We start from the raw sequence: 97,840 nt of genomic DNA on the forward strand, positions 1-97,840 counted from the left end.
CCGTAATTCGTCTCTCGGCGCCTGCCGGGCCGTGGGTCCGGCAGGCGCCGCGTGTAGTCAGAGGGCGCCGCTCGGCAACTCTCGAAACCAAGAAAATGGAGTGAGATTTATGGCTCAGCGAATTGCTTACGTAACGGGCGGGATGGGCGGCATCGGCACCAGCATCTGCCAGCGCCTGTTGAAAGACGGCTTCAAGGTGGTCGCGGGCTGCGGCCCGAATTCGCCGCGTCGCGTGAAGTGGATCGAAGACCAGAAGGCGCTCGGGTTCGACTTCATCGCATCGGAAGGCAACGTCGGCGACTGGGATTCGACCAAGGAAGCGTTCGACAAGGTCAAGGCCGAGGTCGGCGAGATCGACGTGCTGGTCAACAACGCGGGCATCACGCGCGACGTCGTGTTCCGCAAGATGACGCACGAGGACTGGACCGCCGTCATCGACACGAACCTGACGAGCCTGTTCAACGTGACGAAACAGGTGATCGACGGGATGGTCGAGCGCGGCTGGGGCCGGATCATCAACATTTCGTCGGTGAACGGCCAGAAGGGCCAGTTCGGCCAGACCAACTACTCGACCGCGAAGGCCGGCATCCACGGCTTCACGATGGCGCTCGCACAGGAAGTCGCGACGAAGGGCGTGACGGTCAACACCGTGTCGCCGGGCTACATCGGCACGGACATGGTCAAGGCGATCCGTCCGGACGTGCTCGAGAAGATCGTCGCGACGATTCCGGTACGTCGTCTCGGCGGGCCGGAGGAGATCGGCTCGATCGTCGCGTGGCTCGCGTCGAACGATTCGGGCTTCGCGACGGGCGCCGACTTCTCGCTGAACGGCGGCCTGCACATGGGCTGAGCCCCCGAGCGCGCGGGCCGGGCGGCCGCGCGGTTCGGCGTTTCCAAAGGGCCCCGCCACCCGTTTTTCGGGCGGCGGGGGTTCGTCACTTCGCTACGCTGGCACTGAAAGGCGTTACATGACTACTACAAAGAAAACGGCTGAGCGGCTCATCAAGAAGTATCCGAACCGCCGGCTCTACGATACCGAGACAAGCACGTACATCACGCTCACCGACGTGAAGCAGCTCGTGCTGGACCAGGAGGACTTCAAGGTCGTCGATGCGAAATCCAGCGAAGACCTGACCCGCAGCATCCTGCTGCAGATCATTCTCGAAGAGGAAAGCGGCGGCGTGCCGATGTTCTCGTCGTCGATGCTGTCGCAGATCATCCGCTTCTACGGGCATGCGATGCAGGGGATGATGGGCACCTACCTGGAAAAGAACATCCAGGCGTTCATCGACATCCAGAACAAGCTCGCGGACCAGTCGAAGAACCTGTACGAAACGAACGCGATGAATCCGGAAGTCTGGTCGCAGTTCATGAACATGCAGGCGCCGATGATGCAAGGGATGATGACGAGCTACATCGAGCAGTCGAAGAACATGTTCGTGCAGATGCAGGAACAGATGCAGAACCAGGCGAAGTCGATGTTCAGCACGTTCCCGTTCAAGCAACCGGGGTCGACGGAGCCGGAGAAGAAGTAACGGCGGGGCTCGGGCGGGAGGAAGCCCGGGTTCGCGCGGTCGGCGGTGCATCTGCGCGCCGACCGGCCGACGTGCTGCGCGGCGCACCCGCCTGAGGCCGCGCGCGGGTCATCCGATGGTCGTCACTCGCCGGATCATTGTTGTGCCCACACTTCCACCGCCGTCGCGCCGAAACCATACGTCAGGGCTGGCGACGAGTCCGCCCGCGTCGCCGCTCACCGCACGCGCGGCTGCAATGCCCGCAACCAGTACGCAACCGCAATAGCGCCCCCGTCGGGCGTGCCGATCGCGCGTTCGCCCAGATAGGCCGCACGTCCCGCGCGCGGCGTCATGCGGGCTGTTTCCTGCGCGCCGCGTTCGGCGGCTTCGACGGCCGCCGCCCAGACGGCCGAAGCGTCAAGACCATCATCGAGCGCGCGGTCGAACGCATCGACGGCCGGCACGAGCGCATCCAGCATCGTCCGGTCGCCGGCGCGCGCACCGCCCAGCTCGCCGATCGACTCCACCGCGCTGCGGAACGCAGCGGCCCAGTCACGCGCCGACGGCTCGGCGACGTCGGCAAGCCGGCGCGACGCACGCAGCAGCGCGGTCGCATAGAACGGTCCCGAACTGCCCGCGATCGCGCGACGCAACGCGGTGCCCAGCGCCGCAAGCGCGCCGGCCGGCGTGCCGTACGCGGCGTCGGGCAACGCGAGAATCGCCCGCGCGGCCCGATCCATGCTCGCGCCGAGATCACCGTCGCCGGCTGCCGCGTCGAGTTCCGTCAGCGTCGCTTCGTTGTCGATCAGTGTGTGCGCGACCGCGTGCAGCGCCGGTTGCAGGCGCGCGGCCCATGTGCGGCCGCTTGCGTCGAGCGGCGCGGGCGGCACATCGCGGGTTTCCGCGGCAGCGACCCGGATCTGCGGGTTGACGGCGCCGCCGCCCGGCCATGCGCGCGCCTGCGTCGGCGCGTCGAGCAGCGCCGTACGTTCGTCGTTCAGCCGGAGCACGGAAATCGAGCAGCCGGGCATGTCGAGCGCCGACAGGAACGTGCCGGCCCACGCGCGTTCGACCGCGATGCCGCGCCGGCTCAGGTTGTCGTACGCGGCGCGCAGCACGATCGCCAGCTCCATGTCGGGCGTGGCGCCGAGACCGTTGACGAACAGGGCGACCCGTTCGCCGCCGTCGAGGACGAGATCGGCGACGATGCTCGACAGCAGCGTGTCGACCAGCGCGTCGGCCGGCAGCGGAGCGGTGCGCTCGACGCCCTTTTCACCATGAATGCCGAGGCCGAGTTCGATCTCGTGGTCGGCGAGGCTGAAGCCCGACTTGTCGGCGCCCGGTATCGTGCAGCCGTCGAGCGCGACGCCCATCGTGCCGAGATCGGCCGCGGCCTCGCGCGCGATCGCGGCGACGCGTGAAAGCGGCAGCCCGCGCGCGGCGGCCGCACCGGCGAGCTTGTGGATCAGGACGGTGCCCGCGATTCCGCGTCGCTGCCCGCGCTCGACGCGGCCGCGCAGCGATACGTCGTCGGCGACGATGACTGTCTCGACCGGGATGCCTTCCGCGCGCGCGAGTTCGGCGGCGAGCCCGAAATTGAGCCGGTCGCCCGTGTAGTTCTTGACGACGAGCAGCGCGCCGTTCGGGCCGGCGGTCGCGCGGATCGCGGCCAGCACGGCGTCGGTGGACGGCGATGTGAACACCTCGCCGCAGACGGCCGCGCTCAGCATCCCGTCGCCGACGTAGCCGCCGTGCGCGGGCTCGTGGCCGCTGCCGCCGCCGGAGAGGACCGCGACGGCGCGTTGCGGCGGTTCGGGCAGCGCCTTGCGGACGAGCACGTGCTCGTCGCCGAGGATCGCGAGATGCGGCGACTGCCGCGCGATGCCTTCCAGCATTTCGCGCACGACGTCGGACGGGCGGTTGACAAGCTTTTTCATGGCGACGGTTCCGGATAGGTGGAGGGAGCGCAACCGAGCGCGCTCGCGCGTTGGGCGGCTATCGTGTTCGGGAGGCGGGCGCGCCGTATCGCCGGTCGCATGCGGCGACTCAACGGCCGTCGTCCGGCGCGCGCTTCGCGCCACGATACATCACGTTCGCAAGAATGGGGTCAGGCTGATTTCCGGCGTGGTGGCCGATCACGACGTAAACCAAACTCGTGATCAGCCCGCCCGCTGAGCGGCGTACCCGAGCTGGCGGTCGATACCGCCGCCGCCCACTTGTTTTGCCTCGCCGAACCCTAAATGGCTGTAAACTCACGTTTTTGCCGCCACGCCCCCACATTCCAGATGTCCCAATCCCCCAAAGTAGGGTTCGTATCCCTCGGCTGCCCGAAAGCGCTCGTCGACTCCGAACAGATCATCACCCAGCTGCGCGCCGAAGGCTATGAAATCTCCGGCACCTACGACGGCGCCGACCTCGTCGTCGTCAATACCTGCGGCTTCATCGACGAAGCCGTGCAGGAAAGCCTCGACGCAATCGGCGAGGCGCTGACCGAAAACGGCAAGGTGATCGTCACCGGCTGTCTCGGCGCGAAGAAGAGCGCAAGCGGCTCAGGCCTGATCGAGGAAGTGCACCCGAAGGTGCTCGCCGTCACCGGCCCGCACGCGGTCGGCGAGGTGATGCAGGCCGTCCATTCGCACCTGCCGAAGCCGCACGATCCGTTCGTCGATCTCGTGCCCGCAGCCGGCATCAAGCTCACGCCGCGCCACTACGCGTACCTGAAGATCTCCGAAGGCTGCAATCACCGCTGCACGTTCTGCATCATCCCGTCGATGCGCGGCGACCTCGTGTCGCGTCCGGTCGCCGAAGTGATGCTCGAGGCGGAGAACCTGTTCAAGTCCGGCGTCAAGGAACTGCTCGTGATCTCGCAGGACACGAGCGCGTACGGTGTCGACGTCAAGTACCGCACGGGCTTCTGGAACGGCAAGCCGATCAAGACGCGCATGACCGACCTGGTCGCCGCGCTCGGCGAGCTCGCCGCGCAGTACGGCGCGTGGGTGCGCCTGCACTACGTGTATCCGTACCCGAGCGTCGACGAAGTCATTCCGCTGATGGCCGAAGGTCCGTTCAAGGGCCACGTGCTGCCGTACCTCGACGTGCCGTTCCAGCACGCGCATCCGGAAGTGCTGAAGCGCATGAAGCGCCCCGCGAACGCGGAGAAGGTGCTCGAGCGCGTGCAGAAGTGGCGCGAGATCTGCCCGGACCTGACGATCCGCAGCACGTTCATCGCGGGCTTCCCCGGCGAGACCGAGGAACAGTTCGAGACGCTGCTCGACTTCATCCGCGAGGCGGAACTCGATCGCGTCGGCTGCTTCGCGTATTCGCCGGTCGAAGGCGCGAGCGCGAACGAACTCGACGGCGCGCTGCCCGACGAAGTGCGCGAGGAACGCCGCGCGCGCTTCATGGAAGTCGCCGAGGAAGTGTCGGCGAACCGCATCCAGCGCAAGGTCGGCAAGACGCTCAAGGTGCTGATCGACGAGGTCAGCGAAGAGGGCGGCATCGGCCGCACGGCCGCGGATGCGCCGGAAATCGACGGCGTCGTCTATGTCGAGCCCGCACAGAAGGCGTCGAAGCGCTACAAGGTCGGCGACTTCGTGTCCGTGAAGATAACAGGCGCCGACGGCCACGACCTGTGGGGCGAGGTGTAAGCGATGGCCGGGCCGTTTCCCGAGATCCTCGCGCTTGGCGAGGCGATGATCGAATTCAACCAGTCGAAGCCTGGGCATCCCGAATTCCTGCAGGGCTTCGGCGGCGACACGTCGAACTTCTGCATTGCTGCCGCGCGCCAGGGCGCGTCGGCCGGCTTCGTGTCGGCTGTCGGCGACGACCCGTTCGGCCGGCTGCTGAACGACCTGTGGCGCAGCGAAGGCGTCGATACCACGTACGTGCGCGTCGACCGCTCGGCGCCGACCGGCGTGTATTTCGTCACGCACGGCCCGGACGGCCACCAGTTCGACTACCTGCGCGCCGGGTCGGCCGCGAGCCGCTATGCGCCGGGCGACCTGCCGCTCGACGCGCTGGCTGCCGCGAAGGCCGTGCACCTGTCGGGCATCAGCCTCGCGATCGGCACGGCCGCGTGCGACGCCGCGTTCGCGGCGATCGACCACGCGCGCAAGCATGGCGCGAAGGTCAGCTTCGACACGAACCTGCGCCTGAAGCTGTGGCCGCTGCCGCGCGCCCGCGCAGTGATGCGCGAAGCGCTGCGCCAGACGGACATCTGCCTACCCAGTTGGGACGATGTCACGGCGCTCACGGGCGCGGATGATCGTGATGCGATCGTCGACGCGATGCTCGAACTCGGGCCGCAGGTCGTCGCGCTGAAGCTCGGCAAGGAAGGCGCTTACGTCGCGACGCCGCACGAGCGGCGCGTCGTGCCGGGCTTCGCGGTCGAAGCGGTCGACGCGACGGGCGCGGGCGACTGCTTCGGCGGCGCATTCGTCGCGCGGATCGTCGCCGGCGACGACCCGTTCGCCGCGGCGCGCTACGCGAACGCGGCGGCGGCGCTGTCGACGACGGGCTACGGCGCGGTCGCGCCGATCCCGCGCCGCGACGCGGTGGAGCGATTGATGCAGGGCTGACGCAGGTATCGCACGTCGGCTCGGCCACACGGTGTTTTCATTCGAACAGGGAATGAGGAGGCAACATGCAGCGTGACGTGGTGGTAGTGAGCGGCGTGCGGACCGCAATCGGCGATTTCGGCGGCGGCCTGAAGGACATCCCGCCGACCGAACTCGGCGCGAAGGTGGTGCGCGAAGTATTGCAGCGTGCGCAGGTGTCGGGCGACGAGGTCGGCCACGTGGTATTCGGCAACGTCGTGCATACCGAGCCGAAGGACATGTACCTTGCGCGCGTCGCTGCGATCAACGGCGGCGTCGCGCAGCATGCGCCCGCGCTCACCGTCAACCGGCTGTGCGGATCGGGCCTGCAGGCGATCGTGTCGGCCGCGCAGGGCGTGCTGCTCGGCGATGCGGACATCGCGATCGCGGGCGGCGCGGAAAACATGAGCCGCGCGCCGTATTCGATGCCGGCCGCGCGGTTCGGCCAGCGGATGGGCGACACGCGGCTCGTCGACATGATGGTCGGCGCGCTGAACGATCCGTTCCAGACGATCCACATGGGCGTGACGGCGGAGAACGTCGCGGCGAAGTACGGGATCTCGCGGGACGCGCAGGATGCGCTGGCGCTCGAATCGCATCGCCGTGCGTCTCATGCGGTGAAGGCCGGCTACTTCAACGAGCAGATCCTGCCGATCGAGATCATCGGCTCGAAGAAGGGCACGTCGGTGCTGTTCGACCACGACGAGCACGTGCGTCACGATGCGAGCGCCGACGATTTCTCGAAGCTGCGCCCGGTGTTCGTGAAGGAAAACGGCACGGTGACGGCGGGCAACGCATCGGGCATCAACGACGCGGCCGCCGCGGTGCTGCTGATGGAGCGCAGCGTGGCGGAGAGGCGCGGCGCGAAGCCGCTCGCGCGTCTCGTCGCGTATGCGCACGCGGGTGTCGATCCGGCCTACATGGGGATCGGCCCGGTGCCGGCCACGCGGAAGGTGCTCGAGCGCGCCGGGCTGACCGTCGCCGATCTGGACGTGATCGAGGCCAACGAGGCATTCGCCGCGCAGGCGTGCGCGGTGACGAAGGAGCTGGGTCTCGACCCGGCGAAGGTCAACCCGAACGGGTCGGGCATCTCGCTCGGTCACCCGATCGGCGCGACGGGCGCGTTGATCACGGTCAAGGCGCTCTACGAGTTGCAGCGCATCGGCGGACGCTATGCGCTCGTGACGATGTGCATCGGCGGCGGGCAGGGCATCGCCGCGATTTTCGAGCGAATCTGAAACAGGGAGTGCAAGTTGGTGGGTCGATATTCGGGATGGCAACGGGCGCTCGTCGTCGCATGTGCGCTGGCCGCAGGCTTCGCGTCACATGGCGCGAGCGCGGCGCAGGCAGTCGCGCCGGACGCGCAGCATGACGTTCAGCAAGACGACGCCGCGCCCGCGCGGCCGCTTCGGCCGAATCCCGAATTCGCCCGCCTGCCGCGCTACGAGGGTACGCTCGGCGACCGGCCGATCGTCGTGCACCTGGGTCCGAAGGAGAACGAAGAGGGCGTGCACGGCGAATATCAGTTCACCGACACCGGCGAGGTGGTCCTGCTCGCGGGCGATCGCGACGGCGATACGCTCGAGATCGAGGAATCCAACGACGGCACCAACATCACCGGCGTGTGGATCGGTCGCTTCGACGGCTCGGGCGGCCTCAAGGCCGACCGGATGAACTCGGACGAGTCGGATCCGCAGCCGGTCGTGCTGAGGCCGGCCCACGGCACGCGCGCGGCGCTCCAGGTGCGCGACGGCCGCGTGCAGGAGATCGAGACGGTCGGCGGCGTCGTCAATCTGCGCAGCGGCGACTGAGCCAACCGCTGGCTCGGTAAGCGCGGCGCGCATTGTACCGGGCCAAACGCGGCGGTTTTGGCTATGCTGACGGTCTATTTCGCAACCGATCGGCCGCCTGCGCGGCCTCATCGCCATGACTGCATCCCATTCCAAACGCGCGCTGCAAACCCGTATCGTTCAACCTGACGACGTCATTCCGGAAGGTTTCCGCTCGTTCGTCACGCCGGTCGAACGCGCATCGACGGTCGTGTTCCCCGATCTCGCGACGATGCGCAATCTCGACTGGCGCCAGGACGGCCAGTGGCGCTACGGCCTGCACGCGACGCCGACGTCGCTCGCGCTCGCGCAGCGGCTCGCCGACATCGAGGGCGGCACGCATGCGCTGCTGCAGCCGTCGGGCCTCGCAGCGATCATGAACGTCTATTTCGGCTTCGTGAAGGCGGGTGACGACGTGCTGATCCCGAACAACGTGTACGGCCCGAACGCCGATTTCGGCCTGTGGCTCGCGAAGGATTTCGGCATCACCGCGCGCTTCTACGACCCGCTCGCCGGCGCCGCCATCGCGGACCTGATCCAGCCGAACACGCGGCTGATCTGGCTCGAGGCACCCGGCTCGGTGACGATGGAAGTGCCCGACGTCCAGGCGATCACGGCCGTCGCGAAAGCGCGCGGCGTCGTCACCGCGATCGACAACACGTATTCGGCCGGTCTCGCGTTCAAGCCGTTCGAGCATGGCGTCGACATCTCGGTGCAGGCGCTCACCAAGTACCAGTCGGGCGGCAGCGACCTGCTGATGGGCGCGACGATCACCGCGGACGCGGCGCTGCACGCGCACCTGAAGCTCGCGCGGATGCGTTGCGGGATCGGCGTGTCGGTCGACGACTGCTCGCTCGTGCTGCGCAGCCTGCCGAGCATGCAGGCGCGTTTCGATGCGCACAGCAAGAGCGCGCTCGCGCTCGCGCACTGGCTGAAGTCGCGGCCGGAAATCACCACGGTGCTGCATCCGCAACTGCCGGACTGCCCGGGCCATGCGTCGTTCGTCCGCGATTTCACGGCGGCGGGCGGGCTGTTCTCGGTGATCTTCGACGAACGCTACAGCGCGGAGCAGGTCGATCGCTTCGTCGAGGCGCTGGACCTGTTCGCGATCGGCTGGAGCTGGGGCGGCGCGTGCAGTCTCGCGGTGCCGTACGACGTCGCGTCGATGCGCCAGGATTGGCCGCATCGCGGCACGCTGGTGCGGTTCTACGTCGGTCTGGAGGATGAAGCGGACCTGCGCGCGGACATCGAGCGCGCGATGCGCACGACGCTCGCCTGAACGTCGCGCAATGACGCAAAACGCCGGCACGACGTCACGTCGCGCCGGCGTCGTTGTTTCAGAACAGGCGCAGCAGGCCGTCGAGGCCGACGTGATCGAACGCGACGGTCGCGGCTTCGCGCACGACCGGCTTTGCGTGGAACGCGACCGACAGGCCGGCGTCGGCCATCATCTTCAGGTCGTTCGAGCCGTCGCCCATCGCGATCGCCCGGCCCGGCGCGATGCCGAGCGCCGCGCACGTGTCGCGCAGCGTGCGCGCCTTCACGTCGGCATTGACGATTTCACCGATCACCTTGCCGGTCAGCTTGCCGTCGACGATCTCGAGCGTGTTCGCGTGCGTGTAATCGAGGCCGAGCCGGGCCTTCAGGCGCTCGGTGAAGAACGTGAAGCCGCCCGACACGAGCAGCGTCTTGAGCCCTGCGGCCTTCACGCCCGCGAGCATCGATTCCGCGCCCGGCGACAGCCGCAGCCGCTCCTCGTACACGCGCTCGAGCGCCTGCGCGTCGAGCCCGGCGAGCAGCGCGACGCGACGCGTCAGGCTTTCGTTGAAATCGCGGATCTCGCCGCGCATCGACGCCTCGGTGATTGCCGCGACCTCCGCCTTGAGTCCGCAGAAATCCGCGATCTCGTCGACGCATTCGATCGTGATCAGCGTCGAATCCATGTCCATCACGACGAGCCCGAAATCGCCCAGCGTGCGGCCTGCGTCGACGAATGCGAAGTCGAGCGCGTGCGTGCCGCAGTACACGTCGATGTCGGGCCGCTGCGCCGGATTGACGTCCTCGATGCGCAGCGCGTATTCGTCGACCTGCACGATGCGGGCGCCGCGTGCGAGCGCGAGCAGCGGTTTGTGATGCGCGTCCGACAGCGGCGCGAGGCTCTGGATGACGAGATTCTGGGTCATGGCGGGTTGGTTGGGATGCGTGTGAAATGCGTGGGCAGCCGCGCCGCGGCCGCCGTAAACGCGTCATTGTAGCCGGTCGGTACAGCACAGGTGCCAGACGGCTGATCGCTAGCCGTCGGCCCTCGGATGGTTGCCGGAGGTGCGCTGATCGCAGATCGCAGCGCAGCCGCCGGCAACCGCGGCCCGACGCCGCATGCTATGCCCCGCTGGCCCGATCCCAATACGGCGGATCGCCGAAATGCTCCGCGAGAAACGCAATGAACGCGAGCGTCTTCAGCGGCACGTGCGCGCGGCTCGGATAGACGGCCCAGATCGCAACCTCGTCCGCGAGCGGATAGTCGTCGAGCACGCTGACGAGCGCACCGCTCGCCAGATGGGGGCCGACGTCCCAGGTCGACTTGATCGCGATCCCGAAACCGTCGACGAGCGCCTCGCGGATCGCCTCGCCGTTGCTCGCGACGAGCCGGCCGCCGACGCGCACCGTGAGCGGCCCTTGCGGCGTGACGAACGACCAGTCGCGCTGGTCGCCGAGGATCACGCATTCGTGCTGCGCGAGATCGGCCGGATGGCGCGGGGCGCCGTGCTCGGCGAGATAGGCGGGCGAGCAGCAGACGACGCGGCGGTTCGCGGCGAGCTTGCGCGCGACGAGCGTCGAATCCTTCAGCGCGCCGAGGCGGATCGCGACGTCGAAGCCTTCGTCGACGAGGTCGACGATTTCGTCGGACAGCCGCAGGTCGAGCGATACGGACGGATGGCGGCGCAGGAATGCCGGGATCACGGGCGCGACGTGCTGGCGGCCGAACGACGACGACATCGACACCTTCAGCCGCCCGTACGGCTCGGTGCGTCCGTGGCCGACCGATGCACGCGCGGCGTCGGCGGCCGTCAGCAGCGCTTCGGCGCGCGCCATGAAGATCTCGCCGTCCTGCGTGAGGCTGATGCGGCGCGTGGTGCGGTGCAGCAGGCGGGCGCCGAGCTGGCGCTCGAGCTGCGCGATGCGCGCGCTCGCGACCGCCGCGGACACGCCGAATTCGCGGCCCGCGGCCGTCACGTTCGCGAGCAGCGCCGCGCGCACGAACAGGCCGACGTCGAGCAGGTCGAGCGGCTTGTCGGGGGCGGGGATCGGGGCGGTCGACGGCGCTTCGGGCGACATTATTCGGAATATCAAGAGAATGTTTCAGGAAATATAGCTGTTTTATCGAAAGATCGCGCGACCTACGATGCGGGTAACGGGGTCGCGATCGCGGCCTCCTCGAACCCTCTGCAAGGAGCCGCATGATGAAAGCCGTTGGACTGACCCGTTACCTGCCGATCGACGACCCTGAGGCGCTCGTCGACGTCGAACTGCCGCAGCCCGTACCGGGCCCGCGCGATCTGCTCGTCAAGATCGAGGCCATTTCCGTGAATCCCGTCGATACCAAGGTGCGCGCGCCGAAGCCGCAGGTCGAGGCCGCGCCGCGCATCCTCGGCTGGGACGCCGCCGGCACCGTCGTCGCGGTCGGCCCGGACGTGACGCTGTTCCGCCCCGGCGACGAGGTGTTCTACGCGGGCAGCATCACGCGGCCGGGCGCGAACAGCGAGTACCACGCGGTCGACGAGCGCATCGTCGCGCTGAAGCCGCGCACGCTCGATTTCTCGGCGGCCGCTGCGCTGCCGCTCACCGCGCTGACCGCGTGGGAGGCGCTGTTCGACCGTCTGCGCGTGTCGCCGCAGGGTGCGAATGCGGGCAAGTCGGTGCTGATCGTCGGCGGCGCGGGCGGCGTCGGCTCGATCGCGATCCAGCTTGCGAAGACGCTCGGCCAGCTGCACGTGATCGCGACCGCGTCGCGGCCCGAGTCCGCCCGGTGGGTGCGCACGCTCGGCGCCGACCAGGTTGTCGACCACTTCGGCGACCTGCCCGCGCAGCTTCGCGACGCGGGGCATGCGCAGGTCGACTACGTGCTGCTCTTCAACGACACGGATCGTCATTTCCCCGCGGCGGCCGACGTCATCCGGCCGCAGGGCGGCATCTGCACGATCGTCGAGAACGCGCGGCCGGTGCCGGTCGAGCTGCTGAAGGCGAAAAGCGCGGCGTTTCACTGGGAGTTCATGTTTACGCGCGCCATGTTCGACACGCCGGACATGATCGAGCAGCACAAGATCCTGACCGAAGTCGCGCGGCTCGTCGACGGCGGCGCGCTGCGCACGACGCTCGGCGAGCACCTGGGCACGATCAACGCGCAGAACGTGCGCCACGCGCATCGGCTGCTCGAGGCGGGGCGGGCGATCGGCAAGCTGGTGCTGTCCGGGTTCTGAGCGCGTTCCGGGCGCGCGGCGCGCCGAGAACGCGCCGCGAACGCAAGCGGGGTAACACCCGATGCGTTCCGGACACATCGCGCGCCGCTTGGCGGTAGACTGGCAACGCGTCATGCATCGAAAACCGCGCGGCGCGCGCCAGCGCCGCCGCATTACAAGGAGGTCAGCATGAGCCAACGCAGCTTGTCAGTTGCCGTGTCGTGGTCGGTCGCGCTCGCGGCGGCGTGCGTCAGCGCAGGCGTGTTCGCGGCGCCGCCGGTCAAGGGCAGCCTGAAGGGCGGCGGCACCGGGCAGCTCGAGTACACCGTCAAGGTCGACTCGAAAACGTTCGGCAATACGCAGGAGACGCGCAAGATCCGCTCAGGCGAGACGGACGACTTCAACTGGAAGTCGGAGCCGCCCGAAGGCGCGGTCGCGATGCCTGACGGGTGCCCGAACGCCGACAACCTGCCGCGCGATGTGAACGGCGCGATGGTCCGGCAAACGCAGGTGCGGCTCGCGCCGTCGATCGATGCGAAGGGCATGGCGAACGTGCAGATGAGCTTCCAGGCGGCCGCGCCGAAAGGCACGCGCAACGTGACGGCCGGCGGGAAGTCGCTGCAGTGTCCGAATGTCGTGTCGGTGAGCCAGGTGAAGTGGCTGACGATCTCGTCCAACGGCGGATCGAAGACCGTCACGATGAGCGACGGCACGAAGGTGTCGGTGTCGATCAAGCGCTGAACGGGACGCGCGGCGCACGATCGATCCGGTGCACGTGCAACGGATCGGCGCGTGGCCGGATGACGCGGGGCGGTGGCGCCGTTGACGCGGAGGTCGTGGCGTGCGCGTCGAGATCGCGCACGCCGCGTGATCGTTCTCTGTATCGCTACGCGTTGCACGATGAGTGCGATGCCGGATCGTGATCGGCTTCTGTCACCCGAACGTCCGTAGCGGTGATGGCGCACGCGGCCGATGTCGTCTCAACGTGATCCGAGGCTGCACGTGGCGCGGCGTCTGCGTGACGCCAATCGGCCGTCACGCTATCCTGCCGGGCGTCAGCCACTCTCCCGAACGGAATTCCCCATGAACGACCGGATAAGCGTGCTGCTTGCCGCCGTAGCGCTTGTCGCCTCGTCCGCGCAGGCCGCCGACGATTGCAGCTTCGTGAAGAAAATCGAACTGTCGTCGCGCCAGCAGACGATCGTCGTGTCGAGCGGCGCGCTCGAGCCGTGCTCGACCGGCAGCTACGCGGTGCGCATCTATTCGACCGCGCACACCGCGCCCGGCTTCGACACCGACGACTACGTGACGGGGACGCTGCATGCACGTGACGGCACCGTCGCCGACGCATTCACGGCCGACCTCGGCGCGCGTGCATCCCAGGCGGTCGTCGTGACGACGCGCTCGGCGGGCAGTGGCGGATATCTCGGCGCGCAGGCCTATGTGACGACGCCGCGCACGGTACGCCTCATCGCGTCGGTCGACGGGCTCGCGCCCGACGCGGACGTGACGGCCGCGTTGCGGCTGGCGATCGGCAAGCACCGCGCGCACTAGCCCCGCGACGCGGAGCGCGGCGCCCGCCGCACGTCAATGCGCGCGCTCTTCGAGCCGCGCGGCCAGGAAGCGGTGATCGGCGGAGAACAGCCGGCGATAGGTCAGCAGTACCGCGCCGACCGTGCCGAGCGCGGACGCCGCGGCGATCAGGAACATGATCACGATCTGATAGCGCACGGCCTGCAGCGGCGACTGGCCGGCCAGCACCTGGCCCGTCATCATGCCCGGCAGGCTGACGACGCCGACCACGGCCATCTGGTTCAGCGTCGGCAACATGCCCGCGCGCACGGCCTGGCGCGCGGCATCCTGCGCGGCTTCCCAGCGCGTCGCGCCGAGCGCGAGCGCGGTCTCGACGCGGTCGCGCCGCGCGGTGAGCTCCTCGGTCATCCGCTCGACGCCGAGCGCGACGCCGGTCAGCGTGTTGCCGAGAATCATCCCGAGGATCGGGATCGCGTACTGCGGCGCATACCACGGATGGATGCGGATCACGACGAACAGGCCGATCGCGGCGACGAACCAGCTGCTGAACCAGATCGACACGATGCTGTCGATGCGCTGCCCGCGATACGTGCGCTTGCCGCGCCCGGCGCCCGCGAAACCGGCGATCAGCGTCATCAGCGCGGTGAGCGGCAGCACGACGTACCAGTGCGCATGGCCGAACACCCAGCCGAGCACGTAGCCGATCGCGAGCAGCTGCACGACGGTGCGTACGGCGGCGAGCGCGAGCTTGCGGCCGAGGCCGAGCGACAGCGCGGTCGAGATCGCGCCGTTGACCGCGACGAGCGCTGCCGCAATGCCGACATCGACGAGGCTCAGGTCCTGCAGTACCGAATTCATCGTGCGACCTCCGTGGCCTGCGCGGCGCTCAGCACGCCGGCCTGCATCGTCATCCGCGACGTGCTGATGCGCACGGCCTGCGCGGGGTCGTGCGAGATCCACATGTATGCGCGCGCATCGGGCGATGCGTCGAACCACGCGCCGACGAGCGCTTCGATCGCGCGCGTCGATTCGGGGTCGAGCGCGGACGTCGGCTCGTCGAGCAGCAGCACGTCGGGATCGAGCTGCAGCACGCGCAGTAGCGCGGCGATCTGCGCCTCGCCGCCCGACAGTTCGCTCGCGCGCTTGTCGAGGAAGTCGGCGCCGCGGCCCGCGCGCGCGGCCAATTGCTCGGCGCGTGCGCGATCGAACGTCAGGTTGCGATAGACCGCGAGCGTGTACGGATAGCGCAATTGCGACTCGACCGTGCCGTCCGTCTGCGCGGGACGCTGGCGCACATACGCGACGCTGCGCCGGTAGCGCGGGATCGCGCTGCGCCGGATCGGCTTGCCGCGCCACAGCACGCGGCCGCCGTCGAGTGGATCGAGCAGCGCGAGCGCGCGCAGCAGCACGCTCTTTCCCGACCCGGACGGTCCCGTGATGGCAATGCGCGCGCCCGCGGGCAGGCTGAAATCCGTCGGCGCGAGCAGGATCTTGCCGCTGCCGGCGTCGCGCCGGGTCATGCCCTGCGCGTCGATGAGGCCGGTTGCTGTCATGTCACAAATGAAAAAAAGCGTTAACGCGCCAAATCAGTACTAACGCGTGCGTCATAATACCGATTGAAATGCTCGCGCGGGTGTTGTGCGCCGTTCGTCCACGCAAGCGGTCCGGCATCGTGCGGCTTTCGCATTCAGAACAACAACGGAACCGCCATGACGCTTACCCGAGCCATCGGCAAATCGGCTGCATGGATCGTCGGCATCGTCGCGGTCGTGATCGCGGCGGCCGGCGTCTTTCTCTTCACCTTCGACTGGAACCGCGTGAAACCGTGGGTCAACGAACAGGTGAGTGCGGCACTCGGCCGCCCGTTCGCGATCAACGGTGACCTCACGGTCGACTGGCGCCGCCCGGACGGCGAAACCGGCTGGCGCGCGTGGGTCCCCTGGCCGAGCCTCTCGGCGACGCAGATCGAAATCGGCAACCCCGACTGGGCGAAAAATCCCAAGTTCGTCACGCTCGACGCCGCGCACTTCGATCTCGCGGTGCTGCCGCTGCTCGCGCATGAAATCGTCATCCCGTCGATCGACGTCGTCAACCCCGCGGTGGACCTCGAGCGCCTTGCCGACGGCCGCAATACGTGGACGTTCCAGTTCAAGCAGTCGAACCAGCCGTCGCCGTGGAAGGTGCGGCTCAACAGCTTCGGATTCGGGAACGGCACCGTCACGTATCGCGACGCGATCACGAAGGCCGACCTCACGATCGCGATCGATACGCTCGGCCAGCCGATTCCGCTCGGCGACGTGATGAAAGAGCAGGAAGAAACCTCGCGCGCGGCGTCCGCGCAGCGCGTCGGCAAGCACGGCGCCGCGCAGTTGAGCGCGAAGGCGAATGCCGAGGCGGCGTCGAGCGCGTCAGCCGCGCAGGCCGCGAGCGAGGCGGCCATGCCTGCCTCGTCGGCGTCTTCGGCCTCGTCTGCTTCCGCGGCGTCTTCGGCAACGGCAACGACAACCGCATCTGGCGCGAGCGCCGCAGCGGCAACCGCACATGCGGCGGGCCCGACCTACGCGTTCGGCCTCAAGGTCGCCGGACGCTACAAGAACGTGCCGATCAACGGCACCGGCAAGCTCGGCGGCGTGCTCGCGCTCGAGGATGCGTCCCGGCCGTTCCCGCTGCAGGCCGACGTGAAGGCGGGCGACACGCGGCTCGCGATCGTCGGCACGCTGACCGATCCGCGCGAGCTCGCCGCGATCGACCTGCGGTTGTGGCTGCAGGGCACGTCGATGTCGCACCTGTACGCGCTGACCGGCATCACGCTGCCCGATACGCCGCCGTATGCGACCGAAGGGCGTCTGATCGGCAATTTCAAGCCGCACGCGAGCACGTTCCGCTATGAAAACTTCAACGGCCGGGTCGGCGGTAGCGACCTGAGCGGCACGCTCGCCTACGCGCAGCGCGAGCCGCGTCCGCTGCTGTCGGGCGAACTCGTGTCGAACCTGCTGCGCTTTTCCGACCTCGCGCCGGTGATCGGCGCGGACACGGCCGCGAGCAAGGCGCAGCGCGGCGACACGACGCGCCAGCCGCCGGGCCGCGTGCTGCCGGTCGAGACGTTCCGCACCGACCGCTGGCGCGCGCTCGACGCCGACGTGAAGTTCACCGGCCGCAAGCTGATCAAGAGCGCGGACTTGCCGATCACCGATCTCTATACGCACATCGTGATGCAGGACGGCGTGCTGTCGCTCGAGCCGCTGAAGTTCGGCGTCGCGGGCGGCTCGCTCGCGACCACCGCGCATCTCGACGGCAGTGCCGTGCCGCTCAAGGGGCGCTTTACGGTTGCCGCGCGGCACCTGAAGCTCAGGCAATTGTTCGCGACGCAGAAGGTGATGCAGTCCGCGCTCGGCGAGATCAACGGCGACGCGGCGCTGTCGGCGACCGGCAACTCGCCGGCCGCGCTCGCGGCGACCGCGAACGGCGAAGTGAAGGCGATCATGTCCGAAGGCGCGATCAGCCGGCTGCTGATGGAGGCGGCCGGCCTCAACGTCGCGAACGTCCTCTACGAGAAGATGTTCGGCGGCAGCGACGTGAAGATCAATTGCGCGGCCGTCGATTTCGTGGCGACTCACGGCGTGCTCGACACGAAGGTGTTCGCATTCGATACCGACGACGCGCTGATCAACATCGACGGCCCGATCGACTTGCGCGACGAGTCGATGAACCTGAAGGTCCATCCGCATACGAAGGGGTTCCGCGTGTTCTCGCTGCGCTCGCCGCTGTACGTGAAGGGCACGTTCAAGAACCCGGACGTCGGCGTCGATGCGGGCGCGCTCGCGTTGCGTGCGGGCGCGATGGTCGGCCTCGGGCTGATCAATCCGCTCGCGGCGCTGATTCCGCTGATCGCGCCGAGCAACAACAAGGCCGTGCCTTGTGCGGAGCTGTTCGCGCAGATCAAGGCGCCGGCGAAGATCCCGGTGAAGGCCGGCAAGTAATTCGATTGTATGGGCCGGTCGCGCCGGCCGGTCGCACGGGCCGTCCGGCGGCGTGCGGCCGGCCCGCGCCGCGTCGGTGAAATTGCGATTCGCCCCCGTTTCCGGGGCTCGCCGATGCGGTGCAGCCCAGCATTTCACCGACTCCTGCTAAAATAACCGGTTTTCCGTCGATCTATCTCCTAACGGGATCTGCCGTGCTTTCTACTGCCAACATCACGATGCAATTCGGGCCGAAGCCCCTGTTCGAGAACATCTCGGTCAAATTCGGCGAGGGCAACCGCTATGGTCTGATCGGGGCGAACGGCTGCGGCAAATCGACCTTCATGAAGATTCTCGGCGGCGATCTGGAGCCGAGCGGCGGCAATGTCGCGCTCGAGCCGAACGTCCGCCTCGGCAAGCTGCGCCAGGATCAGTTCGCGTACGAAGACGTGCGCGTGCTCGACGTGGTCATGATGGGCCACACCGAGATGTGGGCCGCGATGACCGAGCGCGATGCGATCTACGCGAACCCGGACGCCACCGACGACGACTACATGCACGCGGCCGAACTCGAGGCGAAGTTCGCCGAGTACGGCGGCTATGACGCCGAGGCGCGCGCGGGCGCGCTGCTGCTCGGCATCGGCATCGAGGAGAAGTTCCACAACGGCACGATGAGCGACGTCGCGCCGGGCTGGAAGCTGCGCGTGCTGCTCGCTCAGGCGCTGTTCTCGAAGCCGGACGTGCTGCTGCTCGACGAACCGACCAACAACCTCGACATCAACTCGATCCGTTGGCTGGAGAGCATGCTCAACGAGTACAACTCGACGATGATCATCATCTCGCACGATCGTCACTTCCTGAACTCGGTGTGCACGCACATGGCCGACATGGACTACGGCACGCTGAAGGTCTGGCCGGGCAACTACGACGACTACATGCTCGCGTCGGCGCAAGCGCGCGAGCGGCAGGCCGCGGCGAACACCCGCGCCAAGGAGCGCGTCGCGGAACTGCAGGACTTCGTGCGCCGCTTCTCGGCGAACAAGTCGAAGGCCCGCCAGGCGACGAGCCGCGCGAAGCAGATCGACAAGATCAAGATCGAGGAATTCAAGCCGTCGTCGCGCCAGAACCCGTTCATCCGTTTCGAGTTCGAGAAGAAGCTGCACAACATCGCGGTGGTCGCGGACGAGATCACGAAGAAGTACGAGCGCACGATTTTCCAGAACTTCAACCTGTCGGTACAGCCGGGCGAGCGCATCGCGATCATCGGCGAGAACGGTGCGGGCAAGACGACGCTGCTGCGCTCGCTGCTCGGCGCCCTCACGCTCGACCACGGCACGGTGAAGTGGTCCGAGAACGCGAACGTCGGCTACATGCCGCAGGATACGTACGAGGAGTTTCCGGACGACGTCGTGCTGATGGACTGGATCGACCAGTACCGCAAGGACGGCGACGACGAGACGATGGTGCGCGGCACGCTCGGCCGCCTGCTGTTCTCGGCGGACGACATCAAGAAGTCGGTGAAGGTGCTGTCGGGCGGCGAGAAGGGCCGCATGATCTGGGGCAAGCTGATGCTCGGCCGCCACAACGTGCTGCTGATGGACGAGCCGACCAACCATATGGACATGGAATCGATCGAGTCGCTGCAGATCGCGCTCGAGAAGTTCGAAGGCACGCTGATCTTCGTGTCGCACGACCGTGAATTCGTCAGCGGCCTCGCGAACCGGATCATCGAAGTGACGACCCACGGCACGCTGACCGACTTCGGCGGCAACTACGAGGACTTCCTCGCGAGCCAGGGTCAGGCGTAAGCGTCAACGCGCCGTTCCGCGACCGAGTGTCGAAAAAGCCCGTCCGGGGGTATCCCCGGACGGGCTTTTTACTTGTCGTATCGGGATTCCCTGATGATGGCCGATCCGGTATCCATCGGCGAGGGCGCGCGGTCGCGCACCGTCGGCGGGCGCGCGCATCGCGCGACCACCCGCCGACCTTCGCATCACGCGATCGCGGCGAGTTCCGCCGGCGTCCGGTATGCGTCGAGCAAACGCGCCCGCTTGCTCGCGACCGCCGCGACGTTCCGCTCCTTCACATGGCCGAACCCGCGGATTTCATCCGGCAATCCCGCCAACTGCACGGCCACGGGCAGGCGTCGTGCATCGAGCGTCGCGCAGAACTCGTCGACCACGGCGACATAGTCGGCGATCAGCTGCCGCTCGCCGCGTCGTTCCGCCGTTTTGCCGAACGGATCCAGCGGCGTGCCGCGCAGTCCCTTCATGCGGGCGAGCAGCCGGAACGCCGGCAGCACCCACGGACCGAAGCGCATTTTCCGCAGATGGCCGTGTTCGTCGCGTTTCGCGAACATCGGCGGCGCGAGGTGAAAACTCAGTTTGTAGTCCTGTCCCGGTTCGCCTTCGAACTGCTGCCGGAGCTTGTCGAGATAGGCGGGATCCGCATAGAGACGGGCGACTTCGTATTCGTCCTTGTACGCCATCAGCTTCGCGAGGTTCGCAGCGACCGCTCGTGTCAGCGGCAGCGCCGGATCGCCGCCGAGCAGCGTTTCCTTCGCCCGGATCCTGTCGACCACGCGACGATAGGCCTGCGCATAGCCTTCGTTCTGGTATGCCGTCAGGAGCGCTTGCCGCGCGGCGACCAGCGTGTCGATCGATTCGGGCGCCGGTGCGGCCATCGGCTGCGGCTGCGGTAGGGAAGTGGACCGGACGAGCGCTTGAACCGACGTGGCGCCGTGATGGGCGACATGGCGGCCCCAGTGGAACGCCAGCCGGTTCTTGTCGATCGCGACCCCATTGAGCTCGATGGCACGCAGCAGGGCGGGCAGCCCGAGCGGCAGCCAGCCCTTCTGCCACGCGAAGCCGAGCAGGAGCGGGTTGCTGTAGATCGTGTCGCCGAGCAGTGCAAGCGCGAGCGCATTGGCGTCGATGAACGAACAGCCGCCGCCGATGCTGTCCAGCAATGCGGATTCCGTTTGCGCACCCGGGAACACCCATTTCGGATTCTTGACGAAATCCGCCGTGGGTGTCTCGCCGCTGTTGATCGCGGCGACGGTCACGCCGTGCTGCGTGCGGGACAGCACGTCGGCGGACGCCGACACGATCGCGTCGCAGCCGATCACGAGCCGGGCTTCGCCTGTCGCGATGCGCGTCGCATGCAACGCATCCGGCGCGGCAGCGATCTGGACGTGGCTCAGCACCGCGCCGCCTTTCTGCGCGAGGCCTGCCATGTCGAGCACGGTGACACCCTTGCCCTCGAGGTGCGCGGCCATCCCGATCAGGCCGCCGATCGTCACGACGCCCGTCCCGCCGACGCCCGTGACGAGCACGCCGTAGGGCCTGGCGATATCGGGCAACGCCGGCATCGGCAGCGCGTCGACATCCGGCCGGCCGGAGCCGGCGGCGCGCGCCGCTTGCGGCTTGCGGAGCTGCGCGCCTTCGGCGATCACGAAGCTCGGACAGAAGCCGTTCACGCACGAGAAGTCCTTGTTGCAGGACGACTGGTTGATCTTCCGCTTGGTGCCGAGCGGGGTCTGCAGCGGCTCCACGGACAGACAATTCGACTGAACCGAGCAATCGCCGCAACCCTCGCACACGGCGTCGTTGATGAACGCCCGCCGCGCCGGGTCAGGATATGTGCCGCGCTTGCGGCGCCGGCGCTTCTCGGTCGCACAGGTCTGGTCGTAAATGAGGATGGTCGTGCCCGGCGTATCGCGCAACATGCGCTGGATCGCATCGAGTTCGTCCCGATGGTGAACGTCGACACCCGCCGGCAACACCACGCCGGCTGCGTATTTCTGCGGTTCGTCGGTCACGATGACGATCCGCTTCGCGCCTTCCGCATGAACCTGATGGGCGATCTGCGGGACGGTCAGCACGCCGTCGACGGGCTGGCCGCCCGTCATCGCGACGGCGTCGTTATAGAGAATCTTGTAGGTGATGTTCGCCTGTGCGGCGATCGCCGCGCGGATCGCGAGCAGCCCGGAATGGAAATACGTGCCGTCGCCCAGGTTGACGAAGACGTGACGGTCGCCGGAGAACCGCATCTGGCCCGTCCATGCAACGCCTTCGCCGCCCATCTGGCTGAACGTCTCGGTGCTGCGGTCCATCCACATCGACATGTAGTGGCAGCCGATACCCGCCAGCGCGCGCGAGCCTTCCGGGACGCGGGTGGACGTGTTGTGCGGGCAGCCGGAGCAGAACCACGGCTTGCGTTCGACCGACACGCGCGGCTTGGCCGCTTCCCGTTCCTTCGCTTCGATGACGGCGACCCGGGCCAGCATGCGCGCGCGGATGTCCGCGGGCAGATCCGCGCGCATCAGGCGCCGGGCGATGGCTTTCGCGATCAGCGCCGGCGACAGCTCATAATGCGCGGGCAGCAGCCAGTTGCCGCGCGGCACCGACCATTCGCCGCCTTCATTGTCGCGCTCGTCGAACTTGCCGTAGATCTTCGGGCGAACGTCCTCGCGCCAGTTGTACAGCTCTTCCTTCAACGCATATTCGAGAATCTGCCGCTTCTCCTCGACGACCAGGATCTCTTCGAGCCCGGTGGCGAACGCGCGCGCATCCTGTGCGTCCAGCGGCCACACGCAGCCCACCTTCAGCACGCGCACGCCGATCTGCGCGCAGATGTCGTCGTCGAGTCCGAGGTCGCTGAGCGCCTGGCGCACGTCGAGATAGGCCTTGCCCGCCGTGATGATGCCGAAGCGCGGCGTCGGCGAGTCGATGACCACGCGATTTAGCTTGTTGGCGCGCACGTAAGCCAGCGCCGCATACCATTTCTCGTCCAGCAGGCGTGCTTCCTGCGCGAGCGGCGAATCGGGCCAGCGGATGTTGAGGCCGCCCGCCGGCAGCGCATGGTCGGCCGGCGTGACGATCTGCACCCGGTCCGGATCGAGATCGACCGATGCAGTCGATTCGATCACGTCCGTCACGCACTTCATCGCGACCCACAGGCCCGAGTAGCGGCTCATCGCCCAGCCGTGCAGCCCGTAGTCGAGGTATTCCTGCACGTTGGCCGGATACAGGACGGGCATGCCCGCCGCGATAAACGCGTGCTCGGACTGGTGCGCGACGGACGACGACTTGGCCGCGTGATCGTCGCCGGCGAGCACGAGCACGCCGCCGCGCGCGTCGCTGCCCGCGGAGTTCGCGTGCTTGAACACGTCGCCGGTCCGGTCGACGCCCGGCCCCTTGCCGTACCACATGCCGAACACGCCGTCGCGCGTGGCGCCCGGCCACAGGTTGATCTGCTGCGTGCCCCACACGGCCGTCGCGGCGAGGTCCTCGTTGACGCCGGGCTGGAACACGATGTCATTCGCGTCGAGATGCTTCTTCGCCTTCCACAGCGACTGGTCGAGTGCGCCGAGCGGCGAGCCGCGGTAGCCGGAGACGAACCCGGCGGTATTGAGCCCGGCCTTGCGGTCGCGGGCCTTCTGCAACATCGGTAGTCGTACGAGGGCCTGCGTGCCGCTGATGTAGACGCGGCCTTTTTCCAGCGTGTACTTGTCGTCGAGGGATACGGCGGCGTCCAGCGGCTCGGCAGCGGCAGCGACGCTCGGGGCGGGGGCGGTCATGGCGATCTGTCTCCGGTCATACTGTTTTTCCGCCGAGTATAGGAAGCCGATTTGCTATCGTAAAATCACAAATAGCAAACTCTGGTATGTGAAAAACAGATGGCATTCGATCTCACGCTCCGGCAGTTGCGGTACTTCGTGGCCGCTGCCCAAACCGGCCAGTTCTCGATGGCGGCCGCCAACGAACACGTGTCGCAGTCCGCGATCACCAACGCCGTGCTGGCGCTGGAAAACGGGCTCGGCATGCGGCTCTTCGAGCGCCTGCCCCAAGGGGTCGCGCTGACGCCGGACGGGCAGGATTTCTACAACCACGCGCGGCGCGTGCTGGATGCCGCGCGCGATGCCGTCCACAAGCCGCCGTTCCGTTCGCACGACCTGCGCGGCACGGTGCGGATCGCGGCGTCGTACACGCTGCTCGGTTACTTCCTGCCGGAACTGCTGGCGCGCTTTCGTACGACCTATCCTTACATCGAGTTCGATCTGCGCGACATGGAGCGGGCGGATATCGAGGCGGGGGTCCTCGACGACGAGGTCGACATCGGGGTCGTGCTGTTGTCGAACGTGGAGCGGCCGAACGGGTTCGACAGCCAGGTGCTGATCCGGTCGCGGCGGCAGTTGTGGGTCGCGCCGTCGCATCCGCTCGCGCAGTTGCGGGCGCCGTCGCTCAAGGACATTGCCGGCTATCCGTACATCCTGATTACCGTCGATGAAGGCGAACGATCGATGCTACGGTACTGGCAGGAGGCGGGCATCGCGCCGAACGTCGCCTTTCGCACGTCGTCGATGGAAGCGCTGCGCGGACTCGTGGCGCACGGTTTCGGCGTGACCATCCTGTCGGACATGGTGTTTCGCCCGTGGTCGCTGGAAGGCAAGCGTATCGAAGCACGTCCGATACACGACGCGGTTCCGCAAATGGACGCGGGCATGATCTGGCGGAAGAAGGCCAGGCTGGCCGAGCCGGCGATGGCCTTGCAGCAGTTTCTGATCCATGCGTGCGGGACCTGAGGCGCGCGGCGGCGCGCGTCGTCAATCGGCCAGCCGCTGATCCGCGAGCGCCTTGCAGCAGTCCTCGTACACCCACTGCACGAGCTTGGCCTGATAGTTCAGGTCGTCGGTGTCGACGATCTCCTCGACCGCGTCGCGCGCCCACGACGCGTCGACGAACCCCGCATGGCGCTTCGCGATGTCCTGGGCGATCGCCGACAGCTTCGCGATCGTGAGCCAGTCGGCCTGCCGCAGGTGGCGGTCGAGCCAGCGATGCGCGGCCTGGACCTGGAAGGCGGAGTCCGGCCACGATTCGTTGAGGTAAAACGCGCCGAGGTTGCCGCAGGTGAGCCAGCAAAGCAGCTCCAGGCGGTCGTGTGAGCCGAGGGTATGGGGGGCGTCGGTCATGGCAGCGCTCACGAAATGCATCGATTCCGGGCGGCGCCGGCTGCAAGGGGCCGGTGCCGATAATAAAAACATAGCACGATGCGGGCCACGTCGCGCACCCGGGCAGTTGCGGATCCCGCCGCGCGCTGGGCCGATCCGGCGATCCGGCCGGGAGGGCGCGGGCATCGCACCGCGCACGTTCCGGGCGCGAGCCGCCACGCCGGCCGTGCAGTCGCTAGAATGTCCGCATCCATGGAGACGGAACATCACGATGAAAATCTACGACCAGTTCTATATCGACGGTGCATGGCGCCAACCGGCGGGCACCGGCACGATCGACGTGATCGACTCGGGCACCGAGGCCGTGATCGGCCGGATTCCGGAAGGCCAGCCGGCCGATGCGCAGGCTGCGATCCGTGCCGCGCGCGCCGCGTTCGACGGCTGGGCGGCAACGCCGCCCGCAACCCGCGCCGCGTACCTGCGCAAGATCGCCGAGCACCTGCAGGCGCGCAGCGAGGAGCTGGCCCAGTCGATCACCGGCGAAGTCGGGATGCCGATCAAGCTGTCGCGCGCGATCCAGGTCGGCGGGCCGATCTACAACTGGAACGCGTACGCGAAGCTCGCGGAGTCGTTCGAATTCGAGGCGAAGGTCGGCAACTCGCTCGTCGTGCGCGAGCCGGTGGGCGTCGTCGCGGCGATCACGCCGTGGAACTATCCGCTCAACCAGATCACGCTGAAAGTCGCGCCGGCGCTCGCCGCCGGCTGCACGGTCGTCCTCAAGCCGACGGAAGTCGCGCCGCTCAACGCATTCATGCTCGCCGAAGCGATCCATGAAGCGGGGCTGCCGGCCGGCGTGTTCAACCTCGTGTGCGGCTACGGGCCGGTCGTCGGCGAAGTGCTCGCGACCGACCCCGACGTCGACATGGTGTCGTTCACGGGCTCGACGCGCGCGGGCAAGCGCGTGGCCGAGCTGGCGGCCGCAAGCGTCAAGCGTGTCGCGCTCGAACTGGGCGGCAAGTCGGCGTCGGTGATCCTCGACGACGCCGATTTCGCGGCGGCGGTGAAGGGCACGGTCAACGCGTGCTACCTGAACGCCGGCCAGACCTGCTCCGCGCACACGCGGATGCTCGTGCCGGAAGCGCGCTACGAAGAAGCGCGCGCGCTTGCGAAGGCCGCGGCCGAAGCGTATGTGGCGGGCGACCCGCGCCAGGACGCGACGCGGCTCGGCGCGCTCGCGTCGGCGGTGCAGCAGCAGCGCGTGCAGACGTACATCCAGCGCGGCATCGACGAAGGCGCGGAGCTCGTGACGGGCGGCGTCGGCTTGCCGGACGGTATCGCGAAGGGCTTCTTCGTGAAGCCGACCGTGTTCGGCCGCGTCGATCCGAAATCGACGATCGCGCAGGAGGAAATCTTCGGGCCCGTGCTGTCGATCATCACGTACCGCGACGAGGACGAAGCGGTCCGCATCGCGAACGATTCGCCGTACGGCCTCGGCGGTGCGGTCTGGGCCGGCAGCGACGAACGCGCGATGACCGTCGCGCGGCGCATCCGCACCGGGCAGGTCGACATCAATGGCGGCACGTGGAACATGGCTGCGCCGTTCGGCGGCTACAAGCAGTCGGGTCACGGCCGCGAGAACGGCGTATACGGGCTCGAGGAATACCTCGAATACAAGTCGATGCAGCTCAGGACGCAAAAGCCGGCCTGAGCGGTTCGCCGCAGCGCATCCGGAACGGCACGCCTTTCGCGTGCCGTTTTTTTGTTGACGCCGCTCAAGGTGCGCGCCAGCGGATCGTCGATCATCGCGGTTCCCGATGGTTCGACGAGGTTTCAGATGCCCGCACGCTCTTCCTTTCCGCCGCTCGTGATTCGCGGCCGTTCATTGCTGCCGATCGTGCAAGGCGGCATGGGCGTGGGCATTTCCGCGCACCGTCTGGCGGGCAGCGTCGCGCGCGAAGGCGCGCTCGGCACAATTGCGAGCATTGACCTTCGCCATCATCATGCGGACCTGCTCGCGCGCTGCCGCGCGCAACCGGACCGCGCGACGCTCGAAGCCGCGAACCTGGAGGCGCTCGCGCGCGAGATCCGTCTCGCGAAGACCTACAGCGAAGGGCGCGGGATGGTTGCCGTCAACGTGATGAAGGCGGTCAACGCGCACGCGGACTACGTGCGCGTCGCATGCGACGAGGGCGCCGACGCGATCGTGATGGGTGCGGGCCTGCCGCTCGACTTGCCGGACCTGACGCACGGCCGCGATGTCGCGCTGATCCCGATCCTGTCGGACAGCCGCGGCATCGCGCTCGTGCTGAAGAAGTGGATGAAGAAGGGCCGGCTGCCGGACGCGATCGTGATCGAGCATCCCGCGCACGCGGGCGGCCATCTCGGCGTCACGCAGATCGACGACATGCACGACGCGCGCTTCGACTTCAAGCGTGTGCTCGACGAGACGGCGCAGGTGATCGCGTCGCTCGGGCTCGAGCGCGAGCGGATTCCGCTGATCGTCGCGGGCGGCATCAACAGTCATGCCGCGGTGTGCGACGCGCTCGCCGCCGGCGCGAACGGCGTGCAGGTCGGCACGCCGTTCGCAGTGACGCAAGAGGGCGACGCGCATCCGAACTTCAAGCGCGTGCTCGCCGACGCGGTGCCGGACGACATCGTCGAGTTCGTCAGCGTGACGGGCCTGCCTGCGCGTGCGGTGAACACACCGTGGCTCGCGCGCTACCTGCGCAACGAGACGCGCATTCGCGACAAGCTCGGCGCGCTCAGGCAGCGCTGTCCGACCGCACTCGAATGCCTGAGCGTGTGCGGGCTGCGCGACGGCATCGAGAAATTCGGCCACTTCTGCATCGATACGCGTCTGGCCGCCGCGTTGCGCGGCGACGTTGCGAACGGCCTGTTCTTCCGCGGCCGCGAAGCGCTGCCGTTTGGCCGCGCGATCCGCAGCGTGCGCGACCTGCTCGACCTGCTGCTGACGGGCAGTGCGGCCGAGCCTGCGACAAACCGCGCCACGTTTACGCTGGCTTGACGGATATCAAGATACGGGAAAGACCCTACAGACAGAATGGAGTCCATTCATTGGGGGTCCGTAAGATGCATAAAACGATTCGAAACTGTGTCACCGCCGCGGCATGCGCCGCGAGTCTCCTTGCACTGCCGTCGCTGTCGCACGCGGCGTCGCAGGGCGACGGCATTTACCAGGGCGACTGGCTCGCGCGGCTGCGCGCGATCAGCATCCAGCCGAACGAGCGCGGCAGCGACACGCTCGGCGCGATCAACATCGGCGTCAACAACGCGATCGTGCCCGAGCTCGATTTCACGTACATGATTCGCGACTATCTCGGCGTCGAGCTGATTCTCGCCACGTCACGGCACCAGATGACGTCGAGCCTCGGCAATCTCGGCGGCGTGAACGTGCTGCCGCCGACGCTGCTGCTGCAATACCACTTCAATCATGCGGGCAAGGTGCGTCCGTACGTCGGCGCGGGCCTGAACTACACGTACTTCTACAACAACGGGCTCAACGTCGGCGGTGAGTGCGTGTCGATCAACAAGAGCAGCTTCGGTCCCGCGCTGCAGTTCGGCGTCGACGTGCAGGTGACGAAGAAGGTGTTCGTGAACTTCGACCTGAAGAAGATCTGGATGAGCACCGACGCGACGCTCGGCGACAAGGGCATCGGCACGCTGCACATCGATCCGCTGATCGTCGGCGTGGGCGTCGGGATGAAGTTCTAGCGCGCGGGGAAGGACCGAAGCGGCAGAGAAGACAGAGTTGGGGTTGGCGGCATGGCGGTAAGCATGCCGCTCTTTTTTTGCGCGCGCGGATTTACAGCTTGTCGTACTGGAAGCGCATCGCGGTGCCTTCACGGGTAATGCGTTCCCATACCGCGCGCTTTTCGTCGTCGCTCAGGAACACCCAGTTCGACACTTCGACGGCCGTGCGGCCGCAACCCTTGCAGACTTCGTCGAAGAGGGTCGAGCAGACGCCGATGCAGGGGCTGTCGGGCAGGTCGTGGAGGTTGGAGGCCATCGGAAGGTTCGCGTAGTGAAAACGTCAGCGTCAATTTTAATGCATCGCGGCCGACGCCGTCCGGCGGTGCGGCGGACCGGACGGCCGGCGGCAACGCGGCGTGGGTTCGCCGGTGAAACGACGCGGTCGCACGACGCCGGCCTGCGTGGCGGTCATGAAACGGTCGCATCTCCGGCGTAGGCGGTCCCGCCTTCCGGCACCCGTTCATTTTCCGGATGGACAGGCGCCAATTACCCGATAGAATTTCCTCCGGATTACCCCGCTGCGCGCGCCACCGCGTTGCCACCGGACAGGAATCTGTTCCGTTTGCGCGACACCGGCATGATTTTTTTGTGACGGAAGGCGAATAATGGTAGCGTTCGGGGTTTTCGAGGGGCGGAGCGGGTCAACACGCACCGCCATGGCGAGGCAGACGACAGCCGGACAAGGGTTCCGGCCGGATGGGAGAACGGGATGAAAGCAAAAGTGGCGGGCCGGTTCGCGGCACTCGCGCTGTGCGTGGGCGCATCGGCGGCGGCAGCGAAGGATACGCAGCTCAATGTCTACAACTGGTCGGACTACATTGCGAAGGACACGATCCCGAACTTCGAAAAGCAGAGCGGCATCAAGGTCCGCTACGACAACTACGACAGCGACGACACGCTGCAGGCGAAGCTCCTGACGGGCAGCTCGGGCTACGACATCGTCGTGCCGACCAGCAACTACGCAGGCAAGCAGATCGCCGCCGGCATCTTCACGCCGCTCGACAAGTCGAAGCTGCCGAACCTCAAGTATCTCGATCCGCAGCTGATGGCGCTCGTCGCCGGCGCGGACCCCGGCAACAAGTACGCGGTGCCCTGGGCGTACGGCACGACCGGCCTCGCGTACAACGTGAACAAGGCGCAGCAGATCCTCGGCAAGGTGCCGCTCGACAACTGGGACATCCTGTTCAAGCCGGAAAACATCTCGAAGCTGAAGACCTGCGGCGTGTCGGTGCTCGACGCGCCGGACCAGATGTTCGCCGCGGCGCTGCACTACATCGGCAAGGATCCGATGAGCACGAACCCGGCCGACTACCAGGCCGCGATGCAGGTGCTGAAGAAGATCCGCCCGTACATCACGCAGTTCAACTCGTCGGGCTACATCAACGACCTGGTCGGCGGCGACATCTGCTTCGCATACGGCTGGTCGGGCGACGTCGTGATCGCGAAGCACCGCGCGATGGAAGCGAAGAAGCCGTACAAGGTCGAGTACTACATCCCGAAGGGCGGCGCGCCGGTCTGGTTCGACGTGATGGCGATCCCGAAGGACGCGAAGAACAAGGATGCCGCGCTGCAGTGGATCAACTACATCGAGGATCCGAAGGTCCACGCGGCGATCACGAACGCGGTGTACTACCCGAGCGCGAACACCGAGGCGCGCAAGTACGTGAAGCCAGACGTCGCGAACGACCCGGCCGTCTACCCGCCGGCCGACGTCGTAAAGACCCTGTTCCTGCTCAAGCCGCTGCCGCCGGAGATCCAGCGCCTGCAGACGCGTCTGTGGACCGAGCTGAAGTCGGGCCGCTGACGGGAGCCGGAGTCGCACCAGCAGTCATGAAGCCCCTGGTACCCCCGGGGGCTTTGTTCGTCAAATGCAGGAGAGAAGCAGCACATCATGAATAGCCAGTCGAGCGTGCAGGTCGCGGGCGCGCCGTCCTTCGTTCCTTCGTCCGGCGCCGATTCGCGCGCCGAGAACTTTGTCCAGATCATCGACGTCGTCAAGAAATTCGGCGACACCGAAGCCGTGCGCAGCGTCAACCTGACGGTGCGCCAGGGCGAGCTGTTCGCGCTGCTCGGCAGCTCGGGTTGCGGCAAGTCGACGCTGCTGCGGATGCTCGCAGGCCTCGAGACGGTCACGTCGGGCAAGATCCTGATCGACGGCGAGGACCTCGCGCAGATGCCGCCGTACAAGCGGCCCGTGAACATGATGTTCCAGTCGTATGCGCTGTTCCCGCACATGTCGGTCGAGTCGAACGTCGCGTTCGGCCTGAAGCAGGAAGGCACGCCGAAGTCCGAGCTGAAGGCGCGCGTGCATGCGGCGCTCGAGCTCGTGCAGATGGGCAAGTACGCAAAGCGCAAGCCGCACCAGCTGTCGGGCGGCCAGCAGCAGCGCGTCGCGCTCGCCCGTTCGCTCGTGAAGCGCCCGAAACTGCTGCTGCTCGACGAGCCGATGTCCGCGCTCGACAAGCAGATCCGCCAGCGCACGCAGATCGAGCTCGTCAACATCCTGAACAAGGTCGGCGTCACCTGCATCATGGTCACGCACGACCAGGAAGAGGCGATGACGATGGCGAACCGGCTCGCGGTGATGAGCGAAGGGCAGATCGTCCAGATCGGCTCGCCGAACGAAGTCTACGAATATCCGAACACCCGGTTCTCGGCCGAGTTCATCGGCTCGACCAACCTGTTCGACGGCACGACCGTCGAGGACGAGCCCGACCACGTGTTCATCGAGTCGCCGGAGCTGCCGTGCCGGATGTACGTGAACCATGGCATTTCGGGCCCGCTCGGCATGCCGGTCACGGTGTCGGTGCGTCCCGAGCGGATCGCGCTCACGCGCAAGCCGCCCGAGGGTGCGTTCAACTGGGCGCACGGCATGATCACCAACGTCGCGTACATGGGCGGCTATTCGCTGTATCACGTGCGGCTCGATTCGGGCAAGGTCGTGATCGCGAACGTGTCGAGCCTTGCGATCAGCGAGCTCGAGACGCCGTCGCTCGGCGACGAGATCTACGTCCGCTGGAGCGCGTCGGCGGGCGTGGTGCTGACGTCATGAGCGCGTTCAAGTCCCTGCTCAACTGGCCGGTGAAGCGCTTCAACCTGACCGGCAGCACCGCGGTCGTCGCCGGGCCGTTCACGTGGCTCGTGCTGTTCTTCCTCGTGCCGTTCGTGCTGGTCGTCAAGATCAGCTTCGCCGAACTGCAGCTCGGCATTCCGCCGTATTCGGAGCTCGCGTCGTACGCGGACGGCGTCGTCCATATCGCGCTGAACCTGTCGCACTATGCGTTCCTGCTGACCGACAGCCTGTACTTCGCGACCTACGTGAACTCGGTGCTCGTCGCGGCGATCACGACGGTGCTGTGCCTGCTGATCGGCTATCCGATGGCGTACTACATCGCGCGCTCGAACCCGGCGACCCGCAACCTGCTGATGATGGGCGTGATGCTGCCGTTCTGGACGTCGTTCCTGATCCGCGTCTATGCGTGGATCGGCATCCTGAAGAACAACGGGCTGCTGAACAACTTCCTGATGTGGATCGGCCTGACCCATACGCCGATCGAGCTGTACCGGACGAATTACGCGGTCTACATCGGCATGGTGTATTCGTACCTGCCGTTCCTCGTGATGCCGCTGTACGCGCACCTCGTGAAGATGGACCTGCGCCTGCTCGAGGCCGCGTACGACCTCGGCGCGAAGCCGTGGAAGGCGTTCGTGCAGATCACGCTGCCGCTGTCGAAGAACGGGATCATCGCCGGCTGCCTGCTGGTGTTTATCCCGGCGGTCGGCGAATACGTGATTCCGGAGCTGCTCGGCGGCGCGAACACGCTGATGATCGGCCGCGTGATGTGGAACGAGTTCTTCAACAACGCCGACTGGCCGATGGCGTCCGCCGTCACCTGCGCGATGGTGTTGCTGCTGCTCGTGCCGATGGCGATGTTCCAGCACTTCCAGGCGAAGGAGCAGGAGGGCCGCCGCAAATGAAGCCGAATCGTTTCCTGCAATTCGCGGCGCTCTTTGCCGGTTTCGCGTTCCTGTACATCCCGATCATCAGCCTGATCGTCTATTCGTTCAACGAGTCGAAGCTCGTCACGGTGTGGTCCGGGTTCTCGTTCCGCTGGTATTCGGCGCTCGTCGACGACGACGAGCTGCTGACGGCGGCGTGGCTGTCGCTGAAGATCGGCGTGATGACCGCGTTCGCATCGGTGTTCATCGGCACGTGGGCGGGCTTCGTGCTCGCGCGCATGGGCCGCTTTCGCGGCTTCGCGCTGTTCAGCGGGATGATCAACGCGCCGCTCGTGATTCCCGAGGTGATCCAGGGCATCTCGCTGCTGCTGCTGTTCATCGAGCTCGCCAAGTGGATCGGCTGGCCAGCCGAGCGCGGGGTCTTCACGATCTGGCTCGGCCACGTGATGCTGTGCATCTCGTACGTCGCGATCATCGTGCAGTCGCGCGTGCGCGAGCTGGACCCGTCGCTCGAGGAAGCCGCGCTCGATCTCGGCGCGACGCCGCTGAAAGTGTTCTTCACGATCACGCTGCCGCTGATCTCGCAGGCGCTGATCGCCGGCTGGCTGCTGGCGTTCACGCTGTCGATCGACGACCTCGTGCTGTCGGCGTTCCTGTCGGGCCCCGGCTCGACGACGCTGCCGCTCGTCGTGTTCTCGCGCGTGCGCCTGGGCCTGAATCCGGAGATGAATGCGCTCGCGACGCTGTTCATCATCGCGGTGACGGCCGGCGTCGTGCTCGCGAACTTCGTGATGCTGCGCCAGGAGCGGCGCAGGACGGCGGCTGCGGCAGAGGCGGCGCTGGCCTGACGCCGTTTCGCCCGACGCGATGCAAAACGCCCGGCGCCGACGACAAGTCGGGCCGGGCGTTTTTTTTGTGCCGCCGCAGGGCGCGGCGGCCAGTATGTGAATCAGTACGTGAAACTCTTGCCGGGCGTCTTCCAGACGGCCGTGGCCGACGTGCATGTCTGGAGGCCGAGCGCGCTGCCGGCCGGCGCGAGGCAGCGGCCCGACGCCAGCGACACGAGTTGCGCCGTGCCCGGCAACGTGCCGGCCTGCACCTGCCATCGCTGGCCCGCCTCGCCGGGTACGCAGGTGTGCAGCAGCGCACCGCCGGCAGTGCCGGGCGCCGGTGCGGTCAGGCAGTAGCTGTACTTGGTCTGCAGCGTGCCATCGCCGGCGACGACCCACAGTTGCGGATTGAAATGCGTGCCGCCGGATGCGCGCACCGACGCGAGTGTCGGGCACGCGCCGAGCGTCGCGGCGCTGCCGTCGGTCAGGCCGCCCGCGGCCGTCAGGCATGCGCCGTTCGCCTTCACGAGGCCGGCCGCCGACTGCTGCGGGCCGCCGATCAGCGTCGCGACGCCATTCGACTCGGACGCATTCGCGTCGGCCGCGGGACACGTCTTGTTGACCGTGGCCGACGGGGCCGGCACCGTCACCGCATTGCCGAGCGTGTCGTACGCGCGCACCGAGAACCGGGCGTTCGTGTAGGCGACCGACGTGCAACTCGTGCGGCTCGAATTCCAGTCGAAGTATTCGACCCACTGGCTGATCGACGACACCGGCACCTGCGTCTGCGTCGTGCCGACATAGATGCTGCCGATGTCGAAGCTGTCGCCGATCGCACCGCCTGTCACGTCGGTGACGTTGCTCTTGAACCAGCCGGGGCCCTGGCTCGTGTCCGGCGTGATGCGGAAGCGGTACGTGTGGCCCGCCTGCCATTCGTAGCGGTAGCGGCATTGCGCGCCGGCGCTGCCGTCCGTCGCCGAGCCGCTGACCGTGCAGAAGCTGCCGGCGCCGATGCCGGCGCTCGCGGGCGTGCCGGGCTTCGCGGCGGTCGCGCCCCACAGGCTGAACAGGAATTGCTTGCCTGTGCCTTCGCTGGCCGACACCAGTTCGGTCGACTGCAGGCCCGTGTAGCCGTGCAGCGAATTGACCTGGTTTGACCAATAGACGTTCGAGTTCGGACCGGGGTCGGTCTGAGGCGTGATGAACAGGTCGAGGATCGCGACGCTGCGCACCGTTGACGGGAACCACGTGTCGCTGTAAAGCCCCGGTGTCGCGCCGAGGAAGCCTGTGAGCGTCGGCGCGGTGCTGGCCGACAGCGTCGCGAGGCCCGGCGCCGTGCTGGTCGCGATGCTGAAACTGCGCGCGCCCGGCGGCGGCAGCGCCGCGACGGGCGGCACGTCGAGCGTGAAGGTGAACGTGCACGCGCCGCCAGCCGGCACCGTCGCGCCGGTCAGTGCGAGCTGCGCGCTGCCGTCGCTCGCGAGGGTGCCGCCGCACGCGCTCTTGAAGCCGTTCGCGGTGAAACCGGTGGGCATGCCGATCACGAGGCCGGCGGCAGCCGGCGTGGTTCCGGTGTTCGCGAGATGGAGCGTCGCCTTGTCGGTGCCGCCGACTGACGGCGAGAGACTGGAGAGCGTCAAGGTCGCCGTATAGGTGGATGCCGCGAGCGCGGCGAGCGGCGTGAACAGCAGCGCGGCAAGTGCCGCGCCATGTCGTCTGCGGACGTGCATGGCCGGACTCCTTTTCGTTGTTGGTCTTGACGCGCCGGACGACGGCGCGCGGCGGCGAGTCTAGCATGCTGGTAAGGGCATCCGGCCGACACCGCGCCTCCGAATAACCGACGATCAGCCCCGCTACTGTTTGTCCGCTAGCTCTTCGTTACTTTCGTTCGGATACCAAATAATAGTTATCGAATTTTCGTACGTGGACGATTGATCCCCCTGTCGGGTTGGCGTTAGGTTGGCATAGGGCACATTTTGCCCGCTTAACCGGAAAGGGATTCAGGATGACGAACGAACAAGAAGCAAACGCGCTGACCCATCTTTTCGCGACCATCGGCTCGCGTACCGAGCGCGGCGGGTGGGTTGCCGAAGTCGCGGGCACGACGAGTTATCGAGGGCTGACGCAGGCCTGCGTCGGCGACGTCGTCAAATACGGTGACGGCAGCGAAGCCGTCATCATCGACGGCGCGGGATTTGCCGCCTCGTCGGAGAACACCCCGTTCGCGCTGGTCGGCTCGCGACTGAGCAAGGGCGACGTCATCGCGCAAACGTTACAAGACGGAGCCGGCATCAAGGTAACCGACGACAAACCGGTTCCCGGCTTGTTCGATCCGGCCTATGTGCCGCCACCGTCACGCCCGCGCTACCGGCTGCCCGTAAAGGGGGCGACGAGTGCGAAGGGCGGCGTGCTGCGCGAAGCGACCGGCACGTGGGACGCGGGCGACTTGCTAGGCAAGTCTGCTGTCGTGGGAAATGTCGTTCACTATGCGGACGGCTCGACCGCCCAAATCATCAGCGGCCTTGGCATCGCGGACTACCTCGACTTCGCACCGCTCGCCTTCGTCGGGCGCGAACTCGACAATGGCGACAAGATCACCGATAGCCCGGAACGTGAAGGCCGGGGCTTCGCCGACACGTTCACGGTGGGGAAGCAGGCGACCGTGGCTGGCCAAGGGGCGGCGACATGATCCGGTCTTTCCTCGCCCAAGGCGACCGCGCGGGGAGCGCGGTCATCACCGAAGGTCTCGGTATCGTGACCTGCTCGAATCCGCCGCCCGCTGTGCAAAACGCCACGCTCGGCATGAAAACCTACTGCAAGGCCTGCAAGCAAGAAGGATTCATTGCGCCGAAGGGGCCGTGCTGGCCCGGCACCGACCCGAACGGCAAGCAATGGGCATTGAGCCGCGACATCAACGTGTGCGGCTGCAACCTGCCGCTAGTCCTCCACGTCGAGCGCAACATGAGAATGATTTTCACGGCAGAGGAAGCGGCGGCACTGACGGGGCAAAGCGTCCCGCGTTCGGCGGCGGCGGGTCGGGTCGAACACGACGAACAATTTGTTCTGCGCGACGCCGACACTGGCCGACCATTGGCGCGAGTGCAATACCGAATTCGCACTGCGTCCGGAAAAGTGTTCGGCGGCGTTACGGATGCTACCGGCCATACGCAGCGCGTCACGACGACCAGCGCGGAAGACCTTCAACTTCACACCTTTCACGATCATGTTTGAGCGATTGGTGGTTAAAGGCGACCGCACGACGACGGGCGGATACGTCATGGGGGGCTCGTCTACGCAGTTTGATGAACAGGGCCGAAGGTTCGCGGTCTATCACGACGAAGCAACATGCGGAACCTGCAAAGGGCTTTTTCCGATCTTCGGCACGGCGGACACGTGGCTCGACGACGGAAAGGCGATGGTGAAACACATGGACCTCGTTCTGTGCCCGTGTCGTTCCAATCATGTGCTTGCCAACCCTTCCACGACGTTCTTCTATTCTGACGAGGGCGGCGCACGAGGGGATATGCAGGTCGGGCTACCACAAAACGTAAGCTCATTACCAAATGACGAGGTATTTGATGAACGGTTTCAATTTGTCGACACCAACACCGCCAGACCATTGGCGAACATTCGCTATCGAATCAGGACGGCAACGGGCGGCAGTTTTACGGGAGTGACCGACGCAGATGGGCTTACCCAACGGATTGTTACGATGAGTCGAGAAGAATTGGACATCGAAATTCAGATGGAAAGTTAAATAACATGGCAACAGACAATGAAAATACGCAAGACAACGGTGAGTGGATTCACGTCGGGAACGGTGAATCGAACACGGTCACCGGTTCGAAAGTTGTAATTCCGTTGTCATTGAACGGCCCGCCTATCTGTACTAACATGACCGACGCAGAATTCAGGAAACTTGTTCTAGGGTTGACAGACGAGGCTGTTGTTATTACCAAGCGTAGAATAGCCGAACTGGCGCGTTGGACGCCCGATATACAAGCTCGGGTTACCGTGTGGTTCGGGTCGTCTGACAGCGCAATCAGAACCCGGTTGACTACGGGTCTCGGGGCTCTCGTGACAGTCATGTCGAACCTGACCGCTAAGAACTTCGTGCGTCCCGGCTCTGATGCAGATTTGGCTACTGGCTGTCTGCCAAATATGAAGCATCTAGACGGAGAAGTGGCGCACGTTTGTCGTCCGGATACCGCGACGCATACGATTGCGATTAATATCAATTTCTGCTCGTTACCCCATCGCTCTGCGGGCAATTTATCCTCGAAGCAACTTACGATAGTTCACGAGTGTTCACATTTTATAGATACGTTCGGTTCCGAGGACTACCCGGGCGCATACGGCCGTTGGGCTTGTGAACGATTGGCGAAAGAAAATCCTGAACAGGCTATCAGAAATGCAGACAGCATCGCGTGGTTCGTTTTGGCTCGCTAACCGGGTAAAAAAATGAAATGGTCTACATCACTTTTGTTGGCGTTTTCGCTCTGCTCGCCACCGACATATGCATGTAAGGTGATGGAGTTGGACATTATGCGGTTGCCGTTGAATTCTATCGAGGTCGGCAATAGCGATCGGTTGAGCCTTGTTAGGCACTTCCTGACTGCGAGAGAGTGGACACGTGAAGGGGCGTCAGCATCTATAGATGCAGCCGCATTTGCGTGGGAGCGCAATCCGAAAGAGCTGGCAAAGTTGCGCGGTGAGTCGATGAAGTCCTTCCTAGTTCAACTGGGAATGGATCCTCAAGATGTATGGGTTCAAGAGCGGATCATTCGTGCAAAGGACGGCAAGCCTGACCCCGACGACGTGCATCAAGTCGGTGTTGAATTTGTCCCCAAATGCCCTCCGGAAGGTTGTCAGAGCCTTTGTAATACACCGGGCTTGCAAGGTGATGTCAGCTATGCAGTTACGGCGGCTACGCCCGGCCCCGGAAAGGACGGTGATCGTTTCACGTGTGCGGACAAGCGCGAGCCGGCAATGGCTCGTATTGTCTCGACGGAGAGATGGACGGCGCACACCGAAGACAAAGCGTTGTTCCTTGGGTCTCCTTCGAAGCCACTCGCGCATGTTTGCTACCGAATCACCACGAGCGCCAACCGTTATGTCGGGATGACAGATGAGCGCGGGAAAACCGAACGAATGCAATTGCTAGGACCGGAATATACGAGGATTGAGATAAAGGTCGACGCGACCAAGTGACCAAGTATTAGAGCGGGTAACGCTGATATGTCCGCCGCGAGGTTGTCACTTCCGCGGACAGCGAGGCGGCATCGCGGCGCGCGCGATGCCGCAGGTTCCGGCGCTTTGCTGGTGGGCGTTGATCGACGGTTACCGCATTTTGAGTTGCGACGTGTACCGTCCACGCTTCCACGAGCGGCCTACGCTGTTCAAGCAGGTCGGTACGGTGATGCGCCGATTCAACCGCGTTCTCAATGTATGAGCGAGCGCACGCCCACAAGATCACGCGCATAACTGTGTTCGCCGTCCCAATCACGGACGCCTCCACGGATCACCCACCGATCGCCGCCTTCGCGAGCAGCCCGAGCGCGACGCAAATGAGCGCAGCCGCGAAGCCGATCTGCACGTGGCGCGCGGACAGAAAACGCGACGCGCCGCGGCCGGCGGCCATGCCGAGCGCGGTCGTCGCGGTGAACCACAGCGTCACGTCGAGCGGCGCATGCGTGCCGGCGAAGAGCGTCGCGAACACGCCGCCCGCGCCGACCAGCGCGATCACCATCAGCGATGTCGCGACGATCCCGTGCATCGACACGTCGGTGAACTTGCGCAACATCGGCACGATCACGAAGCCGCCGCCGACGCCGAGCAGGCCCGTCATCAGGCCGGTGACCGCACCGGTCGACGCGAGCGCGAGACCTGCGGGCCACGACCAGACGAGCCGGCCGGTGTCGGGATTCACGCGGCCGACGCACAGCGGCGACACGGCCGGCGTGCCGTTCGGCGACCTGAGCGCCTGCCGCAGCAGCCGGCCCGCGACGACGAGCATCGTCAGCGCGAACAGCGTCAGCAGCACGCGCTGCGGCAGCACGTGCGCGAGCTGCACGCCGAGCGTCGTGAGCGGCACGCCGGCTGCGGCCATCAGGAATGCCGCGCGATAGCGCACGAGCCCGCGGCGGAAACCCTCGAGCGCGCCGACGAGCGCGCTGCCCGCGACTGCGACGAGCGCGACGGGCGTCGCCTGCTGCATCGGCCAGCCCATCCCGACGACGAGCGCCGGCACCGCGAGGATCCCGCCGCCCGCACCCGTCAGTCCGAGCACCGCGCCGACGATGCTGCCCAGCACGAGAGAAATCAGCATGATGTCATCCGTTCGTTCATCCGTTGACTCGGGCGGCGGTCAATCGGCGATCTCGGGCTTCGCGAACCATTCGCGGCCCTGCAGCATCGCCTTCCAGTACAGCGGCGGCAGCAACCGCTCCTTCAGCAGCCACGCGAGCCGCGACGGGCGCTTGCCGTCGATCAGCCACGCGGGGAAGGTCGGCGCGACCTTGCCGCCGTACAGGAATTCGGCGAGCACGATCCGGCCGCGCTCGACGGTCAGCGGGCACGAGCCGTAGCCGTCATAGGTTGCGGCGCCGCGCGCGCGGCCGAGCGCCGCGAGCACGTTGTGCGCGACGACGGGCGCCTGCTTGCGCGCGGCGGCGGCGGTCTTCGCGTTGGTCGTATTGGTCGCGTCGCCGAGCGCGAAGATGTCGGGATGGTGCTTGTGCCTGAGCGTGGCCGGATCGACGTCGATCCAGCCGGCCGCGTCGGCGAGCGGGCTCGCGCGCACGAAGTCGGGCGCGCGCTGCGGCGGTACGACGTGGATCATGTCGAACTCGCGCACGACGGTTTCCGCGCCGCCGTCGGGCAGCGCGCGCCGGAACGTCGCGCGGCGCGCGGGGCCGTCGATCGACACGAGGTTGTGGCCGAACGACAGCGCGATGTCGTAGCGCTTCACGTACTCCATCAGCGCGGGCACATAGTCGGCGACGCCGAACAGCGCGGCGCCCGCGTTGAGAAACTCGACGTCGGCCGCGCCGAGGCGGCCCGCGCGACGCCAGTGGTCGCATGACAGATACATCGCCTTTTGCGGCGCGCCCGCGCACTTGATCGGCATCGGCGGCTGCGTGAACAGCGCGCGGCCGCCGCGGAATTCGCGCACGAGCTGCCACGTGTAGGGCGCGAGGTCGTAGCGGTAGTTCGACGTGACGCCGTTGCGGCCGAGCGTTTCGGGGAGCCCGTCGATCGCGTGCCAGTCGAGCTTGAGCCCCGGGCACACGACGAGCTGCCGGTAGCCGATGCGCCGGCAGCCGTCGAGCACGACGACGTGCGCGTCCGGCTCGAATCCGGCGACCGCGGCCTGGATCCGGTGCACGCCGCGCGGCAGCACGTCGGGCATCTGCCGTGCGGTGGTTTCGGGCTTGAACACGCCCGCGCCGACCATCGTCCAGCCGGGCTGGTAGTAATGGACGTCGGCGGGATCGATCACCGCGATGTCGAGCGACCGGTCGCGCGCGAGCAGGCTCGATGCGACCGCGATGCCGGCGGCGCCCGCGCCGACGATCACGATGTCGTGCCGCGCTTCGACCGGCGGCGTCATGTGCGTGCTGCGCTGCGAGCCGTGCTGCGCGATGCGAGGCGCGAGCGCGCTCAGGTCGTAGCCGGCGGCGGCGGCCGTCGCGACGATGTCGTTCAGCGGCCTCAGGCTCGCCTGCGACAGCGCCCACAGCGTCGCGGAGCGGGTGCCTGTGCGGCAGTAGGCGAGCGCAGGCCCGTCGAGCGACGCGACGAGCGCGCCGAACTGCGCGGCCTGTTCGTCGGTGACCTTGCCGGAATCGACCGGCAGGTAATGGACGGCGATACCGAGCGGCGCGGCCGCCGCGCGGATCTCGGCGACGGTCGGCTGGTCGGGGCCTTCGCCGTCCGGCCGGTTGCAGACGATGGAGCGCAAGCCGGCGTCGCGCAGCGCGGGCAGGTCGGCCGCCGTGATCTGGGGCGAGACCGACAGCGTGCCGGTCAGCATTCGAATGTTCATGTCGGGGGGACTCCGGTTGGGGCGGGACGGTGTGCTCAGATCGCGTCGAGCGGGATCTTCAGGTAGCGCACGCCGTTGTCTTCAGGTTCGGGCAGGTGGCCGGCGCGCATGTTGACCTGCACCGACGGCAGCATCAGCACCGGCATGTCGAGCGTCGCGTCGCGCGCGGTGCGCATCGCGACGAAGTCGTCCTCGGTCACGCCGTCGCGCACGTGCACGTTCGCGTGCCGCTGATCGGCGACGGTGCTCACGTACCGCAGCGCGCGGCCGCCGGGCTGGTAGTCATGGCACAGGTACAGCTGCGTGTCGGGCGGCAGGCTCAGCACGCGCGCGATCGACCGGTACAGCGCGCGCGCGTCGCCGCCGGGAAAGTCGCAGCGCGCGGTGCCGTAGTCGGGCATGAACAGTGTGTCGCCGACGAACGCCGCGCGTTCGGCGCCGGCATCGACGCAGTAGGTGACGCACGCCGGCGTGTGGCCGGGCGTATGCATCGCGCGGATCGACAGCGCGCCGAGCGCAAGCGCGTCGCCGTCGTCGAGCAGCCGGTCGAACTGGCTGCCGTCGGGCGTGAATGCGGAACCCGCGTTGAACAGCCGGCCGAACACGTGCTGCACGCGTCGCACCTGCGCGCCGATCGCGATTTCGCCGCCGACATGCGCCTTCAGGTATGGCGCCGCCGACAGGTGATCGGCATGCACGTGCGTCTCGAGCAGCCAGCGGACCGTCGCGCCGAGTTCGGCCACGCGCGCGATCAGCCGGTCGACGCTCGCCGTATGGGTGCGGCCCGACTTCGGGTCGTAATCGAGCACGCTGTCGATCAGCGCGCATTCGCGGCTCGCCGTATCGAGCAGGAGGTAACTGATGGTGCTGGTCGCGGGGTCGAAGAAACCTTCGACCGACATCACGGACGTGTTGCTCACGGGAAACTCCTCGATCTGGTTCGGCAAGAAACCTTACAACTAAATTACTTCGCACAAAAGGTTCGGCAATCGACCTTACTTTGAACAAGAACCATGCCAAGTCGAGGTGGCGCATTGGAAAACGCGCCAGTGCGTTGATTCATCTCGTGTTTTTGCCGGCGGAAGATCAATGGTCGGCGCCGCGCTCGGGCCGGCCGCGCGTGCGTGCTGCCAGACATGGCAGTGACGTGGCAGAATTGGCAGTTCGCGTAACCAACCGCCGCTTTGCCGCCCCCGTCATGAGCCAGCACGACATCATCCCGATCGTTCCCGACGAACCGCGCGGCGTCGCGCCCGACGTGAGCGCGCTCGTTGCCTATCTCGAGCAGGACCCGCAGCCAATGATCGTCGTGGATCCCGACTACCGGATCCTCGCGGCGAACGGCGCCTACCGGCGCCAGTTCGGCGTCGCGGGCGTCGAGCACGTGGGCCGGCATTGCTACCGCGTGTCGCATCACTACGACGTGCCGTGCGACCAGGCCGGCGAGCATTGCCCGATGAAGCAGGCGCGCGAATCGCGCGGCCTGAACCGCGTGCTGCACATCCATCACACGCCGCGCGGCCCCGAGCATGTCGACGTCGAACTGCGCCCGATCTTCGACGCGGCAGGCGGCGTGATCGCGTACGTCGAGCGGCTGACGACGGTGCGCAGCGCGTCCGCGCAGCCGAGCGCCGAAGGGCTCGTCGGCGGCTCGGATGCGTTCAACGCGGCGCTCGGCGCGCTGCAGCGCGTCGCACCGTCGATGCTGCCGGTGCTGCTGCTCGGCGAGTCGGGCACCGGCAAGGAACTGTTCGCGCGGGCGCTGCACGAGGCGAGCGCGCGCGCGATGGGGCCGTTCGTCGTCGTCGATTGCTCGGGGATCGCCGAGACGCTGTTCGAAAGCGAACTGTTCGGCTATGAAAAGGGCGCATTTACCGGCGCGGCGGCGCGCAAGCCGGGGCTCGTCGAGACCGCGCAGGGCGGCACGCTCTTTCTCGACGAGATCGGCGACGTGCCGCTGCCGATGCAGGTGAAGCTGCTGCGGCTGATCGAATCGGGCACGTTCCGGCGCGTCGGCGGCGTCGAGGCGCTGCGCGCGGATTTCCGGCTCGTCGCGGCGACCCACAAGCCGCTGCGCGACATGATCGACGACGGGCGCTTCCGGCAGGATCTCTACTACCGGATCAGCGCATTTCCGATTCACCTGCCGGCGCTGCGCGAACGGCGCGGCGACATCGCGCTGCTCGCGACGTCGATCCTGCAGCGGATCGCGAACGCGCGCGCCGGCGCGGGCGGCACGCGCACCGCGCGGTTCGTGCTGACCGATGCCGCGCGCGCGTGTCTCGACGCGTATGCATGGCCGGGCAACATCCGCGAGCTGCGCAACGTGCTCGAGCGTGCGTGCCTGTTCGCGGACGACGGCACGATACGCGTCGAGCACCTGCCGCCCGAGCTCATCGCCGCGCAGGCGCGGCCGCAGGATGGCGCGGGTGGCCCGGGTGCGCTGACGGATGCCGAACTCGTGCGGATCGCGAGCGGGTTCACGGGGACGCGCAAGGCGCTGGCCGAACGTGTCGGGATCAGCGAGCGCACGTTGTACCGGCGGCTGCGCGCGCTCGGGATCGCGACGCGGGAGGGGTGAGCGCGCGCGCCGATCAGCGCTGCGGTTTCAACTGCGCCATCGCTTCGCGCATGAAGCCGAGCAGCGTGTCGTCGACCCACGAGTCCTTCATCAGCGCCGGTTCGTTCTGCATTGCATGGCGGAATTTCAAGTGCGTCGCGGGATCGTCGCCCGCATAGCTGCGGAACAGGTCGAGCCAGCGCTGCGCGAGCGCCCGGCCTCCCGGCGAGTCGGGCCGCGCGCCCGCGTCGATCGCGTCGCGCGCGTCGGCCATCAGCTGCGGCCATTCCATCGCGCGTTCGCCATAGTGCGCGCGCATGAAGCGGATCTCGTCCGGCGCCAGGTATTTCTCGAAGATCTGCATCTTCGTTTCGGCGGATGCGCGCAGCACGTAGTCGCGCAACGCCGTCGAAATGCCGATCTGCGCCTGCATCGACGGCTCGCGCTCGTGCATCAGATTCAGCTTCGCAAGCAGCCGCGGGTCGCCGTTCGTGTCGCGCACGAGCAGCGTCATCCAGCGGTCGGCGAGCGCGCGGGCGCGTGCGTCCTCGGGGGCGACGCCGGCATCCTTCAGCGCGCGCACTTCGTCAACGAGCGCGATCCATTCCGCGTCGCCCGTCTGGCTCTTGCGGTACATCGGCATGCGCGCGAGTTCTTCCTCGGAAAAATATTTGTCGTACACGGTCATCAACTCCAGCGTGGTGAGCCAATCGGCCAGCTCCGGCTCCGCGCCGCCGGCGAGCTGCGCGTGCAGGTGCACGAGCCGCTCGCGCAGCCGCTCGGCCTGCTCGATTTCACGATCGAGCATCGCGACCTGCTTCGCGACGATCTCGACGAGCGGGGTGCCGGGCTGGTTCAGGTAAGCGCCGATCTCGGCGAGCGACAGGCCGAAGCGACGCAATGCCTGGATCTGGTGGAGCCGGGCGATGTCGTCGCGGTCGTACAGCCGGTAGCCGTTGTCGGCGCGCGCCGAAGGTGTCAGCAGACCGATCGCGTGATAGTGGTGCAGCGTGCGGACGGTCAGTCCGCTGCGTTTCGCCAGTTCCCCCACTTTCAGTCGCATTCGAGCCTCCGTTCAGTGCGCACGCTGAAGTCTGGAACGTTACGCTACGTGAGGGTCAAGCGGGAAGATGGGCAGGGCGCGCGGGTGGCGGCCCCGATGCGGCGGGCACGGCCACGCAGGCGCCGCAGTCGCGCGCCCGCGTGGCGGCCGACGCGTTACTGCGGCGTGGGTGCCGCATCCACGCCGGCGGCGCGGGCTTCCTTGGCGGGCGCCGGGCTGCCGGACGCAGGGTGGTCCGACGCCGTGTTGCCCGGTGGCGTGCCCATCGCCTGATAGAGCCGCGCCGTGTCGGCGAGCCGCGCGCCCGTCGCGCGGATCTCGTCGAGCTGTGCATTGCGGTACTGCAGCTCGCTCGCGCGCGAGGACGACGGCGGCAGCGCGCCGAGCCGCACGCGCGCGGCCGTGTCGTCATACGCGCCGCGCGCGGCGATCGCGGCACGTCCCGATGCGTCGAGCGCCTGCGCGTCGTGCTCGAGCGCCGCGAGCGAATCGGCGACGTTCTGGAACGCGCCGAGCACCGTCTGCTTGTACTGGTCGACCGCGGCCGCGTAGGTTTCCTTCGCGGCACGGCGCTGCGCGAGCAGTGCGCCGCCGTGGAAGATCGGCTGGCTCAGCGACGCGCCGACGCTCCAGATCGCGCCGGCGCCCGACAGCATCGCGGGCCAGCTGAAGCCGCCTTGTCCCATCGATGCCGACAGCGACAGCTGCGGGAACAGCTGCGCGGTCGCGACGCCGACTTCGGCCGCGGCGGCCTTCAGTGCCGCGTCGGCTGCGCGGATGTCGGGCCGGCTCTGCAGCAGGTCCGACGGCACGACGACCGGCACCTGCTGCGGCAGATGCAGATCGGCGAGCGAAAGATCGGCGGGCGGCTGGTCCGGCGTGCGGCCGACCAGCACCGCGAGCGCATGGCGCGCCGAGTCGCGCTGCTGGCGCAGCGCGGGCAGGCTGGCCGCGAAGGTGTCCGCGCTCTGCCGCGCATTCAGCGCGTCGGTGCGCGACGCGGCGCCGAGCGCGTAGCGGCGTTCGGCGTCGTGCGCCTGCGCGTCGGCGAGCGCGACGAGCCGCTCGGTCGTGTCGATCTGCGCGTTGAGCACCGACGCGGTGATCGACGCGGTCACGATGTTCGCGGCAAGCGCGCGCCGCGCGGACTCGAGCTGGAACGCGCTGACGTCGACGCGTTTCGCGAGCGCGCGGTTCGCGAAGCGCGCGGCGCCGAACAGGTCGAACGTGTAGTGTGCCTCGATCTGGCCGACGAACGTGTCGTACAACAGCGTCGGCGCGCCGAGCGCGGGGATCGGCACGCCGAGCGCACGCTGGCGCGCGGCCTGGCCGCCCGCGTCGATCGACGGCAGCAGCGAGCTGCCGATCTGCGCGCGCAACTGCTCGCGCGCGGCGTTCAGCGTGTGCGACGCGGCGCTGAGCGTCGGGCTGTTGCGCAGCCCTTCGTCGACGAGCGCGTTCAGCGCGTCGGAGCGGTACTGCTTCCACCAGTCGGGCACCGGCTGCGCGCCGACTTCAAACTGCTGCGCGACGCCTTGCGCGGCGACGGTCTGCTCGACTTGCGGCGCCGCGCCGTAATGCGCGGGCGACGGCAACGCGGGCGGTTCGCCGCTCGGCGCGAACCACGCACAGCCGGCGAGCGACACGAGGCCGGCGGCCGCCATCGCGCGCGCGGTTTTCGTCATCAGGTTCATCGACAGTTCCATGATCAGGCTCCCGACGGCGTGGCAGGCGGCATGGTGCCGCCGGACGGACCACCGTCGCCCGGCGGATGACCGCCCCGCGGATCGCGCTCGCTGCTCTTCACGCGGAACCACGTGGCGTACAGCGCCGGCAGGTAGAACAGCGTCAGCACGGTCGCGCTCGTGATGCCGCCCATCAGCGCGGTCGCCATCGGCCCGAAGAAGTTCGAGCGCAGCAGCGGGATCAGCGCGAGCACCGCGGCTGCGGCCGTCAGCGTGATCGGCCGGAAGCGCCGCACGGTCGCGCCGACGATCGCGTCGAAGCGTCCGTGGCCGGCCGCGATGTCCTGCTCGATCTGGTCGACGAGGATCACCGAGTTGCGCATGATGATCCCGAACATCGCGATCACGCCGAGCATCGCGACGAAGCCGAACGGCTGGCCGAACAGCAGCAGCGTGCCGACGACGCCGATCAACCCGAGCGGCGCGGTCAGCACGACCATCAGCACGCGCGAGAAGCTCTGCAGCTGGATCATCAGCAGCGTGAACACGGCGATCGCCATCAGCGGCATCTGCGCGTTGATCGACGTCTGCGCCTTCGCGCTTTCCTCGACCGAGCCGCCGATGTTGATCTGATAGCCGACCGGCAACTGCGCGCGCAGCGCATTCAGCTTGCCGTCGATCGCGTGCGTGACGTCGATGCCCTGCGCGCCGGTGCGCACGTCCGACTGCACGGTGATCGTCGGCTGGCGATCGCGCTCCCACACGACGCCGTATTCGAGCGTCGGCGTGAAGCGGCCGAGCGAGCCGAGCGGCACCGGGCCGTTCGGCGTCGGCAGCGCGAGGCCGGCGAGCTTCGCGGGATCGACGCGGTCGGCCTGCGGCGCGCGCAGGTCGACCGCGATCAGCTTGTCGCGCTCGCGATACTGCGTGACCGTCGTGCCCGACAGCGTCATCGCGAGGAAGCTCGACACGTCCTGCGACGTCACGTTCAGCTCGCGCGCCTTCTTCTGGTCGAGCGCGAAGCGCACCGAGCGCTCGGCCGGCTCGTCCCAGTCGAACTGGACGTTTACCGTGCGCTCGTCGCCGCGCATCGTCGCCGCGACTTTTTCGGCAATGCCGCGCACGGTCGCGATGTCGTCGCCGCTCACGCGGAACTGCACCGGATAGCCGACGGGCGGCCCGTTCTCGAGCCGCGACAGGCGCCAGCGCACGGCCGGGAAGCGGTCGCGCCGCGTGGTTTCGAGCCAGCTTGCGAGCTTCTCGCGATCCTTGACGGATTTCGCGGTGATCACGAACTGTGCGAAGTTCGGCAACTGCAGCTGCTGGTCGAGCGGCAGGTAGAAGCGCGGCGCGCCGCTGCCGACGAAATTCACCGAGTGATCGATTTCCGGGCGCTTGTCGATCGCCTTCTCGAGGCGCTCGGTCTCGCGCAGCGTCGCCGCGAACGACGCGCCTTCGGGCAGCCGCAGGTCGACCAGCAGTTCGGGCCGGTCCGAGCTCGGGAAGAACTGCTGCGGCACGAGCGAGAAGCCCATCAGCGACACGACGAACAGCGCGCCGGTGATCGAGAGCACGACGAAGCGCCGCTCGATGCACCAGTGGATCCAGCCGCGCAGCCGCGTGTAGAAGCGCGTGTCGTAGATGTCGTGTTCGTGGTCGTCGGGCAGGTGCGCCTCGTGCGCGTGCTTCTTGCGCTCGGGCAGCATGTGGAAGCCCAGCAGCGGGATCAGCACGACCGCCGCGAACCACGACGCGATCAGCGCGATCGCCGACACCTCGAAGATCGAGCGCGTGTACTCGCCGGTGCTCGACTTCGCGAGTGCGATCGGCAGGAAGCCCGACACCGTGACGAGCGTGCCCGTCAGCATCGGGAACGCGGTGCTCGTGTACGCGAACGCGGCGGCGCGCGCGCGGCTGTAGCCCTGCTCGAGCTTCACGGCCATCATCTCGACCGCGATGATCGCGTCGTCGACGAGCAGGCCGAGCGCGAGCACCAGCGTGCCGAGCGACACCTTGTGCAGGCCGATGTCGAACAGGTACATGAAGAGGGCGGTGACGGCGAGCACCACGGGAATCGAGATCACGACGACCATCCCGGTGCGCAGGCCGAGCGACACGAGGCTCACCACCAGCACGATCGCGACCGCTTCGGCGACGGCCTCGAGGAAGTCATCGACCGAGTGCGACACCGCGTGCGGCATGCTCGACACCTCGGTCAGCTTGAGCCCGGCGGGCAGCCGCGCCTGCAGTGCCTGCGATTGGGCGTCGAGCGCCTTGCCGAGCCGGATCACGTCGCCGCCCGGCTGCATCGTGATGCCGATGCCGAGCACGGCACGGCCGGTGCTCCGCATCTGCGTGACGGGCGGATCGTCATAGCCGCGCTTCACGGTCGCGAGATCGCCGAGCCGGAACGTGCGGCCGTTGATGCGGATGAGTGTATCGGCGATCGCGGCGACATTGTCGAACTGGCCGCTCGGCCGCACGAACACGCGGTCGTCGGCGGTCGTCAGCACGCCGCCCGACGACACGTCGTTCTGCGCGTTGATCGCCTGCCCGAGCTGCTGCGGCGAGATGCCGAGGCGCGTGAGCTGCGCGTTGTTGACCTCGATGAAGATCCGCTGGTCGGGGTCGCCGAAATAGTCGACCTTGCCGACGCCCGGCACGCGCAGCAGCACGGTGCGCAGCTGGTCCGCGTAGTCGTGCAGCTGCGCGGGCGAGAAGCCGTCGCCCTCGAGCGTGTAGATGTTGGTGTAGACGTCGCCGAACTCGTCGTTGAAGAACGGCCCCTGCACGCCGGGCGGCAGCGTGTAGCCGATGTCGCCGACCTTCTTGCGGATCTGGTACCAGGTGTCGGGCACGTCCTTGACCGGCGCCGAATCCTTCATCGTGAAGAAGATCAGCGATTCGCCGGGGCGCGAGTAGCTGCGCAGGAAGTCGATCGCCGGCGTTTCCTGCAGCTTGCGGCCGATCCGGTCGGTGACCTGCTCCTGCACCTGGCGCGCGCTCGCGCCGGGCCAGAACGTGCGGATCACCATCACGCGGAACGTGAACGGCGGATCTTCGGATTGCGCGAGGCGCGTGTACGCGAGGATGCCCGCGAGCGTCGCGAGCGCGATCAGGTAGGCGACGAGCGCCTGGTGGCGCAGCGCCCATGCGGACAGGTTGAAGCGGTCTTCTTCGCGAACCGTGCTCATGACGCGAAGTCCTCCGGATGCAGCGGCGCGATCGCGCGGACCTTCTCGCCCGCGCTGACCGTGTGCACGCCCTGCAGCACGACGCGCTCGCCCGGCTGCAGCCCGTGCGACACGGTGACGGTGCGCTCGTTGAAGCGCGCGACGTCGACGCGGCGCAACTCGAGCGTGTCGTCCTTCGCGCGCACGACCCACACGGCCGGTTGCTGGCCGTCATGGAACAGCGCGGTCGCGGGCAGCGTGATGGTCGCGGCGCCGTCGGCGGCCGCAGCGCCGTCGAACGCGACGTCGGCCGTCATCCCGAGGCGGATCGCCGGATCGGGCTGTTCGAGCGACAGCTTCACGCGGTACGTGCGGCTTTGCGGATCGGCGGCCGGCGCGACTTCGCGCACCTTCGCGGCGAACTGCCGGCCCGGCAGCGACGGCAGCGTGACGGCCGCCGCGTGGCCCGGCGCGAGCGACGCGAGGGCCGCTTCCGGCACGTCGCTGACGACGTCGACGTCGCCCGCCCACGCAAGCTGGTAGACGGGCTGCCCGGCGGACACGTTCTGGCCCGTGTCGGCCTGCTCGGCCGTGATGTAGCCGTTGTGATCGGCGACGAGCGTCGCGTAGCGGAGCTGGTTCTTCGCGAGCGCGAGTTGCTGCTGCGCCTGGTCGCGCTGCGCGAGCGCCGACGCGTAGGCGTCCTCGGTCTGCTCGAGCTGCGCGGTCGCGATCAGGTTTTCGCGGGCCTGCGCGCGGTCGCGGTCGAGCTGCTGCTTCGCGAACGCGAGGCGGTGCGACGCGGCATCGAGCTGCGCCTGCGCACTCGCGGCGTTCTTCTCGACGTCGGACGGATCGAGCAGTGCGACGACCTGGCCGGCTTTCACGGTGTCGCCGAGCCGCACCTTGCGCTCGACGATCTTGCCGGCGATGCGGAACGACAGCGGCGTCGCGTAGCGCGGCTGGATCTCGCCGGGCAGCGTGCGGGCGGCCGCGACGCCGTCGGCGTGGGCCGGCAGCGCGACGACCGGGCGCGGCGCGGGCGGATCGCTGTCTTTCGGGTGGCAGGCGGCGACGAAGAGCGCGACGCCGATCAGCAGCGCAGCGCGGGAACCGGAGCGATTCACGAAACCCCCAGATGACGAAACAACGGAACGAAGCCGGCAAGCGGCGGGCGCTTGCGTTGAACGGCGCGCAGCGATGCGCGGACAAGATCTTTCAGATGCTGATGCGGATTCTAATACACACCTGTATTTGAATGCAAAGATGAATGTGAAAGCAAATTGGTGCTAGACTTCGCGCCATGAAACCAACGCGCTTAACACGGGAACAGAGCAAGGACCAGACGCGAGAACGTCTGCTGAATGCTGCGCAGGAGATTTTTCTGACGAAAGGCTTCGTCGCCGCGAGCGTCGAGGACGTCGCGGCAGAGGCCGGTTACACGCGCGGCGCGTTCTATTCGAATTTCCGCAGCAAGGCGGAGCTGTTGCTCGAACTGCTCGAGCGGGATCATGCGGCCGTGCAGGCGGAGTTCCAGGCCATCTTCGACGGCGGCGGCACGCGCGAGCAGATGGAGTCGACGGTACTCACGCATTACAGCCGGCTGCATCGCGACGACCGCTGCTACCTGCTGTGGGTCGAGGCGAAGCTGCAGGCCGCGCGCGATGCGAAGTTCCGCGTGAGCTTCAACCAGTTCCTGCAGGAAAAGCGCGAGCAGATGGCCGACTACATCCGCCTGTTCGCGGAGCGTTCGGGCACGCCGCTGCTGTTGCCCGCCGAGACGCTCGCGCTCGGGCTGATGGGCCTGTGCGACGGCGTGCAGTCGTTCTACACGGCCGATCCGCAGCATGTGTCGGCCGATGCGGCCGAGGCCGTGCTCGCGGGTTTCTTCGCGCGGGTGGTGCTGGGGCGCGCGCCGGAGTGACGGGGGCGCCTAGTCGGGGGCGCCTAGTCGGGGACGCCTGGCCGGGGACGCCTGGCCGGGCGTCAGCGCTCGCCGGTCATCCGCCGGTAGGCGTCGAGCAGCGACGTCTTGTAGACGACGCCGGCGAGCGTCGGCTCCGCCTCGCTTTCGATCACCGGCAGCCGTTCGCCCTGGAAGCACATGAAGTGCTCGAGCGCGGTGCCGAGCGGCATGTCGGGCGTGAGCAGCGGAAACGGCGTGTGCACGTAATGGGCGGCCGTCCTGTCGGCCGTATCGCGCTTGTCGAGCAGGTCGGACGTGATGTCCTTCAGCGCGACCGCGCCGCGGAAGCGCCCGGCGTCGTCGGTCACGTACAGGTATTTCACCGGGTATTCGAGGAACACGCGCGTCATGTCGGCGACGCTCGCGGTGAGCGGCACGACCGTCTGCGCCGGCTGGATCAGCTCGCGCATCTGCGTGGTGCGGATCCGCAGGCGTTCCTGCGCATCCTGGTGGTGGCGCAGCGTGATCTCGTACATCGACGTCGTGCCGGTCGCGCGCGCGACGAAATACGCGACGACGCACGACACCATCAGCGGCAGCACGACCTGGTAGCTGAGCGTCATCTCGAAGATCATCAGGATCGCCATCAGCGGCGCCTGCGTAGCGCCTGCCATGAACGCGCCCATGCCGACCATCGCGTACGCGAAGTACGCGGACGTGTGACCGGGCCACAGCATGTTCATCGCAAGCCCGAACAGCGAGCCGAACACCGCGCCGACGAACAGCGTCGGCGTGAACACCCCGCCGATTGCGCCGGAGCCGGTCGTCGCCGCGGTCGCGAGCACCTTGAACACGAGCACCGCGACGAGCGCCTGCCAGGTCCACGGCGAATGCAGGATGTCGTTCACGACGCTGTAGCCGTTGCCCCACACGTCCGGCACCCACACCGAGATCACGCCGACGGCCAGGCCGCCGATCGCGAGCCGCACCGGCAGCGGCACGGGCAGCCGCTTGAACTGGTTCTTCGACGCGTCGAGCAGGTGCAGGAATTGCGGCGCGAGCACGCCGCACAGGAGCCCGAGCACGACGAACAGCAGCACTTCGGGCCCGGCGACGGCCGGGAACACCGGCATTTCATAAGGCGGCTTGTAGCCGGCGAATTCGCGCATCGTGATGTTCGCGACGACGGACGCGACGACCATCGGCCCGAAGCTCTCCATCGCGATCGCGCCGAGCACGATTTCCGACACGAAGAACGCGCCGGCGATCGGCGCGTTGTACGCGGACGTGATGCCGGCAGCGGCCCCGCACGCGACGAGCAGGCGCAGGCGCGGCGGGTCGAAGTGCGCGAAGCGGCCGACGAGCGATGCCGCGAGCGCGGCGAGCTGCACCATCGGGCCTTCGCGGCCGATCGAGCCGCCGCTGCCGATCGTCAGCAGCGACGACACGCTGCGCCACAGGCTCTGCCGCACCGGCACGACGCCGTTGCCGAGCGCGACCGCTTCCATGTAGTCGGTCTTCCGGGCCTTCGAGTCGGCCCGGGTCGCGAGCAGCAGCACGCAGCCGGCAAGAAAGCCGCCCGCGGCCGGCAGCCAGAAACGCACGTACCACGGCAGGCTCTTCGCCATCGTGACGAAGCTGCCGCTGTGGCCCGAGATCACGCGCTGCATCAGCTCGATGCCTTCGCGGAACGCGATGGTGGCGAACGCGCCGCCGATGCCGACGATCACCGACCAGATCAGCATCGTATGGGCGTCCGACAGGCGGAACAGCGTTTGGGCGCGGGTGCGCAGCTTCAGCAGGAACGAGAGCACGACTGAGCGGGGACCATGGAAAACGACGCGAAGCATAGCACTGCGCCGCGCCCGCGGGAGAACCTTCCCGGCGGGCGCGGCGCGTGCCGCGGAGGGGCGGTGCGGCTCAGCCAAGCCAGTGCTGGACGGCCCACGTGATGCCGTAGCCGCCGACGATCAGCCATACGTACAGGATCAGGCCCGTCGTCAGCGCGCGGGGGCCGGCCTGGCGGATCTGCGACACGCGGGTCTCGATGCCGAGCGCCGTCATCGCCATCGTCAGCGCGAACGTGTCGAGCACGTTGAGCGTGTGCGTGACGTCGGCCGGCAGCACGTTCAGCGAATTGACGATCACGAAGCCGAGGAAGCCGAGCGCGAACCACGGCACCGCGACCTTGCGCTTGCCTTGCGCGCCGTCGGCCGCGGCCTTCGCCGAACGGGCGAGCCACCAGCCGAGCACGAGCAGCACCGGCACGAGCAGCATCACGCGGGTCATCTTGACGATCGTCGCGATGTGCGCAACCTGCGGGCTCACGTCGCTCGCCGCGCCGACCACCTGCGCGACCTCGTGGATCGTGCCGCCGAAGAACAGGCCGAGGCCGGCCGGATCGAGGTTCAGCAGCCCGGCGTGGTACGCGATCGGGTACAGGAACATCGACAGCGTGCCGAACAGCACGACGCTGCCGACCGCCATCGCGCTCTGGTGCGGCTTCGACTGCAGCGTCGATTCGAACGCGAGCACCGCGGCCGCGCCGCAGATCGCGCTGCCGGCGGCGGTCAGCAGCGCGGAATCGCGGTCGAGCTTCATCACCTTCATGCCGACCCAGGTGCCGATCGCGAGCGTGCTGACGACCACCAGCACCGACACGGTCAGGCCCGGCAGGCCGACCTGCGCGATTTCCTGCAGGCTCACGCGCAGCCCGAAGAATGCGACCGCGATGCGCAGCAGCTTGCGCGCGGAGAAGTTGACGCCGGCCGCCCAGCTGGCGGGCATGCCGTCGCGCAGCGCGTTGCCGTAAAACGCGCCTGCGACGATGCCGACGATCAGCGGCGACAGGCCGAGCCCGGCGACCGCGGGCAGTTGCGACACGCTCGTGACGGCGGCGGCGAACAGCGCGACGAACAGCACGCCGTTCAACTGGCCGCGCATCGACGGCGCGGCGTGATTCAGATGAGGGGACGGAGCGGTAGACATGATGGAACCCGGATCGGATCGTCATTTCAATGCCCTAATCCTAGTTTGGTTATATCGATATGAAAAATTGTGATTTGTGACGTAAACTATCCGGGAAGCCGATAATTCATCCCCATGACCCCGGATCAACTGATAACTTTCGCGGCTGTCGCCGAGCACCTGAACATCAGCCGTGCGGCGCTCGCGCTGCACCTGTCGCAGCCGGCGGTGTCGGGCCAGCTCCGCCTGCTGCAGGACGAGTTCGGCGAGCCGCTGTACCAGCGCGACGGCCGCGGCATCCGCCTCACGCCGGCCGGCGAGCAGCTCGCGCAGTACGCGAAGGCGCTGCGCGACACGTTCGCGCAGGCGCGCGCGTTCCGCGATGCGGTGCGCGGGCTCGAGGCCGGCACGCTGCGGATCGGTGCGAGCACGACGCCCGCGAGCTATCTGCTGCCGTACCTGATCGCCGAATTCCAGCCGTGCGCGCCGCGCGTCGCGATCCAGACGATGAGCGGCAACACGGCGGACGTGGTCGCCGCGCTGCCGTCGCTCGACATCGCGATGATCGAAGGCCCGCCCGGCGAAGCGCTGCCGCCCGGCACGGCCGTGCATACGTGGCACGAGGACGAGATCGTCGCGATCGTGCCGGCCGGGCATCCGCTCGCGGAACCGGCGCACGGAGGCGGCGTGACGCTCGACGCGCTCGCGCCGTATCCGCTCGTGCTGCGCGAGGAGGGCTCGGGCGTGCGGCAGCTCGTCGAGCGCGCGTTCGCGCACGCGGGCGCGCCGATGCGTGTCGCGTTCGAGATCCCCGGCGTCGAGGCCGTGAAGGAGGCCGTGCGGGCCGGAATGGGCGTCGGCTTCGTGTCCGCGATGTCGCTGCGGCATGACGATGCGGCGCTCGTGATGCGGCCGTTCGCGCCCGCGCCGCTCACGCGCCATTTCTCGATCCTCGTGCCGCACGGCGGCGCGCCGTCGCGGGTCGCCGCGCAGTTCCTCGCGTTGAGCCTTGCGCAGGGCGCCGCTTGATGTCGCGTGAGGGGGCGATGAGCGTTCCCGTCTTCGTTCCCTAGGGATTTCCTCTATGGCGTGCGTCCCAAGCGAAGCGCACCATCCGTCTCACGCAAATGGAACCGGTTCCATTCCGGTAATAAAGGGCAAAATGGCAGACATCGTGATCGTGGCGAGCGCATTCGGGATGGACCGGGTGCGTCAGGAGGGCCACCGGGCGTTCATGGAAACCGCCGCGCTGGCGGGCGCAGCCGGGTTCGAGATACGGCGCGAGCTGTTCGCATCCGAAGCGGACGCAGCGCACGACGCGCTGGCGGCGCTCGGTGCGCACATCGCGGCGCACGGGCTGTGGTCGGTCTATTCGACGCCTGCCGCGCTGTACACCGACGCGGGTGCGCTCGATGCCGACGCGCTGCGCGACACGCTCGCCGAAGCCGACGCGCTCGGCGCGCGCTTCGTGAAGTTCCAGCTCGGCGGCTTTGCCGGCGACGCGCACGCGGCCGACATCGTCGCGCTGTCGCAGCAGGCGCGCGCGCGGGTCGTCGTCGAGAACGGCCAGTTGCCGGTCGGCGGCTCGCTCGCGCAGTTCCGCGGGCTGTTCGCGGCGCTGGATGCGGCGGGCGCGGCCCGCGCAGTCGGCATGACGTTCGACATCGGCAACTGGGAATGGCCGGGCGAGGTGCCGATCGACTGCGCGCATGCGCTTGCGCCGCATGTCGAATACATTCACTGCAAGGCTGTCGAAGGCGAGGGCGCGCGCCGCTTCGCGGTGGCGCCCGCCGCGCACGATCCGCTCGTCGCCGCGGTGCTGGCCGTGCTGCCGCAGGATGCGCCGCGCGGGATCGAGTTTCCGTTCGACGCCGGCGACCCGGCGGGCGATGCGCGTCATCGCGTCGCGTGGCTCGAAGCCGCCTGAAGCGTAAAGGAAAGCGCGAAGCAAAGCGCCAAGGTTCCGGAGGAATTCACTCATGCACAAGCAACTCGATGTCGTCACCTACGGCGAAGCGATGGCGATGTTCGTCGCCGCCGAGCCGGGCCACCTGAAGCACGCGTCGCAATTCGCGAAGCGGATCGCCGGCGCGGACCTGAACGTCGCGATCGGCCTGTCCCGCCTCGGCTTCCGCGTCGGCTACCTGAGCCGCGTGGGCCACGATTCGTTCGGCGGCTACGTGCTCGACACGCTCGCGCGCGAAGGCATCGACGCGTCGTGCGTGACCGTCGATCCGCGCTATCCGACCGGCTTCCAGCTGAAGTCGCGCAACGACGACGGCAGCGATCCGACCGTCGAGTATTTCCGCAAGGGTTCGGCCGCGAGCCAGCTGTCGTGCGCCGACTATGTGGCCGACTACGTGCTCGGCGCGCGCCACCTGCACCTGACGGGCGTTGCACCGGCGATTTCTGCGTCGTCGTGCGAGCTGGCGTTTCATCTCGCCCGCGAGATGCGCGCGGCCGGCAAGACGATCTCGTTCGATCCGAACCTGCGCCCGACGCTGTGGCCGTCCGCCGATGTGATGGCGAAGACGCTGAACGCGCTCGCGGCGCTCGCCGACTGGGTGCTGCCGGGGCTTGCCGAAGGGCGGCAACTGACCGGGCACGACACGCCGGCCGACATCGCACGCTTCTATCTTGCGCAGGGCGCGCGCGGCGTCGTGATCAAGCTCGGTGCGGAAGGTGCGTATTACATGACCGCCGACGGCCGCGAAGGCACGGTTGACGGCGAGCGCGTCGCGAACGTCGTCGACACGGTCGGCGCCGGCGACGGTTTCGCGGTCGGTGTCGTCAGCGCGCTGCTGGAAGGCAAGGCCGTCGAGCAGGCGGTCGCGCGCGGCAACCGGATCGGCGCGCTCGCGATCCAGGTGATCGGCGATTCGGAAGGGCTGCCGACCCGCGTGCAGCTCGACCGGCTCGAAAACGTCAGCAATCGGGCCGATCGCTTAGAGGAAAGCTTCACCGCGCAATGAGATGCCAAGAACGGCACAATCGCGAACTCATTCTGTGCATCATGCACAGCTTTGCATGGGATCAGACCACGCGCTGAAGCGCCAACTCTGGTCGATACAGGAGACACATCCATGGCAGCCAATCTCGCCGCTCGTCGCTGGTGGATGATCATGCCGATCATCTTCATCACCTACAGCCTCGCCTATCTCGACCGCGCGAACTACGGGTTCGCGGCGGCGGCCGGGATCAACCAGGATCTCGGGATCAGCAAGGGCCTGTCGTCGCTGATCGGCGCGCTGTTCTTCCTCGGCTATTTCTTCTTCCAGATTCCCGGCGCGATCTACGCGGAACGCCGCAGCGTGAAGACGCTCGTGTTCTGGAGCCTCGTGCTGTGGGGCGCGTGCGCGGCGCTCACGGGCGTCGTCAGCAACATCCCGTCGCTGATGGCGATCCGCTTCGTGCTCGGCGTCGTCGAGGCGGCCGTGATGCCGGCGATGCTGATCTACATCAGCAACTGGTTCACGAAGAACGAACGCTCGCGCGCGAACACGTTCCTGATCCTCGGCAACCCGGTCACGGTGCTGTGGATGTCGGTCGTGTCCGGCTATCTCGTCCATGAGTTCGGCTGGCGCCACATGTTCATCGCCGAAGGCGTGCCGGCGATCGTCTGGGCCGTGTGCTGGTGGTTCCTCGTGCAGGACAAGCCCGCGCAGTCGACCTGGCTCACCGACCAGGAAAAGCGCGACCTCGAAGCGGCGCTCGCGGCCGAGCAGGCGGCGATCAAGCCGATGCGCAACTACCGCGAGGCGTTCCGTTCACCGGCCGTGATCAAGCTGTGCGCGCAGTACTTCTGCTGGAGCATCGGCGTGTACGGCTTCGTGCTGTGGCTGCCGTCGATCGTCAAGAACGGCTCCGCGCTCGGGATGGTCGAGACCGGCTGGCTGTCCGCGCTGCCGTACCTGGCGGCGACGATCGCGATGCTCGCGGCGTCGTGGGCATCCGACAAGGTCGGCTCGCGCCGCGGCTTCGTGTGGCCGTTCCTGCTGATCGGCGCGGCCGCGTTCGCCGCCTCGTATGCGCTCGGCTCGTCGCATTTCTGGATCTCGTACGCACTGCTTGTCGTTGCGGGCGCCGCTATGTACGCGCCGTACGGCCCGTTCTTCGCGATCGTGCCGGAACTGCTGCCGAAGAACGTCGCAGGCGGCGCGATGGCGCTGATCAACAGCATGGGCGCGCTCGGTTCGTTCGTCGGCTCGTATTTCGTCGGCTACCTGAACGGCGCGACCGGCTCGCCCGTCGCATCGTACGCGTTCATGAGCGCGGCGCTCGTCGCCGCGGTGATCCTCACGCTGTCCGTCAAACCCCAGGCGCAGGATGCGCATCCGCTGGCCGCGCCGCTGCAAGGAAAATGAATCGATGAAGCCTCGTATCGTCGCCTACAAGCCGCTGCCCGACGACGTCCTCGCGATGCTGCGCGAGCATGCCGACGTCGTGCAGGTTGACGGCGCCGCGGCGCTCGCGGATGCGCTCGAGACTGCCGACGGTGCAATCGGCGCGAGCCTCAAGATCCCGCCGGCAATGCTCGATCGCGCGCCGCGGCTGAAGGCGTGGTCGACGATCTCGGTCGGCTACGACAACTTCGACGTCGCGGACCTGACGCGGCGCGGGATCGTGCTCGCGCACACGCCGGACGTGCTGACCGAATCGACCGCCGACACCGTGTTCTCGCTGATCCTCGCATCGGCGCGGCGCGTGGTCGAGCTCGCGGAATGGGTGAAGGCCGGGCACTGGCAGCGCAGCATCGGAGCGGACCTGTACGGCACCGACGTGCAGGGCAAGACGATCGGCATCGTCGGGCTCGGGCGGATCGGCGCAGCGGTCGCACGCCGTGCGGCGCTCGGTTTCCGGATGCGGGTGCTGTACACGAACCGCAGCGCGCATGCCGACGCCGAGGCGCAATACGGCGCGCGCCGCGTGACGCTCGACACGCTGCTCGCCGAGTCCGATTTCGTCTGCCTGCAGGTGCCGCTGTCGTCCGACACCCATCACTTGATCGGCGCGGCCGAACTCGCGAAGATGAAGCGTGGTGCGATCCTGATCAACGCGTCGCGCGGGCCGGTCGTCGACGAGGCCGCGCTGATCGACGCGCTGCGCGCGGGCACGATTCGCGGCGCGGGCCTCGACGTGTTCGAAAAGGAGCCGCTCGCCGCCGATTCGCCGCTGCCGCAGATGAAGAACGTCGTTGCACTGCCGCATATCGGTTCCGCAACGCGCGAAACGCGGCACGCGATGGCGCGCTGTGCGGCGGAAAACCTGATCGGCGCGCTGGCGGGCACGCTGCGCGCGAACATCGTGAACCCGGACGTGCTGACCACGGTGCGCGCGGGCTGAGCAGAGGCCGCCGGTTAACCGACAGAACGGGCAGGGACGTGCGGCGTGAACGGCTTCAGCGGCGGTTAGAGTCGATGGTCTTGGTGCTGGGCCGCCGGCTGCGTTATGATCTCGCCCGCTCGTCGCATCGAAGCATGGGCACGGCTGCCGCCGGCTCCGATGCGGTGCGTATCCGCGCCGGGTCCGGCGCGGCCGACTGCGTTGCATGGGACCGGAGCGGGAAGCGTGGGGCCGGACGAAGCGCTGATGCGCGAAGCCCGGTCGATATCTGGCCGACAACCATGCATGGGACCGGCGTCATTGCTGAGGCGTTGACGCCGATCGACAGGAGAGTCCGACAGTTGGCTTTCGTCACCAACAACAAAGGTCCGTCCGCTCACGAAGCGGCGCGGATCGCACGTCGCGAGGCACGACAGTGACCGAATCGCAAACTTCCACGCCGCGTCCCGCAACGATCAGCGACGTCGCCCGCGAGGCCGGCACCGGCAAGACCAGCGTATCGCGCTATCTGAACGGCGAGACGCACGTGCTGTCCGCCGATCTGCGCCAGCGCATCGAAGCGGCGATCGCGCGGCTGAACTACCGGCCGAACCAGATGGCGCGCGGGCTGAAGCGCGGCCGCAACCGGCTGCTCGGCATGCTCGCGGCCGACCTGACCAATCCGTACACCGTCGAAGTGCTGCAGGGCGTCGAGGCCGCGTGCCACGCGCTCGGCTACATGCCGCTCATCTGCCACGCGGCGAACGAAGTCGAGATGGAGCGCCGCTTCCTGCAGCTGCTGACCACGTACCGTGTCGAAGGGCTGATCGTCAACGCGCTCGGCGCGGAGGAAGACGTGCTGAGGCCGTTGCGCGGCGGCGGGATTCCGGCGGTGCTCGTCGACCGGACGGTCGAGGGCTTCGAGGCCGACCTGATCGGTCTCGACAATGCCGACGCGGTCGAGATGGGCGTCGCCCACCTGGTCGAGCACGGCTTCGACGCGATCCATTTCGTCGTGCAGCCGTACGCGCACGTCAGTTCGCGGCGGTTGCGCGAAGCGGCGTTTCATGCGGCGCTCGCGGCGCACGGCCGGCCGGCGTCGGCGACCGTCGTCCTCGACCTGAATGCGCCCGACGCGGCCGCTGCCGCACTCGCGGAACTCGACGCGCGTGTCGACGCCGCCACGCAGCGCGGCACGCGCGCGGCGCTGTTCGCCGCGAACGCGCCGGTCGCGCTTGCGATTGCGAGGCACCTGCGCGCGCGCTTCGGCGCCGCGTGGCAGGCGCAAGCGGCGCTCGTATCGATCGACGATCCCGAGTGGGCGGAGCTGATCGGCATCACGACGATTCGGCAGCCGACCTACGAAATCGGTTACAAGGCCGTCGAATTCGTCCACGAACGGATCGACGGCGCGGCGGGCGACGTGCGCGTCGCGATGCTGCCGGGCGAGCTGATCGCGCGCGCGTCGACCGCAAGCTGAGTATCATTCGGGGCACGCAGCGCGCCAGTGCGCTGCCCCGAACAAGGAAATACATGACTGTCGCTCCCGTCACGCTGGCGGTGCTGATCGCCGCCACGCTGATCATCGCGCTGCTGCCGATCGTCCTCTTCCGTTACCTGCGCAAGCCGCTGCCGCTCGACCGGCGCGATGCGATCGTCGGCGTCGCGGTCTTCACGCTGTTCGCGATGATTCTCGAACGCGCATTTCACGGCGTCGTGCTGAGCCAGGCATCTGCCGGCGGCTGGCTCACGCAGCCGGTCGCGTTCATCGCGTACGGGGCGCTCGCGGCCGGCGTGTTCGAGGAGGTCGGCCGCTATCTCGGGATGCGTTTCCTGAACCGCCGCTATGGCGTGACGGGCGGCGACGGCCGCGCGATCGGCTACGGGCTCGGGCACGGCGGAGCGGAAGCGTGGTTCGTCGGCGTACTCGTGTGGGGGCAGTGGGTGTATCTCGCATGGCTCGCGAACCGCGGCCAGCTCGACGCAGCGCTCGCGGGCCTGCCGGGCGACGCAGTGCTGCGTATCCACGTGATGCTCGCGACGCTGTCGGTGCCGTCGATCGCGCTGCTGCTGCTCGAGCGCGTCGCGGCGTTCGTGCTGCAGGTCGCGCTGTCGGTGCTGATGTGGCGCGGCGTGCGTGCCAGCCGGCTCGGCGTGCTGCCGCTCGCGATCGTGCTGCACGCGCTCGCCGACGTGCCGGCGATGCTGTATCAGCTTCGCATGCTGCCGGCCGCGTGGGTCGAGGCCGTATATTTCGTGCTGGCCGCGGTGCTGGTCGGCGTGCTGGTGAAGACGTGCCGCCCGTCGCGTGCGGCAGCCTGACGGGAGGCGTGGGATGGAAGACTATCTGATCGAATGCCAGAGCGCCGAGTTCGACGCGCTCGCACGCGTGATTTGCGATCTCTTTCCGGAGCAGACCCGTTTTGTCGAAAGCAGCGACGAACGCGGCCGGTTCCTGTCCGTGCACTGGGTCGCGATGCGTTTCGGCGCGACGCCGAAACGGATGACGCTCGACGTGCGTTTCGCGCCGGCCGCGTTCGCGCGCTATCTCGCGATGAAGCCGATGCAGCGCGCGCGCAGCCATGCGGTGCTGCATGCGTATGTGGAAGCGACGATCGGCTCGCTCGAGGAACGTCACGCGGCCGGCCAGGCGGTGCCGCGCGACGAGGCGCTCACGCTCGACGACGACTTCGCATGAGCGACGCCGCCGGTGCCGTCAGCGCGCCGGCCGGTCAGCCCGCGTCGCGGTAGACCTGCGCGAAACGCTGCGCCTGCACCACACCGTAATCGCCGGGCGCGTACTGCATCACCCAGTCGCCGGCGACGCCGCGCAGCGTGTCGCCGTTCGCGGAGCGTGCGATCGAGAACGGTTCGTCCATCCGCTTCGCGAGCACCACGGCCGGACGGTTCCGGTATGCGCCCGGCTCGCCGTGCGCGAGTGCCGGATCGGCGGGCAGATACTTGGGATCGAAGCGCGCGCGCGATACGACCCAGCGGTCGCCGGTCGAGCCGGTGATCAGCGCGTCGCCCGCCACGTAGCGGTTCGGGCCTTCGAGGCTCATCAGTTCGCCGTCCCCGGCCGCGAAGGCGACCGTGACGGTCTCGTCCTTGACGACGCGACGGGCCTGCGGATCGGTGCTGAGATCGGGTTGCTTGAGTTCGAGCATGGCGAGGAAGTGCGGGAAAAGCGTGGAGCTTATCCCGAAAACGGCGCGCTGTGAAACCGGCGCCGTCCGCCGGGGGGAATCGCGCCGCTGCCGGGGCCGGCGAGGGCGGGGCAGCGGTGCGTGGCGCGTCAGGGCTTCGCGGGTGCGCTGGCTGCGGCGCCTGCCGCGGCCTTGCCCTTGCCACGGTGCTCGCCGCCCTGGTGCATCCAGCTGCGGAACGTCGTGTCGGCCAGCGCCTTCTGGTCGGCCGGGAAGCTCGCGTAGAGCGGCTCGAACGCGTCCGCGAGTTTCTTCGCGCCGTCCGCGTTGGCCTGCGCGAGTTCCGCGTACTGCTTCATGTCGTCGATCGCGGACGCGTTGCGGCTTTCCATCCGCGCGCGATACAGGCGGCCCATCGTGTCGCCGTTCTCGCGCATCGTGTCCGCGAACGTCTTCCACTGCGGCTCCTGCGCCGGCGTGATCTTCAGCTGGTTGTGCAGGTACGTGATGCGTTCCTCGATCCGTGCTTCGCGGCGGGCCGCACGTTGCGCGGCGGTCGGGGCCGATGCCGCGGCAGCGGCCGGCTGCGCGGGCGATTGCGGCTGCGGTTGCGTCTGCGCAAACGCGCCGGCGGCAACGGTGAGCGCAGCAAGGGTGAGCGAAATCTTCTTCATGGTGCCTCTCCGGGGTGGTGTCGTACGAGCGGGGGCGGGCGCTTCTGCGGCGCACGCGCGTCTCGCGTCGCATCGTATTAGTAGCACGCCGCACGGTGCGCGGCACCCAATGCGACACTTGCTTACAACCGATACGAATCGCAATCGATGCGGATACATTTGCCGGCGTCGTCGAGCAGTGCGCGTGCGGTGCGCCGTTTGGGCGTGCGCGCGTTCGGCGCTATCATCGCGTCAGTTCAAATTCCCGTTGCGCTTCGCTCGCGCGCCTCAAGCCTCATGCGTCCACCCCGCCTCGACCAGCTCGACGATCTCGACCGCCAACTCGTGGCGCTGCTGCAAGCCAATGCGCGCGCCAGCGTCGCGGATCTCGCGCGCCAGCTCGACGTCGCGCGCACGACGGTCATCGCGCGCATCGCGCGTCTCGAGCGGACCAACGTGATCGCCGGCTACAGTGTGCGGCTCGGGCAGGACGTGCTCGACGCGAGCATCTATGCCTACGTGGGCATCATCCTCGCGCCGAAGTATGGCAAGGACGTATTGAGAAAGCTCGACCGGATGCCCGAAGTGCAGCTGCTGTGCGCAGTGAGCGGCGAATACGACTATGTCGCGTGGCTGCGCGCCGATTCGCCGGAGCGGCTCAACGACCTGCTCGACCAGATCGGCGCACTCGAAGGCGTCGAGCGCACGACGACGTCGATCATCCTCGCGCGCAAGATCGATCGCGGCACGATCGCCGGCTGACGATCCGTGGCTGACGTGTGCGGTCAGCCAAGCGGAACCCGCAAGACCACGCGCAGCCCGCTGCGGTGCGGTTCGTCCGCATAGTCGAGCGTGACATCGGCCTCCATCCGGTCGGCGATCGTCTTCACGATCGACAGGCCGAGCCCCGAGCCGATCTGTTCGTTGCCGGGCACCCGGTAGAACGGATCGAACACGCGCTCGCGCTCGTGCGGCGCAATGCCCGGGCCCGTGTCGGTGATCGTCAGGAACACGTGCGACGCGCTCGCGTGCGTCGACAGGTCGACGCGGCCGCCGCGCGGCGTGTAGCGGATCGCGTTGTCGACGAGGTTCTTGACCAGCGATGCAAGCTCGATTGCGTCGGCGCGCACGCGGGTATCCGGGCCGTCTTCGACGCCGATGTCGAGCGCCTTCGCTTCGGCAAGCGGAATCAGGTCTTCGAGCACGCTGCGAAACACCGCATGCACGGACACGGCGCCGGGTTCTGCTGCCGTCGATGTCTGCGCGCTTTGTGCCCGCGCGAGCGCAAGCAATTGCTCGATCAGGTTGCGGCTGCGGTCGAGCCCGCCGCGCAGCGTCGCGAGCCGTACCTGCGCGTCGGCCGGCAGCGCCGTGTCCGCGAGCCGTTCGGCCTGCAGCGACATCGCCGTGAGCGGCGAGCGCAACTCGTGCGCGGCATCGGCGACGAAGCGGCGCTGCGCGTCGACCGACTGCGCGACGCGGGCGAGCATCCGGTTGATTGCGACGACGAACGGACGCACCTCGACCGGCACGTGCTCGGCGGGCACCGGTCGCAGGTCGTGCTCGTCGCGCGCGTCGATGCCGGCTGACAGCGATGCGACCGGGCGCAACAGCTTGCGCACGAGATCGGCGACGAGCAGGAGCAGGATCGGCACGAGGATCAGCAGCGGCAGTGCGGTGCGCCACGCGCTTTCGCGCGCGACGTCGTCGCGCATGCCGGCTTCCTGCGCGACCGCGATGCGTTCGCCGTTCGACAGCGTACGGACCATCACGCGATACGGCTTGCCGCCGGTATCGAGCGTATGCAGGCCGTCGGCGAGCGTCGCCGGCAACGCGAGCCGCGGCTCGCCGCCGGCGGCCTGCGGCATGTCGCCGGAAAGCGGCTGCACGATCACGCGCGATATCTCGTCGCTCTCGTTGCGCTCGTTGCCATTGCGCGCATGATCGGCGCCGGTGGCGCGCGGCGACCGGATGTCCTGATGGTCGAGCAGCGTCGCGACTTCGCGCAGCACGTCGTCCTGCAGTTCGTGCGCCTCGTCGAACGCCGACGTAAACGCAAACGCGGCAGCAACCGTCGCGACAGCCAGGATCGCGACCGACAGCGCAACCGACAGGCGGAACTGGATCGACTCGCTCAGCCGCTTCTTGAAACCATCCATCCCACCCCCCTGACGTTCTTGATGACGGTGCTGCCGAGCTTGCGGCGCAGCGAGTGGATCAGGAATTCGACCGCGTTGCTCTCGACTTCCTCTCCCCAGCCGTACAGCCGGTCCTCGAGTTCACGCCGCGACAGGATCGCGCCGGGGCGCACCAGCAGCGCGCGCAGCAGCGAGAATTCGCGATTCGACAGCTGAACGGGTGCCTGCCCATCGACAACTGCTTCGCGCGTGGCCGGGTCGAGCGACACGATGCCGTTGCTCAGCACCGGCGCGGCCGAGCCGGCCTGGCGCCGGATCGCGACGCGGATCCGCGCGAGCAGTTCGGCCATCTCGAACGGCTTGACGACATAGTCGTCGGCGCCGCCGTCGAGGCCGCGCAGGCGGTCGTCGAGACCGTCGCGCGCGGTGACGACGATGAGCGGCACGGTGCTGTCCTGCGCGCGGATGCCGGCCAGCACGTCGAGGCCGTCGCGGCCGGGCAGGCCGAGGTCGAGCAGGATCAGGTCGTAGCGCTGCGCGGCGAACGCCGTCAGCGCACGCGCGCCGTCGGTCACCCAGTCCGCCGCATAGGACGCGTCCTTCAGCGCAATGTGGACCGCGTCGCCGATCATCGGGTCGTCTTCAACTAGCAGGATTCGCATGCGTTCTCTGTACGCCAGGCCATGGCCGCCAGCGTATGCGATTCCCGGCCGGGCGTCACGTGCGATGCAGACGCGCGGCCGGGATGGGGCGGAAGGCGGCGGAAATCGGCCGGTATCGGCCGGTATCGGCCCCGGCCGCGCTTACTTGCCGCCGAACCGGTCGAAGGCCGCGAGGAGATCCTTCATCGCGGCGGCCGAATCGGCCTGGGTCGGATGATCAGCGCGCAGCGCGGCGAGCGCCCGGTCGATCGCCTTGTCGACGATGTGCCAGTCGTCGGCCGCACGCGGCTTCAGGCCGGCCTCGGCTGAATCCCACGCGATTTCGAGATCCTTGATGCGTGTCTTCGCGCCGGGCAGGTCGTTCTTGCCGACCAGCGCGTTCACGTCGGTGGCGATCGTACGGAACTGCGACAGGTCGCCGAGTTTCGATGCGACGGCCGCGGAAGACGCCGATGCGGCCGGCGCGGGTGTCGACGCATTCGCGTCCTGATGCTTCGAACAGCCGGCGGCGACGCTCAGCGCGGCGACCGCGATCGTGATGACGGAGAGACGGGAAAGGGCGTGCGGAAAGCGCATGACGGGTCCTCGATTCAGTGAAGGGAAACTGGCATGTGTTGGCGTGTGTCACTCGGCGGCGCGCGTGCTCTGGCTGCTGCCGAATTGCGCGGCGGCGACGAGCAGCACGATCACGGTCAGGAACAGCAGGCTCGTCCATGCGGCGCCGATGCCGAGTCCGCCATACGTGCGTGCCTGTGTGAGCAGGTCGCCGAGCGATGCGCCGAACGGCCGCGTGAGGATGTACGCGATCCAGAACGCGAGCACGGCGTTCGCGCCGAGCCGCCACAGAACGAACACGGCGGCGATCAGCGCACCGAAGCACAGTGCGCCGACGGAGAAGCCGAGGCCGAGCGCTTCGGTCGCGAGGTCGCCCGCGGCGGTGCCGAGTGCGAACGTGCAGAGGATCGCGGCCCAGTAGAACAGCTCGCGCCGCGGCGTGACGACCTCGGTGATCGACAGCGTGCCCTCGATCCGGTGCCAGACGAAGAAGATCGCGGCGAGCGCGACGGCGAACGCGGCGGTGCTGGCATACAGGCTGACGTTCAGTCCGTCGGTGAGCAGGTCGGTGATCTGCGTGCCGACGATGCTGACCAGGACGACGGTGAGCCAGTAGATCCATGGCGTATAGCGGCGCGTGCGCAATTGCAGCCAAAGTGCGATCGCGAGCAGCGACGCCATCGCGACGCGCGTGACGGTCTGGCCGAGCCCCGCGTTGACCGCGAGAAAATCCGCGCCGGTTTCGCCGACCGTGGTCGACATGATCTTGATGATCCAGAACGACAGCGTGACGTCGGGCACCTTGTTCAGCCAGTGCGATGTGCGATTCATGGAAAGGGTCTGCATGCCGATGCCTCCTTGGAAATCGGGTGATCGGCAGCAGTCTGAAGCGGGAAACTTAGGCCATCCATAGCGTGGCCGATCGACGGAAAAACAGCACATTTCGACGAATAGACGAAATGTGTCGTCATAACGTCGAAACTATCGGTCGTTTCGCATCATTATTCGTCTTGGAACTGATTTTGGGCGTCCTTAAACTGTGTTCATGGCTCGACGCCGTACACAACACCAACCCATCATCCAGGAGATAAGCCCATGAAAATCGCCATCGTCGGCGCAGGTCTGATCGGCCACACCATTGCTCACATGCTGCGTGAAACGGGCGACTACGAAGTCGTCGCGTTCGATCGCGACGCGGACGCGCTCGCGAAGCTGTCCCGCGAAGGCATTGCGACGCAACGTGTCGATTCGGCCGACGCCACCGCGATCCGCGAAGCAGTGAAGGGCTTCGATGCGCTGATCAATGCGCTGCCGTACTACCTCGCGGTCAACGTCGCCGCTGCCGCGAAGGCCGCGGGCGTTCACTACTTCGACCTGACCGAAGACGTCCGTGCGACGCACGCGATCCGCGAGCTGGCCGACGGTTCCGACCGCGCGTTCATGCCGCAGTGCGGCCTGGCACCGGGCTTCATCGGCATCGCCGCGCATGAACTCGTGAACGGCTTCACCGAAGTGCGCGACGTGAAGATGCGCGTCGGCGCGCTGCCCGAGTACCCGACGAATGCGCTGAAGTACAACCTGACGTGGAGCGTCGACGGCCTCATCAACGAATACTGCCAGCCGTGCGAAGCGATCCGCGACGGCCGCAAGCAGTGGGTGCAGCCGCTGGAAGGCCTCGAGCACTTCTCGCTCGACGGCACCGAATACGAAGCGTTCAACACGTCGGGCGGCCTCGGCACGCTGTGCGAGACGCTGTCGGGCAAGGTCGAGACGCTCGACTACAAGTCGGTGCGCTATCCGGGCCACCGCGATCTCGTGCAGTTCCTGCTCGAAGACCTGCGCCTGTCGACCGATCGCGACACGCTGAAGTCGATCATGCGCCGCGCGGTGCCGTCGACGAAGCAGGACGTCGTGCTCGTGTTCGTCACGGTGACGGGCGTGAAGGACGGTCAGCTCGTGCAGGACGTGTTCACGCGCAAGATCTTCGCGAAGGAAGTGTGCGGGATGCCGATGAGCGCGATCCAGATCACGACCGCAGGCGCGATGTGCGCGGTGCTGGACCTGTTCCGCGAGAAGAAGCTGCCGCAGAACGGTTTCATCCCGCAGGAAAAGGTGTCGCTGAAGGCGTTCCTCGCGAACCGCTTCGGCAAGCTGTACGACGGCGGCACGATGGAGCGCGTGCACGCGGTTGCCTGACAGGCGATTGCACGGCACAGCCAGGCACGAGGGTCAATGCAACGCCGGGGGCGCACGACGCCACCCGGCGTTTTTGCTTTCAGGCGGTGGCCTGCTGTCGACGCGTTGTTGCCGCGTAGTTGCCGCGTAGTTGCCGCGTTCTCGTCGAGGACGGCCGCGTCGAGGAAGCCGGATCGTCGCTCCGAGGCGGAACGGCTGTCGGGACTTCCGCTTGCCGAGGGTTCAGGCAGGCAGCGGCGGGACGATCGGCGCCTGCGGCGGCGGCACGATGCGGTGCAGCAGCGCGTCGACCTCCGCAGCGGTCGGCGCGGTGTTGTCGAACATCACGAGGCCTTCGCATTCGTCGCCGGTCGGCACGAAGCGGCGCTGCCGGTATTCGTCCCAGTGCGTGAGCTTGTACGCGTCGTTCGGATTGCCGCGCGCGACGATCCGCTCGCGCGCGACGTCTTCCGACGTATGGACCCAGATGACCGTCAGCGTGACGTCCGGCGCGATGCCGAGCCACGCGCGGTCGAAGATGCGCCGGTCGCGCACCTCGCGCGACAGCGGCCCGACGACGATCGTGCTGATGCCGAGCGCGAGGTTTTCGCGTGCGGTGTCGAGCAGGCCGTGATATTCGGGATCGCGCAGATGCTTCAGGTAGAGCGGGCTGTCGCGGTCGTTCGGATCCTGGGTGAGGGCGCCCATGGCGGCCGAACTGTAGCGGCCGTACAGCGTGTCCTTGTCGAGCAGGCAAAAGGCCTCGCCGGTGGCGCGCATCAGCGGCCCGATGAGCCGCTTCGCGAGCGTGGTCTTGCCGGTACCGGCGTGGCCGCAGAAAAATACCAGATGCGTCACGAACGCGTACTCCCCGATCCTGCCCGGCCTGCGTCACTGCGTTTCGCGTCGCGCGAGAAGACTTCCGCTTCCAGCCACATCACGTTGATGATGCCGAAGCCGAGCGCAACGCCGATGCCGAGTATCCACGAGAAATACCACATAGGTCCGTCTCCTTGACCATCGTTGACGAAACGCGCCGCGCGGCCGGGCGGGCGTGTGGAGGTGGGGGCCGCAGCGTACTGCAGCGTGCTGCGGCGCACGCAGTCCGATCATGACCAATATCGGCACGGCGCGCAAGCCGGGCGGCGCGGGACCGGCCGCGCGACAAACCGGTAAACTGCGCGCGGTACTGAGGTAACGACAGGCAACTACAGGCAACACGACGGAAGACATGCTGATCAACTGCGCTGCATACCAGGACGGCCGCAAGCTGGCCGATATCGATATCGACGCCATCAGCGACTACGTGTCGAAGCCCGAGTGCTTCGTGTGGGTCGCGCTGAAGGACCCGACGCCCGACGAGCTCGAGCTGATGGGCGAGGAGTTCGGGCTGCACGAGCTTGCGCTCGAGGACGCCCGCAATGGGCATCAGCGCCCGAAGATCGAGGAGTACGGCGATTCGTTGTTCGCGGTGCTGCACACGGTCGGGCTCGACCGTGACGACGAATTCAAGGTCGGCGAGCTGAACGTGTTCGTCGGCCCGAACTACGTGCTGTCGATCCGCAACCATACCGAGCAGGATTTCCGCGCGGTGCGCACGCGCTGCGAGCGCGAGCCGCATCTGCTGCAGGAGGGCTCGGCGTTCGTGTTCTACGCGCTCATGGACCAGGTCGTCGACCGCTATTTCCCGACGCTCGAAGCGCTCGGCTCGGAGCTCGAGGCGCTCGAGGACCGCATCTTCACGAAGGCGACGCCCGCGTCGTCGCGCGCGATCATCGAGGACCTGTATTCGCTGAAGCGCCGGCTCGTGATGCTGTACCAGCATACGGCGCCGCTGCTCGAGCCGCTCGCGAAGCTGACGGGCGGACGCATCCCGCAGGTCTGCAGCGGCATGGAGCATTACTTCCGCGACGTGTACGACCATCTGCAGCGGATCGTGAAGACGATCGAAGGGCGGCGCGAGATGGTCGTGACCGCGATCCAGGTCAATCTCGGGATGATCTCGCTCGCGGAGAGCGAAGTGACCAAGCGCCTCGGGTCGTTCGCCGCGCTGTTCGCGATTCCGACGATGATCGCGGGCATCTACGGGATGAACTTCGCGAACATGCCCGAGCTGCACCTGAAGTACGGCTTCTACGGCTGTCTGGCCGCGATGCTCGTGGCCGATCTCGCGCTGTGGTGGCGCTTCAAGCGGGCAGGGTGGCTGTAGCCGGCGCAAGCCCGCTATTACCGAGAACAGGCCCTAGCGCGGCGCGTGCTTGCCGATCACGACGCGCCATGGACGCACGCGCCACGATTTGACGAGACCATTCTGCACGTACGGATCGGCGCGCGCGAACGATTCCGCCACTTCGGGCGAATCGCCTTCGAAGACGAGCACGGCCTGGTCGGCAGGGTCCGCGAACGCGCCGGCGAGCATCAGTTCGCCGCGCTCGGTGGCAGCATGCGCGAGCGCGAGATGTTCGGCGCGGAACGGCTCGCGCTTCGACAGATAGTCGTCGACGAGTTCGTAGATCAGCTGGTAATGCATGCAGGGCTCCATGAGTCGGCGAGATGCCGGCCATCGATGACCGGCAGGCGGCGCGGCGTCCTGTAGCAGACGCCGAGGTCAGTATAGGGCACGCATCCGGCAGGCGCGGGGCGGTTTGAGGCGGGCGTGCGACGCATGCGATTCCTCCATTGTCTGCCGATTGATCGATCGATGACCGGAAAATGCAACTAACGGTCCGGCATTTTCCCGCCCGCCAATTACCCTGGTTTTTCGCGTCGACGGATTTTCCCGTGAGGCGTCTTCAGGGAAGGGGGCTGATCCGGATCCGGTTCGATCGATTGACGTCGCGCGCTTCTAAGCCTTGTATCCGATCGTACGCAGCAGGTCCTTGCGCCAGCGTACGTCGTCTTCGTTCTCGACACCGAGCGGCGGAAAACCGTCGACGACGCCGACGATCGCGCGGCCTTGCGCGGTTTCCGCGACGATCACCTCGGTCGGGTTCGCGGTCGCGCAATAGATCCGGCAGACCTCCGGCACCGCCTTGATCGCGTTGAGCACGTTGACCGGATAGAAGCCGTCGCCGAGGAACACGATGAACGCGTGACCGGCGCCTATCGCGCTGGCGTTCCGGCATGCGAGCTCGACGAGGTCCGCATCGGTGCCGGAACGGCGCACGAGCCGCTTGCCGGACGCCTCGCAGAACGCGAGCCCGAAGCGGATGCCGGGCACGGTGCCGACCAGCGCCTCGTGGATGTCCTCGACGGACTTGATGAAATGCGACTGGCCGAGGATGAAGTTTGCCGTCTCGGGCTTGTCGACGGCAACGGTTTGCAGCTGCAGCATGGCGGACCTCGTTTGGCGATGCGGCGCGGGCGTCGCGAAGGGCTCTCCAAGCTTAGTACGCGGCAGTGTGCGGCGGAAGTGACGAAAGCGGCGGGCCGCGCGGCCGCGTCCTATCCTTCGTTCTGTGGCACGAAAGCGATACGCAACGGCAAGGAGGCATCATGGACGTCCAGGATGTGCGACAAGGCTTCGTCGACTGCGTGGGGCGCACGCCGCTGATCCGGCTGGCGAAGCTGAGCGCGGAGACGGGCTGCGAGATCCTCGGCAAGGCGGAATTCATGAATCCGGGCGGGTCGGTCAAGGACCGCGCGGCGCTCTACATTATCCGGGACGCCGAGCGGCGCGGCACGCTCAAGCCGGGCGGCACCGTCGTCGAGGGCACGGCCGGCAACACGGGCATCGGTCTCGCGCATATCTGCGCGGCACGCGGCTATCGCTGCGTGATCGTGATTCCGGAAACGCAATCGCCGGAAAAGATGGAGATCCTGCGCACGCTTGGCGCCGAGGTGCGTCCGGTGCCGGCGGTGCCTTACCGCGACCCGAACAACTATCAGAAGATTGCCGGACGGCTCGCCGACGAGCTCGACAACGCGGTATGGGCCAACCAGTTCGACAACGTCGTCAACCGGCAGGCGCACTACGAGACGACCGGGCCGGAAATCTGGCGCGATACGGCGGGCACGGTCGATGCGTTCGTCTGCGCGACCGGCACGGGCGGGACGCTGGCCGGCGTGAGCCGCTACCTGAAGGAACAGAACCCGGAGGTCGGCATCGTGCTCGCCGATCCGTCCGGCAGCGGGCTCTACAGCTACGTGAAGACGGGCGAAATCAAGGCCGAAGGCAGCTCGATCACCGAAGGCATCGGCTCGACGCGCGTCACTGCCAATCTCGCGGGGGCGCCGATCGACGATGCGATACGCATCGACGATTCGCAGTGCGTGACGATGGTCTACCGGCTGCTGCGCGAAGAAGGGCTGTACGTCGGCGGCTCGACCGGCATCAACGTCGGCGCTGCCGTTCAGCTGGCCCGCCAGATGGGTCCTGGTCATACGATCGTGACCCTGCTGTGCGATCGCGGCGACATCTATCGGGCGCGACTCTTCAATCGCGAATGGCTGCGCGAAAAGGGGTTGGACCCGGGGGTGGGGCCCGCATGAGACAAGCGGGGCGGCGAGGATTTCCATCTGCTCGAATGCGACCTATTCTGAACAAATCCGGTGCGAACGCCGTTCGCCCGATTCGCCCAGACGAGGTGTGCCATGTCCATGTCTGCCACGTTGCAGGATTGCCTGCGCCAGAAGTCCTCGCGGTACGAAGTCGTGTACCACCCTTATAGCCATACGAGCATGGAGACGGCTGCGGCCGCGCATATCCCCGGCGATCGCCTCGCCAAGACCGTGCTGCTCGAAGATGACGACGGCTACGTCGCGGCCGTGTTGCCGACGACGCATGCGGTGCGTTTGTCCGATCTTTGGGCGAAAACCGGCCGTCATCTCGTGCTCGCGAAGGAAGGCGAGCTGCGCGAACTTTTCAAGGACTGCGATGCGGGCGCGGTACCGCCGGTCTGCATGGCCTACGGAATGCAGACGTTCCTCGAGGACAACCTGGCGATGCAGCCGGAAGTCTATTTCGAGGCCGGCGACCATGAAGCGCTGATCCACATGACGCAGGACGAATTCCTGTCGTTGATGGAAACGGCCGAGCGCGCGCATTTTTCGCACAAGATGCAAGGCATGGTGTCCTGACGGGCGGAGAGCGCCCGGCAGCGGCGGATGCCGGATGTCTCGCGCAAGCGCTCCTTGCGCCCCGGTTTCGGGCGCAGGGAGCGCTTGCCGCGCGCGGATGAATGGAGGGTGTCGCCACCCCATCCGTCATCGATAGTCGTTGCCAATACAACAGTTTGTTGTACGAAATGTATCGGTGCGGTTGATCGACTGAAGAGGCAGCCAGGGATTGGGTTTGAACGCCTTCGGCGTAGCGTGAAAGGCGAGGCGTGCGCCTGCGGTGCCCGTTCTTCCTTTCTTCCGTCCGTCCGTCAATTCCCGGATGAGTCAATTTTGGTGCGATGCACGATTTATTTGGTGCAGTGCGCGAAACTGGTGCGCATTTATGTCAAAGACACTTAATAAGTCGAATCGCCATACAAATTAATTACTGTTTTAATAATAAATGTTTGACGCATGCTTACTAAAATATTATTTGAATAAACACTCCAAACTTTGTTTTGAAGCATCAAATAAAGTTTGACGGCAAAATTTTTTCCTTGCTATCTTCTGCACCCAAGATGAACGGCGAGATTGACATCGGCGTGTAACGAACCCGGATTGAACCTGGATTCGTCACACGAAACATGGCGACGCGCCAGCTCGGCTGACAATTGCCTGAACGTGGCCTGAACGTGCGGGTGCGGAGCGCCAGACGTAACGTCGAGCCGCGCCGGCCGAAACGATTCCTTGAAAACGAAAGAATTGGAATCTGAATTTGAATCTTTCAGTTAGGATTGCTAATTGAATTTGAAATGTAATTTCGGGTTTATGCGGAGGCGGCGCCGACCTGGTTCCGTCACCGGCTGAAACCGCGAAACTGGGCGAATCGCTTGGGGGAAGGATGGTGGGCATGAAAGTCGAAGAACATCTGGCTGCTTCGAACAGCGGGCTTGCCACGCTGGGGCGTCCGCGAGAATTCGGCAGGAAGCAGCAGAATCCGGTGCGCCGGTTCGGTGGCATCGCGATCGTCCTGCTGTTGCACGTCGTGCTGATCTATGCGTTGCTCAACGGCCTCGCGACAAAAGTCGTCCAGGTGATCCAGCATCCGATCGAGACCCGCATCATCGAGCCGGTCAAGCCGCCACCGCCGCCGCCGATGCCCGTCGTCAAGCTCCCGCCGCCGAAATTCGCGCCGCCGCCGCCGCCGTTCGTTCCGCCGCCGGAAGTGCAGGTGCAGGCGCCGCCGCAGGCGACGATCACGCACCAGTCGGCCCCGGTGCCGTCGGCGCCGGCCGTGCAGGCGCCGGTCGTGGCGCCCCCCGCGCCGGCGAAACCGGTCAGCCATGACGTGGGCGTCGTCTGCCCGAATTCGGACACGCTCCGCGCCTCGATCCAGTATCCGAAGGAAGCGCAGGAAAACAACATCACCGGCGACGTGACGATCGAATTCGTCGTGGATCCGGAAGGGAATATCACGAACGAGCGCGTGGCCCAGTCGGCGGACCCCGTACTCGATCGCGCGGCCTTCAACACCGTCAAGCGGTTCAAGTGCGTCGCGCAAGGCCAGGCAGTCCGGGTTCAGGTGCCGTTCTCGTTCAATCTGAATTGATGCAGTGGGCGATCCGGCGCGCGCGCCGGATCGGGGAAAACCGTCTCGAACGGTAATCTTAAGTTCAACGAAAGAATCGGAGTGGGGTATGACGAAGCGTTCTCTGGCCGCGCTGGCGGCAAGCATGTTGATGTCCGTCGTGGCAGTCGACGGGTTCGTTGCACCGCAGCTTGCTCACGCGCAAGCGAGCGCGTCGACGGCGGCGGCCGGCACATCGACGCAGGCCGCGGCGCCCGCGCCGGCGCCTGCGGCAGCCGAGCCGGCCCCGCCGCCGGCGCCGGCCACGACCGAGGCGGTCGAGAATCCTTACGGGCTCGGCGCGCTATGGAAGAACGGCGACTTCGTCGCACGCTTCGTGCTGATCCTGCTGGTGATCATGTCGATGGGGAGCTGGTACATCATGATCACCAAGTTCCTCGAGCAGCTGCGTGCGAACCGCCGCGCGAAGCTGGCGGACGCACAGCTCTGGTCCGCGCCGTCGCTGGCGGAGGGCGCGAAACTGCTCGACGAGGCGTCGCCGTTCCGGTTCATCGCCGAAACCGCGATCGAGGCCGGCGAGCACCACAACGAGGCGCTGCTGGAGGCGGTGGACCGCAATACGTGGATCGACGTGTCGGTCGAACGCTCGATCACGAACGTGTCGAACCGCATGCAGGACGGGCTCGCGTTCCTGGCAACGGTGGGGTCGACGGCGCCGTTCGTGGGACTCTTCGGCACGGTCTGGGGGATCTATCACGCGCTGACGGCGATCGGGATCGCGGGGCAGGCGTCGATTGACAAGGTCGCGGGCCCGGTGGGCGAGGCGCTGATCATGACGGCGATCGGCCTCGCGGTCGCCGTGCCGGCCGTGCTCGGCTACAACTTCCTGGTCCGGCGCAACAAGTCGGTGATGGAGCGGGTCCGCAACTTCGGCGCCCAGCTGCACACGGTGCTGCTGGCAGGCAGCAAGCGTCCGGCGCGTGTGGCGTCGCCCGCGGCGTCGCTGGTGAACTGATCGGCTGACGGAGACGCGCGATGGCCATGAACGTCGGGCAGGACGATAGCGACGAGGTGATCGCCAACATCAACACGACGCCGCTCGTCGACGTGATGCTGGTGTTGCTGATCATCTTCCTGATCACGATTCCGGTCGTGACGCACACGATCCAGCTTCAGCTTCCGAAGGAGACGATACAGCCGCTGCAGACCACGCCGAAGAGCATCGAGATCGCGGTGAACCGCGACGGCGACTTCTTCTGGGGCGAGCAGCTGGTGGACGGGCCGACGCTGCTCGCGAAGCTGAAGGACGTGTCGCAGCAGCAGCCGCAGCCGAGCGTCCACGTGCGGGGCGATCAGAACACGCGCTACGAGTTCATCGGCCGGGTGGTCACGATGTGCGAGCGGGCGGGGATCGCGAAGCTGTCATTCATTACGGAACCGCCGGCGCGCGGCGGCTAGCTTGGGATGGGAGCGGAGCAAGCGCTGAAGCGCCAACTCTGATCGACAGGAGTCAAGAATGGGAATGAACGTGCCTTCGGGCGGAGGCGGCGGAGAACCGGACGTGATGGTCGACATCAACACCACGCCGCTGATCGACGTGATGCTGGTGCTGCTGATCATGCTGATCATCACGATCCCGATCCAGATGCATTCGGTGAAGATGGACCTGCCGGTGGGCAATCCGCCGCCGCCGGCGACGCCGCCGGAAGTCGTGCAGATCGACATCGACTTCGACGGCACGACGACGTGGAACGGCGCACCGGTGCCGGACCGCGCGGCGCTCGAGTCGAAGCTGACGCAGGTGGCGGCCGAACCCGTGCAGGCCGAGATCCATCTGCGGCCGAACAAGCTGGTGCCGTACAAGGACGTGGCGGCCGTACTGGCGTCCGCGCAACGCGTGGGCGCGACGAAGATCGGCCTGATCGGAAACGAGCAGTTCATGCAATGACGAAACAGGCGAGCCGATGAACCAGCGACGATGGAAACGGATGATGGCGCTGACGGCGCTCGGCGCGGTGTGCATGCTCGGCCGGCCGGCGTTCCCGGCGGACGCGCTGCGGCCGGACGTGGCGAAGCCGTTGGCGGCGGCACAGGAGCTGTACCGTGCGCACAAGTACCGTGACGCGCTCGGCAAGATCGCGCAAGCGGCCGCCGTGCCCAACCGGACGCCGTACGAAACCTACATGGTGGAAGAAATGCGCGGTGCCGCGGCGATGGCGGCCGGCGACACCGGCACGGCCGCGCAGGCGTACGAGACCGTGCTGAATTCGGGGCGGCTGTCGGCCGAGGACGAGCAGCGGACGACGGCGGCGCTGGCGGGCATTTACTTCCAGCAGAAGAACTACCCGCTGGCGATCCGGACCGCGCAGCGCTACCTGAAGGCCGGCGGAACGGATCCGGAAATGCGCACGCTGCTCACGCAGTCGTACTACCTGTCGAACGACTGCGCCCAGGTCGTGAGCCAGCTGAAGGCGAGCACGGATGCGCAGGTGAATGGCGGACACGCGCCGGACGAAGGGCAGTTGCAGATGCTTGCAACGTGCGCGCAAAAGGTGAAGGACGGCAACGCGTACCGTCGCGCGCTCGGCCTGCTGGTTGCGTACCACCCGAGCCCCGCGTACTGGGACGAAATGGTGTCGGCGATTCGCGGTAGCCCCGGATATCTGTCGTCGCTGGATCTCGACATCTTCCGGTTGCGCAGGGCGACGGGCTCGCTGACGACGGCCGACGCCTATATGGAGATGACGCAGCTCGCGCTGGTGGCGGGGTCTCCCGCTGAAGGCAAGCAGGTGATCGACCAGGGGTTCGCCTCCGGCGTGTTGGGCAAGGATGCGCAGGCGGACCGCGAGAAGCGGCTGCAGGTGCTCGCCGCCAAGCGCGCACAACCGGGCGCGGACGCCGCGAACCCGGTTGCGCCGATCGACGCAGGCATGAACCTCGTCTTTGCCGGACAGGCCAAACAGGGGCTGTCGATGATGGAGCAGGCGATTGCGAAGGGCGGGCTCGAGCATCCCGACGCGGCCCGGCTGAGGCTCGGCGAGGCGTACTACGTGGCAGGCGAGAAGGTGTGTGCGGTACAGGTGCTGCGCACGGTGAAGGGCGCGGACGGATCCGGGGATCTGGCGAAGCTCTGGACCGCGGTTGCGTCCAGGTAGCGCAGGCGTGAGCGACGGCGTGCGACGCTGGCTTGGCTGACGAGCGCGATACCGCGTGGCGTTGACGGGACGCGAAGCACGCCGAGCGGGCGCGCCGCGTGGCAGCGCTATCGCATGGCAGTCAGGCCGGACGAGGAAAAGGGGCAGCCTTGTTAGTTAGTAAACCGAATGAAATGGATGCTGGCCGGGCAGACGCGAAGCGGGGGAACCGCTTCGCGCAGCGCCCCGCGTGCGCCCGGCGGCGAAAGGCGGCCGGAAATCGCACCGGGAATCGCGTCGGGTCGGCCATCGCATGGCATCGGGCAAGGTTCGCCGACATCAAATCGATTTCGACTGCGAGGGTCCGTCTTTCCATGGTTTTGCCACCCGATGAGTCGGTGCTTGTCGCCGTTTCGCTAGGTAACAAGATTCGGGCGCTGCGGCAGCGCCTGAAGCTTACGCTCGATGAAGCGGCTGCGACGGCGGGTATCTCGAAGCCGTTCCTGTCGCAGGTCGAGCGCGGCCGCGCGACGCCGTCGATCACGTCGCTGGTCCGGATCGCGAAGGCGCTGGGCGTGACGGTCCAGTATTTCATCGACACGCCGACGGAAGCGCGATCGGTGTGCCGCGCGAATGCACTGCAGTATTTTCAGTTTGCGAACTCGGCCAGCTCGTTTGCGCGGCTCACGAATCTCGTGGATGGCCGGAAGCTCGACGCGATTCTCGTCAAGATGCCGGTGGGCCAGTTGCCGTCGGAAGTGACGTCGCATGCCGGCGAGGAGTTTCTCTACGTGATGCGCGGGCAGGTCGCGCTCACGCTGGAGGAACGCACGTTCACGCTGAATGCGGGCGATACCGCGCATTACGAATCGACGATGCCGCACGCGTGGCACAACACGGCCGACGAAGAGGCCGTGATCGTCTGGGTGGGCACGCCGCGGTTGTTCTAGCGGGACGGCGCGCGAACGTCAACGTCGCATGCCGGACTCGCGATCCATCGAATCAGAAAATCAGAAAGAAAGCAGAAAGACAAGAGAAGTGCGCTCAATGTAAGTAATTAGTATGGCGAAGTAAATAAATGAACGGTAGTACCGCGCGGCCTTTGTGCCCTGCGGCCGATCCGTTCGCATCACGGCGGTTGGCAGGGGCAATGGCGGGTTCCGGTACACGGGCGCCCAGGAAGCGCGAGGGAGTTCACAAGGTTCCGACGCGCAGCGGGTGGGGTCTTACTGACGAGCGAGAGGGAAAAGATGAAGCAAAGAGCATTGGCGTTGGCCATCAAAAGAATAGTCTGGGCGGAACTGGCACTGACGGCCGTATTGGCGCCGCCGGCGTTCGCCCAGAGCCAGCCGGCGCCGGGCGCTGTCGCGGTCGCGGATGCGGTCGCGAACGGCGCGCCCGTGACCGTCGCGCAGGCGGGCGGGACGGCCGCCCAAACGGGCGGCACTGCGGGCACGTCCGCTGCCGCGGGCGCGGCGGCGCCCGAAGCCGCATCCGGCACGGCGGCCGGCGCGGCTGCCGGTGAGGCGGCCCCGGCCGCGCCTGCGGCAAACGGGCAGGGCAAGGTCGCACAGATCAAGCGGTTCGAAGTGACGGGCTCGCTGATCCGGCAGTCCGACAAGACCGGTTTCCAGCAGGTGCAGACGATCACGCCGAAGGAAATCCAGGCCAGCGGCGCGGTGACCGTCACCGACTTCCTGCGCGACGCGTCGGCCAACTCGGCGAACAGCTGGGGCGAAGGGCAGTCGGGCAACTTTGCGGCCGGCGCCGCCGGCATTGCGCTGCGCGGCCTGTCCGAGAAATACACGCTCGTGATGATCGACGGCCAGCGTGTGGCGCCGTATGCGTTCTTCTCGAACAGCGTCGATTCGTTTTTCGACCTGAATACGCTGCCGCTCAACGACATCGAGCGTATCGAAATCGTGAAGACGGGCGCCGTGTCGCAATACGGCTCGGACGCGATCGGCGGCGTCGTCAACATCATCACGAAGCACAACTTCCGCGGCCTGCAGCTCGACGGCAGCCTCGGCAGCGCGATCAACGCCGGCAACGGCGACGGCACGGCGAAGTTCGGCATCCTGGGCGGCTTCGGCGACCTGAACTCCGACCGCTTCAACGTGACGGCGGCGCTCAGCTACTACAAGTCGAACGGCTTCACGCTCGCCGACCGCGATTCAACGCGCGACCAGGACTTCACGGGCAAGCCGGGCGGCCTCTCGCTGCTCGCACCATCGTACTGGAACATGCCCGGTGGCGTCGCGCAGGCACTGACCGGCGGCTGTCCGTTCGGCGGCTCGGTCCACCCGGCGGCATCGAACTCGCTGTCGGCCGGCTCGCCGGGCACGGTCTGCGCGTACAACACGGCCGAAAGCACGTCGATCCTGCCGATGACCGAACGCCTGAACGCGAAGCTCCATGCGGACTTCAAGGTCAACGACACGACGACGGCGTTCGCGGATTTCCTCGAAAGCTACAACACGACCACGACCAACGACGGGCTGTGGAACAACGTCATCGGCAACCCGCAGAACCCGGCGCTCGTCTGGAATCCGCAGACGCAGCTGCTGTCGCCGTTCAACACGGTCGTGCCGGTGACCAATCCGTACAACACGACGGGTGCGGCCACGCCGCTCACGTACGCGTTTCCGAACACGGTCGCGCAGAAGACCTGGGCCAACTACTGGCGCGCGGCCGCGGGCATCAAGGGTTCGTTCACGCTGCCGTACGGTGACTGGGACTGGGCGACGTCGGTCAGCCATTCGCAAAGCACGGTGTCGAATGTCTTCACGAACCAGCTGAACGTCAACGCGCTGAACAACATCTACCAGAACGGCACGCTGAATTTCGCGAATCCGGCGGCGACGCCGAACGCGTTCAACGGCCTGTATCAGGAAGCGAACAACCTCGGCATCTCGAAGCTCGATACGATCGACGCGACGCTGTCGACGCCGAACCTGTTCCACCTGCCGACGGGCGACGTCGGTATCGGCTTCGGCGCGCAGTTCACGCACCAGAGCGAAACGCTGACGCCGGGCTCCGAGTACCTGAGCGGCGCCGTCATCACGCCGGACCTGGAGACGGTGGATGGCCAGCGCAACGTCGCGGCCGTCTACTACCAGATCAACATCCCGATCCTGCAGAACCTGACGTTCAGCCAGTCGGGCCGCTACGACCACTACACGGACGTCGGCGGCGCCTTCTCGCCGCGCTTCGCGTTGCGCTATCAACCGATCCAGGCGCTGACGCTGTATACGTCGTACAACCGCGGCTTCCGCGCACCGACGTTCGTCGAGGACAGCAAGTCGCAGACGCTCGGCATCCAGGTCGACCCGGCCACCGGCCAGAACTACACGTCGATCACCGTCGGCAACCCGAACCTCGCGCCGGAGCGCACGCGCAACTTCAACATCGGCTTCCAGCTGTCGCCGAGCCGCTACACGGACTTCGGCTTCGACTGGTACAAGATCCGCATCGACAATGTGATCGGGCAGGGGGCGCCGTCGAAGATCGCGATCGACCCGACGACGGGCCAGCTGCTGTACAAGGTGATTCCGTACCAGAACCTCGGCTACCTCGACACGAACGGCTTCGAAAGCACGTTCCGCCAGGGCCTGCCGATCAAGGGCTGGGGCACGGTCACGCTGTCGGGCGACTGGGCGTACATCAACAGCTACAAGATCGGTTTCCCGGGCGGCACGCCGGTCAACGGTGCGGGCAACAACTTCACGATCACGCAGCCGTTCGGCGGCAGCTTCCCGCGCTGGCGCGGCAACACGACGCTCGACTGGAACTACCACGGCTTCGATACCGCGCTGACGTGGGAATTCACGGGCCCGTACGCGCAGAACCTGCTGCCCGCGCCGGCGCCGCAGAAGGTCGGCTCGTACAGCCAGTTCAACCTGATGATGACGTACACCGGGTTCAAGAACTGGACGATCTACGGCGGCATCAACAACATCTTCAACCGCACGCCGCCGTACGACCCGATCTTCGCGAACGGCACGCTGGACCAGAGCGGGTACGACACGTCGCTGTATTCGTACATCGGCCGTTTCGCGCAGATCGGCGCGACGTACAAGTTCTGATGACGCGCGCGGAGAACTGACAGGCTTACGATAGGCCGCTCCACTGCCTGAATCCACCCCTTCGGAGCGGCCTCTTTTTGCCTGGCGCCGCAGCGGCCCGCAACCGGGACGCGCGACGGCGCACAGCAGTACCCGATCTTCGGGAACACGGACACAACGCAGGGCGAGGCCGCCCGGCGCCGCGACGGCGCCGTCGGCATGCGTCCGGCACGGGCATCGACCGCGCGCAGGCCACGAACCGGCGCGCTTCTGGGCAGGCTGACGATGAGACTGTTGAAGTGGCGAAGGCCACGCACGCCGCACATGCCGCAAACGCGTCGCTCGCCGCAATTGACGTCGCGTTTGACGCAATCGGCGCGCCCCGCGACGCGTGCGCGCGCATGCGTACCGAACGGCGTACGCAACGGCGTGCGAGCCGCTCTGTTCGCCTGCGCGGTGCTGGTCGCCAGCGGCGCGATGGGGCAAGCGGCGCACGCCGTGCCGGCGATCGCGCAATACGGTCAGCCGAAGTATCCGCCGGGCTTCACGCATTTCGATTATGCGAACCCCGACGCGCGGGACGACGGCACGCTCAACTTCGAGAACTACAACGAGGCGCAGAGCTACGACTCGCTGAATCCGTTCCTCGTGCGCGGTTCGCCCGCGCCGGACATCCAGAACCTGATGTTCGACACGCTGATGCAGCGCAGCTGGGACGAGCTCGCGTCCGAGTACGCGCTGATCGCCGACGACGTCGACGTGGCGCCCGACCGGAGCTCGGCGACGTTCCACCTGAACCCGGCCGCGCGCTTCTCGAACGGCGACCCGATCACCGCGGCCGACGTCAAGTATTCGTTCGACACGCTGACGAGCCCGCAGGCGTCGCCGCTGTTCAACGCGCAGTTCTCGGTCATCCGGCGCGCGGTGATCGTCGACCGCCGGACGATCCGCTTCGAGTTCAAGCATCCGGAGCGCGATGCCGCGCTGATCGCGGGCGACCTGCCGGTGTTCTCGCCGAAATGGGGGCAGCGCGCGGACGGCACGCGGCCGCCGTTCGACCAGATCGCGACCGTGCCGCCCATTGCGAGCGGCGCGTACCTGATCGAGCAGCGCCGGAACGACAAGCAGATCAGTTACGTCCGCAATCCGCACTACTGGGCGGCGAACCTGCCGTCCCGGCGCGGGATGTTCCGCTTCGCGCGCGTGTCGTTCAAGCTGTACCTCGACCAGTACACGCAGCTCGAGGCGTTCAAGGCCGGCGACACCGACGCGCGGATGGAATACAGCTCGACGCAGTGGGCGCGCAAGTACGTCGGCAAGAACTTCCGCAACGGGATGCTGAAGAAGGGCGAATTCCCGGACGGCCCGGCGCAGATGCAGGGCTTCATGGTGAACATGCGCAAGCCGATGTTCCAGGACGTGCGCGTGCGGCACGCGCTCGCGCTGGCGTTCGACTACGACTGGATGAACCGGATGATGTTCTACGGCCAGTACCGCCGCACCAACAGCTTCTGGGAGGCGAGCCCGTTCGCGGCGTCGGGGATGCCGAGCGACAAGGAGCTGGCGCTGCTCGAGCCGTATCGCGCCGAGCTGCCGCCGGAGGTGTTCGGCCCGATGATCAAGCAGCCGTCGACGCTGCCGCCCGGCTCGCTGCGCGAGAACCTGAAACAGGCGCGCGACCTGCTCGCGTCCGCCGGCTGGCACTACAGCGACGGCGCGCTGCGCGACGCGAACGGCACGCCGATGACGATCGAGATCATCGACGACCAGCCCGGCATGGACCGCCTGATCCTGCCGTATATCCAGGCGCTTGCGACGCTCGGCATCCACGCGACCATGCACGAGATCGACAGCGCGGTCTACCAGAAGCGCCTCGACAGCTTCCAGTACGACATGACGACGTACATCTATCCGCCCGTCACGATCCCGGGCGCCGAGCTGACGCGCCGCTTCGGCAGCGCGGCGGCATCGCAGCCCGGCTCGGAAAACTATCCGGGCGTCAAATCGAAAGTGGTCGATGCGCTGATCCGCGCGGCACTGTCGGCCGACACGCTCGACGATCTCGAGACCGCGACGCACGCGCTCGATCGCGTGCTGATCAACCTGTACGTGCTCGTGCCGCAGTACTACCTGCCGAACGCACGGATCGCGTACAAGTCGACGTTCGATCATCCGCGGATCGTGCCGGCTTCCTATCTTTACGAGGACTGGATCGTCGACTACTGGTACTTGAAGCGGCCGCCGGCTGAATCGGCGAACAAGCCGGCGGCGAATCCAGGCCCGGCGGCCTGACGGGGGGCAACGATGCTGGCATACATACTCAGACGGCTGCTGCTGATGATTCCGACGCTGATCGGGGTGGTGACGATCACGTTCGTGGTCACGCAGTTCGTGCCGGGCGGGCCGGTCGAGCAGGTGCTGACGCAGCTGCGCCACGGCGGAGCGCGCGGTGGCGAGGCGGGCAGCGGCTCGGGCGGCTATCACGGCAGCCAAGGCGTCGACCCGCAGCAGATCGAGCAGATCCGCAAGCAGTTCGGCTTCGACAAGCCGCCGCTCGCGCGCTATGTGCTGATGCTGAAGAGCTATGCGACGTTCGACCTTGGGCAGTCGTACTACGCGCATCGAAGCGTGTGGGAGGTGATCCGCTCGAAGCTGCCCGTATCGGTCACGCTCGGGTTGTGGACGGTGATCCTCACGTACCTGGTGTCGGTGCCGCTCGGCATCGCGAAGGCGGTGCGCAACGGTTCCCGGTTCGACACCGCGACGAGCGTGATGGTGCTGGCCGGCTATGCGGTCCCGGGCTTCGTGCTCGGCGTGCTGCTGCTGATGCTGTTCGGCGGCGGCACGTTCTGGCAGGTGTTCCCGATGCGCGGGCTCACGTCGGACAACTTCGACGAGCTGACGCTCGTCGGCAAGGCGCTCGACTATCTGTGGCACATCGTGATGCCGGTGACGGCGTCGGTGATCGGCAATTTCGCGATCGTCACGATCCTGACGAAGAACACGTTCCTCGAGGAAATCGGCCGGCAGTACGTGCTGACCGCGCGCGCGAAGGGCGCGCCGGAGCGCGACGTGCTGTGGAAGCACGTGCTGCGCAATGCGGCGATTCCGCTGCTGACCGGGCTGCCGGCGGCGTTCGTCGGCGCGTTCCTGAACGGCAACCTGCTGATCGAGACGCTGTTCTCGCTCGACGGCATGGGGCAACTGTCGTACGACTCGGTGATCCGCCGCGACTACCCGGTCGTGCTCGGCTCGCTGTTCCTGTTCACGCTCATCGGCCTGCTGACCAAACTCATTGCTGACGTCTGCTATGTCCTCGTCGACCCCCGCATCCAATTCAGCCGCCTGGACCACTGACCAGGCGTGCGCCGCCTGTGCGGCATCGCCGTCGCCGTGGCGGCGCACGTGGCAGCGTTTTCGCGCGCAGCCGCTCGGCTACTGGAGCCTCGTGATCTTCGCGGCGCTGTTCGCGCTCAGTCTGTGCGCCGACGGGCTGTCGAACGACCGGCCGCTGATCGTGCGCTACGACGGGCACTATTACTTTCCGATCGTGAAGGACTATCCGGAGACCGAGTTCGGCGGCGACTTCCCGGCGAAGACGAACTACCTCGATCCGTATATCCGCACGAAAATCGAGTCCGGCGGCAACTTCGCGATCTATCCGCCGAACCGCTACCGCTTCGACACGATCGACTACTTCGCGTCGCGGCCGTATCCGGCGCCGCCGTCGGCGAGCAACTGGCTCGGCACCGACCAGTTCGGTCGCGACGTGCTCGCGCGGCTGCTGTACGGGTTCCGGCTGTCGGTGCTGATGGCGTTCGCGCTGACGGTATCGGGCGTGCTGGTCGGCGTGCTCACCGGCGCGCTGCAGGGCTTCTACGGCGGCCGCACCGACCTGATCGGACAGCGGCTGATCGAGATCTGGAGCGCGCTGCCGGACCTTTACCTGCTGATCATCTTCGCGTCGATCTTCACGCCGTCGCTGTGGCTGCTGTTCATCCTGCTGTCGATGTTCGGCTGGCTCGTGCTGTCCGACTACGTGCGCGCCGAATTCCTGCGCAACCGCGCGCTCGACTACGTGAAAGCGGCGCGCACGATGGGACTCACGAATGCGCAGATCATGTGGCGCCACGTGCTGCCGAACAGCCTCACGCCCGTGATCACGTTCCTGCCGTTCCGGATGAGCGCGGCGATCCTGTCGCTGACGAGCCTCGATTTCCTGGGCCTCGGCGTGCAGCCGCCGACGCCGAGCCTCGGCGAGCTGCTTCAGGAGGGCAAGAACAATCTCGACGCGTGGTGGATCTCGATCTCGGCATTCGCGGCGCTGGTGGTGACGCTGCTGCTGCTGACGTTCATGGGCGACGCGCTGCGCAACGCGCTCGACACGCGCGCACGCGGCTCGGCATTCGGCGGAGAGCGTTGATGACGAACGCATTGCTGCAGATCGACCGGTTTTCGGTGCGCTTCGGCGCGAAGGTGGCCGTGCAGGAGCTCAGCCTGTCGATCGGCCGCGGCGAGCGCGTGGCGCTCGTCGGCGAGTCGGGGTCGGGCAAGAGCGTGACGGCGCTGTCGATCCTGCGGCTCGCGCAGCAGGCGACACTGTCGGGCCGGATGCTGTTCGACGGCGAGGACCTGCTCGCGAAGACCGAACAGCAGATGCGCGGGATCCGCGGCGCCGATATCGCGATGGTGTTCCAGGAGCCGATGACGGCGCTGAACCCGCTGTACACGATCGGCAAGCAGATCGCCGAAAGCCTGCGGCTGCACGAGGGGCTGCGGCCGGGCGACGCGCGCGAGCGCGGGATCGCGCTGCTGCGGCGCACCGGGATTCCGGAGCCGGAGCGACGGATCGACAGCTTTCCGCATCAGCTGTCGGGCGGGCAGCGGCAGCGCGCGATGATCGCGATGGCGCTCGCGTGCCGGCCGCGGCTGTTGCTGGCGGACGAGCCGACGACCGCGCTCGACGTGACGGTGCGCCAGCAGATCGTGGACCTGCTGATCGAGCTGCAGGAGCAGGAAGCCGCCGCGCGCGGGATGGCCGTGCTGCTGATCACGCACGACCTGAATCTCGTGCGGCGCTTCGCGCAGCGCGTGGCCGTGATGGAGAAGGGCGTGCTCGTGGAGACGAACACGACCGATGCGCTGTTCTCGAACCCGCAGCATCCGTATACGCAGCGCCTGCTCGACAGCGCGCCGCAACGGGCCGTCGAGCCGGTCGCTGCTGGCGCGCGCACGATCCTCGACGTGAAGGATCTCGCCGTCGATTACCGCATCGCGGCGAAGGGCTGGCGTTCGGTGTTGGGAAAGACGACGTTCCGGGCCGTGCACGACGTGAAGCTGAGCCTGAAGCGCGGCGAGACGCTCGGGATCGTCGGCGAATCGGGCTCGGGGAAATCGACGCTCGCGTCGGCCGTGCTCGGATTGCAGCGGCCGTCGGCCGGCGGGATCGAGATCGACGGCATGCCGCTGGACGTGCTGCGAACGACGCGCGGCCGGCGCACGTTGTACGGCAGGATGCAGGTCGTGTTCCAGGATCCGTTCGGCTCGCTGTCGCCGCGGATGACGGTCGAGCAGATCGTCGGCGAGGGGCTTGCGGTGCACCGGCCCGAGGTGGACGGGGACGCGCGGCGTGCGCGGATCGCCGCGCTGCTGCAGGAAGTCGGCTTGCCCGCCGAGTCGATGCTGCGCTATCCGCACGAGTTCTCCGGCGGCCAGCGGCAGCGGATCGCGATCGCGCGGGCGCTCGCGGTGGAGCCGGAACTGCTGGTGCTCGACGAGCCGACGAGCGCGCTCGACGTATCGATCCAGAAGCAGGTGCTGAATCTGCTGACGAATCTGCAAAAGAAGTACAAACTGAGCTATTTGTTCATCACGCACGACCTCGCGGTGATGCGCGCGATGGCGCACCGGGTCATCGTGATGAAGGCGGGGCGCGTGGTCGAGGAAGGCGATACGCTCGACGTGCTTCACGCGCCGTCACATCCGTATACGCAGGCGCTGCTCGCGTCGTCGATGCTCGCACCGGAGCGTGGCCTGCAAGAGAGCGCAGATGATTGACGAGAACTGGGCGAAGCGCGCCCAAGGGTTGCGCAGCGATGCAGATTTCTGGTCGCTGCGCATCGTCGACGAGACGATCGACGAGCACGCCGTGCGCAACGATGTCGCGCAGCCATATTCGCGCACGCGCGAACGCGGCGCGATGCTGACGGCCTGGGCCGGCGCGGGCGCCGGCTACGCGGCGACGGCCGACCTGTCCGCGGCCGGGCTGCAGGCGGCGCTCGATGTCGCGACGGCGCGTGCAAAGGCGAGCGCGCCGTGGTCGCTGGTCGATCATCGGCACGCCGCGCGTCCGCACGCGGGCGGCACGTATGCGTCGCCGGGCGTCGACAGCGCGTTGCCGTCCCGCGCCGAATGGATCGAGCGGCTCGCGCATGAATGCGCGGCCGCGAATCTCGACGCGCGCATCGTCGAGCGCACCGCGAGCGTGATGGTCACGCACACCGAGCAGTTCTATGTGACGAGCGACGGCGTGCGGATCGACCAGCGGTTCCGCTTCCTGATGCCGGAGCTGCAAGCCGTCGCGCACGGCGACGGCGACACGCAGGTGCGTTCGCTCGGCCAATCGGGCACGCTTGCGCAGGGCGGCGTCGACGTGCTCGCGCGCTACGGCTTCGACGGCGCCGGCGCGCGCGTCGCCGACGAGGCGCTGCAACTGCTCGCTGCGCCGAACTGCCCGTCCGGCCGGCGCGACCTGCTGCTGATGCCGGACCAGATGATGCTGCAGATCCACGAGTCGATCGGCCATCCGCTCGAGCTCGACCGGATCCTTGGCGACGAGCGCAACTTCGCCGGATGGAGCTTCGTCAAGCCGGAGATGATCGGCCAATACCAGTATGGTTCGCCGCTGCTGAACGTCACGTTCGATCCGGAGCCGGTCGCCGAGGCCGCATCCTATGCGTTCGACGACGACGGCACGCCCGCACGCAAGCAGTACCTGATCCGCAACGGCGTGCTCGAGCGGCTGCTCGGCGGGGCGCTGTCGCAGCAGCGCGCGGGCCTGCCGGGCGTCGCCAACTCGCGCGCGTCGAACTGGAACCGGGCGCCGATCGACCGGATGGCGAACCTGAACGTCGAGCCCGGCGACCAGCCGCTCGACGCACTGATCGCGGGCATCGAGCACGGGATCCTGATGCGCACCAACACGTCCTGGTCGATCGACGACCACCGCAACAAATTCCAGTTCGGCTGCGAATTCGGGCAACTGATCGAGAACGGCCGGCTCACGCAGGTCGTCAAGCGCCCGAACTACCGCGGCATCTCCGCGCAGTTCTGGCGCAGCCTGCGCGCGGTCGGCGACGCCAGCACGTTCGGCATCTACGGCACGCCATACTGCGGGAAGGGCGAGCCGGCGCAGATCATCCGCGTCGGCCATGCGTCGCCGGCCTGCGTGTTCGCCGACGTCGACGTATTCGGAGGCGCGTGATGACGGGATTCGATACGACGGCGCAAAGCGGCGGGATCGACTGGCATGCGCATTTCACCCGGCTCGCCGACGAGGCCGAGCGGCTGACGACGCCCACCGAAACCGTGCTGCTCGGGTTCTCCGGCGAAACCTCCGACTTCGTGCGCTTCAATGGCGGCAGGATTCGCCAGACGGGGCGCGTCACGCAGGGGCGGCTTGCCGTGCGGCTCGTCGACGGCGCGCGGCAGGCGCGCTCGTCGCTGACCGTCTGCGGCGATCCGGCTGCCGATCTGCCCGAACTCGCGGCGGCGCTCGCCGTGTTGCGCGCCGGGCTGCGCGACGCGCCGGACGATCCGCATCTGCTGTTCGACACGTCGGCCTGGAAACTGGAGACGCGCCGCGCCGGCCGCCTGCCCGATGCGGACGGGCTCGCGCGGGTCGTCGCCGAATGCGCGCGCGGGCTCGACTTCGTCGGCTTCCATGCGGGCGGCACGCTCGTGCGCGGCTTCGCGTCGTCGACCGGCAGCCGTGGCTGGTACGAGGTCGCGAACTTCGACTTCAGCTGGTCGCTGTATGACCCGAGCGGCCGCGCGATCAAGACCGTCTATGCGGGCGACGACTGGAGCGACGCGGCGTTCGCGGCGAAGGTCGACGCGGCCGCCGCGCGGCTGCCCGTGCTCGGGCGCACGCCGAAAACGCTGACCCCCGGACGCTACCGCGCCTATTTCGCGCCGGACGCCGTCAACGAGATGACGAGCCTGCTCGGCTGGAGCGGTTTTTCGGCGCGCGCGCACGCGAGCGCACGCAGCCCGCTGCACCGGCTTTATGCGGGCGACGTCGCGCTCGACCCGCGTGTGTCGATCGCCGAGGATTTCTCGCTCGGCATCGCGCCGGCGTTCAACGCGGACGGCTATCGGCGCGACAGCGTGCCGCTCGTCGTCGCGGGGCGGGGCGCCGGGCAACTCGTATGCGCGCGCACCGCGCGCGAGCACGGGCTCGTGCCGAACGGCGCCGGCGACGACGAAACGCCGCAGTCGCTGTCGATCGCAGGCGGCACGCTTGCCGACGCCGATGTGCTCGCGGCGCTCGACACGGGACTCTATGTCGGCAATCTGTGGTACCTGAATTTCTCGGACCCGATCGCGTGCCGGATGACGGGCATGACGCGTTTCGCGACGTTCTGGGTCGAACGCGGGCAGATCGTCGCGCCGGTCGATGCGATGCGGTTCGACGACAGCTTCTACCGGCTGTTCGGCCCGGAGCTCGAACAGCTCGGCGCGACGCCGGCGCTGCTCGCGAACGACAGCACGTACGGCGAGCGCGCGACAGGAGGCGCGAAGGTGCCGGGCCTGCTCGCGCGATCGTTCGAGCTGACGCTGTAGCGCGATGACGTCCTCAGTCACGATGCGGCGTCCCGCCGGTTCGATGCGCCGTGCGCGCAGCGCGGCCGTATGCGCTGCCGGGCCGCTGGCCATCCGCTGACCCACCGTTCACCGTACGCCAATGCCGTCATTCTTCATCGACCGCCCCGTCTTCGCGTGGATCGTCGCGCTCGCGATCGTCGTCGCGGGCGTGCTCGCGATTCCGCAGCTTCCGATCGCGCAATATCCGCGCCTCGCGCCACCGCGGGTCGTGATCACCACGACGTATCCGGGCGCGTCGACGGAGACGGTCGACGGCGACGTCGGCAGCATCATCGAGGAAAGCCTCGACGGCGCCGACGGGCTGCTGTACTACGAGACGAGCAGCGACGGTCACGGCGACCTCGAGATCGACGTGACGTTTGCGCCCGGCACCGATCCGGACATCGCGCTCGTCGACGTGAACAACCGGCTGAAGCAGGTCGAGCCGAGGCTGCCGCAGCAGGTCGTCCAGCAGGGGATCGGCGTGTTCAAGGCGGCGAACACGTTCCTGATGCTCGTCACGCTGACGTCGACCGACGGCACGCGCGATTCCGCGCAGCTCGGCGATTACCTGAACCGCTACGTGCTGCGCGAACTCAAGCGAGCGCCGGGCGTCGGCGCGGCCGAGCAGTGGGACGCCGATGAAGCATTGCGGGTCTGGCTCGATCCGCAGAAGCTGCGCGAATACGATCTCGGCGCCGACGACGTGATCGCGGCGATCGGCACGCAGAACGCGACGGTGACGGCCGGCGCGATCGGCGATGCGCCGTTCGTGCGCGGCCAGCAGCTCACCGCGTCGATCATCGTCAAGGGGCAGCTCGCGTCGCCGGAGGAGTTCGGCCGGATCGTGCTGAAGTCGAAGCCGGACGGTTCGGCGGTGCGCGTTGCCGACGTCGCGCGCATCGAAATCGGCCGCGACGACTATTCGTTCTATTCGCGGCTGAACGGCAAGCCGGCGGCTACGGTCGGCATCCAGCTCGGCCCGCGCGGCAACGCGCTCGAAACGTCGAACGCGATCCGCGCGCGGCTCGCCGAGCTGTCGAAGACGCTGCCGCCCGGCGTCGCGGTCGAGATTCCGTTCGACGGCGCGCATTTCGTGAAGATCGCGATCCGGGAAGTCGTGCTGACGCTCGTCGAGGCCGTCGTGCTGGTGTTCTGCGTGATGTGGCTGTTCCTGCGCGACCTGCGTTACACGCTCGTGCCGACCGTCGTGATTCCCGTCACGCTGATGGGTGCGTTCGTCGCGATGTGGGCGTTCGGGTTGTCGATCAATGTGTTCACGATGTTCGGCCTCGTGCTGGCGATCGGCATCCTCGTCGACGATGCGATCGTCGTCGTCGAGAGCGTGCACCGCGTGATGGAGGAGGGCGCGTCGCCGCGCGATGCGACACGCCGTGCGATGAAGCGGATCGGCGGGGCGATCGTCGGCGTGACTGCGGTGCTGACTGCCGTGTTCGTGCCGATGGCGTTCTTCCCGGGCAGTGTCGGCGGCATCTACCGGCAGTTCGCGGTGTCGATGATTGCGTCGATGCTCGTGTCGTCGTTCATGGCGCTGTCGCTGACGCCTGCGCTGTGCGCGAACCTGCTGAAGCCGCTGCCGCGTCACGACGGCGTTGCAGGCCGCGCACGCCGGCGCGGCCTCGGCGCGCGTCTGGCCGACCGCTTCGGCGCGGCCTTCGCGCGTGCCGAGACCGGCTATCGTCGCGTCACCGTGTTCGCGGTGCGCCGCACCGGCGTCGTCGTGGCCGTCTACGCCGCGCTCGTGGCCGCGTGCGGACTGCTGTACTGGATGATGCCGGGCGGCTTCCTGCCGACCGAGGACCAGGGACAGCTGCAGGTGATGATCCAGTTGCCGGCCGGCGCCACGCAGGAGCGCACGCTTGCGGTCGTCGACCGCGTCGAAGCGATCCTGCACGCGGAGGCGGCGATCGCGAACGTGACGAGCGTGATCGGCTGGAGCTTTGCGGGCAGTGGGCAGAACGTCGGGATGGCGTTCGTCGAGCTGAAGGACTGGGCGCAGCGCGACGTCGACGCGATCGCGTTGCGCGACCGCCTCAACGAGCGCTTCGGCACGATCCTCGACGGCGACGTCGAGGCGGCGCTGCCGCCGTCGGTGCAAGGCATCGGGCACGCGGACGGATTCACGTTCCGGCTCGAGGATCGGGGCGGCGTCGGGCTCGACGCGTTGAAGGCGGCTCGCGAGCAGCTGTCCGAACGCGCGAAGGCGGACCCGGCGCTTGCCTCCGTGCATTCCGAGGACCTGCCGGACGCACCGCGCATCGAACTCGATGTCGATCGCGCGAAGGCGTATGCGCTCGGCGTGCCGTTCGAGCGGATCACTGGCCTGCTCGGCGGCACGTTCGGCTCGAACTACATCAACGATTTCCCGGCGTCGGGCCGGATGCGCCGCGTGATCATCGAGGCCGATCCGGCCGCGCGCGCGACCGACGCGCAGCTGATGGCGCTGACGGTGCCGAACCGGACCGGCGACATGGTCCCGCTGTCGGCCATCGCCGCGCCGCACTGGACGATCGGCCCCGTGATGCTGAATCGCTACAACGGCTATCCGTCGCTCGACATCAGCGGCAGGGCGGCGACCGGCACCAGCTCGGGCGCGGCGATGGCGGAACTGGAGCGGCTCGCTGCCGCGTTGCCGACCGGGATCGGCTACGACTGGGTCGACGCGGCGCGCGAGGAGCAGGTCGCGGCGCGGCAAACGCCGCTTCTCGTCGCGCTGTCGGTGCTCGCGGTCTTCATGGCGCTTGCGGCGCTGTACGAAAGCTGGACGATTCCGCTGTCCGTGCTGACGATCGTGCCGCTCGGCATGGTCGGCGCGATTGCGGCGGCGCTCGTGCGCAGCATGCCGAACGACGTGTACTTCAAGGTCGGGATGATCACCGTGATCGGGCTGTCGGCGAAGAACGCGATCCTGATCGTCCAGTACGCACGGGATCTCGTCGGACGCGGCGTGCCGCTGCGGCAGGCGGTGGTCGACGCGGCCGCCGCGCGTTTCCGGCCGATCGTGATGACGTCGATGGCGTTCCTGCTCGGCGTCGTGCCGCTCGTGCTCGCGACGGGCGCGGGCGCGGAAAGCCGTCGCTCGATCGGCACCGGCGCGTTCGGGGGCGTGCTTGCTGCGACGGTGCTCGGGCTCGTGTTCGCGCCGGTCGCGTTTCGTGTGGTCGCGTCCGTGGGCCGGCGTGGCCGGCGAGTGACGATGGCGAGGCGCGATGCGCGTCAGGCGGAGACGGTTGGGGAGTGATTGGGCGCGGTGGCGGCCGTGCCCCGTTAGTCTGCAGAAGTCTGTTTCCGATCGGGCTTCGACTGCTCGAGGGCTTCCGGCGCGCCGGAAACTGACATCTGCAAGCTAACGGAAGCATCGCGAAGCAGCGTGGCTATCGATGCGCGATCAGCGCCAGTATTGTTCTACCCACTGGCAAACGCGCTGCCACTCGGCGGATCTCATGTACGCCTGGGTTTCCCTCTCCAGTTCCGACGCCTTTTGCCAGTCGTCGAGCCCGACGGATTGACCGAGCACGAAATTTCCGCGCTGGTAGTTGTCGTTCAATATCTGCGCGGCCTGTTGTGCGGCGATCGTCGACGTCGTATCGATCGTCAGCCCGAGCAGGGCTGCTGCCGGTACGTTCCCGCTTTCGAGCGGCCACAGCCATTTCGAAACGCCCCAGGTCAACGGGTTGCCGACAGCGTTCGGGGGAATGCCCTCGGGGCTGATTCCGGTGCCAAGGGACAGCAGGCGCACATCGCCCAGATTGCCTGCGCGACGGCTGGCCAGCGCCTCGGCAATGGCGGACACGGAAGGATTGTTCGCGAATACGCCGCCATCGGCGAAATAGCCGAGCCCTGCGATTTCGTACGGCGGGAAATACGTCGGCGCGGCCGATGTGGCAAGTGCGGCGTCGAATATGCTGATGTCGCGATAGGCGTTGCCGTTTCCGTTGGAGAAGGTGCACGGCGCCCAGCTCTTTGTCGGTGGACTCCACAGGCGCGCCGAGTTGATCGCGACGAAGCGGGACAGATCGGCCAGCTTGCTGTTTCCGACCAGCGACTTGGCGATCTCCTGTAGCCCGGTGTTGACATACTGGCATTCGAACACGCCGGGTCCCGCCAGGACGTTGGTCTGTTCGAGTGCCGGCTTTTGTGCCAGCCACGCTCCGTTTTCCCGAAAGATCACCGAACCCTTCGTCCTATAGATATCGACGATCTCGGAAATGGATGCGCCGCGCGCCAGCCCCAGGGCGATCAGGCCGCCCGTGGATGTGCCGGCAAAGCCGTCCGCTCTCGCGATGATCCGGCTGCGCTGGTCGAGGTCCTGGATGAGCAGGGCGGTGATCAACCCTCGGATACCGCCGCCATCGCAACTGAGAATCTTGAAGGTCATCGTGCTTCCCCATTTTTGCTGGTGGGATGAATACGAATGGCGCAACCCGGCAGGCATCCCGCCCGTGTTGCCGGGGGGGACGCCCGCTTCCTGCGCTGTGGAGGCCGGGAACTCAAGCCGGCAGTCGAATCGTCGTGCGTTATGGCGCGTCGAAACCCACATCGAGCACGGTGTACGCATCCCACGCATACAGATACGCGTTGTCTTTGGAATAGAGCGACAGTTTCTGCTGATTGAAATCGGAAATCAAAATCGAGCCCTGGCGCGTCCATCCGCGTGCGCCTATCCAGTTATAGAACCCGACGTAGGCGTTGTTGCTGACGGACAGATATCGACTGGTGCCTTGGATCCGGTAATACGTAACGCCGTTGTAGGGATATTGTTCGAGCGTCAACGCTTTCGCGGCGGAATCGACGAGAACGGCCCATTCGCCGCCGTTTTGGCCAAGCCAACCCAACTGGACGCCGTCGTGATAGAGCGCCATTTTGAACCTGTCGACCGCGGCGGCGGAAAAAGGGGCAGTGTTGGCGAATTCGGCAAAGGTCCCGTGTGGCTTGCTTTCAATCGGATTGAGATTCATTTTTTCACCTTAACCTAGAAGAGGTTGGATGTTTCCCCGTTCCTTCGAGTAACGGCCTCATGCGCTTCGGACGCATGGAGCGCCGGCATCGTCGAAGGCCGCAATGCCGGCGAATTCCGTGGTTCTCCGATACGGCTGGGCGATGGCGGATCGGTCGTGATGGTGCCGGACAACGACAGTGGTCACCACCGCGTCGATCGGGACATGCCGGAGCGTTGGATCATTGAATGCCCGGCATTCCATTTCCTTCTATTGGCGTACTGGCTCCAATTCATGGGTGCCGGGATCTTGAAATGTCACTGCGCCATGAACAATTGCCGATTTCCATGACTCTTCGGATAGGTCAGGTGACGTCCATCGGAAAATCGAAATTCTTGAGCGTCGCTTTTTTCATTCTCGGTCGATTCGGCACTAGTGATTTATAGGAAATGAAATGCCGGATGACAAGGCGTTCGAGGAATGTGAATTAATAATCGAATTTAAAACAATCCGGGTCGACTTGAACGTATCTGAAACATTCGAGTTTCGTACGGCGCGTGGGTATGTTGCCGCGTGCTACGGATGGCCGGAAAGACCGGATACGCGATGACACGGTCACGCCATGTCCTTGGAAGCGGGATCACGCTTCAATGCCGTGATGTGAGGAAGATGCTGGACTTCTGGCGGTTATATGAGTTGACATAATCTCAATTATCGACAGTTTGGATTGTAGCGGCTA

Annotated in this window: 85 protein-coding genes; 55 read left to right on the plus strand and 30 right to left on the minus strand. The window is 67.1% G+C overall.

Annotated elements, in window-relative coordinates; translation table 11 throughout:
* Positions 1 to 109: 109 nt before the first annotated feature.
* Both ACV229_RS32605 and phaR read left to right on the plus strand, forming a co-directional pair.
* On the plus strand, positions 110 to 850 hold the full coding sequence (locus tag ACV229_RS32605; RefSeq protein WP_448087210.1) for a 3-ketoacyl-ACP reductase: 741 nt from the start codon (positions 110 to 112) through the stop codon (positions 848 to 850).
* A gap of 118 nt (positions 851 to 968) precedes the next feature.
* The gene (gene phaR / locus ACV229_RS32610) at positions 969 to 1,535 is read left to right on the plus strand and encodes a polyhydroxyalkanoate synthesis repressor PhaR (protein WP_448076328.1); all 567 of its coding nucleotides are present in this window, start codon (positions 969 to 971) and stop codon (positions 1,533 to 1,535) included.
* Between the two features lie 215 nt (positions 1,536 to 1,750).
* Here the strand turns inward: phaR and ACV229_RS32615 are convergent, their stop codons facing one another.
* Positions 1,751 to 3,451 (minus strand): dihydroxyacetone kinase family protein, encoded by a 1,701-nt coding sequence (locus ACV229_RS32615; RefSeq protein ID WP_448087211.1) that lies wholly within the window; start codon positions 3,449 to 3,451, stop codon positions 1,751 to 1,753.
* 348 nt (positions 3,452 to 3,799) lie between these two features.
* On the opposite strand from ACV229_RS32615, the gene rimO reads away from it, so the two are divergent.
* The 5 genes from rimO to ACV229_RS32640 all read left to right on the plus strand — a co-directional run bounded on the left by rimO (position 3,800) and on the right by ACV229_RS32640 (position 9,217).
* Positions 3,800 to 5,161, plus strand: coding sequence for a 30S ribosomal protein S12 methylthiotransferase RimO (rimO, locus tag ACV229_RS32620; protein WP_448087212.1), 1,362 nt, complete (start codon positions 3,800 to 3,802; stop codon positions 5,159 to 5,161).
* A 3-nt stretch (positions 5,162 to 5,164) separates the two neighbouring features.
* On the plus strand, positions 5,165 to 6,091 hold the full coding sequence (locus ACV229_RS32625) for a sugar kinase (RefSeq protein ID WP_448087213.1): 927 nt from the start codon (positions 5,165 to 5,167) through the stop codon (positions 6,089 to 6,091).
* Between the two features lie 65 nt (positions 6,092 to 6,156).
* The gene (gene bktB, locus ACV229_RS32630) at positions 6,157 to 7,347 is read left to right on the plus strand and encodes a beta-ketothiolase BktB (RefSeq protein WP_448087214.1); all 1,191 of its coding nucleotides are present in this window, start codon (positions 6,157 to 6,159) and stop codon (positions 7,345 to 7,347) included.
* An 18-nt stretch (positions 7,348 to 7,365) separates the two neighbouring features.
* Positions 7,366 to 7,920, plus strand: a complete 555-nt coding sequence (locus tag ACV229_RS32635; protein WP_448087215.1) for a hypothetical protein — start codon at positions 7,366 to 7,368, stop codon at positions 7,918 to 7,920.
* A gap of 115 nt (positions 7,921 to 8,035) precedes the next feature.
* Positions 8,036 to 9,217 carry a cystathionine beta-lyase gene (locus ACV229_RS32640; RefSeq protein ID WP_448087216.1) on the plus strand — a complete coding sequence of 394 codons (1,182 nt, stop codon included), beginning with the start codon at positions 8,036 to 8,038 and terminating at the stop codon, positions 9,215 to 9,217.
* 58 nt (positions 9,218 to 9,275) lie between these two features.
* On the opposite strand, the gene serB is transcribed toward ACV229_RS32640, so the two are convergent.
* Both serB and ACV229_RS32650 read right to left on the minus strand, forming a co-directional pair.
* Positions 9,276 to 10,121 (minus strand): phosphoserine phosphatase SerB, encoded by an 846-nt coding sequence (gene serB / locus ACV229_RS32645; RefSeq protein WP_448087217.1) that lies wholly within the window; start codon positions 10,119 to 10,121, stop codon positions 9,276 to 9,278.
* Between the two features lie 196 nt (positions 10,122 to 10,317).
* A complete protein-coding gene (locus tag ACV229_RS32650) occupies positions 10,318 to 11,274 on the minus strand; it encodes a LysR family transcriptional regulator (RefSeq protein ID WP_448087218.1) in 957 nt (318 codons plus the stop codon).
* A 125-nt stretch (positions 11,275 to 11,399) separates the two neighbouring features.
* Here ACV229_RS32650 and ACV229_RS32655 point away from each other — a divergent pair, with 125 nt between their 5' ends.
* The 3 genes from ACV229_RS32655 (at position 11,400) to ACV229_RS32665 (ending at position 13,949) form a co-directional block, all read left to right on the plus strand.
* A complete protein-coding gene (locus ACV229_RS32655; RefSeq protein WP_448087289.1) occupies positions 11,400 to 12,416 on the plus strand; it encodes a zinc-binding alcohol dehydrogenase family protein in 1,017 nt (338 codons plus the stop codon).
* Between the two features lie 168 nt (positions 12,417 to 12,584).
* The gene (locus tag ACV229_RS32660; RefSeq protein ID WP_448087219.1) at positions 12,585 to 13,136 is read left to right on the plus strand and encodes a DUF6013 family protein; all 552 of its coding nucleotides are present in this window, start codon (positions 12,585 to 12,587) and stop codon (positions 13,134 to 13,136) included.
* A gap of 342 nt (positions 13,137 to 13,478) precedes the next feature.
* Positions 13,479 to 13,949 carry a PliI family lysozyme inhibitor of I-type lysozyme gene (locus ACV229_RS32665; protein WP_448087220.1) on the plus strand — a complete coding sequence of 157 codons (471 nt, stop codon included), beginning with the start codon at positions 13,479 to 13,481 and terminating at the stop codon, positions 13,947 to 13,949.
* 33 nt (positions 13,950 to 13,982) lie between these two features.
* Here the strand turns inward: ACV229_RS32665 and ACV229_RS32670 are convergent, their stop codons facing one another.
* Positions 13,983 to 14,786, minus strand: coding sequence for an ABC transporter permease (locus tag ACV229_RS32670; RefSeq protein ID WP_448087221.1), 804 nt, complete (start codon positions 14,784 to 14,786; stop codon positions 13,983 to 13,985).
* Positions 14,783 to 15,481: an ABC transporter ATP-binding protein gene (locus tag ACV229_RS32675; RefSeq protein WP_448087222.1), complete on the minus strand. Its 699-nt coding sequence runs from the start codon at positions 15,479 to 15,481 to the stop codon at positions 14,783 to 14,785. Before ACV229_RS32675 ends, ACV229_RS32670 begins: the two co-directional genes overlap by 4 nt.
* 156 nt (positions 15,482 to 15,637) lie before the next feature.
* Between ACV229_RS32675 and ACV229_RS32680 the strand changes: the two genes are divergently transcribed.
* Positions 15,638 to 17,908: an AsmA family protein gene (locus tag ACV229_RS32680; RefSeq protein WP_448087223.1), complete on the plus strand. Its 2,271-nt coding sequence runs from the start codon at positions 15,638 to 15,640 to the stop codon at positions 17,906 to 17,908.
* Positions 17,909 to 18,102: 194 nt separating this feature from the next.
* Positions 18,103 to 19,695 (plus strand): ABC-F family ATPase, encoded by a 1,593-nt coding sequence (locus tag ACV229_RS32685; protein WP_448087224.1) that lies wholly within the window; start codon positions 18,103 to 18,105, stop codon positions 19,693 to 19,695.
* 185 nt (positions 19,696 to 19,880) lie between these two features.
* On the opposite strand, the gene ACV229_RS32690 is transcribed toward ACV229_RS32685, so the two are convergent.
* The gene (locus ACV229_RS32690) at positions 19,881 to 23,468 is read right to left on the minus strand and encodes an indolepyruvate ferredoxin oxidoreductase family protein (protein WP_448087225.1); all 3,588 of its coding nucleotides are present in this window, start codon (positions 23,466 to 23,468) and stop codon (positions 19,881 to 19,883) included.
* A 99-nt stretch (positions 23,469 to 23,567) separates the two neighbouring features.
* Here ACV229_RS32690 and ACV229_RS32695 point away from each other — a divergent pair, with 99 nt between their 5' ends.
* Complete coding sequence (locus ACV229_RS32695; RefSeq protein WP_448087226.1) at positions 23,568 to 24,473, plus strand: LysR family transcriptional regulator; 906 nt, start codon at positions 23,568 to 23,570, stop codon at positions 24,471 to 24,473.
* Between the two features lie 21 nt (positions 24,474 to 24,494).
* Here the strand turns inward: ACV229_RS32695 and ACV229_RS32700 are convergent, their stop codons facing one another.
* Complete coding sequence (locus ACV229_RS32700) at positions 24,495 to 24,860, minus strand: hypothetical protein (protein ID WP_448087227.1); 366 nt, start codon at positions 24,858 to 24,860, stop codon at positions 24,495 to 24,497.
* Between the two features lie 250 nt (positions 24,861 to 25,110).
* Between ACV229_RS32700 and ACV229_RS32705 the strand changes: the two genes are divergently transcribed.
* The 3 genes from ACV229_RS32705 to ACV229_RS32715 all read left to right on the plus strand — a co-directional run bounded on the left by ACV229_RS32705 (position 25,111) and on the right by ACV229_RS32715 (position 28,571).
* Positions 25,111 to 26,547: an aldehyde dehydrogenase family protein gene (locus ACV229_RS32705; protein ID WP_448087228.1), complete on the plus strand. Its 1,437-nt coding sequence runs from the start codon at positions 25,111 to 25,113 to the stop codon at positions 26,545 to 26,547.
* Positions 26,548 to 26,673: 126 nt separating this feature from the next.
* A complete protein-coding gene (locus ACV229_RS32710) occupies positions 26,674 to 27,864 on the plus strand; it encodes an NAD(P)H-dependent flavin oxidoreductase (protein WP_448087229.1) in 1,191 nt (396 codons plus the stop codon).
* Between the two features lie 65 nt (positions 27,865 to 27,929).
* Complete coding sequence (locus ACV229_RS32715) at positions 27,930 to 28,571, plus strand: OmpW/AlkL family protein (protein WP_448087230.1); 642 nt, start codon at positions 27,930 to 27,932, stop codon at positions 28,569 to 28,571.
* A 91-nt stretch (positions 28,572 to 28,662) separates the two neighbouring features.
* Here ACV229_RS32715 and ACV229_RS32720 read toward each other — a convergent pair whose 3' ends face one another.
* Positions 28,663 to 28,866 (minus strand): DUF1289 domain-containing protein, encoded by a 204-nt coding sequence (locus ACV229_RS32720; RefSeq protein WP_060966156.1) that lies wholly within the window; start codon positions 28,864 to 28,866, stop codon positions 28,663 to 28,665.
* A gap of 453 nt (positions 28,867 to 29,319) precedes the next feature.
* On the opposite strand from ACV229_RS32720, the gene ACV229_RS32725 reads away from it, so the two are divergent.
* The 4 genes from ACV229_RS32725 to ACV229_RS32740 all read left to right on the plus strand — a co-directional run bounded on the left by ACV229_RS32725 (position 29,320) and on the right by ACV229_RS32740 (position 33,418).
* Positions 29,320 to 30,414: a polyamine ABC transporter substrate-binding protein gene (locus ACV229_RS32725; RefSeq protein WP_448087231.1), complete on the plus strand. Its 1,095-nt coding sequence runs from the start codon at positions 29,320 to 29,322 to the stop codon at positions 30,412 to 30,414.
* Between the two features lie 87 nt (positions 30,415 to 30,501).
* Positions 30,502 to 31,662 carry an ABC transporter ATP-binding protein gene (locus ACV229_RS32730; RefSeq protein WP_448087232.1) on the plus strand — a complete coding sequence of 387 codons (1,161 nt, stop codon included), beginning with the start codon at positions 30,502 to 30,504 and terminating at the stop codon, positions 31,660 to 31,662.
* Positions 31,659 to 32,588: an ABC transporter permease subunit gene (locus tag ACV229_RS32735; RefSeq protein WP_448087233.1), complete on the plus strand. Its 930-nt coding sequence runs from the start codon at positions 31,659 to 31,661 to the stop codon at positions 32,586 to 32,588. Before ACV229_RS32730 ends, ACV229_RS32735 begins: the two co-directional genes overlap by 4 nt.
* Positions 32,585 to 33,418, plus strand: a complete 834-nt coding sequence (locus ACV229_RS32740; RefSeq protein ID WP_448087234.1) for an ABC transporter permease subunit — start codon at positions 32,585 to 32,587, stop codon at positions 33,416 to 33,418. Before ACV229_RS32735 ends, ACV229_RS32740 begins: the two co-directional genes overlap by 4 nt.
* Positions 33,419 to 33,519: 101 nt before the next feature.
* On the opposite strand, the gene ACV229_RS32745 is transcribed toward ACV229_RS32740, so the two are convergent.
* Positions 33,520 to 35,130: a DUF3472 domain-containing protein gene (locus ACV229_RS32745; RefSeq protein WP_448087235.1), complete on the minus strand. Its 1,611-nt coding sequence runs from the start codon at positions 35,128 to 35,130 to the stop codon at positions 33,520 to 33,522.
* Positions 35,131 to 35,405: 275 nt separating this feature from the next.
* Between ACV229_RS32745 and ACV229_RS32750 the strand changes: the two genes are divergently transcribed.
* Genes ACV229_RS32750 through ACV229_RS32770 form a run of 5 tightly spaced genes read left to right on the plus strand, consistent with a single transcriptional unit; the run spans position 35,406 to position 38,611 of the window.
* Entirely contained in the window at positions 35,406 to 36,089 is a 684-nt protein-coding gene (locus ACV229_RS32750; protein WP_448087236.1) for a hypothetical protein, read from the plus strand.
* On the plus strand, positions 36,086 to 36,631 hold the full coding sequence (locus tag ACV229_RS32755; RefSeq protein WP_448087237.1) for a hypothetical protein: 546 nt from the start codon (positions 36,086 to 36,088) through the stop codon (positions 36,629 to 36,631). Before ACV229_RS32750 ends, ACV229_RS32755 begins: the two co-directional genes overlap by 4 nt.
* A 7-nt stretch (positions 36,632 to 36,638) precedes the next feature.
* Positions 36,639 to 37,157 carry a PAAR domain-containing protein gene (locus ACV229_RS32760; RefSeq protein ID WP_448087238.1) on the plus strand — a complete coding sequence of 173 codons (519 nt, stop codon included), beginning with the start codon at positions 36,639 to 36,641 and terminating at the stop codon, positions 37,155 to 37,157.
* A gap of 5 nt (positions 37,158 to 37,162) precedes the next feature.
* Positions 37,163 to 37,849, plus strand: coding sequence for a M35 family metallo-endopeptidase (locus tag ACV229_RS32765; RefSeq protein WP_448087239.1), 687 nt, complete (start codon positions 37,163 to 37,165; stop codon positions 37,847 to 37,849).
* Between the two features lie 12 nt (positions 37,850 to 37,861).
* Entirely contained in the window at positions 37,862 to 38,611 is a 750-nt protein-coding gene (locus ACV229_RS32770) for a hypothetical protein (RefSeq protein WP_448087240.1), read from the plus strand.
* A gap of 310 nt (positions 38,612 to 38,921) precedes the next feature.
* Here the strand turns inward: ACV229_RS32770 and ACV229_RS32775 are convergent, their stop codons facing one another.
* The 3 genes from ACV229_RS32775 to ACV229_RS32785 are packed head-to-tail and all read right to left on the minus strand — an operon-like array spanning position 38,922 to position 42,349.
* On the minus strand, positions 38,922 to 39,728 hold the full coding sequence (locus ACV229_RS32775) for a sulfite exporter TauE/SafE family protein (protein ID WP_448087241.1): 807 nt from the start codon (positions 39,726 to 39,728) through the stop codon (positions 38,922 to 38,924).
* Positions 39,729 to 39,767: 39 nt separating this feature from the next.
* Positions 39,768 to 41,447: a TIGR01244 family sulfur transferase gene (locus tag ACV229_RS32780; protein ID WP_448087242.1), complete on the minus strand. Its 1,680-nt coding sequence runs from the start codon at positions 41,445 to 41,447 to the stop codon at positions 39,768 to 39,770.
* A 35-nt stretch (positions 41,448 to 41,482) separates the two neighbouring features.
* A complete protein-coding gene (locus ACV229_RS32785; protein WP_448087290.1) occupies positions 41,483 to 42,349 on the minus strand; it encodes an MBL fold metallo-hydrolase in 867 nt (288 codons plus the stop codon).
* 296 nt (positions 42,350 to 42,645) lie between these two features.
* On the opposite strand from ACV229_RS32785, the gene ACV229_RS32790 reads away from it, so the two are divergent.
* Positions 42,646 to 44,028, plus strand: a complete 1,383-nt coding sequence (locus tag ACV229_RS32790; RefSeq protein WP_448087291.1) for a sigma-54 interaction domain-containing protein — start codon at positions 42,646 to 42,648, stop codon at positions 44,026 to 44,028.
* A gap of 13 nt (positions 44,029 to 44,041) precedes the next feature.
* On the opposite strand, the gene ACV229_RS32795 is transcribed toward ACV229_RS32790, so the two are convergent.
* The 4 genes from ACV229_RS32795 to ACV229_RS32810 form a co-directional block, all read right to left on the minus strand.
* A complete protein-coding gene (locus ACV229_RS32795; RefSeq protein WP_448087243.1) occupies positions 44,042 to 45,070 on the minus strand; it encodes a MerR family transcriptional regulator in 1,029 nt (342 codons plus the stop codon).
* Positions 45,071 to 45,225: 155 nt separating this feature from the next.
* On the minus strand, positions 45,226 to 46,776 hold the full coding sequence (locus ACV229_RS32800) for an efflux transporter outer membrane subunit (RefSeq protein ID WP_448087244.1): 1,551 nt from the start codon (positions 46,774 to 46,776) through the stop codon (positions 45,226 to 45,228).
* A 2-nt stretch (positions 46,777 to 46,778) separates the two neighbouring features.
* Positions 46,779 to 49,949: an efflux RND transporter permease subunit gene (locus ACV229_RS32805; protein WP_448087245.1), complete on the minus strand. Its 3,171-nt coding sequence runs from the start codon at positions 49,947 to 49,949 to the stop codon at positions 46,779 to 46,781.
* The gene (locus ACV229_RS32810) at positions 49,946 to 51,055 is read right to left on the minus strand and encodes an efflux RND transporter periplasmic adaptor subunit (protein ID WP_448087246.1); all 1,110 of its coding nucleotides are present in this window, start codon (positions 51,053 to 51,055) and stop codon (positions 49,946 to 49,948) included. The genes ACV229_RS32805 and ACV229_RS32810 overlap by 4 nt, the downstream gene beginning before the upstream one ends.
* A gap of 176 nt (positions 51,056 to 51,231) precedes the next feature.
* Between ACV229_RS32810 and ACV229_RS32815 the strand changes: the two genes are divergently transcribed.
* Positions 51,232 to 51,852 carry a TetR/AcrR family transcriptional regulator gene (locus ACV229_RS32815; RefSeq protein ID WP_448087247.1) on the plus strand — a complete coding sequence of 207 codons (621 nt, stop codon included), beginning with the start codon at positions 51,232 to 51,234 and terminating at the stop codon, positions 51,850 to 51,852.
* A 62-nt stretch (positions 51,853 to 51,914) separates the two neighbouring features.
* On the opposite strand, the gene ACV229_RS32820 is transcribed toward ACV229_RS32815, so the two are convergent.
* Positions 51,915 to 53,648 (minus strand): ClcB-like voltage-gated chloride channel protein, encoded by a 1,734-nt coding sequence (locus ACV229_RS32820; RefSeq protein WP_448087248.1) that lies wholly within the window; start codon positions 53,646 to 53,648, stop codon positions 51,915 to 51,917.
* Positions 53,649 to 53,754: 106 nt separating this feature from the next.
* Positions 53,755 to 54,822: a YeiH family protein gene (locus ACV229_RS32825; protein WP_448087249.1), complete on the minus strand. Its 1,068-nt coding sequence runs from the start codon at positions 54,820 to 54,822 to the stop codon at positions 53,755 to 53,757.
* Positions 54,823 to 54,936: 114 nt separating this feature from the next.
* Here ACV229_RS32825 and ACV229_RS32830 point away from each other — a divergent pair, with 114 nt between their 5' ends.
* From ACV229_RS32830 to ACV229_RS32870, 9 genes are all read left to right on the plus strand, one after another.
* The gene (locus ACV229_RS32830) at positions 54,937 to 55,830 is read left to right on the plus strand and encodes a LysR family transcriptional regulator (RefSeq protein WP_448087250.1); all 894 of its coding nucleotides are present in this window, start codon (positions 54,937 to 54,939) and stop codon (positions 55,828 to 55,830) included.
* 133 nt (positions 55,831 to 55,963) lie between these two features.
* Complete coding sequence (locus ACV229_RS32835) at positions 55,964 to 56,728, plus strand: sugar phosphate isomerase/epimerase (protein WP_448087251.1); 765 nt, start codon at positions 55,964 to 55,966, stop codon at positions 56,726 to 56,728.
* Positions 56,729 to 56,780: 52 nt separating this feature from the next.
* The gene (locus ACV229_RS32840; RefSeq protein ID WP_448087252.1) at positions 56,781 to 57,773 is read left to right on the plus strand and encodes a sugar kinase; all 993 of its coding nucleotides are present in this window, start codon (positions 56,781 to 56,783) and stop codon (positions 57,771 to 57,773) included.
* 111 nt (positions 57,774 to 57,884) lie between these two features.
* Entirely contained in the window at positions 57,885 to 59,165 is a 1,281-nt protein-coding gene (locus ACV229_RS32845) for an MFS transporter (protein ID WP_448087253.1), read from the plus strand.
* 4 nt (positions 59,166 to 59,169) lie between these two features.
* On the plus strand, positions 59,170 to 60,144 hold the full coding sequence (locus tag ACV229_RS32850) for an NAD(P)-dependent oxidoreductase (RefSeq protein ID WP_448087254.1): 975 nt from the start codon (positions 59,170 to 59,172) through the stop codon (positions 60,142 to 60,144).
* A 74-nt stretch (positions 60,145 to 60,218) separates the two neighbouring features.
* On the plus strand, positions 60,219 to 60,563 hold the full coding sequence (locus ACV229_RS32855; protein WP_448087255.1) for a hypothetical protein: 345 nt from the start codon (positions 60,219 to 60,221) through the stop codon (positions 60,561 to 60,563).
* Complete coding sequence (locus ACV229_RS32860; RefSeq protein WP_448087256.1) at positions 60,560 to 61,603, plus strand: LacI family DNA-binding transcriptional regulator; 1,044 nt, start codon at positions 60,560 to 60,562, stop codon at positions 61,601 to 61,603. Before ACV229_RS32855 ends, ACV229_RS32860 begins: the two co-directional genes overlap by 4 nt.
* 53 nt (positions 61,604 to 61,656) lie before the next feature.
* The gene (locus ACV229_RS32865) at positions 61,657 to 62,445 is read left to right on the plus strand and encodes a YhfC family intramembrane metalloprotease (protein WP_448087257.1); all 789 of its coding nucleotides are present in this window, start codon (positions 61,657 to 61,659) and stop codon (positions 62,443 to 62,445) included.
* Positions 62,446 to 62,458: 13 nt separating this feature from the next.
* Entirely contained in the window at positions 62,459 to 62,821 is a 363-nt protein-coding gene (locus ACV229_RS32870; RefSeq protein ID WP_448087258.1) for a DUF3022 domain-containing protein, read from the plus strand.
* A gap of 34 nt (positions 62,822 to 62,855) precedes the next feature.
* On the opposite strand, the gene ACV229_RS32875 is transcribed toward ACV229_RS32870, so the two are convergent.
* A complete protein-coding gene (locus tag ACV229_RS32875; RefSeq protein ID WP_448087259.1) occupies positions 62,856 to 63,290 on the minus strand; it encodes a PGDYG domain-containing protein in 435 nt (144 codons plus the stop codon).
* A gap of 128 nt (positions 63,291 to 63,418) precedes the next feature.
* Positions 63,419 to 63,943, minus strand: a complete 525-nt coding sequence (locus ACV229_RS32880) for a Spy/CpxP family protein refolding chaperone (protein WP_448087260.1) — start codon at positions 63,941 to 63,943, stop codon at positions 63,419 to 63,421.
* Positions 63,944 to 64,219: 276 nt separating this feature from the next.
* On the opposite strand from ACV229_RS32880, the gene ACV229_RS32885 reads away from it, so the two are divergent.
* Entirely contained in the window at positions 64,220 to 64,684 is a 465-nt protein-coding gene (locus ACV229_RS32885) for an Lrp/AsnC family transcriptional regulator (protein ID WP_448087261.1), read from the plus strand.
* Positions 64,685 to 64,707: 23 nt separating this feature from the next.
* Here ACV229_RS32885 and ACV229_RS32890 read toward each other — a convergent pair whose 3' ends face one another.
* The 4 genes from ACV229_RS32890 to ACV229_RS32905 all read right to left on the minus strand — a co-directional run bounded on the left by ACV229_RS32890 (position 64,708) and on the right by ACV229_RS32905 (position 68,123).
* Positions 64,708 to 66,081, minus strand: coding sequence for a sensor histidine kinase (locus tag ACV229_RS32890; protein WP_448087262.1), 1,374 nt, complete (start codon positions 66,079 to 66,081; stop codon positions 64,708 to 64,710).
* Positions 66,057 to 66,722: a response regulator transcription factor gene (locus tag ACV229_RS32895; protein ID WP_448087263.1), complete on the minus strand. Its 666-nt coding sequence runs from the start codon at positions 66,720 to 66,722 to the stop codon at positions 66,057 to 66,059. Before ACV229_RS32895 ends, ACV229_RS32890 begins: the two co-directional genes overlap by 25 nt.
* A gap of 141 nt (positions 66,723 to 66,863) precedes the next feature.
* On the minus strand, positions 66,864 to 67,298 hold the full coding sequence (locus ACV229_RS32900; RefSeq protein WP_448087264.1) for a hypothetical protein: 435 nt from the start codon (positions 67,296 to 67,298) through the stop codon (positions 66,864 to 66,866).
* Positions 67,299 to 67,346: 48 nt separating this feature from the next.
* Positions 67,347 to 68,123 carry a COG4705 family protein gene (locus tag ACV229_RS32905; RefSeq protein ID WP_448087265.1) on the minus strand — a complete coding sequence of 259 codons (777 nt, stop codon included), beginning with the start codon at positions 68,121 to 68,123 and terminating at the stop codon, positions 67,347 to 67,349.
* Between the two features lie 249 nt (positions 68,124 to 68,372).
* Between ACV229_RS32905 and ACV229_RS32910 the strand changes: the two genes are divergently transcribed.
* Positions 68,373 to 69,473, plus strand: a complete 1,101-nt coding sequence (locus tag ACV229_RS32910; protein ID WP_448087266.1) for a saccharopine dehydrogenase C-terminal domain-containing protein — start codon at positions 68,373 to 68,375, stop codon at positions 69,471 to 69,473.
* Positions 69,474 to 69,695: 222 nt separating this feature from the next.
* On the opposite strand, the gene ACV229_RS32915 is transcribed toward ACV229_RS32910, so the two are convergent.
* Together ACV229_RS32915 and cydX are read right to left on the minus strand one after the other, a co-directional pair.
* Positions 69,696 to 70,310 (minus strand): AAA family ATPase, encoded by a 615-nt coding sequence (locus ACV229_RS32915; RefSeq protein WP_448087267.1) that lies wholly within the window; start codon positions 70,308 to 70,310, stop codon positions 69,696 to 69,698.
* Positions 70,307 to 70,453, minus strand: coding sequence for a cytochrome bd-I oxidase subunit CydX (cydX, locus tag ACV229_RS32920; RefSeq protein WP_448087268.1), 147 nt, complete (start codon positions 70,451 to 70,453; stop codon positions 70,307 to 70,309). Before cydX ends, ACV229_RS32915 begins: the two co-directional genes overlap by 4 nt.
* A gap of 230 nt (positions 70,454 to 70,683) precedes the next feature.
* Between cydX and corA the strand changes: the two genes are divergently transcribed.
* The gene (gene corA, locus ACV229_RS32925; RefSeq protein WP_448087269.1) at positions 70,684 to 71,661 is read left to right on the plus strand and encodes a magnesium/cobalt transporter CorA; all 978 of its coding nucleotides are present in this window, start codon (positions 70,684 to 70,686) and stop codon (positions 71,659 to 71,661) included.
* A gap of 33 nt (positions 71,662 to 71,694) precedes the next feature.
* Here the strand turns inward: corA and ACV229_RS32930 are convergent, their stop codons facing one another.
* Complete coding sequence (locus tag ACV229_RS32930) at positions 71,695 to 71,982, minus strand: YciI-like protein (protein ID WP_448087270.1); 288 nt, start codon at positions 71,980 to 71,982, stop codon at positions 71,695 to 71,697.
* Positions 71,983 to 72,297: 315 nt separating this feature from the next.
* Positions 72,298 to 72,786 carry an adenosine-specific kinase gene (locus ACV229_RS32935; protein WP_448087271.1) on the minus strand — a complete coding sequence of 163 codons (489 nt, stop codon included), beginning with the start codon at positions 72,784 to 72,786 and terminating at the stop codon, positions 72,298 to 72,300.
* Positions 72,787 to 72,947: 161 nt separating this feature from the next.
* Here ACV229_RS32935 and ACV229_RS32940 point away from each other — a divergent pair, with 161 nt between their 5' ends.
* The 16 genes from ACV229_RS32940 (at position 72,948) to ACV229_RS33015 (ending at position 95,405) form a co-directional block, all read left to right on the plus strand.
* Positions 72,948 to 73,943 (plus strand): cysteine synthase A, encoded by a 996-nt coding sequence (locus tag ACV229_RS32940; RefSeq protein WP_448087272.1) that lies wholly within the window; start codon positions 72,948 to 72,950, stop codon positions 73,941 to 73,943.
* A gap of 102 nt (positions 73,944 to 74,045) precedes the next feature.
* Complete coding sequence (locus tag ACV229_RS32945; RefSeq protein WP_448087273.1) at positions 74,046 to 74,531, plus strand: aminoacyl-tRNA deacylase; 486 nt, start codon at positions 74,046 to 74,048, stop codon at positions 74,529 to 74,531.
* An 871-nt stretch (positions 74,532 to 75,402) separates the two neighbouring features.
* Positions 75,403 to 76,101: an energy transducer TonB gene (locus ACV229_RS32950; RefSeq protein WP_448087274.1), complete on the plus strand. Its 699-nt coding sequence runs from the start codon at positions 75,403 to 75,405 to the stop codon at positions 76,099 to 76,101.
* Positions 76,102 to 76,189: 88 nt separating this feature from the next.
* A complete protein-coding gene (locus ACV229_RS32955) occupies positions 76,190 to 77,095 on the plus strand; it encodes a MotA/TolQ/ExbB proton channel family protein (RefSeq protein WP_448087275.1) in 906 nt (301 codons plus the stop codon).
* A 20-nt stretch (positions 77,096 to 77,115) separates the two neighbouring features.
* On the plus strand, positions 77,116 to 77,538 hold the full coding sequence (locus ACV229_RS32960) for an ExbD/TolR family protein (RefSeq protein WP_448080400.1): 423 nt from the start codon (positions 77,116 to 77,118) through the stop codon (positions 77,536 to 77,538).
* 58 nt (positions 77,539 to 77,596) lie between these two features.
* A complete protein-coding gene (locus tag ACV229_RS32965; RefSeq protein ID WP_448087276.1) occupies positions 77,597 to 78,028 on the plus strand; it encodes an ExbD/TolR family protein in 432 nt (143 codons plus the stop codon).
* Positions 78,029 to 78,044: 16 nt separating this feature from the next.
* On the plus strand, positions 78,045 to 79,235 hold the full coding sequence (locus ACV229_RS32970) for a tetratricopeptide repeat protein (protein WP_448087277.1): 1,191 nt from the start codon (positions 78,045 to 78,047) through the stop codon (positions 79,233 to 79,235).
* 353 nt (positions 79,236 to 79,588) lie between these two features.
* A complete protein-coding gene (locus ACV229_RS32975) occupies positions 79,589 to 80,164 on the plus strand; it encodes a helix-turn-helix domain-containing protein (protein WP_448087278.1) in 576 nt (191 codons plus the stop codon).
* Between the two features lie 300 nt (positions 80,165 to 80,464).
* Complete coding sequence (locus ACV229_RS32980; RefSeq protein ID WP_448087279.1) at positions 80,465 to 83,299, plus strand: TonB-dependent receptor; 2,835 nt, start codon at positions 80,465 to 80,467, stop codon at positions 83,297 to 83,299.
* Positions 83,300 to 83,602: 303 nt separating this feature from the next.
* Positions 83,603 to 85,570 (plus strand): extracellular solute-binding protein, encoded by a 1,968-nt coding sequence (locus ACV229_RS32985; protein ID WP_448087280.1) that lies wholly within the window; start codon positions 83,603 to 83,605, stop codon positions 85,568 to 85,570.
* Between the two features lie 12 nt (positions 85,571 to 85,582).
* Positions 85,583 to 86,635 carry a microcin C ABC transporter permease YejB gene (locus tag ACV229_RS32990; RefSeq protein ID WP_448087281.1) on the plus strand — a complete coding sequence of 351 codons (1,053 nt, stop codon included), beginning with the start codon at positions 85,583 to 85,585 and terminating at the stop codon, positions 86,633 to 86,635.
* Entirely contained in the window at positions 86,589 to 87,701 is a 1,113-nt protein-coding gene (locus ACV229_RS32995; RefSeq protein WP_448087282.1) for an ABC transporter permease, read from the plus strand. Before ACV229_RS32990 ends, ACV229_RS32995 begins: the two co-directional genes overlap by 47 nt.
* The gene (locus tag ACV229_RS33000) at positions 87,701 to 89,335 is read left to right on the plus strand and encodes an ABC transporter ATP-binding protein (RefSeq protein ID WP_448087283.1); all 1,635 of its coding nucleotides are present in this window, start codon (positions 87,701 to 87,703) and stop codon (positions 89,333 to 89,335) included. The genes ACV229_RS32995 and ACV229_RS33000 overlap by 1 nt, the downstream gene beginning before the upstream one ends.
* Positions 89,328 to 90,761 carry a TldD/PmbA family protein gene (locus ACV229_RS33005; protein WP_448087284.1) on the plus strand — a complete coding sequence of 478 codons (1,434 nt, stop codon included), beginning with the start codon at positions 89,328 to 89,330 and terminating at the stop codon, positions 90,759 to 90,761. The genes ACV229_RS33000 and ACV229_RS33005 overlap by 8 nt, the downstream gene beginning before the upstream one ends.
* Positions 90,761 to 92,122: a metallopeptidase TldD-related protein gene (locus tag ACV229_RS33010; RefSeq protein ID WP_448087285.1), complete on the plus strand. Its 1,362-nt coding sequence runs from the start codon at positions 90,761 to 90,763 to the stop codon at positions 92,120 to 92,122. The genes ACV229_RS33005 and ACV229_RS33010 overlap by 1 nt, the downstream gene beginning before the upstream one ends.
* A gap of 121 nt (positions 92,123 to 92,243) precedes the next feature.
* Positions 92,244 to 95,405, plus strand: coding sequence for a multidrug efflux RND transporter permease subunit (locus tag ACV229_RS33015; RefSeq protein WP_448087286.1), 3,162 nt, complete (start codon positions 92,244 to 92,246; stop codon positions 95,403 to 95,405).
* Between the two features lie 147 nt (positions 95,406 to 95,552).
* Here ACV229_RS33015 and ACV229_RS33020 read toward each other — a convergent pair whose 3' ends face one another.
* Both ACV229_RS33020 and ACV229_RS33025 read right to left on the minus strand, forming a co-directional pair.
* The gene (locus ACV229_RS33020; protein ID WP_448087287.1) at positions 95,553 to 96,542 is read right to left on the minus strand and encodes a patatin-like phospholipase family protein; all 990 of its coding nucleotides are present in this window, start codon (positions 96,540 to 96,542) and stop codon (positions 95,553 to 95,555) included.
* 139 nt (positions 96,543 to 96,681) lie between these two features.
* Positions 96,682 to 97,122, minus strand: coding sequence for a hypothetical protein (locus ACV229_RS33025; RefSeq protein ID WP_448087288.1), 441 nt, complete (start codon positions 97,120 to 97,122; stop codon positions 96,682 to 96,684).
* Between the last annotated feature and the right edge of the window lie 718 nt (positions 97,123 to 97,840).

The sequence above is a fragment of the Burkholderia sp. MR1-5-21 genome (assembly GCF_053427715.1).

Bases quoted from the DNA above. Each gene is read 5' to 3' on its own strand.
- ACV229_RS32605 (WP_448087210.1), top strand. From the start codon at position 110: ATGGCTCAGCGAATTGCTTACGTAACGGGCGGGATGGGCGGCATCGGC.
- phaR (WP_448076328.1), top strand. From the start codon at position 969: ATGACTACTACAAAGAAAACGGCTGAGCGGCTCATCAAGAAGTATCCG.
- ACV229_RS32615 (WP_448087211.1), bottom strand. From the start codon at position 3,451: ATGAAAAAGCTTGTCAACCGCCCGTCCGACGTCGTGCGCGAAATGCTG.
- rimO (WP_448087212.1), top strand. From the start codon at position 3,800: ATGTCCCAATCCCCCAAAGTAGGGTTCGTATCCCTCGGCTGCCCGAAA.
- ACV229_RS32625 (WP_448087213.1), top strand. From the start codon at position 5,165: ATGGCCGGGCCGTTTCCCGAGATCCTCGCGCTTGGCGAGGCGATGATC.
- bktB (WP_448087214.1), top strand. From the start codon at position 6,157: ATGCAGCGTGACGTGGTGGTAGTGAGCGGCGTGCGGACCGCAATCGGC.
- ACV229_RS32640 (WP_448087216.1), top strand. From the start codon at position 8,036: ATGACTGCATCCCATTCCAAACGCGCGCTGCAAACCCGTATCGTTCAA.
- serB (WP_448087217.1), bottom strand. From the start codon at position 10,121: ATGACCCAGAATCTCGTCATCCAGAGCCTCGCGCCGCTGTCGGACGCG.
- ACV229_RS32650 (WP_448087218.1), bottom strand. From the start codon at position 11,274: ATGTCGCCCGAAGCGCCGTCGACCGCCCCGATCCCCGCCCCCGACAAG.
- ACV229_RS32655 (WP_448087289.1), top strand. From the start codon at position 11,400: ATGAAAGCCGTTGGACTGACCCGTTACCTGCCGATCGACGACCCTGAG.
- ACV229_RS32660 (WP_448087219.1), top strand. From the start codon at position 12,585: ATGAGCCAACGCAGCTTGTCAGTTGCCGTGTCGTGGTCGGTCGCGCTC.
- ACV229_RS32665 (WP_448087220.1), top strand. From the start codon at position 13,479: ATGAACGACCGGATAAGCGTGCTGCTTGCCGCCGTAGCGCTTGTCGCC.
- ACV229_RS32670 (WP_448087221.1), bottom strand. From the start codon at position 14,786: ATGAATTCGGTACTGCAGGACCTGAGCCTCGTCGATGTCGGCATTGCG.
- ACV229_RS32675 (WP_448087222.1), bottom strand. From the start codon at position 15,481: ATGACAGCAACCGGCCTCATCGACGCGCAGGGCATGACCCGGCGCGAC.
- ACV229_RS32680 (WP_448087223.1), top strand. From the start codon at position 15,638: ATGACGCTTACCCGAGCCATCGGCAAATCGGCTGCATGGATCGTCGGC.
- ACV229_RS32690 (WP_448087225.1), bottom strand. From the start codon at position 23,468: ATGACCGCCCCCGCCCCGAGCGTCGCTGCCGCTGCCGAGCCGCTGGAC.
- ACV229_RS32695 (WP_448087226.1), top strand. From the start codon at position 23,568: ATGGCATTCGATCTCACGCTCCGGCAGTTGCGGTACTTCGTGGCCGCT.
- ACV229_RS32700 (WP_448087227.1), bottom strand. From the start codon at position 24,860: ATGACCGACGCCCCCCATACCCTCGGCTCACACGACCGCCTGGAGCTG.
- ACV229_RS32705 (WP_448087228.1), top strand. From the start codon at position 25,111: ATGAAAATCTACGACCAGTTCTATATCGACGGTGCATGGCGCCAACCG.
- ACV229_RS32710 (WP_448087229.1), top strand. From the start codon at position 26,674: ATGCCCGCACGCTCTTCCTTTCCGCCGCTCGTGATTCGCGGCCGTTCA.
- ACV229_RS32715 (WP_448087230.1), top strand. From the start codon at position 27,930: ATGCATAAAACGATTCGAAACTGTGTCACCGCCGCGGCATGCGCCGCG.
- ACV229_RS32720 (WP_060966156.1), bottom strand. From the start codon at position 28,866: ATGGCCTCCAACCTCCACGACCTGCCCGACAGCCCCTGCATCGGCGTC.
- ACV229_RS32725 (WP_448087231.1), top strand. From the start codon at position 29,320: ATGAAAGCAAAAGTGGCGGGCCGGTTCGCGGCACTCGCGCTGTGCGTG.
- ACV229_RS32730 (WP_448087232.1), top strand. From the start codon at position 30,502: ATGAATAGCCAGTCGAGCGTGCAGGTCGCGGGCGCGCCGTCCTTCGTT.
- ACV229_RS32735 (WP_448087233.1), top strand. From the start codon at position 31,659: ATGAGCGCGTTCAAGTCCCTGCTCAACTGGCCGGTGAAGCGCTTCAAC.
- ACV229_RS32740 (WP_448087234.1), top strand. From the start codon at position 32,585: ATGAAGCCGAATCGTTTCCTGCAATTCGCGGCGCTCTTTGCCGGTTTC.
- ACV229_RS32745 (WP_448087235.1), bottom strand. From the start codon at position 35,130: ATGCACGTCCGCAGACGACATGGCGCGGCACTTGCCGCGCTGCTGTTC.
- ACV229_RS32750 (WP_448087236.1), top strand. From the start codon at position 35,406: ATGACGAACGAACAAGAAGCAAACGCGCTGACCCATCTTTTCGCGACC.
- ACV229_RS32755 (WP_448087237.1), top strand. From the start codon at position 36,086: ATGATCCGGTCTTTCCTCGCCCAAGGCGACCGCGCGGGGAGCGCGGTC.
- ACV229_RS32765 (WP_448087239.1), top strand. From the start codon at position 37,163: ATGGCAACAGACAATGAAAATACGCAAGACAACGGTGAGTGGATTCAC.
- ACV229_RS32770 (WP_448087240.1), top strand. From the start codon at position 37,862: ATGAAATGGTCTACATCACTTTTGTTGGCGTTTTCGCTCTGCTCGCCA.
- ACV229_RS32775 (WP_448087241.1), bottom strand. From the start codon at position 39,728: ATGCTGATTTCTCTCGTGCTGGGCAGCATCGTCGGCGCGGTGCTCGGA.
- ACV229_RS32780 (WP_448087242.1), bottom strand. From the start codon at position 41,447: ATGAACATTCGAATGCTGACCGGCACGCTGTCGGTCTCGCCCCAGATC.
- ACV229_RS32785 (WP_448087290.1), bottom strand. From the start codon at position 42,349: ATGTCGGTCGAAGGTTTCTTCGACCCCGCGACCAGCACCATCAGTTAC.
- ACV229_RS32790 (WP_448087291.1), top strand. From the start codon at position 42,646: ATGAGCCAGCACGACATCATCCCGATCGTTCCCGACGAACCGCGCGGC.
- ACV229_RS32795 (WP_448087243.1), bottom strand. From the start codon at position 45,070: ATGCGACTGAAAGTGGGGGAACTGGCGAAACGCAGCGGACTGACCGTC.
- ACV229_RS32800 (WP_448087244.1), bottom strand. From the start codon at position 46,776: ATGGAACTGTCGATGAACCTGATGACGAAAACCGCGCGCGCGATGGCG.
- ACV229_RS32805 (WP_448087245.1), bottom strand. From the start codon at position 49,949: ATGAGCACGGTTCGCGAAGAAGACCGCTTCAACCTGTCCGCATGGGCG.
- ACV229_RS32815 (WP_448087247.1), top strand. From the start codon at position 51,232: ATGAAACCAACGCGCTTAACACGGGAACAGAGCAAGGACCAGACGCGA.
- ACV229_RS32825 (WP_448087249.1), bottom strand. From the start codon at position 54,822: ATGTCTACCGCTCCGTCCCCTCATCTGAATCACGCCGCGCCGTCGATG.
- ACV229_RS32830 (WP_448087250.1), top strand. From the start codon at position 54,937: ATGACCCCGGATCAACTGATAACTTTCGCGGCTGTCGCCGAGCACCTG.
- ACV229_RS32835 (WP_448087251.1), top strand. From the start codon at position 55,964: ATGGCAGACATCGTGATCGTGGCGAGCGCATTCGGGATGGACCGGGTG.
- ACV229_RS32840 (WP_448087252.1), top strand. From the start codon at position 56,781: ATGCACAAGCAACTCGATGTCGTCACCTACGGCGAAGCGATGGCGATG.
- ACV229_RS32845 (WP_448087253.1), top strand. From the start codon at position 57,885: ATGGCAGCCAATCTCGCCGCTCGTCGCTGGTGGATGATCATGCCGATC.
- ACV229_RS32850 (WP_448087254.1), top strand. From the start codon at position 59,170: ATGAAGCCTCGTATCGTCGCCTACAAGCCGCTGCCCGACGACGTCCTC.
- ACV229_RS32855 (WP_448087255.1), top strand. From the start codon at position 60,219: ATGGTCTTGGTGCTGGGCCGCCGGCTGCGTTATGATCTCGCCCGCTCG.
- ACV229_RS32865 (WP_448087257.1), top strand. From the start codon at position 61,657: ATGACTGTCGCTCCCGTCACGCTGGCGGTGCTGATCGCCGCCACGCTG.
- ACV229_RS32870 (WP_448087258.1), top strand. From the start codon at position 62,459: ATGGAAGACTATCTGATCGAATGCCAGAGCGCCGAGTTCGACGCGCTC.
- ACV229_RS32875 (WP_448087259.1), bottom strand. From the start codon at position 63,290: ATGCTCGAACTCAAGCAACCCGATCTCAGCACCGATCCGCAGGCCCGT.
- ACV229_RS32880 (WP_448087260.1), bottom strand. From the start codon at position 63,943: ATGAAGAAGATTTCGCTCACCCTTGCTGCGCTCACCGTTGCCGCCGGC.
- ACV229_RS32885 (WP_448087261.1), top strand. From the start codon at position 64,220: ATGCGTCCACCCCGCCTCGACCAGCTCGACGATCTCGACCGCCAACTC.
- ACV229_RS32890 (WP_448087262.1), bottom strand. From the start codon at position 66,081: ATGGATGGTTTCAAGAAGCGGCTGAGCGAGTCGATCCAGTTCCGCCTG.
- ACV229_RS32895 (WP_448087263.1), bottom strand. From the start codon at position 66,722: ATGCGAATCCTGCTAGTTGAAGACGACCCGATGATCGGCGACGCGGTC.
- ACV229_RS32900 (WP_448087264.1), bottom strand. From the start codon at position 67,298: ATGCGCTTTCCGCACGCCCTTTCCCGTCTCTCCGTCATCACGATCGCG.
- ACV229_RS32905 (WP_448087265.1), bottom strand. From the start codon at position 68,123: ATGCAGACCCTTTCCATGAATCGCACATCGCACTGGCTGAACAAGGTG.
- ACV229_RS32910 (WP_448087266.1), top strand. From the start codon at position 68,373: ATGAAAATCGCCATCGTCGGCGCAGGTCTGATCGGCCACACCATTGCT.
- cydX (WP_448087268.1), bottom strand. From the start codon at position 70,453: ATGTGGTATTTCTCGTGGATACTCGGCATCGGCGTTGCGCTCGGCTTC.
- corA (WP_448087269.1), top strand. From the start codon at position 70,684: ATGCTGATCAACTGCGCTGCATACCAGGACGGCCGCAAGCTGGCCGAT.
- ACV229_RS32930 (WP_448087270.1), bottom strand. From the start codon at position 71,982: ATGCATTACCAGCTGATCTACGAACTCGTCGACGACTATCTGTCGAAG.
- ACV229_RS32935 (WP_448087271.1), bottom strand. From the start codon at position 72,786: ATGCTGCAGCTGCAAACCGTTGCCGTCGACAAGCCCGAGACGGCAAAC.
- ACV229_RS32940 (WP_448087272.1), top strand. From the start codon at position 72,948: ATGGACGTCCAGGATGTGCGACAAGGCTTCGTCGACTGCGTGGGGCGC.
- ACV229_RS32945 (WP_448087273.1), top strand. From the start codon at position 74,046: ATGTCCATGTCTGCCACGTTGCAGGATTGCCTGCGCCAGAAGTCCTCG.
- ACV229_RS32950 (WP_448087274.1), top strand. From the start codon at position 75,403: ATGAAAGTCGAAGAACATCTGGCTGCTTCGAACAGCGGGCTTGCCACG.
- ACV229_RS32955 (WP_448087275.1), top strand. From the start codon at position 76,190: ATGACGAAGCGTTCTCTGGCCGCGCTGGCGGCAAGCATGTTGATGTCC.
- ACV229_RS32960 (WP_448080400.1), top strand. From the start codon at position 77,116: ATGGCCATGAACGTCGGGCAGGACGATAGCGACGAGGTGATCGCCAAC.
- ACV229_RS32965 (WP_448087276.1), top strand. From the start codon at position 77,597: ATGGGAATGAACGTGCCTTCGGGCGGAGGCGGCGGAGAACCGGACGTG.
- ACV229_RS32970 (WP_448087277.1), top strand. From the start codon at position 78,045: ATGAACCAGCGACGATGGAAACGGATGATGGCGCTGACGGCGCTCGGC.
- ACV229_RS32975 (WP_448087278.1), top strand. From the start codon at position 79,589: ATGGTTTTGCCACCCGATGAGTCGGTGCTTGTCGCCGTTTCGCTAGGT.
- ACV229_RS32980 (WP_448087279.1), top strand. From the start codon at position 80,465: ATGAAGCAAAGAGCATTGGCGTTGGCCATCAAAAGAATAGTCTGGGCG.
- ACV229_RS32985 (WP_448087280.1), top strand. From the start codon at position 83,603: ATGCCGCAAACGCGTCGCTCGCCGCAATTGACGTCGCGTTTGACGCAA.
- ACV229_RS32990 (WP_448087281.1), top strand. From the start codon at position 85,583: ATGCTGGCATACATACTCAGACGGCTGCTGCTGATGATTCCGACGCTG.
- ACV229_RS32995 (WP_448087282.1), top strand. From the start codon at position 86,589: ATGTCCTCGTCGACCCCCGCATCCAATTCAGCCGCCTGGACCACTGAC.
- ACV229_RS33000 (WP_448087283.1), top strand. From the start codon at position 87,701: ATGACGAACGCATTGCTGCAGATCGACCGGTTTTCGGTGCGCTTCGGC.
- ACV229_RS33005 (WP_448087284.1), top strand. From the start codon at position 89,328: ATGATTGACGAGAACTGGGCGAAGCGCGCCCAAGGGTTGCGCAGCGAT.
- ACV229_RS33010 (WP_448087285.1), top strand. From the start codon at position 90,761: ATGACGGGATTCGATACGACGGCGCAAAGCGGCGGGATCGACTGGCAT.
- ACV229_RS33015 (WP_448087286.1), top strand. From the start codon at position 92,244: ATGCCGTCATTCTTCATCGACCGCCCCGTCTTCGCGTGGATCGTCGCG.
- ACV229_RS33020 (WP_448087287.1), bottom strand. From the start codon at position 96,542: ATGACCTTCAAGATTCTCAGTTGCGATGGCGGCGGTATCCGAGGGTTG.
- ACV229_RS33025 (WP_448087288.1), bottom strand. From the start codon at position 97,122: ATGAATCTCAATCCGATTGAAAGCAAGCCACACGGGACCTTTGCCGAA.